The organism is Lactobacillus panisapium, assembly GCF_019469265.1.
In the GTDB taxonomy this organism is placed as follows: domain Bacteria; phylum Bacillota; class Bacilli; order Lactobacillales; family Lactobacillaceae; genus Lactobacillus; species Lactobacillus panisapium.
Genome location: NZ_CP048268.1, coordinates 417,501 through 522,500 on the forward strand (window position 1 = coordinate 417,501; position 105,000 = coordinate 522,500).

At 38.0% G+C, this 105,000-nt stretch carries 103 protein-coding genes, 5 tRNA genes and 2 rRNA genes (2 of these 110 running past the window's edge); 90 read left to right on the forward strand and 20 right to left on the reverse strand.

Going from position 1 to position 105,000, the window contains the following annotated elements:
* The 7 genes from GYM71_RS01965 to GYM71_RS01995 all read left to right on the forward strand — a co-directional run.
* A 23S ribosomal RNA gene (locus GYM71_RS01965) occupies positions 1-1,910 on the forward strand (it extends 998 nt beyond the left edge of the window).
* A gap of 76 nt (positions 1,911-1,986) precedes the next feature.
* Positions 1,987-2,103 (forward strand): 5S ribosomal RNA (gene rrf, locus GYM71_RS01970).
* Between the two features lie 11 nt (positions 2,104-2,114).
* A tRNA-Asn gene (locus tag GYM71_RS01975) sits at positions 2,115-2,187 on the forward strand.
* A 170-nt stretch (positions 2,188-2,357) separates the two neighbouring features.
* A complete protein-coding gene (locus GYM71_RS01980; protein ID WP_220220723.1) occupies positions 2,358-3,362 on the forward strand; it encodes a mannose/fructose/sorbose PTS transporter subunit IIA in 1,005 nt (334 codons plus the stop codon).
* Between the two features lie 17 nt (positions 3,363-3,379).
* Positions 3,380-4,186: a PTS mannose/fructose/sorbose transporter subunit IIC gene (locus GYM71_RS01985; protein ID WP_220220724.1), complete on the forward strand. Its 807-nt coding sequence runs from the start codon at positions 3,380-3,382 to the stop codon at positions 4,184-4,186.
* Positions 4,187-4,213: 27 nt separating this feature from the next.
* On the forward strand, positions 4,214-5,128 hold the full coding sequence (locus GYM71_RS01990; RefSeq protein WP_220220725.1) for a PTS system mannose/fructose/sorbose family transporter subunit IID: 915 nt from the start codon (positions 4,214-4,216) through the stop codon (positions 5,126-5,128).
* 6 nt (positions 5,129-5,134) lie between these two features.
* Positions 5,135-5,497 carry a DUF956 family protein gene (locus tag GYM71_RS01995; protein ID WP_103753121.1) on the forward strand — a complete coding sequence of 121 codons (363 nt, stop codon included), beginning with the start codon at positions 5,135-5,137 and terminating at the stop codon, positions 5,495-5,497.
* Between the two features lie 46 nt (positions 5,498-5,543).
* On the opposite strand, the gene GYM71_RS02000 is transcribed toward GYM71_RS01995, so the two are convergent.
* Positions 5,544-6,230: a B3/B4 domain-containing protein gene (locus GYM71_RS02000; RefSeq protein ID WP_220220726.1), complete on the reverse strand. Its 687-nt coding sequence runs from the start codon at positions 6,228-6,230 to the stop codon at positions 5,544-5,546.
* 159 nt (positions 6,231-6,389) lie between these two features.
* On the reverse strand, positions 6,390-7,757 hold the full coding sequence (locus GYM71_RS02005) for an amino acid permease (protein ID WP_220220727.1): 1,368 nt from the start codon (positions 7,755-7,757) through the stop codon (positions 6,390-6,392).
* A gap of 191 nt (positions 7,758-7,948) precedes the next feature.
* On the opposite strand from GYM71_RS02005, the gene GYM71_RS02010 reads away from it, so the two are divergent.
* Positions 7,949-8,491, forward strand: coding sequence for a GNAT family N-acetyltransferase (locus GYM71_RS02010; protein WP_220220728.1), 543 nt, complete (start codon positions 7,949-7,951; stop codon positions 8,489-8,491).
* A gap of 55 nt (positions 8,492-8,546) precedes the next feature.
* Here GYM71_RS02010 and galE read toward each other — a convergent pair whose 3' ends face one another.
* Entirely contained in the window at positions 8,547-9,539 is a 993-nt protein-coding gene (gene galE / locus GYM71_RS02015) for a UDP-glucose 4-epimerase GalE (RefSeq protein WP_220220729.1), read from the reverse strand.
* Positions 9,540-9,685: 146 nt separating this feature from the next.
* Here galE and GYM71_RS02020 point away from each other — a divergent pair, with 146 nt between their 5' ends.
* The 3 genes from GYM71_RS02020 (at position 9,686) to GYM71_RS02030 (ending at position 11,288) form a co-directional block, all read left to right on the forward strand.
* On the forward strand, positions 9,686-10,444 hold the full coding sequence (locus tag GYM71_RS02020) for an NADPH-dependent oxidoreductase (protein ID WP_220220730.1): 759 nt from the start codon (positions 9,686-9,688) through the stop codon (positions 10,442-10,444).
* 120 nt (positions 10,445-10,564) lie between these two features.
* Positions 10,565-10,637 (forward strand) — tRNA-Thr (locus GYM71_RS02025).
* Between the two features lie 345 nt (positions 10,638-10,982).
* Complete coding sequence (locus GYM71_RS02030; RefSeq protein ID WP_220220731.1) at positions 10,983-11,288, forward strand: hypothetical protein; 306 nt, start codon at positions 10,983-10,985, stop codon at positions 11,286-11,288.
* Between the two features lie 173 nt (positions 11,289-11,461).
* Here the strand turns inward: GYM71_RS02030 and GYM71_RS02035 are convergent, their stop codons facing one another.
* Both GYM71_RS02035 and GYM71_RS02040 read right to left on the reverse strand, forming a co-directional pair.
* Positions 11,462-12,226, reverse strand: a complete 765-nt coding sequence (locus GYM71_RS02035; protein ID WP_220220732.1) for a MerR family transcriptional regulator — start codon at positions 12,224-12,226, stop codon at positions 11,462-11,464.
* Positions 12,227-12,426: 200 nt separating this feature from the next.
* Entirely contained in the window at positions 12,427-12,651 is a 225-nt protein-coding gene (locus GYM71_RS02040) for a hypothetical protein (RefSeq protein WP_220220733.1), read from the reverse strand.
* A gap of 201 nt (positions 12,652-12,852) precedes the next feature.
* Between GYM71_RS02040 and rhaB the strand changes: the two genes are divergently transcribed.
* The 8 genes from rhaB (at position 12,853) to GYM71_RS02080 (ending at position 20,034) form a co-directional block, all read left to right on the forward strand.
* Positions 12,853-14,325: a rhamnulokinase gene (gene rhaB, locus GYM71_RS02045; RefSeq protein WP_220220734.1), complete on the forward strand. Its 1,473-nt coding sequence runs from the start codon at positions 12,853-12,855 to the stop codon at positions 14,323-14,325.
* The gene (gene rhaM, locus GYM71_RS02050) at positions 14,322-14,648 is read left to right on the forward strand and encodes an L-rhamnose mutarotase (protein ID WP_220220735.1); all 327 of its coding nucleotides are present in this window, start codon (positions 14,322-14,324) and stop codon (positions 14,646-14,648) included. The genes rhaB and rhaM overlap by 4 nt, the downstream gene beginning before the upstream one ends.
* A gap of 15 nt (positions 14,649-14,663) precedes the next feature.
* Positions 14,664-15,932, forward strand: coding sequence for an L-rhamnose isomerase (locus GYM71_RS02055; protein WP_220220736.1), 1,269 nt, complete (start codon positions 14,664-14,666; stop codon positions 15,930-15,932).
* Positions 15,933-15,962: 30 nt separating this feature from the next.
* Entirely contained in the window at positions 15,963-16,784 is an 822-nt protein-coding gene (gene rhaD, locus GYM71_RS02060; protein WP_220220737.1) for a rhamnulose-1-phosphate aldolase, read from the forward strand.
* A gap of 526 nt (positions 16,785-17,310) precedes the next feature.
* Positions 17,311-18,171, forward strand: coding sequence for a DNA/RNA non-specific endonuclease (locus GYM71_RS02065; protein WP_220220738.1), 861 nt, complete (start codon positions 17,311-17,313; stop codon positions 18,169-18,171).
* Positions 18,172-18,448: 277 nt separating this feature from the next.
* Positions 18,449-18,718 carry a hypothetical protein gene (locus GYM71_RS02070; RefSeq protein ID WP_220220739.1) on the forward strand — a complete coding sequence of 90 codons (270 nt, stop codon included), beginning with the start codon at positions 18,449-18,451 and terminating at the stop codon, positions 18,716-18,718.
* 130 nt (positions 18,719-18,848) lie between these two features.
* The gene (locus GYM71_RS02075) at positions 18,849-19,595 is read left to right on the forward strand and encodes a DUF6994 family protein (protein WP_220220740.1); all 747 of its coding nucleotides are present in this window, start codon (positions 18,849-18,851) and stop codon (positions 19,593-19,595) included.
* Positions 19,596-19,728: 133 nt separating this feature from the next.
* Positions 19,729-20,034 carry a hypothetical protein gene (locus tag GYM71_RS02080; RefSeq protein WP_220220741.1) on the forward strand — a complete coding sequence of 102 codons (306 nt, stop codon included), beginning with the start codon at positions 19,729-19,731 and terminating at the stop codon, positions 20,032-20,034.
* Between the two features lie 113 nt (positions 20,035-20,147).
* Here GYM71_RS02080 and GYM71_RS02085 read toward each other — a convergent pair whose 3' ends face one another.
* Complete coding sequence (locus GYM71_RS02085) at positions 20,148-21,188, reverse strand: AraC family transcriptional regulator (protein ID WP_220220742.1); 1,041 nt, start codon at positions 21,186-21,188, stop codon at positions 20,148-20,150.
* A 114-nt stretch (positions 21,189-21,302) separates the two neighbouring features.
* Here GYM71_RS02085 and GYM71_RS02090 point away from each other — a divergent pair, with 114 nt between their 5' ends.
* Positions 21,303-22,577 carry an MFS transporter gene (locus GYM71_RS02090; RefSeq protein WP_220220743.1) on the forward strand — a complete coding sequence of 425 codons (1,275 nt, stop codon included), beginning with the start codon at positions 21,303-21,305 and terminating at the stop codon, positions 22,575-22,577.
* A gap of 14 nt (positions 22,578-22,591) precedes the next feature.
* Entirely contained in the window at positions 22,592-24,172 is a 1,581-nt protein-coding gene (locus GYM71_RS02095) for an alpha-L-rhamnosidase-related protein (RefSeq protein WP_220220744.1), read from the forward strand.
* Between the two features lie 135 nt (positions 24,173-24,307).
* On the opposite strand, the gene GYM71_RS02100 is transcribed toward GYM71_RS02095, so the two are convergent.
* On the reverse strand, positions 24,308-25,270 hold the full coding sequence (locus GYM71_RS02100; RefSeq protein ID WP_220220745.1) for a D-2-hydroxyacid dehydrogenase: 963 nt from the start codon (positions 25,268-25,270) through the stop codon (positions 24,308-24,310).
* A 291-nt stretch (positions 25,271-25,561) separates the two neighbouring features.
* Here GYM71_RS02100 and GYM71_RS02105 point away from each other — a divergent pair, with 291 nt between their 5' ends.
* The 6 genes from GYM71_RS02105 to GYM71_RS02130 all read left to right on the forward strand — a co-directional run bounded on the left by GYM71_RS02105 (position 25,562) and on the right by GYM71_RS02130 (position 31,425).
* Positions 25,562-26,392: a DUF6574 domain-containing protein gene (locus tag GYM71_RS02105; protein ID WP_220220746.1), complete on the forward strand. Its 831-nt coding sequence runs from the start codon at positions 25,562-25,564 to the stop codon at positions 26,390-26,392.
* Positions 26,393-26,403: 11 nt separating this feature from the next.
* Complete coding sequence (locus tag GYM71_RS02110; RefSeq protein WP_220220747.1) at positions 26,404-27,807, forward strand: zinc ribbon domain-containing protein; 1,404 nt, start codon at positions 26,404-26,406, stop codon at positions 27,805-27,807.
* Between the two features lie 251 nt (positions 27,808-28,058).
* A complete protein-coding gene (locus GYM71_RS02115; RefSeq protein ID WP_220220748.1) occupies positions 28,059-28,379 on the forward strand; it encodes a hypothetical protein in 321 nt (106 codons plus the stop codon).
* A 261-nt stretch (positions 28,380-28,640) separates the two neighbouring features.
* A complete protein-coding gene (locus GYM71_RS02120; protein WP_220220749.1) occupies positions 28,641-29,066 on the forward strand; it encodes a PTS sugar transporter subunit IIA in 426 nt (141 codons plus the stop codon).
* A gap of 267 nt (positions 29,067-29,333) precedes the next feature.
* Complete coding sequence (locus GYM71_RS02125; protein WP_220220750.1) at positions 29,334-30,413, forward strand: AEC family transporter; 1,080 nt, start codon at positions 29,334-29,336, stop codon at positions 30,411-30,413.
* Positions 30,414-30,426: 13 nt separating this feature from the next.
* Positions 30,427-31,425, forward strand: a complete 999-nt coding sequence (locus tag GYM71_RS02130; RefSeq protein WP_220220751.1) for an NAD(P)-dependent oxidoreductase — start codon at positions 30,427-30,429, stop codon at positions 31,423-31,425.
* 42 nt (positions 31,426-31,467) lie between these two features.
* On the opposite strand, the gene GYM71_RS02135 is transcribed toward GYM71_RS02130, so the two are convergent.
* Both GYM71_RS02135 and GYM71_RS02140 read right to left on the reverse strand, forming a co-directional pair.
* Positions 31,468-32,154, reverse strand: a complete 687-nt coding sequence (locus GYM71_RS02135; RefSeq protein ID WP_220220752.1) for a response regulator — start codon at positions 32,152-32,154, stop codon at positions 31,468-31,470.
* A gap of 2 nt (positions 32,155-32,156) precedes the next feature.
* The gene (locus tag GYM71_RS02140; protein ID WP_220220753.1) at positions 32,157-33,743 is read right to left on the reverse strand and encodes an ATP-binding protein; all 1,587 of its coding nucleotides are present in this window, start codon (positions 33,741-33,743) and stop codon (positions 32,157-32,159) included.
* A gap of 217 nt (positions 33,744-33,960) precedes the next feature.
* Here GYM71_RS02140 and GYM71_RS02145 point away from each other — a divergent pair, with 217 nt between their 5' ends.
* The 16 genes from GYM71_RS02145 to GYM71_RS02220 all read left to right on the forward strand — a co-directional run bounded on the left by GYM71_RS02145 (position 33,961) and on the right by GYM71_RS02220 (position 47,958).
* Positions 33,961-34,746 (forward strand): MurR/RpiR family transcriptional regulator, encoded by a 786-nt coding sequence (locus tag GYM71_RS02145; protein ID WP_220220754.1) that lies wholly within the window; start codon positions 33,961-33,963, stop codon positions 34,744-34,746.
* Between the two features lie 123 nt (positions 34,747-34,869).
* Complete coding sequence (locus tag GYM71_RS02150; protein WP_220220755.1) at positions 34,870-36,309, forward strand: glycoside hydrolase family 1 protein; 1,440 nt, start codon at positions 34,870-34,872, stop codon at positions 36,307-36,309.
* The gene (locus GYM71_RS02155; RefSeq protein ID WP_220220756.1) at positions 36,302-38,203 is read left to right on the forward strand and encodes a glucose PTS transporter subunit IIA; all 1,902 of its coding nucleotides are present in this window, start codon (positions 36,302-36,304) and stop codon (positions 38,201-38,203) included. The genes GYM71_RS02150 and GYM71_RS02155 overlap by 8 nt, the downstream gene beginning before the upstream one ends.
* A gap of 287 nt (positions 38,204-38,490) precedes the next feature.
* On the forward strand, positions 38,491-39,246 hold the full coding sequence (locus tag GYM71_RS02160) for a DeoR/GlpR family DNA-binding transcription regulator (RefSeq protein WP_220220757.1): 756 nt from the start codon (positions 38,491-38,493) through the stop codon (positions 39,244-39,246).
* A gap of 24 nt (positions 39,247-39,270) precedes the next feature.
* Positions 39,271-39,699, forward strand: a complete 429-nt coding sequence (gene lacA, locus GYM71_RS02165; protein ID WP_220220758.1) for a galactose-6-phosphate isomerase subunit LacA — start codon at positions 39,271-39,273, stop codon at positions 39,697-39,699.
* Between the two features lie 13 nt (positions 39,700-39,712).
* Positions 39,713-40,288 carry a galactose-6-phosphate isomerase subunit LacB gene (gene lacB / locus GYM71_RS02170; RefSeq protein WP_220220759.1) on the forward strand — a complete coding sequence of 192 codons (576 nt, stop codon included), beginning with the start codon at positions 39,713-39,715 and terminating at the stop codon, positions 40,286-40,288.
* A gap of 220 nt (positions 40,289-40,508) precedes the next feature.
* Positions 40,509-40,991, forward strand: a complete 483-nt coding sequence (locus GYM71_RS02175) for a PTS sugar transporter subunit IIA (RefSeq protein ID WP_244986839.1) — start codon at positions 40,509-40,511, stop codon at positions 40,989-40,991.
* A 16-nt stretch (positions 40,992-41,007) separates the two neighbouring features.
* Positions 41,008-41,322, forward strand: coding sequence for a PTS sugar transporter subunit IIB (locus GYM71_RS02180; protein WP_220220761.1), 315 nt, complete (start codon positions 41,008-41,010; stop codon positions 41,320-41,322).
* A gap of 23 nt (positions 41,323-41,345) precedes the next feature.
* The gene (locus GYM71_RS02185; RefSeq protein WP_220220762.1) at positions 41,346-42,767 is read left to right on the forward strand and encodes a PTS transporter subunit IIC; all 1,422 of its coding nucleotides are present in this window, start codon (positions 41,346-41,348) and stop codon (positions 42,765-42,767) included.
* A 22-nt stretch (positions 42,768-42,789) separates the two neighbouring features.
* Positions 42,790-43,035, forward strand: coding sequence for a hypothetical protein (locus GYM71_RS02190; protein WP_244986840.1), 246 nt, complete (start codon positions 42,790-42,792; stop codon positions 43,033-43,035).
* 177 nt (positions 43,036-43,212) lie between these two features.
* Positions 43,213-43,932: a GntR family transcriptional regulator gene (locus tag GYM71_RS02195; RefSeq protein ID WP_220220764.1), complete on the forward strand. Its 720-nt coding sequence runs from the start codon at positions 43,213-43,215 to the stop codon at positions 43,930-43,932.
* Between the two features lie 9 nt (positions 43,933-43,941).
* Complete coding sequence (locus tag GYM71_RS02200) at positions 43,942-45,105, forward strand: SIS domain-containing protein (RefSeq protein WP_220220765.1); 1,164 nt, start codon at positions 43,942-43,944, stop codon at positions 45,103-45,105.
* A gap of 166 nt (positions 45,106-45,271) precedes the next feature.
* Complete coding sequence (locus tag GYM71_RS02205; RefSeq protein WP_220220766.1) at positions 45,272-45,760, forward strand: PTS sugar transporter subunit IIB; 489 nt, start codon at positions 45,272-45,274, stop codon at positions 45,758-45,760.
* 10 nt (positions 45,761-45,770) lie between these two features.
* Entirely contained in the window at positions 45,771-46,697 is a 927-nt protein-coding gene (locus GYM71_RS02210) for a PTS mannose/fructose/sorbose/N-acetylgalactosamine transporter subunit IIC (protein WP_220220767.1), read from the forward strand.
* Positions 46,684-47,502: a PTS system mannose/fructose/sorbose family transporter subunit IID gene (locus tag GYM71_RS02215; RefSeq protein ID WP_220220768.1), complete on the forward strand. Its 819-nt coding sequence runs from the start codon at positions 46,684-46,686 to the stop codon at positions 47,500-47,502. Before GYM71_RS02210 ends, GYM71_RS02215 begins: the two co-directional genes overlap by 14 nt.
* Before the next feature lie 54 nt (positions 47,503-47,556).
* A complete protein-coding gene (locus GYM71_RS02220) occupies positions 47,557-47,958 on the forward strand; it encodes a PTS sugar transporter subunit IIA (RefSeq protein WP_220220769.1) in 402 nt (133 codons plus the stop codon).
* A gap of 125 nt (positions 47,959-48,083) precedes the next feature.
* On the opposite strand, the gene GYM71_RS02225 is transcribed toward GYM71_RS02220, so the two are convergent.
* Positions 48,084-50,108 (reverse strand): hypothetical protein, encoded by a 2,025-nt coding sequence (locus GYM71_RS02225; RefSeq protein ID WP_220220770.1) that lies wholly within the window; start codon positions 50,106-50,108, stop codon positions 48,084-48,086.
* A 173-nt stretch (positions 50,109-50,281) separates the two neighbouring features.
* Between GYM71_RS02225 and GYM71_RS02230 the strand changes: the two genes are divergently transcribed.
* Positions 50,282-53,827 carry a TIM-barrel domain-containing protein gene (locus tag GYM71_RS02230; protein WP_220220771.1) on the forward strand — a complete coding sequence of 1,182 codons (3,546 nt, stop codon included), beginning with the start codon at positions 50,282-50,284 and terminating at the stop codon, positions 53,825-53,827.
* Positions 53,828-54,022: 195 nt separating this feature from the next.
* Complete coding sequence (locus tag GYM71_RS02235) at positions 54,023-55,015, forward strand: tagatose 1,6-diphosphate aldolase (protein ID WP_220220772.1); 993 nt, start codon at positions 54,023-54,025, stop codon at positions 55,013-55,015.
* 152 nt (positions 55,016-55,167) lie between these two features.
* Here the strand turns inward: GYM71_RS02235 and GYM71_RS02240 are convergent, their stop codons facing one another.
* Entirely contained in the window at positions 55,168-55,929 is a 762-nt protein-coding gene (locus tag GYM71_RS02240) for a MurR/RpiR family transcriptional regulator (RefSeq protein ID WP_220220773.1), read from the reverse strand.
* A 120-nt stretch (positions 55,930-56,049) separates the two neighbouring features.
* On the opposite strand from GYM71_RS02240, the gene pfkB reads away from it, so the two are divergent.
* The 9 genes from pfkB (at position 56,050) to apf (ending at position 66,954) form a co-directional block, all read left to right on the forward strand.
* Positions 56,050-56,979 (forward strand): 1-phosphofructokinase, encoded by a 930-nt coding sequence (pfkB, locus tag GYM71_RS02245; RefSeq protein ID WP_220220774.1) that lies wholly within the window; start codon positions 56,050-56,052, stop codon positions 56,977-56,979.
* Position 56,980: 1 nt separating this feature from the next.
* Complete coding sequence (locus GYM71_RS02250; RefSeq protein ID WP_220220775.1) at positions 56,981-58,876, forward strand: fructose-specific PTS transporter subunit EIIC; 1,896 nt, start codon at positions 56,981-56,983, stop codon at positions 58,874-58,876.
* 337 nt (positions 58,877-59,213) lie between these two features.
* Positions 59,214-61,988 (forward strand): sigma 54-interacting transcriptional regulator, encoded by a 2,775-nt coding sequence (locus GYM71_RS02255; protein WP_220220776.1) that lies wholly within the window; start codon positions 59,214-59,216, stop codon positions 61,986-61,988.
* A gap of 143 nt (positions 61,989-62,131) precedes the next feature.
* Entirely contained in the window at positions 62,132-62,551 is a 420-nt protein-coding gene (locus GYM71_RS02260; protein ID WP_220220777.1) for a PTS sugar transporter subunit IIA, read from the forward strand.
* Between the two features lie 12 nt (positions 62,552-62,563).
* Positions 62,564-63,028: a PTS sugar transporter subunit IIB gene (locus GYM71_RS02265; RefSeq protein ID WP_220220778.1), complete on the forward strand. Its 465-nt coding sequence runs from the start codon at positions 62,564-62,566 to the stop codon at positions 63,026-63,028.
* A gap of 14 nt (positions 63,029-63,042) precedes the next feature.
* A complete protein-coding gene (locus GYM71_RS02270; protein WP_220220779.1) occupies positions 63,043-63,810 on the forward strand; it encodes a PTS mannose/fructose/sorbose/N-acetylgalactosamine transporter subunit IIC in 768 nt (255 codons plus the stop codon).
* Positions 63,794-64,618, forward strand: coding sequence for a PTS system mannose/fructose/sorbose family transporter subunit IID (locus GYM71_RS02275; RefSeq protein WP_244986841.1), 825 nt, complete (start codon positions 63,794-63,796; stop codon positions 64,616-64,618). Before GYM71_RS02270 ends, GYM71_RS02275 begins: the two co-directional genes overlap by 17 nt.
* 38 nt (positions 64,619-64,656) lie before the next feature.
* Entirely contained in the window at positions 64,657-65,652 is a 996-nt protein-coding gene (locus tag GYM71_RS02280; protein WP_220220781.1) for an SIS domain-containing protein, read from the forward strand.
* Between the two features lie 639 nt (positions 65,653-66,291).
* Positions 66,292-66,954, forward strand: coding sequence for an aggregation-promoting factor (gene apf, locus GYM71_RS02285; protein ID WP_220220782.1), 663 nt, complete (start codon positions 66,292-66,294; stop codon positions 66,952-66,954).
* A gap of 90 nt (positions 66,955-67,044) precedes the next feature.
* On the opposite strand, the gene GYM71_RS02290 is transcribed toward apf, so the two are convergent.
* Positions 67,045-67,767 (reverse strand): GntR family transcriptional regulator, encoded by a 723-nt coding sequence (locus GYM71_RS02290; RefSeq protein WP_220220783.1) that lies wholly within the window; start codon positions 67,765-67,767, stop codon positions 67,045-67,047.
* A 183-nt stretch (positions 67,768-67,950) separates the two neighbouring features.
* Between GYM71_RS02290 and GYM71_RS02295 the strand changes: the two genes are divergently transcribed.
* The 15 genes from GYM71_RS02295 (at position 67,951) to GYM71_RS02365 (ending at position 79,779) form a co-directional block, all read left to right on the forward strand.
* Positions 67,951-68,946 (forward strand): sugar isomerase, encoded by a 996-nt coding sequence (locus tag GYM71_RS02295; protein WP_103753085.1) that lies wholly within the window; start codon positions 67,951-67,953, stop codon positions 68,944-68,946.
* Positions 68,947-69,206: 260 nt separating this feature from the next.
* Entirely contained in the window at positions 69,207-69,629 is a 423-nt protein-coding gene (locus GYM71_RS02300) for a PTS sugar transporter subunit IIA (RefSeq protein WP_220220784.1), read from the forward strand.
* A complete protein-coding gene (locus tag GYM71_RS02305; protein WP_103753083.1) occupies positions 69,626-70,096 on the forward strand; it encodes a PTS sugar transporter subunit IIB in 471 nt (156 codons plus the stop codon). Before GYM71_RS02300 ends, GYM71_RS02305 begins: the two co-directional genes overlap by 4 nt.
* A 17-nt stretch (positions 70,097-70,113) precedes the next feature.
* A complete protein-coding gene (locus tag GYM71_RS02310) occupies positions 70,114-70,905 on the forward strand; it encodes a PTS mannose/fructose/sorbose/N-acetylgalactosamine transporter subunit IIC (protein WP_220220785.1) in 792 nt (263 codons plus the stop codon).
* An 11-nt stretch (positions 70,906-70,916) separates the two neighbouring features.
* Positions 70,917-71,753, forward strand: coding sequence for a PTS system mannose/fructose/sorbose family transporter subunit IID (locus GYM71_RS02315; RefSeq protein ID WP_220220786.1), 837 nt, complete (start codon positions 70,917-70,919; stop codon positions 71,751-71,753).
* Between the two features lie 55 nt (positions 71,754-71,808).
* Positions 71,809-72,786, forward strand: coding sequence for an SIS domain-containing protein (locus GYM71_RS02320; protein ID WP_220220787.1), 978 nt, complete (start codon positions 71,809-71,811; stop codon positions 72,784-72,786).
* Between the two features lie 403 nt (positions 72,787-73,189).
* The gene (locus tag GYM71_RS02325; protein WP_220220788.1) at positions 73,190-73,894 is read left to right on the forward strand and encodes a GntR family transcriptional regulator; all 705 of its coding nucleotides are present in this window, start codon (positions 73,190-73,192) and stop codon (positions 73,892-73,894) included.
* Between the two features lie 224 nt (positions 73,895-74,118).
* Positions 74,119-75,177, forward strand: a complete 1,059-nt coding sequence (locus GYM71_RS02330) for an SEC10/PgrA surface exclusion domain-containing protein (protein WP_220220789.1) — start codon at positions 74,119-74,121, stop codon at positions 75,175-75,177.
* A 119-nt stretch (positions 75,178-75,296) separates the two neighbouring features.
* Complete coding sequence (locus tag GYM71_RS02335; RefSeq protein ID WP_220220790.1) at positions 75,297-75,815, forward strand: GNAT family N-acetyltransferase; 519 nt, start codon at positions 75,297-75,299, stop codon at positions 75,813-75,815.
* Positions 75,816-76,023: 208 nt separating this feature from the next.
* Positions 76,024-76,095: transfer RNA gene (locus tag GYM71_RS02340), tRNA-Gln, on the forward strand.
* 231 nt (positions 76,096-76,326) lie between these two features.
* Positions 76,327-77,505, forward strand: coding sequence for an aminotransferase class I/II-fold pyridoxal phosphate-dependent enzyme (locus GYM71_RS02345; RefSeq protein ID WP_103753076.1), 1,179 nt, complete (start codon positions 76,327-76,329; stop codon positions 77,503-77,505).
* A gap of 65 nt (positions 77,506-77,570) precedes the next feature.
* Positions 77,571-77,652, forward strand: a tRNA-Tyr gene (locus tag GYM71_RS02350).
* A gap of 7 nt (positions 77,653-77,659) precedes the next feature.
* A tRNA-Gln gene (locus tag GYM71_RS02355) sits at positions 77,660-77,731 on the forward strand.
* A 152-nt stretch (positions 77,732-77,883) separates the two neighbouring features.
* A complete protein-coding gene (locus GYM71_RS02360; RefSeq protein ID WP_103753075.1) occupies positions 77,884-78,999 on the forward strand; it encodes a hypothetical protein in 1,116 nt (371 codons plus the stop codon).
* A gap of 81 nt (positions 79,000-79,080) precedes the next feature.
* Positions 79,081-79,779, forward strand: coding sequence for a GntR family transcriptional regulator (locus GYM71_RS02365; RefSeq protein ID WP_103753074.1), 699 nt, complete (start codon positions 79,081-79,083; stop codon positions 79,777-79,779).
* A gap of 42 nt (positions 79,780-79,821) precedes the next feature.
* On the opposite strand, the gene tagD is transcribed toward GYM71_RS02365, so the two are convergent.
* The gene (gene tagD, locus GYM71_RS02370; protein WP_103753073.1) at positions 79,822-80,208 is read right to left on the reverse strand and encodes a glycerol-3-phosphate cytidylyltransferase; all 387 of its coding nucleotides are present in this window, start codon (positions 80,206-80,208) and stop codon (positions 79,822-79,824) included.
* 122 nt (positions 80,209-80,330) lie between these two features.
* Between tagD and GYM71_RS02375 the strand changes: the two genes are divergently transcribed.
* From GYM71_RS02375 to trxA, 11 genes are all read left to right on the forward strand, one after another.
* Positions 80,331-81,062, forward strand: a complete 732-nt coding sequence (locus GYM71_RS02375) for a WecB/TagA/CpsF family glycosyltransferase (RefSeq protein ID WP_103753072.1) — start codon at positions 80,331-80,333, stop codon at positions 81,060-81,062.
* Positions 81,063-81,065: 3 nt separating this feature from the next.
* Positions 81,066-82,166 carry a glycosyltransferase gene (locus tag GYM71_RS02380; RefSeq protein ID WP_220220791.1) on the forward strand — a complete coding sequence of 367 codons (1,101 nt, stop codon included), beginning with the start codon at positions 81,066-81,068 and terminating at the stop codon, positions 82,164-82,166.
* 67 nt (positions 82,167-82,233) lie between these two features.
* The gene (locus tag GYM71_RS02385) at positions 82,234-83,712 is read left to right on the forward strand and encodes a nicotinate phosphoribosyltransferase (protein ID WP_220220792.1); all 1,479 of its coding nucleotides are present in this window, start codon (positions 82,234-82,236) and stop codon (positions 83,710-83,712) included.
* Positions 83,709-84,539, forward strand: a complete 831-nt coding sequence (nadE, locus tag GYM71_RS02390; protein WP_220220793.1) for an ammonia-dependent NAD(+) synthetase — start codon at positions 83,709-83,711, stop codon at positions 84,537-84,539. The genes GYM71_RS02385 and nadE overlap by 4 nt, the downstream gene beginning before the upstream one ends.
* A gap of 126 nt (positions 84,540-84,665) precedes the next feature.
* Complete coding sequence (locus tag GYM71_RS02395) at positions 84,666-85,103, forward strand: GNAT family N-acetyltransferase (RefSeq protein ID WP_220220794.1); 438 nt, start codon at positions 84,666-84,668, stop codon at positions 85,101-85,103.
* Positions 85,104-85,398: 295 nt separating this feature from the next.
* Positions 85,399-88,041 (forward strand): alanine--tRNA ligase, encoded by a 2,643-nt coding sequence (alaS, locus tag GYM71_RS02400; RefSeq protein WP_220220795.1) that lies wholly within the window; start codon positions 85,399-85,401, stop codon positions 88,039-88,041.
* 48 nt (positions 88,042-88,089) lie between these two features.
* Positions 88,090-88,347 carry an IreB family regulatory phosphoprotein gene (locus GYM71_RS02405; protein ID WP_103753066.1) on the forward strand — a complete coding sequence of 86 codons (258 nt, stop codon included), beginning with the start codon at positions 88,090-88,092 and terminating at the stop codon, positions 88,345-88,347.
* Positions 88,348-88,776 (forward strand): Holliday junction resolvase RuvX, encoded by a 429-nt coding sequence (gene ruvX / locus GYM71_RS02410; protein ID WP_103753065.1) that lies wholly within the window; start codon positions 88,348-88,350, stop codon positions 88,774-88,776.
* A 1-nt stretch (position 88,777) separates the two neighbouring features.
* Entirely contained in the window at positions 88,778-89,083 is a 306-nt protein-coding gene (locus GYM71_RS02415) for a DUF1292 domain-containing protein (RefSeq protein WP_103753064.1), read from the forward strand.
* Between the two features lie 55 nt (positions 89,084-89,138).
* Entirely contained in the window at positions 89,139-91,490 is a 2,352-nt protein-coding gene (locus GYM71_RS02420) for an endonuclease MutS2 (protein ID WP_220220796.1), read from the forward strand.
* 88 nt (positions 91,491-91,578) lie between these two features.
* A complete protein-coding gene (gene trxA, locus GYM71_RS02425; RefSeq protein ID WP_220220797.1) occupies positions 91,579-91,890 on the forward strand; it encodes a thioredoxin in 312 nt (103 codons plus the stop codon).
* Between the two features lie 43 nt (positions 91,891-91,933).
* On the opposite strand, the gene mscL is transcribed toward trxA, so the two are convergent.
* Positions 91,934-92,299, reverse strand: coding sequence for a large-conductance mechanosensitive channel protein MscL (mscL, locus tag GYM71_RS02430; protein WP_103753061.1), 366 nt, complete (start codon positions 92,297-92,299; stop codon positions 91,934-91,936).
* Positions 92,300-92,371: 72 nt separating this feature from the next.
* On the reverse strand, positions 92,372-92,791 hold the full coding sequence (locus GYM71_RS02435; RefSeq protein WP_103753060.1) for a YslB family protein: 420 nt from the start codon (positions 92,789-92,791) through the stop codon (positions 92,372-92,374).
* A 67-nt stretch (positions 92,792-92,858) separates the two neighbouring features.
* On the opposite strand from GYM71_RS02435, the gene murI reads away from it, so the two are divergent.
* Together murI and GYM71_RS02445 are read left to right on the forward strand one after the other, a co-directional pair.
* Complete coding sequence (murI, locus tag GYM71_RS02440; RefSeq protein WP_220220798.1) at positions 92,859-93,647, forward strand: glutamate racemase; 789 nt, start codon at positions 92,859-92,861, stop codon at positions 93,645-93,647.
* A 17-nt stretch (positions 93,648-93,664) separates the two neighbouring features.
* Positions 93,665-94,279, forward strand: coding sequence for an XTP/dITP diphosphatase (locus GYM71_RS02445; RefSeq protein WP_220220799.1), 615 nt, complete (start codon positions 93,665-93,667; stop codon positions 94,277-94,279).
* A 36-nt stretch (positions 94,280-94,315) separates the two neighbouring features.
* Here GYM71_RS02445 and GYM71_RS02450 read toward each other — a convergent pair whose 3' ends face one another.
* Positions 94,316-95,131 (reverse strand): mechanosensitive ion channel family protein, encoded by an 816-nt coding sequence (locus tag GYM71_RS02450; RefSeq protein ID WP_220220800.1) that lies wholly within the window; start codon positions 95,129-95,131, stop codon positions 94,316-94,318.
* Between the two features lie 111 nt (positions 95,132-95,242).
* On the opposite strand from GYM71_RS02450, the gene GYM71_RS02455 reads away from it, so the two are divergent.
* Together GYM71_RS02455 and GYM71_RS02460 are read left to right on the forward strand one after the other, a co-directional pair.
* Positions 95,243-95,671: a DUF948 domain-containing protein gene (locus GYM71_RS02455; protein ID WP_103753056.1), complete on the forward strand. Its 429-nt coding sequence runs from the start codon at positions 95,243-95,245 to the stop codon at positions 95,669-95,671.
* A gap of 18 nt (positions 95,672-95,689) precedes the next feature.
* Entirely contained in the window at positions 95,690-96,067 is a 378-nt protein-coding gene (locus GYM71_RS02460) for a DUF1269 domain-containing family protein (protein ID WP_103753055.1), read from the forward strand.
* A gap of 68 nt (positions 96,068-96,135) precedes the next feature.
* Here GYM71_RS02460 and GYM71_RS02465 read toward each other — a convergent pair whose 3' ends face one another.
* The gene (locus GYM71_RS02465; RefSeq protein ID WP_103753054.1) at positions 96,136-97,242 is read right to left on the reverse strand and encodes an aminopeptidase P family protein; all 1,107 of its coding nucleotides are present in this window, start codon (positions 97,240-97,242) and stop codon (positions 96,136-96,138) included.
* A 145-nt stretch (positions 97,243-97,387) separates the two neighbouring features.
* On the opposite strand from GYM71_RS02465, the gene GYM71_RS02470 reads away from it, so the two are divergent.
* On the forward strand, positions 97,388-98,389 hold the full coding sequence (locus tag GYM71_RS02470) for a substrate-binding domain-containing protein (RefSeq protein ID WP_103753053.1): 1,002 nt from the start codon (positions 97,388-97,390) through the stop codon (positions 98,387-98,389).
* Positions 98,390-98,440: 51 nt separating this feature from the next.
* On the opposite strand, the gene GYM71_RS02475 is transcribed toward GYM71_RS02470, so the two are convergent.
* Positions 98,441-99,808, reverse strand: coding sequence for a glycerophosphodiester phosphodiesterase (locus tag GYM71_RS02475; protein ID WP_220220801.1), 1,368 nt, complete (start codon positions 99,806-99,808; stop codon positions 98,441-98,443).
* Positions 99,809-99,892: 84 nt separating this feature from the next.
* On the opposite strand from GYM71_RS02475, the gene GYM71_RS02480 reads away from it, so the two are divergent.
* Genes GYM71_RS02480 through GYM71_RS02500 form a run of 5 tightly spaced genes read left to right on the forward strand, consistent with a single transcriptional unit; the run spans position 99,893 to position 103,586 of the window.
* A complete protein-coding gene (locus tag GYM71_RS02480; RefSeq protein ID WP_103753051.1) occupies positions 99,893-100,225 on the forward strand; it encodes a hypothetical protein in 333 nt (110 codons plus the stop codon).
* A 12-nt stretch (positions 100,226-100,237) separates the two neighbouring features.
* Positions 100,238-101,608: a bifunctional metallophosphatase/5'-nucleotidase gene (locus GYM71_RS02485; RefSeq protein WP_220220802.1), complete on the forward strand. Its 1,371-nt coding sequence runs from the start codon at positions 100,238-100,240 to the stop codon at positions 101,606-101,608.
* A 5-nt stretch (positions 101,609-101,613) separates the two neighbouring features.
* Positions 101,614-102,204: a YutD family protein gene (locus GYM71_RS02490; RefSeq protein ID WP_220220803.1), complete on the forward strand. Its 591-nt coding sequence runs from the start codon at positions 101,614-101,616 to the stop codon at positions 102,202-102,204.
* A complete protein-coding gene (locus tag GYM71_RS02495; protein WP_220220804.1) occupies positions 102,205-102,981 on the forward strand; it encodes a TIGR01457 family HAD-type hydrolase in 777 nt (258 codons plus the stop codon). It abuts the gene before it with no gap.
* On the forward strand, positions 102,978-103,586 hold the full coding sequence (locus tag GYM71_RS02500) for a TIGR01906 family membrane protein (protein ID WP_220220805.1): 609 nt from the start codon (positions 102,978-102,980) through the stop codon (positions 103,584-103,586). Before GYM71_RS02495 ends, GYM71_RS02500 begins: the two co-directional genes overlap by 4 nt.
* A 13-nt stretch (positions 103,587-103,599) precedes the next feature.
* On the opposite strand, the gene GYM71_RS02505 is transcribed toward GYM71_RS02500, so the two are convergent.
* Together GYM71_RS02505 and GYM71_RS02510 are read right to left on the reverse strand one after the other, a co-directional pair.
* Positions 103,600-104,250 carry a VTT domain-containing protein gene (locus GYM71_RS02505; protein WP_103753046.1) on the reverse strand — a complete coding sequence of 217 codons (651 nt, stop codon included), beginning with the start codon at positions 104,248-104,250 and terminating at the stop codon, positions 103,600-103,602.
* Positions 104,251-104,259: 9 nt separating this feature from the next.
* Positions 104,260-105,000: the 3' portion of an NAD(P)/FAD-dependent oxidoreductase gene (locus GYM71_RS02510; RefSeq protein WP_220221169.1), read on the reverse strand. It continues 219 nt past the right edge of the window; only the last 741 of its 960 coding nucleotides appear in the window; the start codon falls outside the window, past its right edge; the stop codon is at positions 104,260-104,262.

Sequence of the window (105,000 nt, forward strand, 5' to 3'; positions counted from 1 at the left end):
TCCGTAGTCGAAAGGGAAACAGCCCAGATCACCAGTTAAGGTCCCAAAATCTATGCTAAGTGGAAAAGGATGTGGAGTTGCGTAGACAACTAGGATGTTGGCTTAGAAGCAGCCATCATTAAAAGAGTGCGTAATAGCTCACTAGTCGAGTGACGCTGCGCCGAAAATTTACCGGGGCTAAGCATAGTACCGAAACTGTGGATGCGTAGTAATACGCGTGGTAGGAGAGCGTTCTAAGAGCGGAGAAGCTTAATCGAGAGGATAAGTGGAGCGCTTAGAAGTGAGAATGCCGGTATGAGTAGCGCAAGATAGGTGAGAATCCTATCCGCCGAAAGACTAAGGTTTCCTGGGGCAGGCTCGTCCGCCCAGGGTAAGTCGGGACCTAAGGCGAGGCCGAAAGGCGTAGTCGATGGACAACAGGTAGAAATTCCTGTACTGCGTTAGATCGTTAATAGCGAAGGAGGGACGCAGGAGGCAAAGAACGCATGGTGCTGGACATCCATGTTTAAGCAATAAGTGTAAGAGTGAGTCAAATGCTTGCTTTTAAAAAGCACAAGTTGTGAAGAGGAGCGAAAATAAAGTAGCGAAGGTTCAAGAGTCACACTGCCAAGAAAAGCTTCTAGCAAGAGCTAACGTACCCGTACCGCAAACCGACACAGGTAGTCGAGTGGAGAACACTAAGGTGAGCGAGAGAACTCTCGTTAAGGAACTCGGCAAAATAGCCCCGTAACTTCGGGAGAAGGGGTGCTGGTGTAAAAGCCAGCCGCAGTGAATAGGCCCAAACAACTGTTTATCAAAAACACAGGTCTCTGCAAAGTCGAAAGACGACGTATAGGGGCTGACACCTGCCCGGTGCTGGAAGGTTAAGGAGAGCTGTAAGCGTAAGCGAAGCAGCGAACTGAAGCCCCAGTAAACGGCGGCCGTAACTATAACGGTCCTAAGGTAGCGAAATTCCTTGTCGGGTAAGTTCCGACCTGCACGAAAGGTGTAATGATTTGGGCACTGTCTCAACGAGAGACTCGGTGAAATTATAATACCCGTGAAGATGCGGGTTACCCGCGACAGGACGGAAAGACCCCATGGAGCTTTACTGCAATTTGATATTGGGCAGCTGTTAAACATGTACAGGATAGGTAGGAGCCAGAGAAGATAGTACGCCAGTATTATCAGAGGCAATGTTGGGATACTACCCTTGTTTGATGGCTGCTCTAACCAGGGCCTCTAAGCGAGGCATGGGACAGTGTCAGACGGGCAGTTTGACTGGGGCGGTCGCCTCCTAAAGAGTAACGGAGGCGCCCAAAGGTTCCCTCAGAATGGTTGGAAATCATTCACAGAGTGTAAAGGTATAAGGGAGCTTGACTGCGAGAGCGACAACTCGAGCAGGGACGAAAGTCGGGCTTAGTGATCTGGTGGTACCGCATGGAAGGGCCATCACTCAACGGATAAAAGCTACCCTGGGGATAACAGGCTTATCTCCCCCAAGAGTTCACATCGACGGGGAGGTTTGGCACCTCGATGTCGGCTCGTCGCATCCTGGGGCTGAAGTAGGTCCCAAGGGTTGGGCTGTTCGCCCATTAAAGCGGCACGCGAGCTGGGTTCAGAACGTCGTGAGACAGTTCGGTCCCTATCCGTCGTGGGCGCAGGAAATTTGAGAGGAGCTGTCCTTAGTACGAGAGGACCGGGATGGACATACCGCTGGTGTACCAGTTGTCTTGCCAAAGGCATAGCTGGGTAGCTAAGTATGGACGGGATAAGCGCTGAAAGCATCTAAGTGCGAAGCCCCCCTCAAGATGAGATTTCCCATACGAAAGTAGTAAGACACCTCAAAGACTAAGAGGTAGATAGGCTAGGAGTGGAAGAGCCGTGAGGCTTGGAGCGGACTAGTACTAATCAGTCGAGGACTTGACCACAGGCTCAAGCAATCTGGTGAGGTTTTTTTAGAGGATTATATTTAGTTTTGAGTGTAAGAACTCAAGCAAAGAAAAGTACGGTGGCAATAGCAAGAAGGAAACACCTGTAACCATGCCGAACACAGCAGTTAAGCTTCTTCACGCCGAGAGTAGTTGGTGGGAGACTGCCTGCGAGGGTAGGAAGCTGCCGTGCTTTTTTAATATTCCGGCTTAGCTCAGTTGGTAGAGCGCTTGACTGTTAATCAAGATGTCGTCAGTTCGAGTCTGACAGCCGGAGCAAGTAAGAAAGAGGACTAATGATAGTCCTCTTTTTTTGTGCGGTTTTTTGATTCACTTATGATTAAAAGATTAGTCTTATTATATTAGAAAATTGTTAGGTGGCGTGACTTGAACGCACTTTCAATGTACAATAATGAAGGATACGTTTTATCTAAAGGAGGAAATCTCATGGTAGGAATTGTATTAGCCAGCCATGGTGGTTTTGCCGATGGCATTGCGCAGTCAGCGCAAATGTTATTTGGTGAACAAAGCAATTTTGCTCATGTAATTTTGACACCCGATGAGGGGCCAGATGATATTAAGGGCAAAATGGACAAGGCGATTGCTTCATTTGATGATCAAGCTGAAGTATTGCTACTAGTTGATCTATGGGGCGGTACACCGTTTAATCAGGCAAATGGCTTGCTTGAAAATCATCCCAACTGGGCTGTTGTAGCTGGTATGAATTTACCGATGGTTGTTGAAGCTTTAACGCAAAGAATGACTAATCCTGATGCTACAGCTCATGAAATTGCGACTGCAATTGTTGAACCAGCAAAAGATGGTATTAAAACAAAGCCAGCTGAATTAATGCCGAAGTCAGAGAGTAAGGTAGTTTCTGAAGCTCAGGAAACTGGCAAAAAGAAGACTATTCCGGAAGGAACAGTTGTTGGTGATGGACACATTAAGTTTGTTTTAGCTCGAATTGATTCACGTCTATTACATGGTCAGGTTGCGACTGGTTGGATTCCAACGATGCACCCTGATCGGGTAATAGTTGTGTCTGACAGTGTTGCTAAAGACGAAATGCGTAAAAGCATGATTCGTGAAGCCGCACCTGCTGGTGTTAAGGCTCACACTGTACCAATTAAAAAGATGATTGAGATTGCTAAAGACCCACGCTTTGGCAATACTCATGCGCTGCTTTTATTTGAAAACCCTGAAGATGTTTTAACTGTTATTAAAGCAGGGGTTGATATTAAAACGGTTAATGTCGGTTCTATGTCTTACTCAGTTGGTGATGTTAATGCTAACAATGTTTTATCAATGAACCAAGAAGATGTAGACACTTTCCACGAACTTGCTAAATTAGGAGTTAAGTTTGACGTACGGAAAGTGCCAACTGACAAAGAGGGCAATATGGACGCTATTTTAAATAAGGCCCAGAGTTTGCTTGACGAGCAAAAGAAATAAGGAAGTAGGAGCAAAAAATGAATGCTATTCAAATGATTTTAGTTGTTCTAGTTGCCTTTCTTGCAGGTATGGAAGGTATCTTAGATCAATGGGAATTCCACCAACCCCTTGTTGCATGTACGTTGATTGGTTTAGTTACTGGTCACTTGGACTTGGGTGTTATTTTAGGTGGTCAATTACAAATGATAGCCTTAGGTTGGGCTAATATCGGTGCTGCTGTAGCTCCAGATGCTGCTTTGGCATCAGTTGCTTCAGCAATTATCCTGGTTGAGAGTGGACAAGGAACTAAAGGAATCGGTATGGCTACAGGTATTGCTATGCCATTAGCTGTTGCCGGACTATTTTTAACCATGATCGTTCGGACCATTTCAACTGCTATTGTGCACATCATGGATGCCGAAGCTAAAAAGGGCAACTGGCGCAAGATTAATATGTGGCAATGGATCGATGTCTGCTTACAGGGGCTGCGAATTGCTATTCCGGCAGCACTCTTGTTAGCAATCCCAGCTTCAACGGTTAAGTATTGGCTAGGACTAATGCCAACATGGTTGAGTGAAGGTATGTCTCTTGGTGGTGCCATGGTCGTAGCCGTTGGTTATGCAATGGTTATTAACATGATGGCTAGTCGTGAAGTATGGCCATTCTTCGCAATCGGTTTTGCGTTGGCAGCAATCAAGGACTTAACTTTAATTGCCTTAGGTGCAATCGGTCTTGCTATGGCTCTGATGTACCTTGCTCTTGAATCAAAGGGTGGCAATGGCAAATCTAGTTCAGATGATGAAGGTACCGGCGATCCGCTCGGCGATATCATTGATGACTATTAAAGTGATATTTAAGAGGAGGATTTTATTATGGCTGATCAAAAAATCAAATTAACTAAAGCCGACCGCTTCAATGTTATGTGGCACTCACAATTCTTGCAGGCTTCATGGAACTACGAAAGAATGCAAAACGGTGGGTTCGCATACTCACTTATTCCGGCACTAAGAAAATTATATCCAAATAAAGATGATATGGCTGCTGCGCTTCAGCGTCACTTAGTATTCTTCAACGTCCACCCATACCTTGTTTCACCTATTTTAGGTGTTACTTTGGCTTTGGAAGAGGACAAGGCAAATGGAGCTAAAGTTGAAGATGAAGCAATTCAAGGTGTTAAGGTCGGAATGATGGGACCACTAGCTGGTGTTGGTGACCCAGTTTTCTGGTATACTGTGCGGCCAATTTTAGGTGCCCTCGGTGCATCGATGGCTATCCAAGGTAACATCTTAGGCCCAATTCTATTCTTTGTTTTATGGAATGTAATCAGAATTGCCTTTATGTGGTACACCCAAGAATTTGGCTATAAAGCCGGTTCAGCAATTACTAATGATATGTCTGGTGGTCTTTTACAAAAGGTAACCCGTGGAGCGTCCATGATGGGGATGTTTGTTTTAGGATCATTAATTGAGCGTTGGGTAAACATCAAGTTTACGCCGATTGTTTCGAAAACACCGGTCCAAAAGGGTGGTTATATTGATTGGAACTCGCTTCCTGCTGGTGCCAAGGGAATTCAACAAGCTCTGCTAGGACAAGCAAATGGTTTATCCTTGACTAAGTTTAAGGTAACTACCTTGCAAAATAACTTGGATATGTTAATTCCAGGTTTAGCTGGTTTACTGCTAACATTCCTTTGCATGTGGCTTTTGAAGAAGAAAGTTTCACCAATTGTAATTATTATTGCTATCTTTATTGTTGGTGTATTATTACACGTTTTACATGTTATTTAGGATAAAATGGTTGAATCACAAAATACTAAAGTCGATTTAACAGCTGAAGCCACTTGGTTTCGTGCAGTTGCTGTATATGGCAAAGCGATGGTGGGCGATAAGGCGTTTGAATTTTACAATGAACGTAATTTATCTGATTATGTTCAGATACCGTGGAATGAAGTGACTTATGTTGTAGCTGATGTTCATTTTAAAGGACGCTATATACCACGTTTTGAAATCAGAACGCGGACTAGCGGAACATTTATTTTTACAACTAAGAACAATAAAAAAACGCTGCGAGCAATTCGCAAATATGTCCCCGCTGACCATATGCGACAAGCGCTGAGTCTGTGGCAGAATCTCAAAAGAAGATTTTTAAGTAAATAAACAAAAAGAAGTTTTAAGTATGAATTACTTAAAGCTTCTTTTTTTACTATTTTGTAAATTCTTGAATAGTACCTTTAACACCTAACTTAGTGGCAATTTTTTCTTGAAGTGCATTAATGGCAGTATTAGTTCTATCCTTTTGCTCCTCATTTACTGCTTCCATGATTAAGATTGCGCTAGTTGTGTCTTCAGTCAACATGGTCCTTTCACCATCACGCCAATTAAGTGAACGACACACCGCACCAGTTTGATCATAATAAATGATTTCATCAGTCCGAGGCGGTTCATTTTTAGTAGCACCGATAGGATAAAATTCTTCATTACCGCTGGCAAGACCTAAATGCATGGTTCCAGCAATTTTAGCAAGATCTTCGCCACCGCAAGGAACGCCATATTCCAGTGAAACGCTGTTGTAGAGATCAACCAGTGGATTAATTGGGGTAAATGTTCTGCCCTGGGCTACGCGTTTGAGTAATGCTTCAATAGATGCACGAGCGCCCTTTTTCTTTTTAAATTGACTAAAAGCTTCCCGCCATTGGACAATTACAGGATTAGCTTTAAAGTCAGGTTCAGTTAAATATACTTGTGCTTTTTCTTCGGCTTGATTCAATATTTGTTGATAGCTTGAAACATCGCTTGGGATGTGATTATCAATACCATTGACAACTAGCGTGAAAATTTTAGCTTCAGGAAAGATTTCCCAAAACTTTTGATCAACGACGAATGTTTCCATAATAGTTCCTCCTAAAAAAAGAGCACCTAGCAAACTCTACTAAGACCTAAAGAGTTCACTAAGTGCTATCGCCCGGTGGTGATTAAATATTTTAATTAACCTAAATTTTATTATAAAAATAATGGTAATTCAAGTTTCCCCTAAGGTTATTTTGCCCAGTTAGGCTGCTTCTTTGCGCCAGAATTTGGCAAGACTAAACAAAATAATGAATGTTAATAGGGCGGCAATCATTGAGATACGGTTGCTTGGGAGAATTAATAACAGAATAATCATGATAATGAAAAATGCTAAGGTTGCATAATCCCAGAATGGAAAGCCCGGCATTTTAAAATCTGTTAATTCAGCAGAATTAGTCTTTTTGCGGTAAGAGATATGGGTTAAAAGCATCAAGCACCAAATAATAAGAAACATACTTGTAGAGGTTGATGAAATAAAATTAAAAGCCTCTTTACCGATAAGAATAATAACAAAGGGGGCAAGTTCCATTAATCCTGCTGATAAAAGCAGCGCATTTTGGGGTAGTTGCCGCCTTAAATGACCAAAAGTTTGATTCCATTTTCCCTTGCCATTAAAAGTGACGGAAAACAGTAAACGCCCTGCGCTATACAAAATACTATTAGTTGAAGAGACGGCTGCGGAAATAACAACGAAGTTAATAATTGAACCAGCGTTGCGAATACCCGTAGCTGCGAGTGTTTGCACAAAAGGACTTGAATTGGTTGATACTTTATTCCATGGGATAACGATTAAAATAGCAATAATGGCCAAAACATAGAATAAAATAATTCGCATTGGCACCTCATTGATTGCCTTTTTAATCGTTACCTTAGGGTTCTGTGCCTCGGCTGCAGTTAAGCCAACAAGTTCAACGCCGACAAAGCTGAAGATAACCATCTGGAAACCAGCGAAAAAGCCGTTGCTTCCCTGGGCAAAAAAGCCACCATTGGTCGTTAAATTAGCTAGGGTGACAGGGCCAAAACTGGTTTTGCCCCCAGTTAATAACAAATAACCGACTAAAATGACGAAAGCAATCACAGTTACGATTTTAATAATGGCAAAACTAAACTCGAGGTTGCCGAAAAGGCGCGCTGACAGCAAATTGATGCAAAGCAAAACCGCGATCGTAACAAGTCCTGGCACCCATGTAGGCAGATGGGGAAACCAGTATTGAAAATAAATTCCAAGTGCCGTCATTTCGGCCATTCCTAATGTGACCCAGCTAATCCAATAAAGATAGCCTGAGATGAAGCCGATATTTTTGCCAAGATATTTTTTAATAAAGTCAATATAAGTATGTTTGGATAAGTCTGAAACGATTAATTCACCCAAAGCACGCATTAATAAAAATAAGAAAATACCAACAATAATGTAAATCAAAATAACGCTTGGACCAGCTCGGCGGATACTGTTGCCAACTCCTAGGAAAAGCCCGGTCCCAATGGTTCCACCCAGCGCAATCAGCTGAATGTGGGCATTGGTTAGAGTTCGTTCATAACCCGAGCCTTTTTTTTCATCTTCATCGTTCATCAAATCACTCCAAATTCTATTTCTTTTTTTATATTACAATATTCGATTATAGCATTAGTATGAGAAGTTTGACTGCTAAAAGCTGAAAAAATTCTAAAATTTAATTTGTTTATTGCTAGTAAAAATGGCCGAATGCCTTGTTATTGTAGTATGATAAACTATATTAAATTATAATTAAGGAGGAATGCTGGATGTTTACTTGCTGTGAATTTGAGATTAATGGTTACGAAGTTAAATTGGCGTTACCTGAAGTAAAGTATGCGGACAAGCTCTATGACATAATTGCTCATGATCGCGCTGAGCTAGCACATTTTTTACCTTGGGCGGGAAAAATGTCAGCGGTTGAAGATGAGGTCGATTTTATTAAGGGCATGCGAAATGATTTCGCGCAATACCGTAAGTTGCCGCTAGTCATCTTGGTCAATGAACAGCCAGCCGGGATGGTCGATTTACATACTATTAAGTGGAAGAATGAAAGTGCCGAAATTGGTTACTGGTTGTCTCAAGCTTATCAAAAAAAGGGTATCATGACTGAAGCAGTCAGGCGACTAGTTGCTTTTTCTTTTAACGAACTCGGATTACATCAAGTCAAGCTTCTAGCGGACCACAACAACCTTGCCAGTAGAGCAATTGCTGAAAGACTAAATTTTACGCATGTTGCGCTTTTAAAGGATGAAGTTAAGTATCATGGTAAGTTTTGCGATATGGATTTATACACCATGATTAAGCAATAAGATGGCAAATAAAAAATTCACGACCAAACTAAATTTAGTTGATCAGTGAATTTTTTTATTTATCTTCATAACCGTTTGGATGCTTTTGGTGCCATTGCCATGCGCTTGCAATCGTATCTTCAGCTGTTTCATGCTTAGGTTGCCAGTGTAAAACGGTTCTTGCCTTAGTTGAGTCAGCGACTAGGCTATCAGGATCGCCAGAACGCCTTGGTCCCATTGTGTAAGGGATGTCGATACCAGTAACTTGGCGTGCTGCTTGTAAAATCTCTAAATTGGAGTACCCGTGAGCGGTTCCGATATTAAATACATCAGATTGCTTGTTTTTAATTAAGTACTTTAAGGCCAAGATATGCGCATCGATTAGGTCATTAACCTCAACGTAATCACGGATATTAGTGCCATCTTTAGTATCATAGTCATTGCCAAAGATAGTGAACTTCCCGTCACCAGAAATGGCGCTGCGCAGAATATTAGGTACCAGATGGGTTTCAGGGTGATGATCCTCGCCAATTTCGCCGTTATTACCAGCACCAGCAACATTAAAGTAACGTAAAGCAATTGATTTGATGCCATCAGCCTGATCAGCCCAATGAATGATTTTTTCCATCATTACTTTAGTGTCGCCATATGGATTGATTGGGTTTAGGGGTGATTCTTCAGTAATCGGCAACTTTTCCGGAATACCATAAGTGGCTGCACTTGAAGAGAAAATCAGATACTTAACATTGGCATCATTCATTGCCTCAAGCAGGGCAATCATTCCCGCAACATTATTATCATAGTATTTGAGGGGCTTTTTCACTGATTCAGGGACTAAAGAGTAAGCGGCAAAGTGCATTACTGCGTCAATTTTTTCATTACGTAAAATTTGGCTAACTAAGAACTTATCTTCAATATCGCCTTGATAAAATTTGGCTTGAGGGTCAACTGCTTTTCTATGTCCGGTATATAAAGCATCAAGAACGACTACTTCATAGCCTTGTTTAACCAATTCACTGACTGCCACAGAGCCAATATAGCCAGCACCACCAATAACTAATATGCGCATAATTACCTCCATTGAATATATGTAGTTAACTTGATTTTAGCATAGAATAGGAGCGAATTTCAGTTTTTTCTAAATGAGTTAATTGACAGCAAAAAAATTTTGCAATAGACTTACTTTTAGTAAGATGAATAGAAAGAAGTAGGCAAATGATTCATAATTCAACAATTAATAAGCAAATTAATCATCGCTCGATCCGAAAATTTAAGGATAAAAGTTTAGATTCTGAGCAATTAACAACTTTGTACACAGTTTTTCAACACACGGCAACTAGTATGTTTATGCAAAACGCTAGTTTACTGCATATTACTGATCAAGCTAAGCGGGAAAAGATTAGGGAACTTTGTGGTCAAAAATATGTTGGTGCTGAAGGTGATTTGTTTATTTTTATTGTTGACCTTTACCGAAACCAGCAAATTCGTCAACAGCTGAATAAGGACGATGGCCGCGTTCATACGACGGATATTTTTTTCCAGGCAATGGAAGATACGCTGCTGGCTTGGCAAAATGTTGCTAATGCGGTTGAAAGCATGGAATTGGGTTATGTTCCGCTGGGGACAATTAATGATCATCCTCTTGAAATGCTTGCTGAACTTGACTTGCCGCCATTAACTTTTCCAGTCTTAGGGATGCAGGTCGGTATTCCAGATCAAGAACCGCAGTTAAAACCGCGTTTGCCTCTAGAATTTACTACTTTTGAAAACGAATATCCCCGGGACTTTAAAGTGGACAAATTGCGCGACTATGATCAAGTTGTCACCACTTATTATGATTTGCGTGATTCCAACAAACGAATTGATTCGTTTACCAAGCAAATCACCGGTGCAAAATTAGATAATAAAACGACTGACCGGGACCAACTGCCGGAACTGCTTCATCAACAGGGCTTATGCCTAGATTGGAAGTAGGCAATTAAACCTATTGCTTGTATGCAGCAATAGGTTTTTTCTCTGGCAATATTAAAGAAAGTCTGACATTTAATTGCACGTTTTTTTTAGTTTTGGTATAATTTGAATGTTGCCAAAATTGCTGATTTAGCTCAGTTGGTAGAGCGTTTCCCTCGTAAAGAAAAGGTCGCCAGTTCGATTCTGGCAATCAGCATTTAGAAGAATTATTCAAATTAATTAACCTTGATTTATCGACGTTTTACGCAGGTAAGTCAAGGTTAATTTTTGTTTGTAAAAGATAATAAAGAACACAAACGGAACACGCAAAATAGCGTGTTCCGTGAAAAATTATTGGATAGAAATAAAAGCTGGTATATCAAGGGTATTAGTAACTTTTTTGTGTGCAGAATGTGCACTTAACTATACTTTGTTAGCAAAGTTAAAGATCAGCAAAGAAGTTTAGAATATAATGTAAGTGTTTACACAAATCAGGGAAAGTGTTACTGTAACTACATAAAAGTTATTTCGTTAGAGTTAACAAGCTAGATAGGGGGCTTGAATGATGAAATGGCCAATTAAACCAGTTACAGTAGAGCAAAAATTACCTGCACTGTTTAATAAGAGGGGGCATTTTGCTAATTCAACATACTTGATTTCGTTGAAAAACGGTTTAACACTGGATGTAAGTAAATATCCTGAATTAAAAAAGTTGGGATATTGGATCGTACCTGGAGATTACACCAATTTGCGTGTCTGGTCACCAAAGGCTCAGCCCGAATTAGCGGATAAGTTTTGTGAAATAACTGGACTAAAACAGTCGGATTTTGATATCGGATCAATTGCTGGTTTGTGGTATTTGTATTAAATAATTTGTAGATAATAAAGCTCATAATTAGAACTTCTAATTATGGGCTTTTTTGTTTTAAGAGAAGACTTAGTACAAAAAACACACGGCTTTAATCGCTATGTGTCAGATAACTTCTTAATAGTTTAGTTTTTTTACTTTTTTCTCAATAACATTGACTAAGTGATAAAAAATTAAGCGTAATAGTCAATGATTGCTTTTAAAGTTTTGGCGGCGTCTTTTTTACCAGTGCCTTCTTCGTAATATCGCCTGAATCGCGCATCGCCTACATACATATTTGCCAGCCCCTTATGGGCTTTTGATGAGTATTGCCCCGTTGGCCACATGGCTAACAAATATTTTTGATGAAGATTAAAAAGATGCTGAGCAGCTGCTTTCGTAACATCCAGGTTCCCAACTAAAGGCCTTAACTCTATTAGTATTTGCTTCTTAATATCTTCTACATGATTGAAATCTTTTTCTGAAAATGAACAGAATTTTTCTTTACTAGCATCGATTGTTTCATCACCATAATTAGAGCGAATTTCTTTGCCGTACTTCTTTTCATTGTCAACAATTGCTTGAGCCTTAAGCGCTGTGAATTTTTCTACATCGTTCATTTGAGTTTTTCCTTTCATTACTTCAAGTGTTTTGTCTAAGGAAATAATCAGATCGCTCAACCGCTTTTGTTCATTAACAAGCTTTTGCCGCTGACTTTGCAGAGTCACGAGTTGCTGTTTTTGTGAGCTTACCATTACTTGTTTAATTTGTGCTAACGGTAAATCAAACAATTTTAAGAACATTATCTTTTGTAGTTGATCAACTTCTTTTTCTTCATAATAACGATAATTGTTTTCTGGATCTCTTCGCGCTTTTAAAAGACCACACTTATCATAGTAACGTAATGTTCTGGTAGAAATACCTGCCAACTTGGCTAAGTCGTTTATTGAATATGACATGATTAAATCCCTCACTTGCAAACAAAGTATAATCTTTGACGTTACGTCAAGGTCAAGAAAAAGCAAACTAATTTAATGCACATTAAAATGGCGCTAATAATAGGGTTTTACTGCATTTTCGGTTACTTAAAGTCTATTAGATATTTCCCGCAATAGTAAGGGTAACAGTAAAAAAGCCATTTTTTTACAAAATAGCTTAACTAAAATAATTGCAAGATTTTTTGCTGAGCCTCACGGCCTTCTTTTATCCAAGTCTTAATCTTATCATTGTCGACGCGATAAACCGGGGCACTAATACTAAATGCTCCAAAAATATGATCGTTTTTTACCAAAGAAAAGCCAATACAATAGACGCTGTCCTGATTTTTAATTAGGGTAGAGAGCCAGCTAACTTTTTCTGTTACCTCAGAAAACATGTAATTCATTATTCATTTCTAACTACATATCTCGTTAACTATCCACTTTTTCTTGAATAGTGAATTTGGTTATTTGATTTTCAGATTAAGCAAAAATAGTGCAAAATTACCAATCAATATGATACAGATTGCATTCTGATATGTCATTGTAAGCGCTGTCAAAGACGCGTATAAATATATTTGTAAGGTTTGAAAGCGTGGTGATAGTAATTGGCAAAGACTTATGTAGCAGTTGACATCGGAGCTTCAAGCGGTCGACTGATGTTGAGTCAACTAACTGATGGCAAAATGTCACTTAAAGAAATGCATCGGTTTAAGAATGGTTTTACCCTAAAAAATGGCCATGATCGGTGGGATATTGATCATATTATTAAAGAGATTTTGTTAGGACTACAAAAAATAAAGAAAGCAGGCTATAACGAAATTTCTCTTGGAATAGATACCTGGGCGGTTGATTATGTTCTTGTCGGAAACGACGGACGTAAGCTGGAAGATCCTATTAGTTATCGTGATAAGCGCACCACGAATGCAATTAAGGACTTAACCGCTAAAGTCTCAAAAGAACGGATTTATCAAAAAACGGGCATCCAATTTTTAAACTTCAATACACTCTATCAGTTATTCGAAGAAAACAAGGAGTTACTTTCTAAGACCGATAAAATCATGATGATTCCTGATTATATTGGTTTTGTGTTAACAAATAAGGCTGTCCTAGAAGTAACCAATGCATCAACTACTCAAATGTTGAGCTTAAGGGAAGGGTTGTTCGATCAAAATTTACTCAAAGAAGTAAATGTTAAACAGGAACAATTTCCGAAATTAGTTGATGCCGGTACACCGTTAGGTAAGCTAGATCGAAGTAAATTTTCCGATTATGATTTACCGGATACTGATGTGATTACGGTAGCAACCCATGATACAGCTTCGGCTGTAGTTGGTGCCCCCGGAATGGGACAACATTGGGCTTACCTTTCTTCGGGTACTTGGTCATTATTAGGGGCAGAACTTAATGTCCCTGAAAATGGTCCAGAGGCATTTAAAGAAAATTACACCAATGAGTGGGGCGCATATGGTACTTACCGGTTCCTGAAAAATATTATGGGATTGTGGATGGTTCAGTGCGTTAAGCGTGAATTGGATGACCAATATTCTTTTAGTGAACTCGCAGAGATGGCCAGCAAAGTTAAGCCATTTGAACAATTTATCAATATTAATGATGAGCGGTTTGTCAATCCTAAGAATATGATTGCGGAGATTCAAGCATATTGTCGTGAAACTGGTCAAAAAATTCCTAATACCCCTGGCGCAATTGTCATGGCAATCTATTCTAATCTAGCTTTGTTTTATGCTCATGAAATTGAAAAACTAAATCAGATACTTGGTTATCAGATTGATACGCTAAATATTGTTGGTGGTGGTTCAAATGTTAGTTTGCTTAATCAGCTAACGAGTACAGTTGCTGGTATTGCCGTTTATGCTGGTCCAAGTGAAGCCACGGCAATTGGCAACTTAGTTGTTCAAATGATTACTAGAAGTGATATTTTGAATGTTTATTTGGCCCGCAGAATTATTAGCGCTTCGTTTGCCATTAAAAAGTATGAACCCGAAAAGGGGAAATACGAGGGCATACTTGCCGATTATGTGAACTTTTTACATACAGCTAAAAGAGGTGAGGTGATATGACAGTGAGATTAGGACAAATAATGCATGTTAATCCGAATTATTTTTCTGAATATGAAAAGCGGCACCGAAGTCTTCCAACTAAGTTCCCCCAAATGAAGAAGGCCTTGAAGGAAGCAGGTGCTCATAATTACTCAATTTACTTGGATAAAAGAACCGGAACATTATTTGCTTATTTAGAGGTAGATGATGTTGCCAAGTACCGGGAAATTGCACAGACTCCGGGATGTAAAGAATGGTGGCATTACATGGCAAAATTAATGGATGTCAATCCGGATGAAAGTCCCGTTACGATAGATTTAGATGAAGTTTTCCATATGGATTAATTAAAGGAGAAAATTATGGTTAGCGATAAAGAAGTAGAATCAGCGTATAAAGTTGCTAAGGAACGTTATGCTGAAGTTGGCGTTGATACAGAAGAAGTTTTAAAGAAGCTGCAGAACATCAGAGTTTCTCTTCCTTGTTGGCAAGGTGATGATATTCATGGTTTCTTAACTCCAGATGAAGCACTGTCAGGTGGTATCGGGGTTTCGGGCAATTACCCAGGTATTGCTAAGACACCAGAAGAATTGACGAAGGACTTGGAGGAAGCATTTAAATTGATTCCTGCCAAGCAAAGATTGCAATTGCACCAAATTTACGCCGTTACAAATGGTAAGAAGAAAGATGTTTCCGAAGTTGGTCCTAAAGACTTTAAGTTCTGGGTTGACTGGGCAAAGGAAAATGGCATTTACTTAGACTTTAACCCAACATTTTTCTCAAGTCCTAAAGTTAAAGAAAATATGACTTTGGCTAGTCCAGAAAAAGGCGTTCGTGATTACTGGATTCAGGTTGGAAAAAATGCTCGTGCTATTTCTAATTATTTTGGTGAAGAGCAAGGTGCTCAATCTGTTGATAACTTCTGGATTATGGATGGAATGAAGGATGAGCCAATCAGCAGATTGGATCCTCGTGAACGTCTAATTGAATCTTTGGATGAAATCAACAAAGAAAAATATGATGAAAAGAACACAATAGAATCATATGAAGGTAAGCTGTTTGGTACGGGTGTTGAAAGCTATACTGTTGGTTCACACTTCTTCTATGACAACTACGCTTTGACTAGAAATAAGTTCTGGTGCATGGACATTGGACACTTCCACGAAGCTGAAGATCCATCAGATTACCTATCAGCATTCTTGGCATTTGGCAAAGGCATGTTCTTACACATTACACGTCCAGTTCACTGGGATAGTGACCATGTTCCAACATTGGAAGACAGGACGATTAGAATGATGTCAGCTTTGATAAGAGATAATTTATTGTCAAAGACTGTTATTGGCCTTGATTTCTTTGATGCATCAATTAATCGTGTAGCTGCTTGGGTAATTGGTACTCGTGCAACGCAAAAAGCCCTGCTTCTTGGTTTGTTAGCACCAATTGATAAATTGAAAGAGGTAGAAAACCAATATGACTTTACTCTTCGTTTTGCTGAAACTGAAGAATTGAAATCATTCCCATTTGGTGCAGTCTGGGATGAATTCTGCTTAAGAAATAATGTTCCTGTTGGCATGGATTGGTATAAAGAACTGAAGGATTACGAAAAGAACGTTCAGTTTAAGAGAAATTAATTAAGAAGTTATTCCCCTGGAGATTAAATAATGGCTAAATTTATTGATTCAACTTTTGTTAGAGATATGTGCAACATTACTCGTCAGAGTTATGATAATGGCTGGGATGAGCGTAATGGTGGCAATATGAGCATTCGGATTAAACCTGAAGAGCTCACTGATTATGATGATATTAAAACAGTTAAAAGAACGTTTGACCTTGGCTTTGACGCCAGCGCATTGGCTGGACAATACTTTTTAGTTACGGGTACTGGCAGGTATTTTAGAAATGTTTTCCAAAATACTGAGCAAGACTTAGGCTTAGTTAAAATTAGTGCTGATGGTAAAAAGGGTGAAATTGTTTGGGGCTACACTGATGGTGCTATGCCTACAAGTGAATTTCCAACCCACTTGATGAACCATATTGCTCGGTTAAAGCTTGATTCAAACCAAAGGGTAGTAATGCACTGTCATGTTACCAACTTAATTGCCATGTCGTTTACTCAACCGCTTAATGAAAAATACTTTAGTAAGATTATCTGGAAAATGCAAGCTGAATCAATGCCTGTTTTACCCGAAGGACTAGGAATTATCCCCTATGAAACACCTGGGACTACAATTATTGGCGAGCATACTGCTGCTAAAGTTGCAGATGGCTTTAGAGTCGTTATGTGGCCTCACCATGGTATGTTTGCCGTGGGTGATACTCCAGATGAATGCTTTGGCTTAATCGAAACGGTTGAAAAAGCTGCTACTATTTTTACTGCTATTCAAGCACAAGGAGGAAATAGATTAGATGAAATTACCGATAAGCAATTAGTCGAAATTGCAAAGTACTTCCATGTATCCCCGAGAAAAGGATTTTTAGATTAACTAATTTCACATAAAAACCACCTAAATGGTGCTAAACAAAAAGTCGAAGTTGCTGCTTCGGCTTTTTTATTTGTCATTGTTATTTTTAAAACTTTTTTATCTAAAAAATTGCCCTAAAAAACATGATCATAGTCTAGATTTGTATAATAATAGAATATGCTTATAGTACAACATATAGTATTGCTAATACACTTGGCTATGCTATATTTATTATAGTAAGAATATTATGAAGGCCGTGATTGCAATGTGTTAATAACTTTTTCAGGTATAACTTGTATATTAAAAAGTGCTAAATTTACAGTAATATTAGCTGATTAATAATCATAATAAGCTTATTGCGAAAATTGCAATTGATTAGAAAAATATTTTTGTGCAATAAGCAGTAACAGCAATTATGTATTATTATAATATATTATATAGTATTAGCACTACTGCAACAATATCTGAGCAACATTTAAATTTATATAATGTGCCATAAAGCCAGGCAAATCAACTGGAAAGAATTAATAAAAGAGGTTTATACCCAATGAAACTAAGAAAAGTAATAGTTACATTCTTAATCGCAACTGGCCTATTGACGGGCTATGAAGTTACCAATAACAATGCCACAACAGCAGTTTCAGCTCAAACGGAACAGCTTACGCAGACAAGTGAGTTGCATCTTGCTCCGAGTGCGGCGCAAGCCGAATTTATGAAACCTTGGGCTTACCAAGAAGAGCGGCAATTAAGCTTAATGGATTTAGACAGCTTAGGTCGAGGACAAGGCAGCCACATTCAAGTTAAAAAGTCACAATTGCCAACTGAGCCGCGTGCCCCGCGACTAACAGTTAATCCAAGTGGTTGGCATAACTATAAAATAGAAACGACCAAAAATGGTAAGCCATATACTGCTTGGGCATTTAATCGGGGACACTTGGTTGGTTACCAGTTTTCTGGTTTAAATAATGAATTGCGCAACTTAATAACTGAAACGGCATACCTCAACCAGGGTTCAACAACTGGAATGGATGATGATAATCCTAAGGCAATGCTCTATTACGAGAATCGTTTACGCCAATGGATTAATGACCATCCGCAAAGCAAGTTAGACTATGCCGTAATTCCGCTCTATAATCAAAATGAATTAGTAGCGCGGCAAGTTTTACTTAGTTTTGTTGGGGTGACTCCGGCCAATCGGCAAACTAAAATAAAAATGCCAGTAAAAGGCTTGACCATGAAAGGAAAAGTCACTCAGGTAATCTTAAATAATGATTCACCGCTACTTGATATTAATTACTTAACTGGTGAAGCAACAGTTCTTAATAGTAAGAAATATCTCCGTCAAAAAGCAATTCAGGAAGAAGAATTGCGGCGCGCTGAAAATTCAACAGACAATTCCGACAATTAAAAATAAAATTGAATTTAACCCTTTCAGGCATTAAAAAGCTTGGAAGGGTTTTATAGTACAAAGTATCATTTTTCTGTTAAAAGTTTTGGTTAATTATTTTTGTTGTTTCAATTAAAATCGTATAGAAAATATGCTATAATGAAATCGGTTACAAAAAAGTACAAAAAGCTATTAGTAAAGATTTTTAAGGTCACTTTGTTTTATAACAACCAGTTTATTTCTAAAATGGCTGTTTAGTTTATTAAATGTTACGGTTAAAAGCCAGAAAGGCCGAAAAATGTTATGGATTGTTTTAATTTTGCTTTCGTTGTTAGCCTTAATTGAGTGTCAAGAAAAAGATTATTTGAAATTAGTTAATAAATATTTATTGCCCGCTGCTTTAGTGATTATTGCTGGTCCCTTAATCGTACTCTATCTTACTAAGGTGCCAGATCTCAGTCTGATATTTTATATTGTTGGCATTATTCAGGCCGGGATGTTAGTTGGACTTTATTTCTTGATTGATAAATATGTTGTGTCACATAAAAAGGATAATGATGCTGTTTAGATTCGGTAATTCTTAATTTACGCTTTAAAACTTTAATAAGTTAGATTACTACAGAGCGTTGAAATTTTCGACGCTTTTTCTGTGACCTGCGAAACCCTATTGATATGCTAAATGATAATGGAAAATAAAAATGAAATTAAAAAAATATCTTCAATTTCCCCAATGTTCGCTCAATGAATTTTTAGCGTTACCTAAAAAAGAGACCCTTCTTTTTGATTTCTTAACACAGGGAGAAGAAGCTGACCGTACTAAGCTGACAAATGAAATTTATTGCCAAATTTTCCCGTGGTTTGATAAGCAAACCATGGCTGGAGACACCTTAATTACCTACCGCATTCCAATTAAACAGTTTTATGGGAAATATTATCGGTACTTAGAAAGAAAAAAGCAGCTGGAAATTTTGCAAACTATTGAAAAATTTACTCCACATGGGAAGCAACAAATTTTTGAGTTTGAAATGGTCGATAAAAAGGGCCAGCCTTATATGCAACTCTGTAATAATTATCATTTAGGTAATTTTGGTATTTTACCTAAACACAATGGTATTAACCCAAAAAGGGCAGTAGGGCCATATTTTGACTACTTCGATAGTTTTATTAAGGTTCTAGATGATTTTTATAATCAAAGCATGATAGCAGATGATCAATTAAAAAAAGCGATTTTTCAACAAAAAGACTATTTTGAAGTATTTGGAAGTTTTCGCAATTTTATTAGTGCTAATTACCTACAAACATTTATTGATGATAGTTATAATCAAAAGTTAGTTGCTAAAAATTTATCTGGTTGTTCCAGTTTTGAAGAATATGTTGCGGTAGCAACAAAGATAATTGGTCAACGCGGAAAACAGCTTTGGGCTGCCTTACAAAGGGCAAAATAAACTATCCAAAGCTATTTTTGCATAGTTTTCATTATGAAAAACGGCATATTGGGTTGTTTTTTATGGGGTTAAATGCATAATAGTTAATGGAAAAATGGTCTCTACTCACAACAAATTTTATATTCGGAGGTTTATGGAAAAAAATAAACAGACAGATTTAATTGTATTTTTAGCAGATAAGTCAAAAAGAGATGTCAGCTTTAAAATCAATTATCGAGCAGAGGCGATACTTAATCTAATAATCATTACCGTTTATTCTATAGAGGATTTTTGGACAATCATCAAATTGTGTGTGTGCTGGAACGCTCACTTTCGTTTTTCTAAAATTAATAGAATGGAAAAATTGCACAATCTTGAAATTAGAATTGAAATAAAGGATTATGATTGCGATTTGCTCTCTATGACAGACGATGATGATTTTAAAGAAGGCATAGAATAAAGCAGGTTGGCCTAATCGCCAATTTGCGCTTATAGCCTTAGGTTCTTTATATAGGAGCCGGTTTCAAAACTTTATTTGAAGTCGACTCTTTTTTTGTAGCTAAAATTCAGGTTTTATTCTTCAAAGTAAGGATTAAGCGAAATACCCTCATTTTCATCCAACTGTCGGGGTAATAAAATGCGTTTCCGGTATTCTTGTGGAGAAAGATGAAGATAACTTTTAAAAAGGCGAAATAATGAGGATGGATTATCGTAACCGACAAATGCAGTTATTTCATCAAGCGGCATTTTGGTAATCTGGATTAAGTTGCAAGCAATATTTAAGCGGCGCATTTGCAATAATTCTTTAAAGGTATGACCGGACGATTCTTTAATTTTGTTGCCGAGGTAGTTGGAATTATAGCCGAAATGATCTGCTAAGCTATTCAACGTGACAGTCTGATAATGGTTATTTAGGTATTCAATAATTTGCAAGTTTTTATCCTGTTTGACTTCGATAAAATTAATTACTTCCTTAACTATGTCACTATCTTCAACGCAAAGAATTAGCGCGCGCATCATCGCCTGAATTGGCTGAATATTTTTACCTTGTTGGTTAAGGCCCAGGGTAATAATATTTTCGATTAGTTGTTTTGCAACAAGATTATTATTCAAATCAAAGACTAAATAATTGTTGTGATTGAAGTTGTGTTTCGTGCTATTAGCAAGCAGTTTAACCATCGTGTTACATTCAAGGTCAATTTGATCTAGCAACAAACTTACTTCGTAATTATCACGAATCAAGATATTCACTAAGATATCTTTTTTCCGGGCATAATTAATTCTTTGCTGGACATTACGATCCATAATTAGAAGCTGTCCGGGATTAAGAATTATTTTTTTATCATCGATATACTGCATGCTCTGACCCGAAATACAATAATTTAATTCAATAAATTTGTGTTTATGAGCAGGAATATAAGAGAAGCGGTTGGACTCAGTGACTGCTATTCGTCCATAGTCAAAAAAGTTCCAGTAGGGCATGATTTGAATTGGGCCAGTTTCTGGAATTGACTCTAAAGTAACATCTTCAATATTTTGACCGTGATTATCAATCTGGCGCTGTTCTACGGGCGTAATTTGTAAAAGCTCTTGTTCTATTTCTGGACTAAGCATAGCAATAATTTTCTCCTAATCTGTAATTTTGCAATCTATTTAAGATTATAGCACTATTGGAACCGTTTCCAATAAATAGCATAATTATTACTAAAATAAGGAGGAAATAGTGTAATGGATAATATTAATAGTGAGAATAATTTAACTAAAAAATACCAGCCATTAGCTGTTGCAGCAGGTTTTGGCTCGATTTTGGGATCCGGCATTATTGTCGGCATGTCGTCTACAATTACTGTTTGGCAAAATGGACTTAACCTAACTAATGGTCAAGTGGGTGTTATTTCTGGTGCCTTGACTTTTGCAATAGCAATCGGTGGTTTAATAACCGGATTGGTAACGAAGGCTTTTGGATTAGTACGGTCTTTTAACTGGATGAACTTTATTTATGCGCTTGGTGCCATAATTTGTGTCTTTGCGCCTAATTATCCGGTATTGCTAATAGGGGCAATTATTGCTGGACTTGCATCGGGACTAGATTTGCCAATTAGTTTAACCATGATTTCGCATGATGCACCAGATGATCAGACTTCCTCGAAGTTAGTAGCTTCGACTCAAATTTTCTGGCAGGTTGGTATCTTTGCCTCATATGGTGCTGCCTTTTTGGTTTCAAGACTAGCAGGTGCAACTGGAGCTAGGGTAGTATTTGCCTGTTTAGCAGTTGTTGCCTTAATCACTTGGGCATGGCGGACATTTTCTAGTAAATTCCGTAATTTTCATATCGAGGGTGATAAGCGGATGCGAGCCGCTGAAGCGAAGAATCATAGTTCGGACCAAGTCTCTGTTAAAAATGTTTTATTTGGTAAAAATAAAAAGAAGTATCTTTCAATGCTGTTATGCATTATGATTTTCTACATTTGCTGGAATTTATTGGCTAATACTTTTGGTCAGTTTCAGACTTTCATGCTTGTACAAGCCAAAGCTAGTCAAACATTCGCAACAGGTGCTGGTTTAGTTCTTAACATTATTGCTGTTTTTGCGACAATGGCTTTTGCTAAATTTTCAGGTGGTAAATACAGAAACATCTTTTTTGTTATCGGTATGATTTTGCAATTCTTAGCAATGTTTTCGTTAGCAATTTTAAGCCACGATTTATGGCCAATTGTGGTTGCAATTGGTTGCTATAATATTGGTAATCAAGTTGCCGGAGAAGCAATTTATAAGGTCTGGACGCAAGAAGCTTTTCCTGTAGAAATTCGTTCATCATTGCAAGGATTTTTAAGTGGTTTATCAAGATTTATTTGTGGCTTGTTTGCATTTGTGACACCAATGTTAGTAGTTCAATCTGTCATTAAGACGACCATGTTTGGCTTTTCGGCTTTAATCATCGTTGCATTTATCTTCGGCTTTACCATGACAAGATTAGAGGACAAATATCATATTCGAAAGTAAAAAAGAGGTAAATAATGGTTTTCAAATTTCAAATAAATAAGGATGTTGAGTTTAACCACGATGACGACTTGCTAAAAAAGGCGGATCAATATCGTCCCAAGCTACTGACAAATAAGATTAGTGCCAAAAGATTGGTTGAATTGACCGATGATCCTTCTAAGCTTGAAAATACCGGTATAAAAGAAGTCGGTGATATTGAGCAGTTAGCACAATTAAAAATGACTAGAAATGATCACGTAATCATTGATTTTGGTCAACATTGTGTGGGAAAATTTGCCATTCATATTGAACATGTTGGCTCACCAATGGATGCACCCGTAGCTTTTAAAGTGAAATTTGCTGAGATGCCCAATGAATTTAGGTATGATTCACAAGATTATGACGGCTGGCTTAGTAAGTCCTGGATTCAAGAAGAGGTTATTCACCTTGATCGCTTACCAGCAGAATTGGAATTGCCACGAAGATATAGCTTTAGGTATGTCGAACTTAGTGTGATTGATACCTCGCCTAAGTGGTTTGCCGTTTTTTCTAAGCCAACTGCCACAATTCAAAGTGCTGTTTCAAGCACCAACCTTAGAAAGCCTGATTTTAAAGATGACAAGCTCAATGCAATTTATCAAGTTGGAATCAATACGCTGCAAGATTGTATGCAAGATGTCTTTGAAGATGGACCTAAGCGTGACCGCCGTTTATGGTTAGGCGATCTGCGACTGCAGGCACTAGCTAATTATGCTTCATTTGATAATACTGCTCTAGTTAAAAGATGCTTATATTTATTTGGCGCAATGACAGCTAAAGATGGCAGGATCTCGGCAAACGTGTTTACCAATCAGCCATATGTCCCCGACGATACCTTTATGTATGATTACAGCTTATTTTTCATTTCAACTTTGGCCGATTTGGAAAAACACGAAAAAGATGAAGAGGTTTTGACTGATCTTTATCCAATTGCTAAAAAGCAGTGGGAATACACTCGCAGATTTATTGGAGATAATGGTGAAGTAGTACCAGATCAGCAGTATGTTACCTTTGTTGACTGGTCAAATGACTTTGACAAAACAACTGCTGGGCAAGCTATTACCATCTATGTCTTGCGGCAATTAATTGCTTTAGCAAAAATGATAAATGATCCTGAATTAGCTAAGTACGAACAAGAACTTGAGAAATTAAAAAACTTTGCGACAGATAATCAATTTGATCCACAGACCGGTTTATTTGTTTCTGGTAAAAAGCGTGAGGTCAATATTGCTAGTCAGGTTTGGATGGTTTTAGCCCATGTAATGGATGATGAAACCAATCATCAGATTATGACTAAGACCGTAAACAAATTATTCCCGGTGCGTGGAATTGCGACGCCTTACATGTATCATCATATTGATCAAGCCTTATTTGAAGCGGAAATGAAAGATGAAGCAATTAAATTGATGAAGGAGTATTGGGGTAAAATGGTTGATCTTGGTGCTGATACCTTTTGGGAGGCCTTTGAACCTGAGAATCCGGCATATTCTCCGTATGATAGTCCGATTGAAAATAGTTTTTGTCATGCATGGAGTTGTACGCCAATTTGGCTATTGAGTAAGTACATGTCAGATTAATAGTAGAATTAGTGTAGGAAGAAACTGGCTCTTTAAGCAAAAAAGAAGCAGACAAAACACCGAAAATGAGTATCCTAATTTTAGGATTCACCTCAAAAATCAGTGGTTTGTCTGCTTTTTATATTATTTACCAGTTTAATTAACCACATTAAGCTCTTTGCCTGCTAAAAAGGCCTTCAGGTTATCAATGGCGATTCCTAATAGCCGATCACGCGTTTCGCGCGGTGCCCAAGCAATATGGGGTGTGATGTAGCAGTTCTTTGCCGTTAATAACGGACTGTCAGTAGGAATTGGCTCCTTGGTGGCAACATCAACACCAGCTGCCCCAATTTTGCCATTATTCAAAGCGTCGGCAACATCTTGCTCGTTAATTAAGCCCCCGCGTGCTGTATTAAGTAATAGAACGCCATCCCTCATCTTGGTAATTGCTTCTCGGTCAATCATTTCGGTTGTTTCAGGTGCTTGTGGCACGTGAAGACTAATAATGTCGGCTTGTTGATATAATTCATCCAGACTAACTTGTTTGACGTAGTCTGGAAGGTTTGTTTTTGGACGATGATTATAAAAAATGACCTTCATTGAAAAGGCGTGAGCAATTTCGGCGACTTTTTGTGCGATGCTACCAAAGCCAATTAGTCCCATTGTTTTACCTTGCAGTTCGATTAATGGTTTTGCCCAGAAAGTAAAATCAGGATTGCTGCTCCAGCGCCCCGCGTGAACCAGTTTATTGTGCAAACCAACTTGGCTAGTAATTTCAAGTAAAAGGGCGAAAGTGAACTGTGCTACTGCGTCCGTGCCGTAAGTTGGGATGTTAGTGACGGGGATGTTAGCTGTCCGTGCAGCTGCAGTATCAATCACATTGTACCCGGTAGCGGTGACGCCAATGTATTTAAGATTAGGTGCTTTGGTGATAACACTTCGATTTAATGGTGTTTTATTAGTTAACACTATTTCAGCATCACCGATTCTGCGCAAAATCTCGGCATCATCATCGACTGGTGTTCGATCATAAATGGTACATTCGCCCAACTGCTTAAGGGGTGTCCAATCAAGGTCACCAGGGTTTAAGGCATAACTATCCAAATTCACAATTTTCATTTTTAAACCTCATTTGTTCATTTTTAATCTCTAGTTTACTACAGTTTGAAAAAGTACCAACTATGAAACAGTTCAATATAGTCTAATACTATAATTTGACAGTAAAAATAGATAATTTTACAATGAATTAGTGTTCTGCTTTTTTAGCTTTTTTTATATATAGTTTAGTTATTTGGGTAAAAGATAAAGTGGGAAGAAGTTTTATTATCCAATACTGCTATTCCAGATTTTGGGAGCTGATGAAAGTAGTTAATAGACATATAATGTTGTTATAAATGTAAGGAGCAATTAATGAAAAAGTGCCCTAATTGTGGTGCCCTAATGGAAAATGGGGTTAATTTTTGTACTAAATGCGGTAATGACTTACGTTCAATTACGTTAGAAAAAGAGCCAGAGCAGGCTACTACTGCAACTGAAAAAACTGCGCCAGTTGTGGCTGAAGTTAATCAGCAGCATGTTAATTCTGGTAGCTATTTGCAAAATTATTGGGAATGGCTGGTTGAATCATGGAAACATCCCGCAGCCAGCAATTTAACTGCTCAAAGCTGGTACGGCTGGTTAACAATTTTAATTGAAGATGTTTTATTTGTTACTGGATTATATTTCTTTGCCAAGTCAGTTATTACCGGTGCAATTGGCTTAGTCAATCATTTCGGAGTCGATACCAGAGGTTGGGGCAATTTTGATATTTCTTTCAGCATTGTCTTTCGGGTATTTTTAATCGTCCTGATTTTCCAAGTGATTGTGATTGCTAGTCACTTTGCGGCCTATAAATTTATTTATGATGAGCAAGTTCATTTACTAGATTTTGTCAACCGCGGGATTCATGCTAGTAACCTAAATTTGATTTTGACGGTCATTTTCTTTTTATTAATGGTTTTAGGGCTTAACAGTATCAGATTTACTTTATTTTTAGTTTTACTATTATTTGTTTTATTCTTTATTGGTCAAGAAGTTGCCTTACTAGCAAATGATGGTGCTCGACGGGACAAAGCATATGGCGCTTTGCTTGCTTTTGGCATTATTTTTGTTTGTAGTTTGATTATGAACTCGCTTATTTATAATTCCGTTTTACGGTCAGTTTTTAATCAAATTATTTCAGGTTTTAATGGTTCAATGTAGATGGTGTAAAGATGAATAAAAATGAATTTTGTCCAAATTGTGGACGACGAGTTAATGAAAACGAGGAGTTTTGTTCCAACTGTGGTGCAAAGCTATCTAATAATAAGCAAAGCCGGCAAGAATACCGAACGGATCAGACTCACCGGCAAGCTGCTAACAATAATTCACAAAACCAAGTACAGACTGTGAATAATCCGCGCCAGCCGATGAAAAAGAAAACTAAGATAATCTTGAGCATTGTGGGCGTTTTAGTTGTTGCTTTCATTGCTTTTTATGCTTGGGGATCAAATCATTATCAACGGAAAAATCAAGTTGATCAGATTACTGCGTATTTAAAAAATCCGCGGGAAAACTTAGCAGATTATGTTACTTCGGATAATCCTAGTGTGCATGTCACTAATGCGGCTTTGAAGCCAACGCAAAATTATTATTTTGATCATAGTAGCGATGCCGATAAGATGGCAGAAGCTTTTAAATATGGTGATACTTATGAAGACGTTTCGTTAGTACAGTCAGGACGGTATTTACTGCTTTTCCCTAAATATACGTTAAAATTTAAGACTTTTACGCCGCATATTAAGACCAATCATGCCAATTCAACGATTTATGTTAATGATGAAAAAATTGGCGGGGTTAATGGTAGTGGCGAAAATTATTATAAGCAGGTACAACCACTGTTTCCTGGAAAATACCATATTGTAGTTAAATCGACTGCTGCAGGTCATAAGTTAACTGCTGATAAAAGCGCCAATATTTTTTCAAATAGTGCAATTAATATGAATATCAAGACCGTCAATTTTACGGTTAAAAGCTCTCCTGGTGCGGATGTTTATATTAACGAGAAAAAGGTTGGTACGCTAGATAAGAGCGGTGAAAAAGTATTTAAAGAATATCCTGCTACGGATGACATGAAGATTTATGTCATGATGAAAGTTGACGGCAAGGCAATCAGATCAAAGGTAATTGATTATGATGATTTAGGCTTTGATGATGACGATGATAGTAGTAGCAATGTCGTTAAGCCTGAATGGCCTGGCTTAATCAGCGAGGATGATGCCGAAAGTATCTTGGAAGACAACTTCGAAGATCCAGATGAAGATGCATTTGTTGGTGGCGCGGAGAATAAGGGTTACCAAGAACTGCATGAGCAGATCGGTAACTTTAATGACAATGACGAGATAATTTCTTATGATATGGATTGTAGCATTGTTTCCATTTCGCCTGCGCCAGATAATAGTAGTAATGTTGTCTATAAGATAACTTACACTTTTGAGCATGATGATTATGAGCATAAACAAGTAATGCTATATTCTGGTTGCGTCTTCCACCAAAATGGTGATGACGATGATGCTTCACAAAAAATCAGATCAATCGGTAATGGAAAAATCATTAGCGATAAGAAGTATAATAACTAGACTAATAGGGCGCATCATGTATGATGCGCCTTATTTAGTTTCAGATTACACTGATGATTAAATTAAGTAAAAAATGATATTCATTATTAATTAAATCTAGGACTAGCACATATTTATTCAATAACAATCTGCCAAAATGGTCAGAGCTATCTAATTGGTCCAAATGGTGCTATGATAGCAGCATAAAGTAAACTGACTAAGATAAAAATATCATCAGTCTGTTAAACTTCAAAATGCGAGGAGGACATAAAATGAATAAATTGCTTAAGAATTATCATGAAGAAAAGCAATTATCGTTCCATTCTTTTTTTAAAGGAAATTTTCTTTTTTGGAATACTGCATATATGTTTTCATTAAAAAATGGGCGAAAACTCGATCTTCAAGACTATCCTGAACTTAATAAATTAGGGTACTGGATTAAGGTGAATGACCAAACCAATTTACGGGTATGGTCTCGTTTAGGTCTTCCGCGTTTAACTGAAAAATTTTGTCAAATAACCGGGCTTCAACCAGATGATTTTTACGTAAATTCAGTTTCGGGGTTAAATAGAATTTGGCCAACCAAACAATAACTGCACTTTCATAGTCAGTAATAAATATTTTTCACATAGTAGTAGATAACTTTGAACCAAAAGTTATCTACTATTTTTTATCCTTGTAATTCACAGTTATTAAATAGTATTAGTGACAATATTTTTGAGAAAATACTTGCAAAAGCACCATTAAAGGTATATTTATTAGACAATATAGATTTTACACAGATTTAAAGAATGTTTATAAGCAAAATAATAAATAGAAAAAGAAATTAGAGCTTCAATCAGAGAGGATAAATGATGAAAATAGTGATAGCAACTCGCGGCTATTTAGCAAAGGAGCTAAAGAAGTCGACTGAACATATTTTAGGAAAGCAAAAAGACCTTTTTGCTATTTGTGCATTTACTCCACAATGTGAGAATTATAATAAAGCTGTTAAAGACATAATTGCCAAATATGATCGAGAGGATATACTTTTTTGTACGGATATTGACGGAGGAAGTGCTAATAACACTTTACAAGAATTAGTAGTGGGAAATAATCGGTTGCACCTAGTTACAGGCGTCAATTTACCATTTTTAATTCGAATTTTGACTATCAATGATGGTAATGTGACTGATAATCTTAATAGAAGCACTAAGGCCGCAAAAAATGGAATTATTAATTATGATGCTCTAGACAATGTTATTCTAACTGATGAGTTAGACGGCTTTGATGAATTTTAAATAGTTCATACAAAAATAATGTTAAGAAGCATCCTATTTTGTGAAAATCAAATAGGATGCTTTTGCTTTGTCTTTTTATTCACATATTCTACTAGCTTGAATTTTCTGACAAATGCCAGTCACTTTACTGGTAGAATCACTCGTTGATATTAATTTGATTTCGCTTACATAAGTTACAAAAGGTTACATTAATTTACTATTATTATCAAATATTGAGGTTAAAACTAAAATATATTGTGAAATATGTAATTAAGTAGGAGGAGAAAGATGAATATTGCGAAAGCGATTCAAGTGACATTTTCCAATGCTGCAATAGTTAGCTCAATAACGTCAACAATTTTTATTATTTTATTGGGCTTTTATTTACGTAAGCGTAATATCTTTACAGAAAAGTATGGTAAGCTTTTATCTAAGATTGTTTTAACAGTTGCGCTTCCGGCTTTGGCATTCAACTCATTTATGCAACCGATTAATGGCGAAACTTTTTCGCAAGGGATGAATGTGTTAATTTGGGGAATTGCAATTTATATTATTTTGATTTTGGTAACCCCAATTTCTTATGCCAAGTATCCTAAAGATAAACGAGATGTTCTAGCAATTTTAACCACTTTTGGTTCGACAACCTTTTTTGGGATTCCAATTGTTGGTGCGGTCTTTGGCACCAAGGGTATAATGTATAGCTCGATTTTTAATATTGGCTACCGGATCTTTTTATATTCTTATGCCTATATTAAGATGTCTGGCTTAAAAATGAAGGCAAGCAATATCAAAAAAATGTTTGTCAATCCGGTCGTAATTGCTACTTTTTTGGGACTGATTATGTGGCTAGTGCAAAATTACATGCCACAGGTAGCTGTAAGACAAGCTGTTAATGGCGTAATTAATCCTGGTGCACCAATAATTAAGGTTGCCTTTTATCGAATTGATCAGACTGCAATTTGGCTGTACAAACCACTGCAATATCTGGCTAACTTAGCATCACCACTTGCTTGGCTATCAATCGGTGCTACCTTAGGTTCGACTTCATTTAAAAAAGCTGCAGAAAACAAGACTTCTTGGTACTACAGTTTTAATAAGGTTGTCTTGGTACCACTGCTTAACTTGGTAATATTGGTCATCTTAAATGTGACTAACATCTTACCGATTAGCTATGTTGCTTTAGGTACAATCATTATTATGATGGCTACGCCAACCGCTGCCGTTGCTTCGTCTTATGCGATTAGCTTTGATCGTGAAGCGGTCTTATCGTCCAATGCATCCTTTGTATCGACAATTTTAGCGGTAGTGGCAATGCCATTTTGGATTGCCTTTCTCGGTGTTCTTAGTCAAAGCGGATTATTTCATTAATTAGGAGGTTTTTATGTTTAAAATTGTTGCTTATGGCGTACGTGAAAATGAAGTAGATTACTTCAAGAAATTAAATAAATATCATTATGATGTTCAATTGGAATCTGAATTGTTAACTCACGATAATATTGAAACTGCTAAAGGCGCGGATGCTGTTTTGTTACGTGCCAATTGTAAGGCAGACGCACAAAACTTGGCAAAATTAAATGAGTGGGGCATTAAATACGTCTTTACTAGAACGGTCGGCTTTAACCATATTGATCTTAAGGCCGCAGCCAAATATGAAATGAAAGTTGCTCGCGTTCCAGCATATTCACCATACGCTGTAGCCGAATTGGCTATGACCCTAGGAATGATGCTCTTTAGACATACCGCCTTGGCAACCGATTTGACCAGGCAAGGAAACTTTAGTGTTTCGACCGCCACTTTTTCTGGGGAAGTTCATTCAAGTACTGTGGGAATTATCGGAACTGGTCGAATTGGTGCGACTGAAGCGCAGCTATATAGCGGAATGGGGACTAAGGTTTTGGGCTATGATCCTTACCCAAGCGACTTTGCTAAACAATATGTTGAATTTGTTGAGCAGGATGAATTGCTGGCAAAATCAGATATTGTTTCAATCCACGTGCCGTATTTCCCAGGTCAAAATGATCGTTTAATTGATGCGGACTTTTTAAAGAAAATGAAACCAACTGCTGTTTTGGTTAATACGGCGAGAACACAACTTGCTGATTATCCTGCTATTATTAAGGCAATCACGCAAAATCAAATCGCCGGTTTTGCTAGTGATGTTTTACCAGACGAAGTTGAAGTGCTGGGACATGATTTTAAAGGCAATATCACTAATGAACTGACTAAGCAGTTAGTTGATTTATATCCTAAGGTTCTACTAACTCCGCACATTGGTTCTTACACAAGTCCAGCTTTAACCGATATGATTGCTGTCAGTTATGAAAACTTCCACCAAGTCTTAGAGACAGGCAAGACCGATAATGATGTTAAGTTAGATTAAGTTAATACACAAAAAAGCGAGCTATCAGCTGATAGTTCGCTTTTATTTATTAGCTTTATAAAGTTTAATTGGTCGACCTACCTTTAGGTAATGTGTTTTGATTGTTAATTCATTAGTTTTTACTAAATAGTCTAAATACTTTTTCGTAGTAATCCGTGAGAATTTAGACTTCCGGGCAATCTCCTGATTAGAAAAATAATCGGGTGTTTCTGCAATGACCGCCTTTATTTTGTTAAGAGAAAAATTTGATAGTCCTTTGGGTAAGGAGGTCATTTCTTTTTCTCCAGCAAAATCTTGCGTAATGAAAACCTGATCGAGTTCAGTTTGCGATAATTGTCGATCCTGATTTAATACCTCGTTATATTTTAGAAAATGCTCAATTGCCTTATGGAATCGCTCAAAAGAAAATGGTTTTACCAAGTAATCGAGTACGCCATAGTTTAACGCGTGGTTAACGCTTTGGCTATCTTTAGCAGCTGATAACATGATTACATTCGGATGGAGATTGTGTTCAATAAATAAGTGAAGAAGTTCAGTTCCTGAAATTTTGGGCAAATAAATATCGAGTAGGACCAAATCGAGCTGCAATTTTTGCGCAAGTGCTAATGCCTTGTCTGCCCTATCTACCTGATAAAGCCTCATTTTTGCAGGCGGAATTATTTTCATTAGGTACTGTTTGTTAATTGAACTGACCATGGGGTCATCTTCCACAATGAGAATCTGTAACATTTTTACTCCTCGCTGTTAATCGGTAATTCAAGATAGAAATTGCTACCATGTGGGTTACAAGGTGTAATATCAATATAGCCGTGATGATTATCGACAATCTGCTTAACCAGCATTAAGCCGTAACCATGATCCTTACCTTTAGTAGAATATTTTTGCTTAAAAAGTTGTTTTCGGACAGCGGGCGCAATGCCACTACCGTTATCGGTCACTTCGATAATCAGGGTTGTACTCTCGGAATCATAATTAAGTTCGAGTTTAATGGTACCACTGGTATCAATGGCAGCTAATGCATTGTCGATTAAGTTACCCAATATCTTGATCAGATCAAGATTTAATTGGTCTGAAACAATTGCTTGTGGCAGATAAGAATCAGGAGTAAGTGTCAAAGTCACTTTTTGCTCTTTAGCCTGATTAATTTTACCGGTTAAAAATCCGACTAAAGCTGGTGATTCAATCTGCTGGTTTAGCTGGCCAAACTCTTGCTGGTAATTAGCGTTAACTTTGCCAATAAAATTAGTAACATTATCATATTGCTTTAATTCAATCATACCGTAAATTGCCTGTAATTTATTGCGAAATTCATGCGATTGCGCTCTAAGCGCTTGAATGTATTGCTCACTTCCAGCTAATTGTTCAGACAGTTTTTGGTATTTTGATTGATCTTGTAGTAGAGCAATTTGGCCATAAGTTTTGTCATGATAAACTAGCCTGCTAGTGGATACAATGTATTCTTTAGCGTTAATTAAGAGCGGAACATTAGTCTTATTTTGTGAATGATTATGATTAAAAATTAGTTTAGCTAAATTGGAATCTAGTGCAGTACCCACTTTCACTGCTGGAAATGTTTTTTTAGCTAAATAATTGGTTGTAATTACGATGTTTTGTTCATTAACAGCAATTAAGATTTCATCAATACTATCAATAATAGCGTGTAGTTCCGTCAGCTTGGTAGCAATTTCATCTGGTTCCATATTAAAAAGAGATTTTTTAATCCTTTGCGCTAAAAAAAGTGCCAAAATTATGCCAGCACATAAAGCAAATAATGATCCAAGAATAACCGCTTTTTGAGCAGATAAAATTGCCCGGTTAATTGAGCTATCGGTGAGGCCAACGCAGACAATGCCAACTTGCTGTTTGTTCTTGAAAACAGGAACAAAGATGCGGTAACCCGTTCCTAAAATACCTTTGCGATGTGAGTAATGGCTTTTACCAGTGCTTGATTTTTTAGCATCTTGCGAAGAACTAAATTTTTTGCCAATCCGACTAGTATCGGGGTGGGAGTAGCGCATTAAATTTCGGTCTAGAATTACAACGAAATCAACCCGAGATGCCTGTGTGATTTGATTGGCATATTTTTGCAATGAATTATTTTTGGTGGGCTGGGGATGCTTTTTTAGGGTCTCCTTAACGGTTGTATCCTGAGCAGCAATTCTAGCAACTCCAGCGATTTCTTCTTTGATTATTTGCTTTTGATTCTGTCTGACATGGTATGAAGCGATGCTGCCAGCAGTAATAACAAAAATAACTGTTGTTAAAAAAACTAGTAAAACAGATTTAGTTCGTAAGCTAAAGCGTGATTTTCGTGGCATGTTTTTCCTTTTTATATCGTTACAACTTATTACTACTAGTATAAACTACTAATTCAGAAAAAAAGCTTAACCTAAAGGAAGATTTTATCAACTGCTTGAATAAATAACTAAAATATCTTTTAAATTAAAAATAGCAGTCATAATTGATAGTTATCGGCTATACTTAAAGTTAATTGATGTCAAAAATTGCAGCTTGAGCTAATAGGAGTGTTTAAAGGTGACTAATGTAAATAATCTTGGGTTACTAAACTCACTAAGTGAATTAATCAATTCTCATTATGATAGTGGCAATCACGCAATTGCTTCTTACTTAGTGGAAAATATCTCTCGGTTAGACCAGGTGACTGTTAATGAGATTATCGATCATGCTTATGTTTCGCGATCTGCTGTCAGACGCTTTTGCGAAAAATTAGGCTATTCAAGTTTGATTGATTTGAAATCATCGTTTTCTAAAATAATTTTTCCCAGTGATATTCGCCATCGGTCTAAGGAAGACTATCACATCAACAACTTACAGTTAACGGAATTAATCAAAAAGATGCTAGATGATATTAATACTGTTTTTACTAGCTCAGTACTTGATCAAATTGTTTATCAAATCAATCGCCATAATGAAGTCATTTTATTATGTGCTAACAATACAAGTAACACACTAATTAAATTTCAACAGGAAATGATTTATGCCAATAAGGTGATTGTTGTACTAGACCAAAAGTATCGTTCTAACAAGTACTTAAAAGCATTGAAACCTAATGCCTTGTTGATTACTGTTTCTACTTCTGGAAAATACGCTGAAATTTTAAATGATTTTTTACGCGAATTACCAGGAGACAAAATGATGATTACGGGAAACCGAAATGAAAACTTAGCGAAATCCTACGACCAAGTTTTTTATATTAGCAACAGCAGTTTTACTGAAGATTATTTGGGGATCTATGGTAAATATGGCATAACATACTTATTTGACCAAATCTTTTTAAGGTATGTGGCATTATTTAAGTAAAGTAAGAGTCAACCGCTAGAGTGCGTGGTTCAATTTTTGAACCACGTGCTCTTTTTTTTATTGCTAAGATAGCAATGTAGATAGCGCTATCAAGAAAAAATTATATGGCAGAAAGGATTGCTAATGAGAAAATTTGCAGATATTTTTAAGGATAAAGATTTTTTATGGGGAGCAGGGACAGCTGCTTACCAATGTGAAGGCGCTTGGAATGAAGATCAAAAGGGTCTTGGTGAATGGGATTACTTTAATCACAATAGTAAATTGAATATTAACCACACGGACGGTGACGTTGCATCAGACTTTTATCATCGTTATCGAGAATATATTGATTTATTAGCGGAGGGGCATCAAAATACAATTCGCTTTTCAATATCTTGGGCACGTATTTTGCCTAAGGGAACGGGGCAAGTCAATCAAAAAGGAATTGATTTTTATAATCGGGTGATTGATTACGCCATTGAAAAGAATCTTGAACCGAATATTTCCCTTTTTCATTATGATTTACCCTATGAACTTGCCGTCGATGGCGGATGGTTAAATCGCAAAATAGTGGATTATTTTGCCAATTATGCCAAGATTTGTTTTGAAAATTTTGGCGATCGGGTAAAAATTTGGGCAACTATTAATGAACCACGTTATTACAGCTATTGTGTTAATGTTGTTGGCAATTATCCACCTAATCGTCATTTAGATTTTCAATCATACTTTCAGTATCAATATAATTTAATGCTTGCTAGTGCAAAGGCAATCAAAATTTATCATGATTTAGGGCTTGATGGCATCATTGGGGTTGTGCACGATAATGGCAATGTTGAATTAGCGCCAGAAACTAAAAATAAAAAGAATGTTCAATTAATTGGGGATTTCTTTTATAACAGGCAAATATTATGTCCAGCCTTATTAGGCAAAATGCCTGAGGAAACGGATGAAGTTTTGGCTGCATTTAATTGCTTACTATACCGTGAAAAAGATGATAAGGAACTCTTAGCAGCAGGTAAAGCTGACTATTTAGGACTTAATTTATACAATCGGCAATATCTGACTGATGGAACTAAAGATGTCACAAAGGTTTTTCACAATAATCAAGGGAGTCGTAGCAAGGCAAAAGAGGGAATTCAGATTCATAATCTTTTTAAATCGGCATTTGATCCTAAGGTGAAACGTAATCAATGGGGACGAGAAGAATTGCCTCGGGTAATGTATACAGCATTATGTGAAGTACAAAGAAAATATCAGCCTAAATTAATTATGATTACAGAGAATGGTCATGGTGGCTATGAACAAGCAGATGAGACTGGTTTTGTTAATGATGAACAGCGTATTAAGTTGACCGCTGAGTTTTTAAAATATTTGCTAAAGGCCAAGTCTGAGGGCGTAAAGGTGCATGGTTACTATCATTGGTCTGCCATGGATCTGTATAGCTGGATTAATGGCTATGAAAAGCGCTATGGCTTAATCAGGGTTGATTTTGCTCATCAGCTGGCTTTGACTCCCAAAAAGAGCTACTACTGGTACCGTGATTTTATTGATCAATATTTTTCTGGGAGCTTAAAAAATGACTGAAAAACAAGACTTTAATCAAATTGCAACTGTGTTGTTGCGTGCAATTGGTGGAAAAAGTAATATTACTGACGTATATCATTGTGCAACTCGACTAAGAATTACTGTTATCGATCCCTTGAAAGTTGATAAACAAGCACTAGAACAAGTGCCAGGTATTAAGGGCGTTGTAATCAAGGGCAATGAAGTTCAGAACTTTATTGGTACAAAAGTTGATGATTACTATAATCAGCTACTGCCCGAGCTACAATTAGGCGGACAAAATAATCAAAAAAAGGAAGAAAAGCTAACTGTTAAAAGTCTATTTTCTAAGATACTGGATTTCATTAGTGGAGTTGTTTTGCCCATTATGCCTGTAATCGTAGCAGCCGGCTTTTTACTAGCAATTCTTAACTTATGTAAGACCTTTTTCGGCTTAAATCCCAAGAGTGGTACGGCCATAGTTTTAACAAGTATTGCTTCAGCCGGCTTTTATTACATCCCTATTTTTGTTGGTTTTCAAACAGCTTTAAAATTAAAAATTCCCACCGTAATGGGAGCTTTTTTAGGGGCAATATTAACTTTTGGTGATATTAACAATGTTGCTGGCTTGAATTTTTTAGGTATTAATTTACCTAAAATGCAATATAACGGTACTTTATTGACTTCAATCTTAGGAGTATTATTACTGGCATTTATCTATAAGTTGATTGATAAGATTATGCCCAAAGAAATTACCTACTTTTTTACACCTTTGCTAGCAATTTTGTTGGCAGCTCCTATAACACTCGTGATTATCGGACCAATTAGCAATTCAATTAGTTTTGCAATAGCGGGTTGCTTTAACTGGCTTAGTGCGAAGGCAAACTGGCTTGCATTTACCTTATATAGTGCTCTTAATCCTATTTTGGTAATGTTTGGAATTGACAAAGGATTTGTGCCAATTGCAATGAACAATGTGGCAGAATTTGGCTATGATACGTTGATTTATCCTGCGGCATTGCCAAGTAATGCTGCAATGGGGGCAGCTGCTTTAGCCATTGCAGTATTTAGCAAAAAGAAAATTACTAAGGGTGAAGGCTTTTCGGCAGGTTTTACTGGCTTAATGGGAATTACGGAACCTTCTATTTTTGGCTTTTTGCTTCCATACCGAAAAGCTTTAATTGGTGCGATTGCTGGTGGAGCTATCGGCGGATTAGTTGGTGGCTTGCTTCACATTAAACAGGGGGCTTTGATGGCACCAGGCTTTATTGCTCTCATTTCATATTTTGTTGGACAAAACCCAACTTTAAACTTTATTTGTGGAATTATTACCTGGTTAACGGGAATTATTGCTAGTTTTGTTATTACTACGATTTTGCTAAAAACGGATCGGAAAAGACAACAAAATGTTCTATTTCAAACCGAGCAAACGAATTCTAAGCCTAAACCAAATATAGGTGAAAAAATCACACAGCCTAATATTGAGGAAATAGCAGCACCAGTTAACGGCAAAGTTATTCCGCTAGATCAGGTTAATGATGATCTAATCGCACAAAAAAAGTTGGGTGACGGTTTTGCCATAATTCCGGCGGATGGCAAAGTCTGTTCACCAATTAATGGTACTGTAATCAGCATTTTTAAAACCAAGCATGCAATTGGCCTAAGAAATGCTGCTGGACTGGAAATATTATTACATTTAGGACTTGATACAGTTGAATTAGCTGGGAAACCTTTTGCCTTAATGGTAAAAGAAAACGAGAATGTTAAAAAAGGACAATTACTTGTTAAAATGGATATTGAACAAATTAAGGCTGCTGGGAAAGATCCAATTGTCATAACCTTAGTTACCACAAATAATTGGTTAACTAAACCAGTTAAATCTCTTGAAGAAAAGGTAACAAAAGGTGACGCAGTAGCAATGGTAAAAGCAAATTAGAATATGAACAAAATGAAGTTTATGGCTTGCTGTAAACTTCATTTTTGTTAAAAAGAAGAAATAGTTGGTTAAACCTTAATTTTGCTGTTTATTTGTGAAGAAGAAATTGATTTAATAATTTTTGAACAACATGATCTAGAATAGATTTAGGAAGAAGAAATAACTTGCAGCTAATTACTCTTAATTCGTTTATCAAACATATTCAAACATTGACAAACAAAAAAGAACACTTATACTAAAGGTGAACTAAGTTAGTTGCTTAATCTAGTTTAAAAAGTAGGTAACCAATGCTAAAAAGTGAAAGATTAAAAAATATCTTGCAAATAGTTAACACGCAAAAATTTGTTACGGTTGACGAACTAGCACAAGCGCTAAAAGTTTCTGACATGACAATTAGACGTGACCTCAATGAATTGCATAAAGCAAACAAAATTTTGCGAGTTCATGGCGGAGCCCAGCAGTTAACAGACCAAAGTAGAATTGAGAAGAGCTATCAGCAAAAGCGTGAAATCCATATTAAGGAAAAAATCGAAGTTGCAAAGCGTGCCTGTAATTTGATTCATGAAAATGATTCTATTTATGTAGGACCAGGGACGACTTTGGAATTGATGGTTGCTAATTTAAAGGTCAAGCATCTGCGGATTGTTACTAATTCGCTGCCTGTTTTTGAAGCAGCCAAAAATAATCTGAATGATTATGACTTAATTATGGTTGGCGGCTCTTACCGCCGAATTAGTGGTGCTTTTTTGGGCGCTCTAGCTAATAGTGAACTGGAGACGATGTCATTTTCTGTTGGCTTTGTAGGGGTTAATGGCATTAAAGATGCTTCTATGACAACAGCTAACTTAGAAGAGGGCCAAACCGAAGAAGTCGGGCTAGATCGTTCACAAATAAAATTTGTGGTAGCTGATTATACTAAGCTTGATCACAGTGATTTTCATGAATTTTATGATTTGCGCAAGGTCGACGGTCTGATTACCAACCATGGAATTGAGCCTGAATTGGAAAAACATTACAGTCAATTTACAACTATTTATAAGTAGTTGTTAGGGAAAGGAGACTTAGCGATGAAGGTGGTCATTGGCAGTGATAAAGGTGGCTTCGATTTAAAAGAAAAGGTTAAAAAGTATCTTGAAAGTCATGACTATGAAGTTTTGGACGTAACAGAAAAGCCAGCAGAGGACTTTGTTGATTCGAGCTTAAAAGTTACGCATGAAGTACTTGATAATGGTATTAAAAAGGCAATTATGTTTGACGAGTATGGGGTTGGTTCTGCCATGGCTTCCAATAAAGTTAAGGGCATGGTTACCGCAAACGTTAATGAAGAACGAACCGCTCATATGACGGCAATGCATAATGGTGCAAAGGCAATTGCACTTGGCAGCGGAATAGTTGGTGAGCAACTAGCTTACTCAATTGTTCAACATTATCTTGATACAGACTATGCTGGTGGTCGTCACCAAGTTCGGCTCGATATGCTAGAAAAAATGATTTAGGAGGGATAGGCAAATGTTAGATAATGATCGACCTCAACCAGAATACGTTGATCCTAAAATTGATCAGCAAAAAGTAATCGCTCTAGGAAACGACCATATTGTTACCGCAGTTAAAATGGCAATCTCTGATCACTTAAAGGCGGAAGGCTACCAGGTAATTGATGAAGGAACCCACGATAATACTAGGACGCATTATCCAATCTACGGTAAACGGGTTGCCGAGGATGTTTCTTCTGGCCGAGCCGATTTTGGTATTGTTCTTTGCGGAACAGGAATTGGTATTTCAACAGCTGCTGATAAAAATGAAGGTATTAGAGCCGCAATGGTTGGCGATGCTACACAAGCGCAGTATGCTCGGCGCGAATTAAATGCTAATATTCTTGGCTTTGGTGGTATCGTGTTAGGACGCGACTTTATTTTTGATATTGTCGATTCGTTTCTTACCACAGCTTATGAACCAAGCGACGAAAATAAGCAATTGATTAGTAAGATTGCGGCTATTGCTAAGCCTAACCCAGACCAAAAAGATAATGCTCACTTTTTTGATGAAGAAAATAAAAAATGGGCTGAGGGCGTTTACCACGATTAAGTGGAAATAATTGTTAATAAAAAGAAAATATTAATCGCACACTAAAAGTCATGACGGTAATTGTCATGACTTTTTTAATACTTTCAGAGCTGCTGCTTTTTTAAAAAAGCGTTTGCATTTCTGGTTATATTTACCTATAATAGCAATAGGCAAGTGAACAAATTCAAACATAAATAAACAAAAATGAAAGCTTGCCATGAGAGCAAAAGGAGTTAGTGCTGTGAGTGAGAATAGCTTGTTTTTACCGAATGCTGTTTTTGTCAGTGATTCAACTAGTGTGACCGATATTTTTCATGAAATTGCTAACCAGCTTAGTGCAGAGAAGCTAGTTAAAAAGCAATTTTTACCTGAAATCATTAAGCGAGAAGAAAAGTATCCAACTGGAATTGATCTTTCGCCTGTTAATAAAAATTTACCTAATATTGCAGTTCCACATACTGAAGGTGAATTTGTCAATACTCGTTTGATTGTTCCTGTTTCCTTAATGACTGCAGTACCATTCAAAAATATGATTGATCCTGACCAAGAATTGCCCGTGAAATTTTTATTTTTAATTTTAAATAATGATCCAGCCGGACAAGCAAACATTTTGGCGCAAATTATGGACTTTCTGCGATTAACACCTGTTGCCAACTTACAAGAGTTATTTAAGCTGACCGAACCCGATAAGATTTACCGGTTTTTAAGTGAGCATTTTAAATAATAGGAGGGTTTTTCTGATGAGTAGAGAAGTTAAATTTATTGCTGCATGTGGTGCAGGAGTTAATTCGTCCCATCAAATTAAGGATGCGGTCGAAGAAGAAATGAAAAAAAGAGGCTACAACGTTAAAGTTGATGCCTATATGGTGAAGGATGTCAACGAAGACTTGCTTTCAAATTATGATGGCTATTTGACAATTGCCAAAACCGATCTTTCATTTAAGCCAAAAGTGCCGCTTATTGAAGCAGGTGCAATTTTGTACCGAATTCCTGCGATGGCTAAGCCAGTCTATGATGAAGTCGAAAAAGTTGTAAAGGACGTTAACGCTAAGTAACTCTTTTTTGAAAGGAGAAAAAAATGAATGGGATAATTAATTTCGCTAATTCTCTTTTTAAACCCCTAATTGACATGGGGGCGGCAACAATCATGCTAATCGTTTTAACACTGATTGCAGTGCTCTTTCGGGTAAAGTTTACTAAAGCGCTTGAAGGTGGTCTAAAGTTAGCGATTGCGATTACTGCAATTGGCAATATTATGAATATGCTGACGACGGCTTTTCAAAAGCCAATGCTGCAATTCGTCAAGCATACGGGAATTCACATGGATATGCAGGATATGGGCTGGGCACCGTTAGCCACAATTACTTGGGGCTCGCCTTATACACTGTTTTACCTATTAGTTTTAATTATTTTAAATGTTGTTTTATTGCTCTTGAATAAAACTAATACTTTGGATGTTGATATTTTTGATGTCTGGCACCTAGCCTTTGTTGGTTTATTTTGTGTCTATGTCGGTGCGCCGCTTTGGCTATCAACTATTCTAGTTTTATTTATTGGTACGATGAAAATCATCAATTCAGATTTAATGAAGCCAACCTTTAACGATCTCTTGGATGCGCCTGAAGGCAACCCGATGACGACTACGCACATGAACTACATGATGAACCCGATCATTATGCTCTTTGATAAGTTTTTTGATAAATGCCTCCCTTGGCTTGATAAATTTGACTTTGACTCAACTAAGTTAAATGAAAAAATCGGCTTTTGGGGTAGTCGATTTGCAATCGGTGTCTACTTAGGTATCTTTGTTTCTCTGCTTGCCGGCAACAATTTTGCGACCGAACAAGGTTGGAAAGATATGTTCACGCTATCATTTATTGGCGGCTCTTGTATTGAACTGTTCTCAGTTATTGGTTCTTGGTTTATTGCATCAGTTGAGCCCCTATCACAGGGAATTGCCGATTTTGCTACCAAGAAGTTTTCTGGTCGGACCTTTAATATTGGCCTTGACTGGCCATTTTTAGCAGGACGTTCAGAGATTTGGGCAGCAGCTAACGTCTTAGCTCCAATTATGATGCTTGAAGCAATGGTCTTACCGGGCAATCGGTTAATGCCACTTGGCGGTATCATTGCAATGGGTGTTACCCCAGCTTTGCTAGTAGTTACTAGAGGAAAAATTATTCGAATGATTATTATCGGAACAATTGAATTACCAATTTTCCTTTGGGCAGGAACAATGGTTGGTCCATTTGTTACTAACATGGCGCACTCTGTTGGTGCAGCCATTCCGGCTCATACTCTAGTTTCAGATACCACGATGGAAGGCCCAGTAGAAAAATTCTTAGCTTATCTTGTCGGTAATGCTTGGAAACAACAGGGGATGTTCATCGTTTATGCCTTAATTGCTTTAGCCGTTTATCTGCTCTTATTCATCTGGTACGCTAAGCAAATGAAGAAGAGAAATGCGGAATATGCCGCAGCAGCTAAGAAATTAGGTTAAATAATAGTCATTTTTGCTCAAGGTGATTAAATTGAAAAAAGTAAAGGTGTCAGCAAAAGAACAGGCACGAAGAAACGGCATTTTATTATGGACAGTATTCGTTATTGTGATAAATTTTTTACAGCTGATTTGCAAAAACTGGTTAACTACGATAGTGGCCATGGTTGGCACAATTTATGCACTCTACCGAATCGTCGTTTATGATAATCCCCGAAATCGCCTTAGCCAAAAATATTATAATTGGCAAGGTAAAAAACTAAAGAAATAATTTAATACCGTTAGGGAAAGTTTTCTCTAACGGTATTTTTGCTTCAAAACGGGAAGGTAAAGTGCTCGACTTAAGGAGAAAAATATTTTTGAAAAGGTTTACAAATCCAATTGTATTTAACCGCTTTCTTTGCTACACTCGAAGTGGTATCAACCAGTTAAAAAGGAGGGGATGTCAATGCAAAAACCACTTTATCAGCGGGTTATTCTCGACTTAGAAAAGCTAATCAAAAAGATGAAACCCAATGAAAAGTTACCAAGCGAACGGCAACTATTGGTTAAATATGGTGTCAGTCGCAATACTATTAGGTTAGCATTACAAAACTTAGAAGAGCGAGGGCTAATTTACCGACTTCATGGTAAAGGAACATTTGTCTCGAGCATTTATTTGGATCGACCAAATATTGGTGGAATTTACTCTTTTTCTGAAGAAGTAATGCGGGAAGGCCAAAAGGCAACTACGCAAAATCAAAGCTTGGAACTAGTAACGCCGACAAGAAAGATTGCCGAGCAACTTAACCTAGCTGAAAATGAGCAAGCCTATAAATTGGTCCGTTTGCGTCTTGCCAATAATGAGCCGCGAATGTTTAGTACAACTTATTTGCCAGAAAAATTGTTTCCTAAGTTAAAAATTTCCGATCTGAAGAACAAGACATTATACGGGGTACTTAAAGAAAAATATAATCAATTATCCGTGATCGCGTTTGAAGATGTGCAAGCGGTCAGCCTAAGTAAACCCGAAAGTGAATATTTAGCGGAAAAAGAAGGTTCACCTAGTCTGAAAATTTACCGCAAAACAATTAATGATAAAAATATTCCGATTGAGTTTACTATTTCTTTAGCACGTGGTGATAAGTTTATTTATCGGTCAAGACAATATAACGATTTAGCAAAATAAGGAGAAAAAATGTTTACGAAAACAGATGCAGAACTTGAAAAAATAGGTGCTAAGATTACTACCCGTGAGATTCAGCAACAGCCTGAATTATGGCAACAAACCTGGTCGATTTACCAAGATAATAAAGCCAAAATTGAGGAATTTCTCGCCAAGGTTAACAGTGAGTGTGGCAAGGTACGGGTGATTTTCACTGGTGCAGGAACCAGTGCGTACGTTGGCAACACCATCATGCCGTATTTACAAAAGCATGGTGATCGCAGCAAATATGACTTTACAGCAATTGACACTACTAAAATTGTCTCCACCCCCGAAGATTACCTTGAGCCGGAAACGCCGACCATTTTAGTTTCCTTTGCCCGTAGTGGCAATTCGCCAGAGTCGGTTGCGACAGTTGAATTAGCCAAAAAGCTGGTAAAAAATTTATACCAAATTGCTATTACTTGTGCGCCTGAAGGTCATTTAGCCCAAGACTTACAAGGCGATGCAACGGGGCTAGTTTTATTAATGCCGGAAAAATCGCTTGACCAAGGCTTTGCAATGACGGGATCATTTTCATGTATGACCTTAGCAGCATTATTAGTCTTTGATACTCTTGGTGACCAAGAAAAAGAACAGATTATTAAGCAAATTGCGACAATGGGCAAGAGCGTGATTGCCAGAGAAGACGAGATTGCAGCGCTTGTCAAAACAGATTTTGACAGAATTACTTATATTGGCAGTGGCTGCTTAGGTGGACTTGCTGAAGAAACGCGGTTAAAGATTTTAGAATTAACTGCGGGTGAAGTGGCAGCATTATTTGACACGTCGATGGGCTTACGTCACGGTCCTAAGTCGTTTTTGGATAAAAAGACGATTGTTTTCGACTTTGTTTCCAACAATTCGTACACCAGACAATATGATTTGGATATTCTCAATGAAATTAGGGATGATCAAATCGTGCCGCTGGTAATGGCAGTTGGGCAAGAAAAAGCGGGGCAAGATTTTGCTGGTCAAACATTTACTTTTGCGGAAAAGAAACTTTTGCCAGATGTTTATTTAGCTCTGCCAGATGTCATGTTTGGTCAGACCATTGCATTATTAACTTCAATTAAAGTAAATAACAAACCAGATACGCCATCGCCAACCGGAACCGTTAACCGGGTCGTTAAAGGTGTCACTATTCACAAGTTTTAGTGTAATTACTTTGTTTATATAAAAAAAGATTTTATAACATAACGATAAAATTATTGTCAATAATTAAAAAGTGCATGTTGACAAAAATTGGTTGGTACCTTACTATGTAATTGTGAAAGCGTTTTAAATAATATTTAGATTTCCTTAAAGATATGGAGGAAGACATATGAATATTGTGGGTGCAAGAGTTGATGAACGCTTGGTTCATGGTCAAGTTGCTAATCTTTGGACACCAAAGCTGCAAGTAGAACGAATTATCGTTTTAGATGAAAAAGCAGCTAAGGATGATATCCAAAAAAGTGGCCTTAGAATGGCAACGCCAATGACGACGAGACTAAGTGTTCTACCAACAAAAATTGCTGCTGATCATTTATTAAAAAATCGTTATGGTAAGCAGAGACTATTTTTAGTTTCGAAAGAGCCAGACAACTTTTTACAACTGCTTAATGCTGGAGTTAAATTCGACTCGCTTAATCTAGGCAATATGTCGCGCAAAGAAAATACGACAGAACTGACTAAGCAAGTAAATGTTACGCCGGACGATGTTAAGATTTTTAACCAAATTGCTGATCAGGGTGTCGAGATCATCGCACAGGTAAATCCAAGTGTTGATGCAACGAATGTCATGAAACTGATTGGCGAAAAGATGAAGTAGGAGGAAGAAAATGATAGCTTGGTGGCAAATATTACTGCTTACTTTGTATGCAGGCTTAGAAATTCTTGATGAATTGCAAATCTATTCGTCTTTAAATACTCCTGTCGGTGCTGGCTTAATTGCTGGTCTGATTATGGGTGATTTACCTACTGGATTATTTATCGGTGCTTCAATGCAGTTAATGGTTTTAGGTGTTGGTACTTTTGGTGGTGCTTCAAGAATTGATGCAACTACTGGTACAGTTCTTGCAACTGCCTTTTCAACAACTGTTAAGGGCATGACTCCTCAGGCAGCTATTTCTTCTATTGCTGTTCCTGTAGCAGCAATCATGGTAGAGCTCGACGTATTAGCAAGATTTGCTAATACTTACTTCTCTCACAGAATTGATCACTTAATTGATCAAGATAAGATTAACTATAAGGCCGTTGAAAGAAATGTTCTTTATGGTGCAATTCCGTGGTCATTATCTCGTGCGATTCCCGTCTTTATTGCCTTAGCCTTTGGTCAAGGATTAGTTCAAACCATTGCCAATGCTTTAAATGGGGAATTCTTATGGCTAGGTCAAGGCTTAACCGTCGCAGGTGCTGCGCTTCCAGCGGTTGGTTTTGCGATTTTACTTCGCTACTTACCAGTTAAGAAACATGTTGCTTACTTAATTCTTGGCTTTACCATTACCACTTTGTTCTCAGTCCTATTCACTGGTCTGCAGACTTTGGGTACTGGTCTAGCTGCTGTTAATAAAGGCTTTACTTCCATCTTCAATGGTTTACCAATGTTAGCAATTGCAATGTTGGGCTTAGCTTTTGCAATCTTACATTACAAGAACATTTCGATTAGCAGACCTGCACCAACAAAGAGCGCTGAAAGTGCAAGCAATGAAGAAGCAAGTTCAAGTGTTAATAATGATGAAGGAGAGATCACTGATGACGAACTCTAAACCTAAATATAAATTAACTGATGCGGACTTTAAACAGATTAACCGGAGATCATTATTCGGTTTCCAGTTAGGCTGGAACTATGAACGAATGCAGAATAGTGGCTATCTGTACACGATTTTGCCGCAATTGAGAAAAATCTATGGCGATGATACTCCAGAATTGAAAGAAATGATGAAAACTCATATGCAGTTCTTCAACACTTCTAACTTCTTCAATACCATTATTACTGGTATCGACCTTGCGGTTGAGGAAAATGAGGGAATTGCTGGCAAAGATACTGTTGAAAGTATGAAAGTCGGCTTGATGGGTTCATTTGCCGCCATCGGTGACTCAATCTTTGCTTCATTAATTCCAACAATTTTCGGTGCTTTAGCTGCATCAATGGCTCATGAAGGTAATCCAATTGGTGTGATTATCTGGGTCGCAGCCTGCTTGTTAATCTGTGTTTTCCGTTGGAAACAATTACATTTTGCCTATGATAAAGGTGTTTCATTGGTAACTGATATGCGGGATCGGTTAAACGCATTAACTGATTCGGCTACGGTCATGGGTGTCTTCATGGTTGGTGCATTAGTAGCAACTATGGTTAACATTAAATTTGCCTGGACACCACAAATCGGCAAGGTTTCAATGAACATTCAAAATAACCTTGATATGATTATTCCAAAACTGCTCCCAGCTGCAGTAGTTGGTTTTGTCTACTGGTTATTAGGCAAGAAAGGTATGACCTCAACTAAGGCAATTTTAATTGTTTTAGTTCTGTGCATTATCTTAGGCGGTACCGGAATTATTGCTAAAGTCTAGCAAGCTGCTTTAACACAGTAATGTCATAAAATGATAGTAAGAGAAAGAATTCATATGGCTGAAAAAGAATTAATACTAATTAGTCACGGAAAAATGGCAGAGGGCGTAAAAGCCAGTGCCGAATTAATAATGGGCGAACAAGAACATGTCCATACAGTTTGCCTACTTCCATCCGAAGGACCAGAGGATTTCAAGCAGAAATTTGAGAATGAAATAGCAGGAATGGATGTTGCTGATATTACCGTTTTCGCTGATTTGATGGGTGGAACTCCTGCAAATGTTGTTAGTAGAATGATTATGGGTGGACAAAAGATTCATTTGATTTCAGGAATGAATCTTCCACTTGTAATTGAATGGTTAAATAGTCAAATGAACGGGGTAGAATCTGACTATATCACTGCCGGGAAGGCAGGAATGGTCGATGTTACCGAAATGTTGGCTAAAATGAATAAATAAAATTACCAAAGTAAAAAAGCCTAATTCGGTGGATCATCGGAGTTAGGCTTTTTACTATTCGATTATTAAACTATGTATGATTAACTAAATAAAATAGGATTAGCCTAGGGGGCCAATCCTATTTTTTATTTTGAAAAGATAAGTTGAATTAACTCAAGCGGTTTAAGTTCTTCGTTAATAGTTACGGAACTTCCCGTTTGCCGAAGATTGATTTGCTTGCGCGTTACTGTCGAACCATTTTTTCTAATTAAAGTGGCCTGATTATGAAGTAGCTTTTTACCAGTGTGCCAGTTAATTTCCCGGTATGAATCAGACGAAAAATTAGCTAGCCAGGCAATTTTACCGTCAGCTTGCAGCAATAATTTTACGTTAGGCATCTGTTCTAGGTAATCAAGGGATGTGATGCTAGTAAGCATTTGTTGCAGTAACCCTTGCTTATAAGTAGAAAATTGTGCTTCCCAGCCGTGACGTGGATCTTGGTCAACTGGCAGAACAAGTAGATGATTATCAATTACGGCCATAAAATTGCCTAAGCGCTCATCAACTGAATTATAGGCAGAAGACCAAATATTAACGTTACTTTCTGGATCGTAGGTAAGTTGCAGGTAATTACCGGTATGTTGCAGCATCGTAATGCGGGGATTAATGACACCATCAACTTTCTTCCCATCTGCTTGCTCAAAGGACTGGTAGCCAGTACGGCACTTATGCCAAACCGCTTTTTGAATATGAAGTAAGTTTTCTAAGCCGCGGTCCAGCAATACTTGAATGCTTTCACCATCTAACAAGACAACATTGTCCTGCAGAAGTTGCGTAATTTGTTGATTATTAAAATTTCTAAGAAGCTGGCCGGCAATAGCGATAATTTGCTTTTGTAATTTAGTGTCAGCACTGACTGGCAAAATTGTTATAGCAAATCCCATGGCACCTAGTAAACTGGCCCAATTTTTTTCATGCGGCAATAATTCCGTTACATCCAAGCCACGTTTAGTTTGTAAGTTATAGCAAGAATCCTGGTCGACCAGGACCTTAATGCCACACAAGTGCTCGATAGGCAGTCTATTTTGCAATAATTGGTTAACAAAGGGCTTGGTTTCAGCCAGCATTTCTGCGTAATGCCAGCTTTGGTTAATTCCATTACCCATCATATCAAATAGGTTTAGTAAAATTCCCTGGCTACCGATTAAGGCAGCCGTAATTATTTGAAACTGACTAAAAGTCGTTGATTTTACCAGGGGTGAATACATGTAATTTTCAAGTTCAGGATAAAGTTCAGTTTTTTCTCCTAAAAAAGCAGCTGTAATTCTCGTGTACTCTTCAAAAAAACGTCCATATTGATTTGGCGCAATTTCATTATAGGCTGGCAAGTGGGGACGGGCAATTTGGGGATGGTCCTTTCCGGCTTGTGCCAAAAATAGGTTATTCCAATCACGTCCTTCTAATGCATGCCAATCAGGATAAGATGTCATCTGCGCTAAGTCTGTTTCTGGGCTTACTTGGTGAACAGCTTGTTCGAGTAAGTGTTCTGTTTCGATCATTTCAGTTCGTGCTTGATCAAGGTAGATTTTCCGTTCCATGGTCGGTGGACCTGGCTGCAGCATTTTTTTAACGAATTCACTTCTAGCTTCTTTTCGGCCAAGCTTTTTCTCATAAAGGTGCATGTGGTAGTCACAAAAGCACATTAACCCAAGTGGTGTGTGATTATAATGACGAAAATCATCTTCTAACCATAATCGTTTAGGATGAATACTTGCATATTGCGCGTATATCTCTGTTAGGTATTTTCGCCATGTTGGATCAGCTGGGCAGGCCATATCGTTAGCCTTTTGGCCATTAAGATCAACAAACGTGTTAAAGCCAATTTGCGGATTAACATGATAGCCGCGATCTGAATGCATGATTGTTGTCCAAGGATTTAAGCTGGTGGTAACACCAATTGCAGCTAATTTTGCCTGCAGCAGCTTAATTGCATCAAGCCAAACCTGAGTTTCTCTTTTAGTCAAATGGCTATGATTGAGCTCTTCACCATTAATGAAAAAAGCAACATCATCAATCTGTCCTTTTTTTACAAAGTCTAATAATTGCTGGTCTTTTTCTGCTGTATTGGTAAGAGGATCAAGCATATAGCGCAAAGTATAAATAAATTTCATGATTTCATTCCATCCACATAGTAAATATGTAATATATTATTTTTTATAATCAATAAATAAAAGTTAATATTTTTCGTTAAAGTATGTCATAAAATCTATACCTATTATATAATTATATAATAAAACGCTTTCCAGAAATCTAGTAATTTTAATTTTTATCAAGGAGATAGCTTATGCTAGGTAAAAATAATCGATTAGGTAAACAAAAGAAAGTTAGTAAATGTATTAATCGTTGGTCTATTAGACGGTTAAATGCGGGCGCAGCGTCTGTCATAATCACTACGGGTTTTATTGGTGCTAGTGCATTATATTGCGGTGTAAAGACGGAAAATGTATTGGCTGCTACTACAGAAAACATTAGTGAAAGTAGTAATTCACAATCACAAACTGATAAGCAGGCAATAGGAGAAAATGGCTCTGAGCAAAATCCCGCACCAAATACTGAGCAGCCGCGAGAAACAAGTAAAGGAAATGAAGTAATGCAGCAATCAATTATTAATATAGTTAAAAAGGAAAATTATTTTGAGGTTACGTATGCAAATGGTCAAGTTGCCAGACTATATGTTTTAAGCCCCAAGATGTTCCGCTATTATCTTGACCCAACTAAAAAATATGATGAGCCCGAGCAATCAGAAGCGGATTTGAACGCTAAAATGCTGGCCAAGGGTCAGGATGCTTATGGTAAAAAGGGTTTGAAAAAAACAACTGCAACTAAAAGTAGTAAGGGCTGGAAGCTTTCGACCGGTGCAATCGAGATTAATTTTGATCAAGCAGCTGGCACTATGAGTGTGACTAAGGGGAAGCGCACAATTTTACAAGAGGCTAAGCCAATCGAAATTACGGATAAGTCAAGTACACAGACTTTAAAGGATCCTGCCGGCAGTCATTATTTTGGTGGTGGTACGCAAAATGGCCGTTTTAATCTAACTGGTGACAATATTAAAATCGAAAATACAAACAATTGGGTTGATCAAGGTGTAGCATCACCTAACCCATTTTACTGGTCCTCGAATGGTTACGGCGTTTTACGTTATACCTTTAAGCCGGGACGATATGACTTTGATAGTGCAGCTGACGGTTTAGTAACGACAACGCACGATGAAAACCGTTTTGACGCAATCTACTTTTTCGATGATTCACCGTATGATTTAATCCATGACTATCAAGAATTAACCGGCTTGCCTGCCTTGACGCCAATCTATGGTTTTTATGAGGCCCATTTAAATGCTTATAATCGTGATTATTGGGTTGAAGTTACTCCTGATACCAACGGTGCAATCAAATATCCTGATGGAAAATACTATAAAGAGTATCAACCAAAGGAGTTGCCAGCAGAATACAAGGATAAAGCAATTCGTGAAACGCTAAATGGTGAACATGGTGGCACGAGTTATCAGTTCAGTGCGCGTGCAATGCTTGACCAATATTTAGATCACGACATGCCGATTGGTTGGTTTTTGCCAAACGATGGTTACGGTGCAGGGTATGGTCAAACGGATACTTTAAAGGGAAATATTGCGAACTTGCATGACTTTATTAAATACGCTAATTCCAAGGGAATTCAGGTCGGTTTATGGACTCAACAAAACCTTTCTCCTGCAGATCCGGCTAACCCTAAGCCAGATGACCGTGATTTTGAGCAAGAAATTGCTGCTGGAGTGACCGCTCTTAAGACGGACGTAGCTTGGGTCGGCAATGGCTATTCCTTTGGTCTTAACGGTACGCAAACAGCCGCCAAAATGATCAAAAAAATTAAAGGCGACAGCTTGCGCCCATTTATTGTGACAGTCGATGGCTGGGCTGGCACCCAGAACACAGCCGCAGTTTGGACTGGTGATGAAACCGGAGGAGAATGGGAATATATTCGCTTCCAAATTCCAACCTATATTGGTGAGGGTCTGTCTGGGCAACCTAATGCAGCCTCAGATATGGACGGTATATTTGGTGGAAAAAATGCAATCATTAACACCAGAGACTATCAATGGAAAGCTTTTACCCCAATTCAATTAAATATGGATGGCTGGGGCAGCAATCCGAAGAATCCGTTTGCCTTTGATGATGCCACCACCGCAATTAATCGCGCTTATCTAAAGCAAAAATCAATGTTAATGCCTTACATTTATAGTATTGCGTCTGAAGCGACTTTTGCTGGAAAGCCAATGGTACGGGCGATGTTCCTTGATTATCCTGCCGAACCTGCCGCATACACTGATTTGGTTAAGTACCAGTATTTGTGGGGAGACAATTTCTTAATTGCCTCAATTTATCAAAATACTGCTAGTGATCAAGCCGGAAATGATATTCGCAATGGAATTTATTTACCAGACAAGAACCAGGTTTGGATTGACTACTACACCGGTAAGCAATATCAAGGAGGCCAGGTTATTAATAATTTTGCCGCTCCAATCTGGAAACTTCCAGTCTTTGTTAAAGCAGGTGCAATTATACCGGTTGCCCCAGCGACTAATACCCCGCAAGAATATCAGTCACTAAAGAATCAGCGCCAGTTTGAAATTTATCCTAGTGGACATAGCAGTTTTACTGTGTACGAAGATGACGGCATTTCGGCCCAATATCAATCTGGTCAGCACGCCGAAACTACCGTTACCAGCAACTTACAAAATACTACTTTAACTATTAATGTTGCTAAGACGAAGGGACAATATGCTGGCTTTGAACCGAATAGGACGACTGAATTTGCTGTGAAAACCACGCAAGAGCCAGCAACAATTAAGGTGAAAGTTGGCAATAAGAATATTTCTTTACGACAGGCACATGATCTGGCTGACTTTAATAAATCTAATAACGTTTATTTCCTTGATCAAAATTACAGCACTAACTCATACCTAGATAAGATGGCAGGTGCAGTGAAGCAAACTTTCTTAAGAATCAAGTTGGCTGCAACTGATGTAACTCGCAATTCACTTACAGTTTCAATTACCGGGTTTAACAAAGATACTGCTATTGTTAACCAGTTACCGGCTGAGAATGCAAATATTGCTCAACCAACTGCTTTAAAACAAGACAATGAGGGAACAACTGAAAATGCAATCACAGTTACTTGGAATCCTGTAGTAGACAGTACAAGTTACAATTTAAAGGTAGATGGAGTTTTACATACCAATATTAAAGAAATTAAATTTACCTTACCAAATATTAAGCCAGAGTCTGCACACACATTCCAGGTTCAGGCGGTTACACCTAACGGAGCTTCCAAATGGAGCGCTATTCAAACCTTCTCAGCGAAAGAAAGTATTTTGAAAAATACCGTAAAAATAACGTCAGTTAAGACTAGTTCCAACATTAAAGACACCAATATTTGGGAAAACGATCAGCCGGTTGAAAATCTTTTTGACCATGACTTAAGCACAATTACACATTCTAATTGGTTCTCTGATGGCAACAAACAGGCGGCTACGCCAATGACGATAACCGCACAATTAGCTGAGCCGACAGATCTTGATCGTTTTGTTTATCTTCCGCGTAATGATGGTGGAACTAATGGAATTATTACGGCAATTAAGGTTGAAGTAAGTTTAGACGGAACTAATTGGCAAGAGGCTGGTAGTGCTTCGAATTGGGCAAAAGATAGTTCAACTAAGGAAATTAAGTTTGCGCCGGGAACCAAAGCAGCTTGGATAAGATTTATTATTCCAACTGGAGGTTCAGTTAATGAGTTTGTTTCGGGAACCGAATTCTTAATCTATAAAAAAGCCTAAAATAAATGGTTAAATGTGGAAAAATAGTTTTTACCTTTAATTTTCTAATAAAGGCTGTTAGGGAGCTGTAAACTTTTTCAAAATTGATCTCAAAGCTGAAAAGTTTTTCGTAAATCCGACCGCTTCTTTAAATGCGCTTACAATGAGTATATAATAACAGTGTGCGATTAAAGAGAATGTTAAAGGAGATTTATAATGAGATCAATATCTTCCGCAGTTGCAAAACATCTGGAAAATTTGTCAACTAAAGATGGCGTAATTAGTGCGTTAGCAATCGATCAGCGTGGTTCTTTAAAGAAAATGCTGGCTGATGCTGCTAATAAACCTGCTGATGAAACAACAATTGTTGATTTTAAAAAGGCAGTTTCAAGTGAATTAACACCTTATGCTTCGTCAATTTTGACTGATCCAGAGTATGGCTTACCGGCAACTAAAGTTCGAGACAAGAATTGTGGCTTGCTTCTTTCTTACGAAAAGACTGGTTATGATACTACTGAACCCGGCAGAATGCCAGATTTAATTGCTAATCAATCTGGGTTGCGCATTAAGAATGAAGGCGGGGATGCGATTAAATTCTTGCTTTACTATGATCCGGATGAAGGCCAAGAAATCAATGATAAGAAGAAGGCCTTTGTAGAGCGGGTTGGCGCTGAAGCAAAAGCTAACGAATTACCATTTTTCCTTGAGCTATTGACTTATGACAGCAAGATTGAAGATACAAAAAGTGCAGAGTTTGCCAAAGTTAAAGCTAATAAGGTTTTACAAGCAATGAAAGAATTCTCGGCGCCGCAGTATGATGTTACTGTTTTGAAAGTGGAAATTCCGTTTAATCTCAAGTTTGTCGAAGGCTTTAATGGAAATAATGAGGTGGTTTACACACAAGAACAGGCTAAAGACTTGCTTAAACAGCAATCTGATATTACTGATCTACCATTTATTTTCCTATCCGCTGGCGTAACGAGTGAAGAATTTATTGCTGAAATCAAAATGGCCGAAGAAGCCGGAGCTGACTTTAATGGGGTCTTATGTGGACGTGCAACTTGGAAGCCTGCTATTAAGCCATTTGCCGGTGAAAGTGAAGCAGCTGGTCGCAAATGGCTATCAACTAAAGGTAAAGAAAATATTGAAAACTTAAACCAAGCGCTCAAAGGAGCAAAATCTTGGCGTGATAAATTGACGGTTCAATAACTACAAATAAGTTAATAAAATTATTACAAAAGCACGATTCTGTGATTAATAACAGAATCGTGCTTTTGCTTGTGCACTTTTTTAATTGTGACAAGAATTTACTGATAAAATTTAACAAACCGGCTGACTAGTAGAAAAACTAGCAGCCTTTTTTAGTTAGCCTTGAAAAAGTTGGTTCTGACTGAATACGCATCGCAAAAGATCCTCGTCATAATCTGCAATGGCAAGCGTGAGCGTACTTCATATTCGGGAAAGTAATTTGTCTTTGACTTATAGCCAATGAAGGACAGCGTTGAAGAAGTTAAAATGCTGCCAGCAGGATTAGTGGTAAACGTCAAAATAGGAATATCATTTTTTCGCAATGTTTTGGCAGCTTTGACCAATTCATCTGTTTCGCCATTCAGTGTAATAAAAATAGCGAGAGCATCCCGGTTTAATTTATTTGCAATTGTCATGATGATATTGGGATCAGAATGGAACTCACAGTATTTACCAGTTAGCTGCAATTTAACCATCATTTCATGTGCAATCGATTCTGACAGTCCCCGTGCAAACAAATAAACGATTTTAGCCTGCTTAGTCATGGAGATGCTATCTTCGATCGTACTGTAATTGAGATTGTGCAAGGTATTATTCATTTCAATCTCGTTTTTAGTAATAACGCTCCTAATCTTGTCATCTGCTTCATTTAAAACTGCGAAAGTAGAATTAGATTTACTTTTGAGTTTTAATGCTTCGCGATAAGAAGTATAGCCACTGTAACCCATCTTTTGCATGGTGCGAACAATTGTGGCAGTAGAAACATTAGCAAATTGGCTTAACTTAACGATTGACATTTTAGCAATTTTATCCGGATTATTTTCGACAATATTCCAAAGATGCAATTCAGCGGAACTTAGTTCTTTTGTCGGCATGATTATACCTCTTTTGTAAATAGTTTTCTGTTATTTTTAGTAAACGCTATCATTTATGAAAATCGTTACACTTTATTCTCTTTATAATAGTACAAAAGGCAAGGAAAAGGAGAAAAAGCATTGATTTATACAATAACTTTAAATCCAGCAATCGATTTAGTAATTGTGACGAAAAAATTAGAACCAAAAGTTGTTAATCGAACGGAAAGTTTTGAATTGCAGCCTAACGGCAAGGGTGTCAATGTATCATTTATTTTAAAAAAGCTTGGCATCAAAAGTGTTGCGACCGGTATTGGTGGCGGGTTCACGCTTGACTACGTTACTAATGGATTGGCGGCAAAAGGAATCAAAACTAAATTTTTGAAGGTGAATGGTTTAACTAGAGTGAATGTTTTCACTAATGTCATTGACCAGAATACTGAATATAAAGAGGTTAATCCTGGACCAGAAATTAGTAAAGAAGTGCAGCAGCAATTTTTGGCTTATTTTGAGGAAACACTTACTGAAGAAGATTTAGTGGTAATTTCTGGTAGCTTTGCTCAGGGGATCGAACCAAGTTATTTGGTGCAAATTGCCCGGATTGTCGCTGCCAAAAAAGCGAAGCTGGTAATTGATAGCAGCTATTTGGCGGTAGTTGATACCCTACCGTATCATCCGTTTTTACTTAAGCCTAACGAAACCGAACTGGCCAGTTTTTACCATTATAAAGGTGAAATGACTAGTGCCAAAACGGTTGAATTAGCGCAGAAATTGGTGCAGGCGGGCTGTCAAAATGTCCTAGTTTCGCTTGGTGCAAGAGGAGCAGCATTAATTAATGAAAAAGAAGTTTTATTTGCCAATGCTCCTAAAATCAAAGTGGTCAATTCAGCGTGTGCTGGTGACACGATGTTGGGTACTTTTCTTGCCTTCATAGAAAAAGGTCAGTCAATTAGTGAAGCACTAAAAGTAGCAGTAGCTGCCGGCAGTGATACGGCAAGCAGAACGGGCTTGACGGATTTTAAATTAGATAAATTATTGCCGCAAATTACGGTTAAAGAAGGGATGAAATAAAATGGCTAAATATGATTTAGTGGGTGCGACTGGGTGTGCAACCGGCGTTGCCCATACTTTTATGGCACAAGAGGCTTTGGAAAAAGCCGCCCAAAAATTAGGCTATACAATTAAAATTGAGACTCACGGACAAACTGGGGTCGAAAACCGCTTGACTAGTGACGAAATTGAAGCAGCACAAGCAGTAATTGTCGCTTCAGATATTGATGTCGGTACAGAGAGATTTGCAGGTAAAAAACTAGTAGTTGTCCCAGTTGCCAAGGGATTAAAAGAGCCGGAAGAATTAATTAACAAGGCTCTGAATGCACCAGTTTATCGCCAAGATAAAAAACTGCAGTCAACGGAAGCTGTGGCAAATAATCAAACTATTGGTAATAAGCTTTATACTTCATTAATGAATGGGGTATCCCACATGTTGCCGTTTGTAGTTGCTGGTGGGGTATTGATTGCCATCTCCTTTTTTTGGGGAATAAACTCGGCTGATCCGAAAAATAGTGAATACAACCAATTTGCTGCAATGTTAAATACAGTTGGTAGCACAACGATGAACCTAATGGCGCCAGTTTTAGGAGCTTATATTGCAGAGGCATTAGCTCAAAGGACTGGCTTTGTAGTCGGACTAGCAGCGGGCTTTATAACTTTTAACGGCGGTGGCGGCTTTTTAGGCGCAATTGTTGGTGGTTATCTGGCTGTTATCGTTGTCTGGCTCCTGCAGAAATTATTTCAACCTTTACCAGATGATAAATTTAGGGGACTAAAATCAATTTTTCTATTTCCAGTCTTAGGCGTATTAATTACCGGTGCAATTATGTACTGGTTAAATACACCGATAAAAGCAATTAATCTGGGCTTGATGTCATGGCTAAAAGGCTTTGAAAATACTAGTCCAGTATTACTTGGAATTATCGTCGGGATGATGTGTGCTGCTGACTTTGGTGGTCCGATTAATAAGGCGGCTTATGTAACGGGCACGGTTTTACTAGCCCAAGGCAATTATTACTTTATGGCTGGCGTTTCTGCAGCATGTATTGCACCACCACTAGCTACGGGATTTGCTGTTTTAATGAATCCAAAAGCATATACCAAGAGTGAAAAAACGGCTGGCTATGTCAACTTCTTATTAGGTTCAACGCATATCACAGAAGGAGCAATTCCGTTTGCTGCCAAGCACCCATTATGGAACATTCCTGCTTTTATGGTTGGCTCAGCTGTCGCATCAGTTTTAACTTACCTGACCCGGATCACAGTTCCTGCTCCCCACGGTGGTTTCATCGTTTTACCATTGGTCAATAAGCCATTTTTATGGGTACTTTGGATTGTCATTGGAGCGATAATTTCTGGTGCATTACTGGCTTTAATTGCCGGCAGATTTGCTAAAAAAGAAGCTGTAGTTTCAAGTAATGAAAGTTCAATCATTACGGAAACTGCTCAGGCTAATCCCGAAGACCATGATCCAAGTAAAATTTTGGCACTAAATAATATTCAAGTTGACGTTGATGTAAATGACCGTGATGATGCCCTTAAGTATTTAGCTGACTTTGCAGTACAAAACAACTTGGCTACCGATGCCGCTAAGGTTTTGGCCAGTTACAAGCAGCGAGAACAAGAGGGCAGCACGGGAATGACTGAAGGTTTTGCAATTCCGCATGCTCAATCAGCAGCAATTAATAAATCGGCGATGATAATCTTGAAATTAAAGAAACCAATTGATTGGCAGTCGCTAGATGGACAGAAAATCGATACTGTAATTTCATTCTTAATTCCAGAAGTAGATAGTAACTCACATTTAAAATATCTTTCCAATACGGCAAAATTGTTAACTCATGAGGATTTCATTGCTAGTCTAAAAAAGGCTAATACACCGGAAGAAATCTATCACTTATTTAAAAATGAATAGCATATAAAAAACAGGCTGAAAAAAATTAAATATGTGTAAGAAATTGCTAAATTTCGTTGATTAAACGATAATTTAGCTTTTTTATTTACAAATGCTGCTGAACAAATCTGTAGGAACTCATAGTTCGAACTATTTCTACCATTATATTTAAAAAGTCATTGACTTACTTTTAAGTTTTAGATTAAAGTTGGAGTTATGATAAAGCGCTTTATTAGCTAGATGTTTAAATTTACCAACCTGTATAATTGCGACTAAAGAGCCTTATTATATCAGCGAAAATAAGCAATTTGCAAAAACAAGTTAAAGACTATCTTGGGAGTATAAAAGGGAGGTTAAATTGAATCTGAAAGAAAAAATTTTTACCCAAATTCAGCAGCAAACAGCAAGTAATTTATACTCAACTACCGAAATTGCTCAAAATTTAGGGGTGAGAAGAAATACCGTAAGTTATTATTTAAATCAATTAGTAGCAGAGAAAAAAATTATTAAAATCGGTGGTAAACCTGTTGTTTTCGTTGACCGTGCTGCACCAAAATTGCGGGATTTAGCTCTTCAAAATAAGTATCAGAATATGGCTAGTTTTAAAGCTGCCCTGACAAAAAAGGATGTTTTTACTGAAGTTATTGGCTATAACAGTTCACTATATAACCAGATTCGTGAACTAAAGGCAGCTGCATCTTACCCCGGCGGGTTACCAGTTTTGTTAACAGGAGCCACGGGAACTGGCAAGAGCTATTTAGCTGGCAAATTTTATGAATATTGCGTGAATAAGGGTTATCTTCAAAAAGATGGCAAGTTTGTTAGTTTTAACTGTGCCGAATATGCCGATAATCCTGAATTGCTTACCAGTACGCTATTTGGCTATACCAAAGGAGCTTTTACTGGTGCAGATACGGCTAAACCGGGCTTGTTTGATGAAGCCGACGGCGGGATGCTTTTTCTGGATGAGGTACACCGGTTGGATGCAAAAGGGCAAGAAAAATTATTTTCTTACTTGGATAAAGGGGAATTTTCTCCTGTTGGAGCAGCTAGTGCAACGAAAAAAGTTCATGTCAGGTTGATTTTTGCTACAACTGAAAACATTAAAAGTAATTTTTTACGCACTTTTATTCGGCGAATTCCTGTCCAGATTACTCTACCGCCAATAAAAAAGCGGACAAGTGAGGAGATTCGCTCATTAATCTTACACTTTTACCTTGAACATGCTCGAAAAATTAACCGTGAGATTATTGTGGATGACAAAGTATTTTCAACGCTAGTTCATATTGGTTACGAAAATAATATTGGCCAATTAAAAAATATTGTTTTGCTATCTTTGGCAAATGCGTTGAAGCGTCGTTCAGATGAAGAGAAAACTGCAATTTCGGTAAAGCTAGTTGATTTACCGTACAAGGTGTTAATGTCAAATTATGTAAAAGAATACGCCGTTTCAAGTCGTGAAGCTGCCCAACTGGTGATTAAGCCTACTAGTCACATCAAGGACTTTTTGATTCAAAGGTCAGACTCAAACCATATTGAAGAAACGATGCGGCAAATTTTAACGGCCTATGCCAAACATTACCCGATTGCTATATTTAAAAAAATGGCTGACGAAAAAATTGCGGAACTATGCGATTTTTTGGTTTTCAAGCAACAACGATTAGGTGTCGGGCCATTACCGCTCAGTTTTTTTCAGGAAATACTAAATCAAAAATTTGGTTATTTACAAAATGATTTTGGTAATGACCTCAATGGTAATGTCATTTTAACCCTGGCATTTTATTTTTATTACAGGCAAGCTAATCAGTGGCACTTGTCTTTATCAGAACAAAAAACTTGTAAGCAAATAATGCAGGAATGGGATATCACCAGTGACAATGATCAGCTTACTTCCCTAATTATGTCCACGGCTACCGAGATTTTTAATCTTCACGTAGACGAATTTGATAACTTATTTTTACTGCTTTTTCTCAATAGTATTCAAAAAAGTGAAAACCCTGATATTATTCATGGCGTTGTATTGGCGCATGGTTATTCAACGGCCAGCAGTATTGCTAATGTCGTTAATAAATTAGAAGGAAAGAATTTATTAGACTCATTCGATATGCCAATTGATATTGAGCCCGAGGATATTGCCCAAAAAATTCGCAGTTATGTCAAAATTCATCAGGTTAAAAATGGCTTGATATTAATGGTTGATATGGGTTCATTGGAACAGATTCCGCAATTGCTAAAAACCAACCTAGATTATCCCATTGCGATTTTTAATAATGTTTCAACGCAACTAGCCTTGTTTGTGGCAGACTGTCTAAAGAAAAAGATGACCCTGGAAATGATTGTTAAAGAAACCAAGGCAGCCGTTAACAATGATTACAAAATTATTTATCCAGCGGTATTAAAGAAAAATATTTTGATTATTTGTTGTAATACCGGTGTGGGTACAGCCAGCAAAATTAAGCAGCTGCTCCTTGCCAGTTTGCCAAAAAAGATAAACTTATTGATCAAAACCTATGATTATGACTTCTTAAATTTAGCCGGTCAAGAAAAATTACTAAAGGAAAAGTACCATATCTTAGCGATTGTCGGCACGGTTAATCCTAAATATCAGGATATTGCTTATATCTCTCTTGATCAATTAGTCAACGGGGAAAAGATTGAAGACTTGCAAAATGCGCTGGCTGGTTTCTTAACTAAGAAAGAGTCACTGGAATTTAATAGTAATGTTGTTCGCAACTTTACCATTGAAAAAGTGCTGAACTCGTTAACAATTTTGGATACTCATGTGGTCATGAAAAATATCGACCTTGTTTTAAAAGAGCTCGATGCATTTTTAACCAAACCGTTGAAAAATCGAACAAGGATGTTACTGTATGTTCACATTAGCTGCATGATTGAACGGATTATTCGAAAGCAGCCGCTAACGTCGGAACCAGAAGGCTTGTCTCTTGCCAATGAACAAGAGCTTTTGGATAAATTAAAAAGTTCGCTCAATATTCTGGAAACAATATACAGTATTAGTATTCCGAAAAATGAGGTGAAGTATATTTGCGAATTAATCATTAATTCTGAAAGTGATATCAATACGTCTGCAGATGATAACAATTCTTTTGACACTTCTACAATTACCGAATAATGTGTCAAAAATGGCGCAATTAAAATAAGCAAAATAACGCCCAATCATGATTATGGAGGCAATCATGGTTGGGTCTTTTTTTATCTGACAGATCTTGGCACGAAATTTGCTATTAAATAAATGAAAGTGGGGGTGAGAAGTAGATGAAGCGGCATTTAGAATTAGCTTCACATGGACATTTGGCATCCGGGGCATTAAGTGCCTTAAAGATTTTAGTTGGAAACAAAAATAATATTTCGGCAGTGGATTGTTACGTGGATAATTCTTTTGATTTGCAAAAAACGGTGGAAAAAGTCATCAGTGATCATAAAGAAGAGGACTTAATTGTGGTAACAGACTTATTTGGCGGCAGTGTCAATAACGAATTCATGCAGCATCTGACTGATAACGTCTTTTTGATTGCGGGGATGAATTTGCCATTCTTATTAGAATTAGCAGTCAATTTAGATTCGCCTGTGCCAACTAAAGAAATTATCCAAAATGCACTGAATGCCTCAGCCAAGAGCTTAAAATTTTGCAACGCAATTGACTTGTCCGAGACACTTCAAGATGAGAACTTTTAGAAAGGAAAAATTATGATTGTTTTAACAAGAGTAGATCACCGTTTATTACATGGTCAGGTAGCTTTTTCGTGGACGTCACATTTATCAGCTAATTGTATTTTATTAGCTAATGATAAAATCGCGCAGGATGAAACCCAAAAGGCAATTACCAAGTTAGCTAAGCCAAGTGGGGTCAAATTAGTAATAAAAACCGTTGCTGATTCGATCAAAGCGCTTAATAGCGGTGTGACAGATAAATATAAATTGTTTATTGTTGTTGCCAGTGTTGACGATGCTTATCAGCTTGTCAAACAGGTGCCACAAATCAAGGCACTTAATTTAGGTGGTACTAAGGCCGGTGAAAACAAGAAATCCTTATCGGCAGCTATTTTTGTTACTGCTGATGAAGAAGCCAAGTTAAAAGAATTGAGTGATGCCGGGATAGAAATCTATTGCCAGCAGGTACCAACAGAAAAGAAAAAAGAGCTTTTTAAGTAAAAGGAGGAGCAATTATGCAAACCTTTTTAATTTTTCTAGTGGCGATCTTTGGTTATGCCGAATATTTTTTATTTGGAAGAAGCCAAACTTATCGGCCAATCGTGATGTGCGCTCTGACAGGATTGGTATTAGGTAACTTATCTGCCGGAGTTATTATTGGCGCACAAATGGAACTAGCTTTTATCGGGGTGCAGGAAATTGGATTGTCAACGCCGCAGGATATGGTTTCCGCCAGTATTGTGGGCACTAGTATTGCAATTCAGTCAGGCAGCAACTTTGCAACGGCAATTGCCTTCGGTTTGCCAATTTCGATGGTAGTGCTATTTGTTCAAAATCTCGTCTATGTTTTAATTTCTCCGGCATTTGTTGCTAAATGTGAGCAGATTGCTGGTGAAGGAAAAACTAAGTTATTCAGTCGGTTTACTTTTTGGGGCGGAACCATTCTACACTTTGCGCCTTCCATAATTTTAGTTACGGCAACTTTTGTTTTAGGTAATCATTTTGCCAAAAGCATTATTAACTTGATTCCCAATTTTGTTCAAGACGGTTTAATTGTTGCAAGTGAAATTTTACCTGCCTTTGGTTTTGCCATGCTACTTGAAGTCATTATGAAAAAAGAAATTTTTCCCTTCTTCTTTCTTGGCTTCCTGATTGCAGCCTACTTAAAAGTCCCAATAATGGGAATTGCCTTCTTTGGCGTAATCTTGATTGCAATCATGTACTATCGTGACCAAAAACTAGCAACAGAAACGGAGAGTGAAGCAAATGACGACGACTTCTAGTAAATTACGGCCGAAAGATTTTCGGCGCGCTTTTTGGCGCACGTTTTCAATGGGTGCTTCTTGGGAGTACAGTAAGCAGTTAGGCGTTGGCTATGCTTATGCAATGACACCGCTATTAGAGCGGATTTTTCAAAATAAACCGGACAAGTTGAAGGAGTCATTAAAGCGAAACACTGAGTTCTTCAATGTCTCTAACTTTTGTGCATCAACCATTATGGGCATTTCGGCTTCAATGGAGGAGCGCTATGCTGACAGCGATGATTTTGATCCCAATACAATTAGTAATATTAAGGCTAGTTTAATGGGACCTTTATCAGCAATCGGTGATTCGCTAATGATGGGGACTTGGCGAATTATTTGTACTAGCATTGCTACTGTGTTTGCACTGAAGGGTAATTTCTTAGGACCGCTTTTGTTTATCCTTGCTTACAATATCCCATGCACATTGGTCAGATGGTATGGCTTAAAATACGGTTACCAATTTGGCGTTGGCTTTTTGGATAAGCTGAATATGTCGGGAGCCTTTGAAAAATTATCATATTACTCTTCAATCTTGGGCATGATTGTGATTGGCGCAATGACCTCTAATTACGTTGTGATTAACACGCCACTGAGCTTTGGCAAGGGAAAAGCCAAATTAACGCTGCAAGGCGATGTCTTAAACCAAATAGTTCCGGGTTTATTACCGTTACTAGCAGTTTTCATCATGTATAAATTGCTGAAAAAGGGTGTGAATGTGGGCTGGATAATTTTTGGGACATTTGTTCTGGGAATTGTTTGTTCATACTTTAAAATCTTTGTCCCATAACCAAAAATAAGAAAGAATTTTAAAACTGAGGTAAAAAAATGAAATTAAATGAACAAGAATTAGTTAAGAAGTTAACTGAGCGTGAGATAACCGACTTTTATTTTGCAGCTTGCGGAGGCTCATTAAATGATCTTTATCCGGCACACTATTTTATTGAAAAAGAGAGTCGTCGGCTCCATTCCACCTATCTGCCAGCAAGAGAATTAACGTTGACTGATCCGCCACGCTGGAATGAGCATAGCGTAACCTTTGTCTTGTCTCATAGCGGTAATACGCCAGAAGTAATTGAAGCAGCAAGATTGGCTAAACAGAATGGTTCGTTTGTCATTGCTATTAGTCATGACCCAGAATCAAAGCTTGCTAATCCTGACTTATACGATGTTTTTTATACCTATGAGTGGGATGAAAAGACGTCACAACAAGATGTTCCAATGGGAATGGAGTTGCGTATTTTAAATGAATACTTGCATCAAACAGAGGATACTTACCAAAATTATAGCCAGATGCTTGCTGGCTTAGGTAAAATCGATCAGATTATTGCTAATGCGGAGAAGTATCAACTGCCAGCTGCCCAAAAATTTGCGCAAAAGTATCGTAAACAGGATTTTATGTATATTCTAGGTTCTGGTGCAGCAAGATCACAAGCGTATGGCTTTGCGATTTGTTCTATGATGGAAATGCAATGGATGGATTGTGCTTTTATTGATTCAGCCGAATTTTTCCATGGTCCATTCGAAGTATTGCAAGATGATAAATTATTCATTCAATGTGTCAATGTGGGGAAAAATCGGGTTCTGGATACTCGTTCCAGAGATTTTATTCAAAAATATCACGGGCAAATTGAAATTATTGATGCTAAAAACTTTGGCATGGAAGATATTGACGATGCTGTTGTTGATTACTTTAACCCATTTGTCTTTTACAAGATGGGCGTTCTGTACCGTGATCAACTAGCATTAAAGAGAGCCCATGACACAGATTTTAGACAATATATGGGAAAAGTCGATTATTCTTATAAATCAATTTTTTCTTAAATAGCGGTAGATTAACACGGATAAATACCAAAAGCCTTTGTTTTAGCGGTCACTAGATAAAGGCTTTTTTGGGTAAAGAAAAAAGCTTCTTTATATGAGAAGCTTTACTGCATCAAATTAAGAGAACCTAATCTGCAATTTTTTTAGCATTTGCTAATGCCTTCATGATTGATGGGTTCTTTAAGTGACAATCCTTAATCATTTGAATGTCTTTTTCGTCTAATTCAACAGTATATTTACTCATAATTAGTTTCCTTTCTCCAAAATATAATTTAACTATAGCATTTTGGATCAAGGAATGAAAAGCCGGACTAGAAGTTTTTCATTTTTGTTGCAAATTACTAATTCGTCTAGACCATTTGCTTGGTACAAACGGACGTTCTTGTATTTAGCAAATTTAGTGTAATTAGTTGCTATGATAGGAACTTACTAAATGCTGTTTGCTGTAATAAATATGTTACAAATATGACAAGCAATTTTTACCAAGTAACTTTTTTTTAAAAATCGAGTGATAACTTTGTTATGATTCTGAAATTTTTACGCTGTAGTATATATACAATCAAATTGATCAGTAAGAACTTTACTTGTTAGTTTGATATAGAAAAAAGATAGGGTTTTTTTATTAAGGAGAGATATTTTTTGAAGGTAAAATCTATCTTAGCTAAAACGGCGGCAGTAGCAGCTGTATCAGTTACTGGTGTAGTTGCAATGAACAGTGCAAATCAGGAAACTGTTCACGCTGCAACAGTAGAAAATGATGCAGAAGTCGTAACTGTTAACTACGTTGATGGTAACTCAATCCACGTTTGGAACAGCTACAAGACTCCTGAAGCTACTGGGCAAATTTTACCAAGTAATTCTTCATGGAAAGTTATTAAAACTGCTTATGATAAAAATGGTCACAAGTGGTATGACTTGGGTAAGAATCAATGGGTAAAAGCTGAGTATGTTAACAAAGGTTATTACCCAGAAAACGCTTCTAACCAAGAAGCAGTAGTTGCTGATAACAGTGCTGCAAATACAGCTAGCACAAATGTTTCTTACAATGCTACTACTCAAAATTATGCTGGTGGTTCTGATTCTGAATCTTCTGCTAAGGCATGGATTGCAAATCGTGAATCAGGCGGCTCATACAGTGCTCAAAACGGCCAATACATTGGTAAATACCAACTTTCAGCTTCATACCTTAACGGTGACTACTCTGCTGCCAACCAAGAACGTGTTGCCAACAGTTACGTTGCTAACCGGTATGGTTCATGGTCAGCTGCTAAGGCCTTTTGGCAAGCAAATGGCTGGTACTAATCGCCTGAAATAGATAATAAATATAAATAACAACTTAATAAGTAAAAAGGGTCTAGTCAATTCGACTAGGCCCTTTTTTGGTAGTTAATTTTAATGATCAATGGCATAAGTGAACTTGTCACTGCGCAAAACTTGTTGCGAAATGTGCATTGGCAAGTTGTGGTTATCATACACAAAGTCTTTAATTTGCATTAAGGCTGTTTTTTCGTCTACGTTTAATAAGAAAGATTCTTCTCTAGTGGCAAAAGTGATTTTAAAAGTTTTTTTGCCTGTGCTTGGAGATACCATGAAGTTCTTTTTCAGTAGTTGGTATAACGGCGAATCAAGATCAGATTTTTCAATCCCGGCAAATTTAGGTGGTAGCCAAATCCACTCAACGCAGAAAGGCACCTCATCAATGTATCTTAACCGTTTAATTTCAATTAATTGCTCATCGTCTTGTAGTTGCAAAAAACTTCTTTGCTCAGGTTGACCTGGGACTTTCTGAACGCTAATTAGCCGGGTAGACATCGTCTTTCCGGCTTTTTTTACGCTATCAGTGAGACTAGAAAAATGATGATTCTGTGTTTTGACCTCGTTACCCTGATCTGAAACATAAGTTCCTTTTCCCGGTAATTTAATCAAAATATTTTGATCAGACAATAGTTTTAATGCCTTACGCACAGTAGTCCTGCTTAATTTGAATTCCTCTTGCAAAGTCATTTCTGAGGGGATGGCGTGACCTTCTCGATACTTTTTGTCATCAATGCGTTTTTTGATAATATCCGCTAAATGAATATAAAGGGGCGTATGTCCTTCTTCTTTTTCTAACATTAATCTGCCTATACCTTAATTAGTTTATTAATATTATAGCAAAAGAAGTTTACTTAAGCACAGGTGTTAGTTTTTATTTGCCAAAAATAAATACATGTATTATATTTTTAGCCTTTACTTTTTAAATAAAGCGCTTTATTATGATAACTAAAAGATACAGGTATCATTTGAAGGGAGGAAAAGATGAAAATACAAGAAGAAGTGAAAAAGGTAGTCAAGCAGGCGATAGCCAAGATAGCAAAGCACGGCAAGATTAAACAAATTTTGTGGGTAGGAGCTGGTGGCTCATTTGGTGGCTTTTATGCAGCTAATTATTTTTTGCAACAAGAAGCAAAAAACATTTTTACCGCAATGTATACCAGTGGTGAATTTATTTATGCAGCCCCGAAAAATCTGGACCAAAACACCTTAGTAGTTTTGTGTTCAATGAGAGGTACTAAGGAAACAATTGCTGCTTCCCAAATTGCACAAAATGCGGGCGCAACCACAATCTCCTTATATGTTGAAAAATCAGCACTATTAGACTACTCTGACTACCAAATTAAGTATGAGAGTTTGGCACTTGATGAAAGTAGGATTGAACGAGTTAATAGCAGTATTGGTTTATGTATTGCTATGAATGTATTAAATGAAGTTGAAGGCTATGATAATTATGCAGCTGCGATGGCGGCTTTTGCCGATTTAGATCCAATTTACCGCAGGGCGGTCGAATACACGACTCCTTTAGCCAAAAAATGGGCAGAATTAAATAAAAAGCAAAGGACAATCTACGTTATTGCTAGCGGGCCCGCCTATGGAGCTGCTTATATCTTCTCGATTTGTAATTTGGAAGAAATGCTGCAGTTGAATTCACCCACCATTCACAGCTACGAGTACTTCAACGGACCATTTGAAGTGACCGATAAGGGAAAATCAATTTTTCAATTGCTCGCTACTGGAAAAACGCGTCCAGAGGATGAACGTGCTTTAAGATTTGAACAAAGATTTGCTGGGGAGAAATTATACGTATTAGATGGTAAAGAAATTGGCCTAGATGATCTCCCAGAAGAGATTGCCCCATATTTTAACCATTCAATTTTTTCTTCTATCTTAAATAACGTTTATATGAGGGAGCTATCATATACAACACATGAAAGTTATCTGACTCGGCGCTATATGTGGAAAGAAGAGTATAAGTAATGCTGCTAATTGCTGTAGCCCTTAACAAGAGCGCAGCTTTTGGCAGAATACCCTTAAGATTGATCAATAATTAAAAATCTCATTAAAAAGCAATGACACCGCTTTAAAATGATAATAATGCAAAAATAATTTAATTATTTTCAAAGAAAAGCTTTACAGAATTTAGGCATTATAATATTATTTATATATACGTGTTAATACATCATACTTTTAGAAAAGACATTTTAGAATATTTGATTTTTGATTAGGGGTGAAAAGAAGTGAAAATAATTTTAGTTAGTCACGGCAAGCTTGCAAAAGGCATGAAGGATACAGTTGAGATGATTGCTGGTAAGCAAGACAATCTTGAGGCGTATGAAGCTTATGGCAGTGGTTCCGAAGACGAAGGTTTTATTACCGAAGTCAAACAATCTGTTGCTGCAAGTAAAGAGGACAAAGTTATTGTTGTGACGGATGTATTGGGTGGATCTGTTAATAATGAAATGATCCAGTTATTAAAAGATCACCATAACTTAACGCTTTTGACTGGCATGAATTTACCTCTGATTATTACTTTAGTTACCACAGTGAATGCGCAGGATAGTGAAGATGCTATTTTGGAGGCAATTGCCGAAGGACAGAAGGGAGTTTTATCAGTTAATAAGTTAATGAGCGAAGATGATGATGAAGGAGATTTATTATGATAAAGGTAATTAGGGTTGATCACCGTTTATTGCACGGACAGGTAATATTTTCGTGGACCAAGTTTGCAAATATTGAGCGCGTAATCGTAATTGACACAGCCACTGCTAAAGATGATTTTAAGAAAATGTCGTTAAAGTTAGCTAAACCAGAAGATGTTCGCTTAAACGTTTTTAGTGTCGATGCTGCAATTGCTAAAATCGATCAAATCAAGGCCTTGAAAGATAACATTATGTTGATCTTTGAAAATGTCACTGAATTGAGTAAATTTATTGATCAATTCGGACCAGTTGAAGAAATTAACTATGGCTTAATTCCAGCAAAGCCTGATGCCAAGCGCTTTAGCAATGCTGTTTACTTGACGCCTGAAGAGGTTAAATTATCAAAAAAGATGTGTGATCAAGGAATAAAGATTTCAATGCAACAGGTTCCTTCATCTAATAAAGAGCTTCTAAATAATGTTATTTAGAAAGAAAGGCTAGAAAAATGTTTTGGAAAGCATTAATCGTCGGACTAATTGGTGTTTTTGCCATGTTCGACTCAAGACTTCTTGGACGTGAAAATTTTGAACAACCATTAATCATCAGTACCCTAGTGGGGTTGGCATTAGGAGATCCTGCCAAAGGACTAATGGTTGGTGCCACACTGCAATTAGTATCAATGGGGATTGTGGCCGTTGGAGCCGCTGTTCCTCCCGATATGGTTCTGGGCTCAGTTGTAGCCTCAGCTTTTGCGATTTTATCGCATACAAGTGCTCAAGCGGCACTAACTGTGGCTTTGCCAGTTGCGGTTTTAGGTCAATTGGTTGCTATTGTCGTCAGAATGCTGTTTTCTTCATTTAACTCGCTAGTTGAAAAAGCAATTGATGATGGCAAATTTAGAAAGGCCCGTAGTTACCATATCGTCTATGGTCCAATTATTTATGGCTTGCTTTATTTCATCCCAATCTTTTTTGCAATCTACCTAGGAACCGATGCGGTTACCGCATTGGTAAAAATGATTCCTGCTTGGTTGACAAACGGCTTGACCTTAGCAAGTAAAATTTTGCCAGCATACGGATTTGCGTTACTAATGTCAACCATGATTGATAAGAAAAATGCTGTTTACTTATTCTTAGGTTTCTTTATTGCGGCATACGGAAAGATGTCGGTAATCAGCGTTGCTATTTTTGCAGTGATTTTAGTAATCATCCTGAATAAGTTTATGAATAATAATGGTAATAACGATTCTGGCTCTTCTGCCAAAGATGATAGCCTAGATGATTTGGAAGAATTATAGGAGTAAAAATTATGGCTGAACAAAAACACACAGATAAGCAATTACGTCATAAATTTTGGCAATTCTTCTGGCGGTCATGGGCCATTCAAACTTCGTGGAACTATGAGCGGCAGATGAACATGGGCTTTATGTATGGCATGGCGCCAACAATTGATGAGATTTATGGTGAAAAACCGGATAGCCCAGAAAAATTACAGAAGAAAAAAGAGGCCTATCACCGGCATATGGCATTCTTCAACTGTACTCCACAGTTAACCTCGTTTGTTTTAGGTTTATCTTCGGCAATGGAAGAAGAATATGCGGAAAATCCTGATACCTTTGATCCGGAGTCAATCAACAGTGTAAAGACTTCATTGATGGGGCCATTGTCAGGAATTGGTGATTCCTTTTTCCAAGGAACAATAAAGATTATTGCTTTTGGGTTAGGAGTTAATATGGCCCAGCAAGGCAATATCTTTGGTCCAATCTTGGCAATGATAATTTCCATCATTCCGTCCGCTGCTGTTACCTATTGGGGCGGCAAATGGGGCTATCTGCAAGGAAAGAAGAATATCCAAAAGCTGATTGGCAACGGAACGATTAACCGCATTATGTCATTGATGAATGTGGTTGGTTTGATGGTAATTGGGGCCATGATTGCCACAATGATTGGGATTACGACGCCAATTAAATTTGGTAAGACTTTTGTTTTACAAACGACGTTGGATTCGATTTTCCCACAGATGCTGTCCTTGGCCTTTACCTTTGGCATGTTTTACCTAATCAAGAAAAAGGTTAATACCGCTTGGATTATGGTGATCTGTATTGTCGGCGGTATCTTGCTGAGTGTATTAGGAATTTTTAACTAAATATTGGTAACCAGTTATTTAAAATTTGATTTTATTGATAGGAGAAAAAATTATTATGGATTTTGAAAAAGTTAAGGCAATTGTTAGTGATATCAAGTCAAAGCAACCTAACATTGACCGGGTTTTGTTTGTTGGCTGTGGTGCTTCAATGGCTGATTTGTATCCAGGCTACTACTTTATTTCTCATGAAAGCACTAAGTTGTTGTCTGCGATTTATACTGCCAATGAATTTAACTATGATACGCCAAAGGGTGTTGGTGAAAATACCATTGTCATCACAGCATCACTTGGTGGTACTACACCGGAATCAGTTGCTGCTACTAAGAAGGCCAGAGAGCTTGGTACCCATGTCGTAACTTTATCAATGGCAGAAGATTCACCTATTATTAAGGAAACTGAATATAAGGTAGTTCACGGCTTCCACGAAAACTATGCTGCTAAAACTGAAAAGATGACCTATTGCTTGGCTTTGGCAGTCGAGATTGTACAAGAATTTGAAGGCTATGAATTCTACGATGAGGCTTTGGACGCATTCAAAGGGATGCCAGATTTGATTGAGAATGCAGTTAAGTCAGTTGGACCAATGGCAAAAGAATTTGGTGAAAAATACCGGGACGAAAAAACAATTTATGTTTTGAGTAGCGGTGCTTCACTTGGTGTAGCATACTCAACCGCTTCGTTCTTATTCATGGAAATGCAGTGGATTGCTGCCCCAACAGTTCATACTGGTGAATATTTCCACGGACCATTTGAACTTACAGAAAAAGACGCACCATACTTGTTGTTCATGAATGATGGCAAAACTCGTCATTTAGACGCCCGCGCATTGACCTTCTTGCAAAGATTTGATGCACAAATCACTAATATTGATGCCAAAGATTATGGCTTAAATGAAGTGGCTAGTGAGAATGTGATTGACTACTTCAACCCAATGATTCACACCGGCGTAATGCGTGTCTTTGCTGAAGAATTAGCTAAAGCAAGAAAGCATCCATTAACTAAGCGTCGCTATATGTGGAAGTTGACTTATTAATTAAGTTAATTGAGCAATTTTAAGTGATTAGAAAAAGGATCCTATGAAAAGTAGAATCCTTTTTTATTACAAATTTTATTTTAACTGATATAGTAAAATGACTTTAACTAGTAGGACAACTTTTGATTATCGGCGATTAAAAGCATACCGCCTACTAATTTTGCTGGAACAAGCTGTTAAAATGAAAGAATGGCTCGTTAGTTTAATAGCTGAATTGTTAGTTTCTATGCTATTAAGGCTAATATGAAAGCTATTTGCGCATAAAGTTGTAGCGTACTTTAATCTGATTTTGTTTTATACTGTTCATAATAAAAAGAAACAATTTAACTGGATAGATAGAAAAGTTTTTGGATAACTAATGCCGTTGGGGCAAAGTAAAGAATGATATAGGTAGTGGTGACTTTTGAAAGAGACAGGTTCGTTATATTCTCAGGTAATGGAGAAAATCAGACAAAAAATTATTACTAATGAATACCCCGTTAACAGTAAACTGCCAAATGAGTTTGAGCTAAGTGAACAATTTGCAGTTAGCCGGGTTACTTTGCGTAAAGCAATTAAGGGACTAGCTGAAGACGGCTTAGTCGAAAAAATCCAGGGAGTTGGGACGTTTGTCCGCAAACCGCAAAAAGTAAAAAGAATTATTAGTTCACCGGCAGCTGAAAGTTTTTCTCAGATTGCTAAAAAAGAGGGTTTTAAGGCAAGCGTTGAGGTAATAAAGGTTAAGGAAGTAGAAACACCACCTAAGTTACGCAAAATTCTGGAAACTAAGCATTCGTTGTTTATTGAAAGAGTTCACTCTGTCAATGACGAACCAATTATGTTGGAGTGCAATTATTTCCCATTACCACGTTTTGCTGGGTTAGCAAAAGAAGACCTAAGTCAGTCTTTGTACCAAATTTTGCAAGATAACTACCAAATTACCAAGTTGAATTCTCGCGACTTGATTATTAGTGTTGCACTAGCCAGTTTAAGCGAAGCCAAATTTTTAAAGAAATCGATCGGCTTCCCGCTACTTCTTTTGCAAGTCTGTATTGAAGATGAGCATAATAATGTTGTTCATGCTGGGGAACAGTATATTATCTCCGACAGATATGAATTTCACGTATAATTAGCTTGTTAATCGACCAATATGGTTAAAGGGTGTATTGTAAGTAATGATTAAATTCCAACAAATGCTTCTGACACTACACCTAATTTATTTGCTTTAACGGTTGAATTGTCTAATTTTGTTATTTTTAGTGGAAAAATTAATTGGCATTAAATTCTAAATAGATTTAGAATGACATATAAAGCCATCAGAGCCAATCAGTAAATACTCTTGAGGGAAGATAAATGAAAAAAAGCAAATTAGCTATTGCCATTATTAATGTTATTTTTTTGACAACTATTCCTGCGCTTGTACTGCATGAACCTACACCAGTTTCAGCTGCTACAGTTAAAGGTTTTGTCAAAACAAAGAAAAATAAAAAAGTCCGGCTTTATAAGCTTTCTGGAAAGCATTCCAATTATTATGCCAGTCCTAAGTATCAATACCCATATAGCAGTAAAAAGAAGATTGGTAAAAAGAAGCTAACAGCTTATAAGATAGGTAATAATTCACATTGGCTTTTAGCTAAGGATGCTAAAGTTATTAAAACGATTAAGCCAAATGTCAATGTTCAAGCTACAATGAAATTGCCAGCGGGTTATACCAGAGCTGAATTGCTTCAGGCTTATCAAGGGAATCCATCTAAGGAGTTTATTGATGCCTCAATGAGCGGAATGGATACTAATGATTTTAGTCGGATTAAAAACGGTGAAACTAAGGCCGATGATCAAACTATCGTTGATTTAAGCCAGCTTACGCCGGATCAAACCGATACTTTAACGACCTTTTCTCTGCGTCTGATCAATCAGGCTCGCAATGACTTGGGGTTAGATCCTTGGCGCGATAGTATTGGTGCGTGCAAATTGGCTCAAGATATTGCGACTGAATATGCGGTAAATAAGAAGACCATTCGCGATAGTCATTATGTTCCAGGCATCGTTCGTGCATGTAAAGCTAACGGCCTAGATTTAAATGATAATTATGTTGAAGACATGGCCGGCTTTTATAATCAAAATAATACGATGACAATGACTGAACTTAAAAAGAGTGTCTATTTTGGCTTAAAGCAAATGATGTTCGGCTATACTGGCAGTGGCGAGCAAGGACGAAAGCAGCGTAGTAATTACCAGGAATGGGAACATGCCGGTGACTTGTTTAATACGCAAGGTTCGCTTCACGATGGCGATTATAATTACTATGGTTTCAGTATCTCGCATACTGATGACATTTGTTCAATGCATTTTATTAGCGTACCGACTTATATTGCTAAGAATAAAAAGTATAATACTGGTTTTAAACCTTAATTAAATAATTTTTAGTTTTGAGACAGCTGCAAGAGGCTGTCTTTTTTGTCCTATTTTTTACTGCTAAAAAGAAATAATTGCGCTAAAATTAACCTTATTATTAAAGTGAGGATTTATGCATGGCAATTTATATTCGATTAGCGCAAGAAAGTGATTTAACGCAAATAATGGCAATTATTAATGAAGCAAAGCAATTGCTGAAAAGCGATGGTATCCCGCAATGGCAAAATGGTCGCCCGAATGAACAAATTTTACTGGATGACATTGTCAAAAAGCGGGCATATTGTTTAATGGTTGATCAAGTCGTTGCCGGTATTGCTGTTTTGCAAACTAGTATTGAGCCTAGCTATGCTGCGATAGACGGCGAGTGGCAAAATGAAGCCGATCAGTATGCCACTATCCACCGGATTGCGATTTCGGCTAAATTTCGCGGACAGCATTTAGGACAAATATTTATTTCTAACTTAATTTCTCGTGGCCTGTTTTTAGGAATATCAAATTTCCGCATTGACACTCATGCAGTTAATCTCCGGATGCAGGCGCTGATTAAATCTGCTGGCTTTAAATATCGCGGCGTCATTCGCATTGATCAAACAAAAGATGGGCTCAGAAATGCCTATGAACTAAACTTAGTTTAAAAGTTCTAGTTACCGTGCCACGTAAAAATTTGCGCTAATTAATTAGCGCAAAATAGGACTCTGTTTTAACTAATTAAGGAAATGCAATATTTGCTTAAGCGACTGCATGTGAGCTCAAATCAGAAAAAATAAATTTTTCTCTTGACTTGCGCACGACATTTTTCTATACTATTAAATGTTGAGCGGTCAAGTAAAAGCTCAATTGCATTGGGTTATAGCCAAGCGGTAAGGCACTAGTTTTTGGTACTAGTATGCGCTGGTTCGAATCCAGCTAACCCAATTGTTCTTACGAACACCCAACCCAAGAAAGACAGTTCATTAAGTTGAGCTGTCTTTTTTTGCCGTAAATTATTACTGGGTGCCGGGAGTAATTGGCTTGATTAGCCTTTGTAAATAAGTACACGATTAATTAAAGTGACTAAAATGAATTAGATATTAAAAAAATATGGTAGAAAATAGTTTTTATTAAATGTATAATTAACAAAAATGAAAAGGAAAGTTTGGTGAAAAAATGGTTGATTTAATAAAGTACACGAGAAAGGGTTTAGCAGACGCACCCTCGAATCCAATTTTGAAGTTTTCGGATTATGCCAGCAAGATTCCTGATGTAGTCAAGTTTACCTTAGGTGAACCTGATTTTAATACACCGGATCATATTAAAAATGCTGCCAAGAAAGGGATTGATGAAAATCACTCCCATTATGCACCGTCAAACGGAACGATGGGCTTACGCAAAGCGGCGGCCGACTTTTTGGCGCAAAAATATGGGCAAAAGTATGACCCAGAAACTGAAGTGCTGGTTACAAATGGCGTAACGGAATCAATTTTTGATACGGTTTGCGCTTGCTTGAATCCGGGAGACATTATGGTGGTTCCGACTCCAATATTTCCGCTCTATATGTCTGATGTCAATATTTTAAATGATGGTGCTAAAATCGTTACGATTGATACTTCAAAAGATGGTTTTAAGTTAACGCCAGCTAAGTTGCAAGCAGTTCTTGATGAATACGGTGACAAAGTACGGATGTTGGTCATGAATTATCCGACAAATCCGACTGGGGTAATGTATAGCCAAGAAGAGCTTGACGCCATCGCAGATGTGATTCGGGACAAACCAATCTTTGCCTTATGTGATGAAATATATAGTGAACTGAATTATGATCAGCCTCATGCTTCAATGGAAAAATCTCTGCATGACCAGGTAGTTCTGATGAACGGTGTGTCCAAGGCTTGGGCAATGACCGGGTATCGAATCGGAATTGTTTGTGCACCGCAGGCTATTTTGGAACAAATTGCTAAGGTCCACCAAACCATCGTGACTACTGAGCCAACGCCAATGCAGGACGCTGCTGAGGAAGCCTTCAAAAATGGTATGAATGATTCTGAACCAATGAAGCGTGAATTTCAAAAACGGCGAGATGTTTTGTACCAGGGCTTAACCGATATTGGCTTTGAATGTGCAAAACCGCAAGGGGCTTTCTATATTTTTGCTAAAATTCCGGCAGGATTAGAACAAGACGATTCTAAATTTATCTATGATTTGGTTGATAAAGCACACGTTGCTGTGACTGCGGGCTCAAGCTTTGCTCTGGGCGGCCAAGGCTATATTCGTTTTTCTTATGCTGTCAGCATGGATCAGATCAATGAAGGCTTGCGCCGAATTAAAAAATACGTTGAAGAAAATAAGTAAATAATTTCGCAAATTTTTGCTTGCAATTACGCATGTTTTTAGTTAAGATAATTAACGTGCGTAACGGAGGAGTAGCGAAGTGGCTAAACGCGGCGGTCTGTAAAACCGCTCTCTCTGAGTTCGGCGGTTCGAATCCACCCTCCTCCATTATCACTGGGTTATAGCCAAGCGGTAAGGCACTAGTTTTTGGTACTAGTATGCGCTGGTTCGAATCCAGCTAACCCAATAAAAATTATCGAAAAAAGGCAGCTTTTGGGTTGTCTTTTTATTTTTCTAAAGTTTTTCCTGTGAATTGCGTCAATTAAACTTACCATTTAACTAATCAGTCTAAAAAATAGTACAATAAAGGCTAGTTTACTTTTATAAGAAGGGAATTTTATGTCGAGACTAGTTAACGTTGGTGCTGGAGGCGGCGAAATCAGTTGGCATGAAGCCCTCAAGGACTTGCGTGCAGATGACGTTTTATTGCTGGAGCCAGGTTTTTATGAATTACCTGCAAAAACCTTGTTTTCCAACATTACGATTAAAGGCACTGGCAGTTTGCCAGAAGACACCACAATTCTAGGTTGTGTCAACTTAGCCACCGACAGTCAATTTGTTAATTTAGAAAATTTATGTATTAACACTAACAATGATTCTAATAGTTTATATGTACCGGCAGAAGCTAATACATATTTGACGCTGCGAAATTGCGTTATTAAGGGCTTTGGCACGGATACGGCGGCAGTAGCTATTAATGGCAAGGCCACCTTGGAGTTATATTCAACGGTAATTTTAAATGGCTCTGTTTCAATTTATGCTGATGCTGATTTTCGGTTAGAAATGAATGATTCCTCAATTGAGCATGTTTCTGAAGAATTTGGTGCGCTAGCAATTGAGGGCCATGGGACGGCAATTATCAATAACTCGCGTGTTTACGGCAGTATTGATACCTTTACTAAAACAAATGCAGAGGTCGATTTAAACAATTCAATTGCTGATTCAATGCTCTTGCAGGGGCAGGTTTGGTTAAATATGCTTAACAGCAAGCTTTTGTCTACTGATGATACCTGCATGTATATTACGGAAGAAACATGGGTTAACATTGTTGGCAGTAATTTTAATGGGGGCATTTATCTTGATCAAAAACCGCACGTAATTGTGCAAAACTGTCAGATTAATCGCTTAATTGCTGTCAATGACGCGGTCATTACGCTTAGTAATTCAGTTATTATTAATCACGCCGATTTTCAAGACCACGTTAAATGTACTGCGCGACGCGCTACTTTTAATGGCGGTGCGGATTACCAGTATTTCTTGGCATTAGGTGATTATGCACTTCTTGAAGGGCACGATTTAATTTTAAATTCTAACGGTGCTGATCTAGCCGTTAAAGACCAAGCTCAAATGCGTGCTAGTGTGATTGCCAGCAGTGATTCTTCGATTACAGTTGAATGCGGTCAAAAAGCTGATATTCGTCTTTTAGGAATGAAGTGGACCACTAAGAAAAAATAAGCTAAAAAAATAAATTTAATAAAGCTTGTGCAAGGTAGACCAATTTGGATTATAATAAGAATTATCGTTGGAGGTGTACTAATGGAAGAGCCGATGTATATAAAAATTCATAATCAGATTAAACGTGAAATTGAAAATCACGTTTATCAAGTTGGTAGCCGGATACCGGCTGAACGACAACTTGCACTAAAGTTTGGGGTTTCACGAATGACCTTACGCCAGGCTATTAAAACGCTGGAAGATGAGGGTATTTTAGAACAACGTCTTGGCAGCGGCACTTACGTGGCAAATCAAAAAGTCCAAGAGAAAATGTCGGGGATTATGTCTTTTACTGATATTACTCATGCTAACGGTCAGACACCTTCAAGTAAGTTGATTTCTTATCGTTTTGGTAAGCCATCTTTATCAGAAACTGAACGGTTAAATTTAAAAGACGACCAAGAGGTTCTGCGGATGGAGCGAATTCGCTATGCTGATAATGTTCCAATCTGCTATGAAGTGGTTACCATCCCGCAAGAGCTGATTAGTAAAATTTCTAAGGCCGACATTTCTTCGCACTTGTATCAGGCTCTTGAAAAGAACGGTTATCAAATTGGTCGTGTTACTGAACATATTTCGGCAGCTGTAGCCAACGAAAATTCTGCGCGGCTGCTTGATGCCAAAAAGGGCGAAGCACTAATAACGCGCTTGCAGGTAACCGAGCTGTCAACAGGGCAGCCATTTGAATATACGCGTGCAAGTTATGTGGCCGATCGCTTTGAATTCACTTTTTCCAAATAAAAAACTCTGAACTGGTTAATATCAACTAGTTCAGAGTTTTTTTTATTTCAGGTCCTTTTTGATTTTAGTGGTTGAAATTCCCGGAGTGCGGGGCAGGTAGACGACATCGCAAACTGATTTCAGAAAATCGAATTTACCTTGCCAGTCACTGCCCATAACAAAAGTATCAATATGATACTTAGTGATATCCGTCACCTTTTGGTCCCAATCTTCTTCGGGAATCACTTCGTCTACATAGCGAATAGCCTCAAGAATAAACTTGCGTTCAGCATAATTATTATATGATTCTTTGTGTTTTTGAAATTCATTAAATTCATCGGTTGAAAGGCCAACGATTAGGTAATCACCTAATTCACGTGCACGCTTAAGTAAACGAACATGACCATAATGCAATAAATCAAATGTGCCGTAAGTAATAACTTTTTTCATATTTGGTGCTCCTATTGCTTTGACGATTTAATATTATCATATTTGTAGAAAAGGTAAAACATATCCCGTATTAACTAATAGTCTGCTAAAATAAAGTTAATTAACCACGAGAGGAGATTATCATGGATAAAGTAGATGTTTTAGGTGTTGATTTTGATAACAAAAGTTTTCATCAATTTCAAAACGAATTTATCGGGCGAATCAATGTTCACCAGTCAACATTTGTGGTTACTGCTAATCCTGAGATTGTGCTGGCAGCCAACGAAAATCCTGAATTCATGAAAATTTTAAACTATGATGCGGACTATATTACTCCTGATGGAATAGGAATTATTAAAGCTGCTAATATACTGGGTACACCGTTAAAGGAACGAGTAACTGGCTATGATTTATTTACTTGGTTAATGAAACTAGCCAATGATCGTAGCCTTCGCGTCTACTTAATCGGAGCAAAGCCAAACGTTATCCATGCAATTCAAGCTAAAATAGCCCATGAATATTCTGATATTCAACTAGTCGGTGCTGAGGATGGTTATTTTAAAGAAGATTTGGAAGTAATAGCCTATCAAATTGAACGCGCTGAGCCTGACTTAGTATTTGCTGCGTTAGGATCACCACGCCAAGAGCAGCTATTAGCACTTTTACGCCGTAATCTGCTCCCAGCCTTAATGATGGGAGTTGGCGGTAGTTTTGATGTCTTTTCGGGTATGGTTAAGCGTGCGCCACAATTATGGCAAAGAGCTCATCTTGAATGGTTTTACCGTTTGCTTAAAGAGCCATCGCGGTTTAAGCGTGTGAGCAAGTTGCCAAGATTTATGCTTGATGTTCATCAAGCTAAAAAGGAAAAGAAATAAAACATGAAAGTTTTGCATGTCAATGCTGGTCTTGAATCTGGCGGTGGGTTGACCCATATTATCAATTTGCTAAAAGAAGCTAAAAGCGAAAAAAAGGATTTTACATTGTTATGCTTAGCGGACGGACCAGTTGCTAAGGCCGCTCAAGAAGCAAAAATAAATTATCATGTTTTGGGGGTAAAGAGTCGCTATGATTTGACCAGTCTTCGCCGCTTATCCGACTTTATCAACCATGGTAATTTTGACATTGTGCATACTCATGGACCGCGAGCTAACCTCTATTTAGCTTTAATTAAGGGAAAAATCACGGCGAAGTGGTGCGTTACCGTCCATTCTGATCCCTATTTAGACTTCAAGGGGCGAGGTTTTTTAGGCAAAGTCTTTACCCGCCAAAATGTTCGTGCGCTCAAAAAAGCTGATTGTATTTTTGCGATAACCAAAAGATTTGCCGACTTAATCACTACCAAAACTGGCATTTCGGCCGCTAAAGTGCATGTGATTTATAACGGTACTTTTTTTCATGATGATTCAGCCATTCCGGCTAAATATGAGCATCCGCATTTTAACATTGTCAATGTTGCCCGCTTAGAAAAAGTAAAGGGGCAAGAATTGCTTTTGCAGGCGCTAAAGAAACTCGACAATGGCAATGTTCACTTGTATATCGCAGGTGATGGAACCCAAAAACGGTCTTTGCAAGAGTTAACGCAAAAATTGGAGTTGGGTCCACAGGTGACTTTTCAGGGCTTTATGACTCATAAGCAGTTGAAACATCTCTACCGGCGAATGGATCTTGCGGTTCTAACTTCTTATTCCGAAAGTTTCCCCTTAGTCCTTTTGGAAGCAAGTGATAATCTCTTACCTATTTTATCGACTGATGTGGGTGACATTGAAATGATGATACCTGACAAACGCCATGGCTTCATCGCTAACACGGGCGATGTGGCATCGATTACGGCGGCACTGCAAGCAGCAGTTAATACTCCTAAAGAAGAACTTAAGCAGATGGCATTTCGTGAAAAAGCTTATGTTGCGGATAACTTCTCTTTGAATAAACAATTGTCTAGTATTCTTACCGTCTATCAGTCTTTAATAAAAGGTGACTAAATTGTTTAAACTTGCTTAAATGTTTATAATTAAACCAAAACTATTATAGATAAGTTAAGAGGACATAATGTTTTACCAAGAATTAGATCAAGATGATTCCTTGACCTTACATACAGATTTGTATGAAATTAATATGATGTATACCTACTTTAAAAAAGGGATTTCCGAACGTAATGCCGTTTTTGAAGCTTATTATCGCAAAGAGCCATTTGGCAACGGCTACTCGGTTTTTGCCGGTCTTGAGCACGTGATTTTATATCTCCAAAACCTGCATTTTAAGGAAAGCGATTTGAAGTATCTTAAAGATGAAGTAGGTTATGATGATGACTTCATCGATTATTTACGTAATTTCAAATTGCAACTAACTGTTCGCTCAATGAGTGAAGGCGAAATTGTTTTTGCCAATGAACCACTTATTCAAGTGGAGGGCCCGTTAGCACAGTGTCAATTGGTTGAAACAGCAATTTTAAATATTATTAATTACCAAATTCTTTTAGCAACTAAAGCAGCGCGGGTGAAGCTGGCTGTTCAGGGCGATGGCGTCATGGAATTTGGAACGAGAAGAGCCCAGGAAACAGATGCTGCATTATGGGGAACAAGAGCGGCTTATATCGGCGGTTTTGATTCAACAAGCAATGTTCGTGCCGGTAAGTTATTTGGAATCCCTGTTTCTGGAACCCATGCGCACTCTTTAGTTGAGGCTTTTGGCAGCGAATACGAAGCCTTTAAGGCTTATGCCGAAACTCATCATGATTGTGTCTTTTTGGTCGATACCTATGACACAGTCAGAAGCGGCGTTCCAAATGCAATTCGGGTAGCCGATGAAATGGGTGATAAAATCAATTTCCAAGGTGTCAGGATTGATTCGGGTGACATGGCTTATATCTCTAAGCAGGTAAGACATGAACTAGATAACGCTGGCTATCCTGATGCCAAGATTTATGCGTCTAATGACTTGGATGAAACGACAATTACTAGTTTAAAAATGCAGGGAGCTAAAATCGACGTTTGGGGAATTGGTACTAAGTATATAACAGCTTACGACCAGCCGGCTTTGGGTGCAGTTTATAAATTGGTTTCAGTTGAGGATGATCAGCACCAAATGCGTGACACGTTAAAGATTTCTTCTAATGCGGTTAAGGTTTCCACCCCAGGTAAAAAACAGGTTTGGCGGATATCTGCTAATACTGAAAAGAAAAATGAGGGTGACTGGATTGCCCGTGCTGGTGTCGACCCGCGGAAATTTGATTCGCTCTATATGTTTCATCCGCAATATAACTACATTAATAAGATAGTGACAGATTACACGGCTCAGCCGCTGCTTCACGATATTTTTGTAAATGGTAAATTAGTATACGAAAAACCAAAACTAATTGATATTAAGAAGTTCTGTGCTGCTAACTTAGATGGTCTATGGGATGAATACAAGCGAAGCCTGAATCCGCAAGAATACCCAGTGGACCTTTCCCAGGATTTATATGACAGTAAGATGAATATGATTCAGGACATTCGCAGTCAAATCAATAAAGGAGAAACTACTCGATGAGACCATTACAAAAAGAAATTATTGCTTATGAACACGTCTTGCCTAAAATAGATCCACAAAAGGAAATTAGACGGTCAGTTGATTTTTTGAAAAACTATTTAAAGGCTAACCCATTTTTAAAAACCTACGTATTGGGGATTTCTGGTGGTCAGGACTCGACTTTAACCGGTAAACTGTGTCAAATGGCCATTACCGAAATGCGGAAGGAAACCGGAGATCAGTCTTATCAATTTATTGCGGTTCGCTTACCCTATGGCGTGCAAGCCGATGCTGCTGATGCCGCCGATGCGGTTGCTTTTCAACAGCCTGATCAAGATTTAATTGTCAACATTAAGCCTGCTGTTGATGCCATGGTAGCTAGTTTAACCGCTGCTGGCGAAAAAATTTCGGATTTTAACAAGGGCAATATCAAGGCCCGTGAAAGAATGGTTGTACAATACGCAATCGCTGGTGCCAACAACGGTGCAGTCGTTGGCACTGACCATGCTGCAGAGAATTTTAGCGGCTTTTATACTAAGTACGGTGATGGTGCAGCTGATTTAACCCCATTATTCCGTCTGGATAAACGGCAAGGCAAACAGATGCTGCAAGAATTAAATTGCCCTGAGCATTTGTATCTGAAGGCACCAACTGCTGATTTGGAAGAAGAACAGCCTGCTCTTCCAGATGAAACGGCTCTGGGCGTTCGATACCAAGATGTTGATGACTATCTTGAAGGGCGTGAAGTTTCGGAAGAAGCTGCAGAACGAATTGAGGACTTGTGGCGTAAAAGTGAACATAAGAGACGGCTGCCAGTAACCGTTTTTGACGATTTTTATCTTAAGTAAAGAAACAAAGAAGCTTATTAAAGCTTCTTTTCTTTTTCCTTAATGTTATTGACAGTTTACTAATGCCGGACGTAAATTGGGTGTAATGATATTGGTAATTAAAAATAAGCTTAGGAGGAAAACAAGATGATTCGATCTGCACAAGAAAGCGACGCGGAACAAATTCAAAAAATTAATCAAGAACAGCTTGGGTATGATTATCCTGTGGCCAAAACGGCTGCCAATCTCAAACGGCTACTTGCTGATCAAGAGCACCACCTTATTCTCGTTTATGTTGACGATACATCTAAGAAGGTAATTGGCTATATTCATGTCGAACTATTTGAGGAACTTTATTTTGCCCCAATGTATAATATTTTGGCGTTAGCTGTTAGCCCGCAAACACAGCATCAAGGAATTGGTTCCAAGTTAATGACTGAGGTTGAGCACATTGCACAAAAAGCTGGTATTACTGAAATTAGGCTAAGTTCAGGGGAGGAACGAACCGGTGCGCACAAATTCTATGAACATTTGGGTTACACCTACCTTAAAAAGCAAAAACGCTTTGGGAAAAAGTTGGGATAAATTATTTAAATAAATATGCATACAGCAGTAATCAAACTTAACTGCTTATTGACAAAGATAAGCCAAGTAGTACAATTGTTTTTGACTTAAGATATGTTTTTTAGGCTAATCAATCAAAGAGAGAATCGGTTGCTGAGAAAGATTTATTGATTACTTAAAAAATGCTCCTTACGTTTTTATATAATAAAGATTATTAAGAGGTAACAAGCACTGTTGCAATTGAGGTGGTACCGCGTTTTAGGCGTCCTTAAAGATAGCAATGGTGTTTTTTATTTTGACAAAAGGGAGAAAATTAATGAAGAAACTGACAAGTTCTGAATTTAGACAAATGTTTTTAGACTTCTTTAAACAGCATGGTCACATGGTCTTGCCTAGTCAGTCACTAATTCCACAAGATGATCCAACTCTTCTTTGGATTAACTCTGGTGTGGCGACAATGAAGAAATATTTTGACGGTTCCGTTGTGCCGAAGAATCACAGAATCACAAGTTCGCAAAAATCAATCCGGACTAATGATATTGAAAATGTCGGTAAAACGGCGCGACACCAAACTTTCTTTGAAATGCTTGGCAACTTTTCTGTAGGTGATTACTTTAAAAAAGAAGCAATTACTTGGGCTTGGGAATTTTTGACCAGTCCTGATTGGCTTGATTTTGATCCGCAAAAATTATACTGTACCGTTTATCCTAAGGATACCGAGGCCCAAAAGATTTGGCTTGAAGTCGGAATGCCGGAAGATCACATTGTCAAACTTGAAGAAAACTTTTGGGATATTGGGGAAGGTCCTTGTGGTCCCGATTCCGAAATTTTTTATGATCGTGGGCAAGAAAATAATGATGTGGCCGAAGATGACCCTGAAAACTTCCCTGGTGGGGAAAACGCGCGTTACCTTGAAATTTGGAACATTGTTTTCTCACAATACAACCACTTGGCAAATGGTCAATATGTTGATCAACCCCATAAGAATATTGATACCGGTATGGGATTAGAGCGTGTCTTGTCAATTTTGCAAGATGCTCCAACCAATTTTGAAACAGACCTCTTCTTACCAATTATCCATGAAACAGAAAAAATGACTGCCAATAAGAAGTATGGCGAAAATAAGGCAGATACAACTGCTTTTAAAATCATTGCTGATCACGTAAGAACGGTTAGTTTCGCAATTGCCGATGGCGCTTTGCCTTCCAACACAGGACGTGGCTACGTTTTACGGCGGTTAATCAGACGGGCAGATTTAAATGGTCAACGGTTAGGAATTAAAGGCGCATTTTTGTATAAATTGGTTCCAGTAGTCGGCAAGATTATGGAAAGCCATTACCCTGAAGTCACAGACCAGAAGAGCTTTATCGCTAAGGTAATCAAGAACGAGGAAGAAAGATTCCAATTGACACTTGATTCCGGCTTGAGCTTATTAGACGATTTAATTCAAGCTGCGAAAAAGGATCATGATAAAACAATTGCGGGTAAGGATGCGTTCAAGCTCTTTGATACTTACGGCTTTCCGTATGAATTAACCTTTGAGTCCGCTCAAGATGCAGGCTTAAAAGTTGATAAAAAGGGCTTTGATGCAGAAATGAAGGCACAAAAAGAGCGTGCCCGTAAGGCTCGTGGTAATCTGCAATCCATGGGTGCACAAGATGAAACCCTGATGAACTTAAAGGATAAGTCAGAGTTTGAATATGGTGTCTATGAAGAAAAGCACGCTAAGCTAATCGACATTATTGTTGATGATAAGTTAGTTGATAAAGCCGATGGCGAGCAGGCTACGTTAATTTTTGACAAGACCCCATTTTACGCTGAACGCGGTGGCCAAGTGGCTGATCACGGTGATATCTACAACCATGATGGTGATTTGGTAGCTAAAGTAACAGACGTGCAACATGCACCAAACGACCAAAACATGCACTTTGTTGATGTTATTTTGCCACTGGAAAAAGGACAAGAATATACCTTAAAAATTGACCGCGTCCGTCGTGAAGGCCTGCGTCATTCACATACCGCAACGCACTTGCTGCACGCCGCTTTACGGAGTGTGCTCGGTGAACATACCCACCAAGCAGGAAGTTTAGTTGAACCAGATTTTCTCCGCTTTGACTTTACTGCCGTTGAGCCAATGACTCCTAAAGAACTTAAGTCAGTTGAAAACATGGTTAACCAAAAGATTTGGGAAGCAATTGATGTTAAAACGACTATTACTGATCCCGAAAGCGGAAAAGAAATGGGCGCTTTGGCTTTGTTTGATGGCAAATATGGCGATCAGGTTCGGGTAGTTCAAGTTAGTGATTTCTCCATTGAATTTTGTGGGGGAACGCACTGTGCTAATACTAACCAAATCGGTATTTTTAAGATTACCTCGGAATCAGCTATCGGAGCCGGTTTAAGACGAATTGAAGCTGTAATGTCGAAGAAGGCTTATGAATACTTAGCTAACCGTTCAGAATTACTGGATGAGATTCAAGCTGAAGTAAAATCGACTAAACCGCAAGATATTTTGGATAAGGTTGACAGTCTAGAACAAGACTTGCATGATAGCCAAAAGCAAGTAGAAGAACTTAATTCTAAGATTAATCAGATTAAAGCCGGAGCAATTTTTAATAACGTTGAACAAGCCGGTGACTTAACGGTTATCGCTCAAAAAGCCGATGTTAACGGCATGAATGACTTACGTGAACTTGCAGATACGTGGAAGAGCGGTAATAAGTCAGATGTCTTAGTTTTAGCTGCTGGAAAAGATGGCAAAGCAAACATGATTATTAGCTTGAATCAAAAAGCTCTTGATCACGGTTTAAAGGCTGGCGATTTAATTAAACAAGTTGCCCCAATCTTCGGTGGTGGCGGCGGTGGTCGTCCAAACATGGCTCAAGCTGGTGGTAAAAAACCTGAGTGTCTTGACGAGGCGATTAAGCAAGTTCTCACACTAGTTTCAAATAATAAATAATTGAGTTTATCCTGCTTTTCAAGTAAAATTAAGCAAGGAGGAATAATTATGAGTTCGCTAGATAAGACAATGCATTTTGACTTTAATGAAAATAAAGGCAAAAATGTTTATGATACTCTGCAAGATGTTTACAATGCCCTTGAAGAAAAAGGGTATAATCCCGTTAATCAGATTGTTGGTTACTTATTGTCTGGTGATCCGGCTTATATTCCACGGCATAATGACGCTCGTAATTTGATTTTAAAGCACGAACGTGATGAAATTATTGAAGAGCTTGTTAAAAGTTATCTTGGAAAAAACAAATAGATGAGACTGCTTGGTTTAGATGTTGGATCAAAAACTGTTGGTGTAGCTGTTAGCGATGAGCTAGGCATAACCGCCCAAAAGGTCACAACAATTCCAATTGATGAAACACGATTTAATTTTGGCATGCGCCCACTGAAAAAAATTGTCCGTGAATACGATCCAGATGGTTTTGTCTTGGGCTTGCCCAAAAATATGGATGGCTCATCTGGAGCATCTGTTGCTCGCAGTAAGGCATACGGTAAAAGGCTGAAAGATAAATTCGGATTGCCCGTTTATTATTCTGATGAACGATTAACGACAGTTGAATCAAGTCGGGTTTTGGTCGAAGAAGCCGGAATTCATGATCGGCACAAGCGTAAGAAAGTAATCGACCAAATGGCCGCGGTTTTGATTTTGCAGAATTATTTAGACTTAAACCGAAAGGATTAATATGACACAAGAAGTTCACGGTGATGACCGTCAAATTACCTTAGTTGATGATCAAGGTAATGAAGAATTATACGAAATTTTATTCACATTTCATTCAGATGACTATGATAAGTCGTACGTTTTGCTTTATCCTGCTTCAGCTGGTGAGGATGAAGAAATTGAGGTTCTTGCTTTTAGTTATGATGCAGATGATGCAGGCGATGTAACCAGCAGTGATTTGCACGAAATTGAAGCAGACGATGAATGGAACATGGTTCAAGGAGTCCTAAATACCTTCTTGGATGATGATCGCTTAAGTGGTGAATAAACAAAAAAGACTGGCTTAGCCAGCCTTTTTTATTAATAGAAATTTTTTGAAGAAAATGAATGACAAAATATTAGAAACATTAGAATTTGCAAAGATTACGGATCGCTTGCAGGAAATGGCAATTACCGCCCCAGCAAAAAGCCAGGCGGCTAATTTGGTACCTAGTAGCAAATTTTCGTGGGTACAACAAGCTTTAAAGCAGACATTAACTGGCACCAATATGCTGCGCATCAAGGGGCAACTACCCTTAACGGACTTTATGGATGTGAAGCCCAGTACGAAACGACTGCGGATTAATGCTAATTTAAATGCGGCTGAGCTTGGTAATTTACTGCTGGTTTTAACTTTGGCTAATGATGTCAATGGCTTTTTAGAAGACGTTGATGATGAAGAGCTTGATCTGACTGCAATTGAAACTATTCTGGAAGATTTAAACGTTCCAGAAGACTTTTTTAATCAGTTAAAAAAGTCGCTAACTTTTGATGGTGAAGTACTCGATACCGCGTCAAGCGCGTTAGCACAATTACGGCGAGAATTAAAAGCAAACGATGAAGAAATCAAAAAGCGCATGGACGGCTATCTTAAGGGAAATAGCAGTAAATATTTGTCTGAGCAAATTGTTACCATTAGGGATGAACGTTACGTTATTCCGGTTAGACAAGAATACCGCAATAAATTTGGCGGTGTAGTCCATGATCAGAGTGCCAGCGGGCAAACCCTGTTTATCGAGCCTAGCAGCGTCCTTAATTTAAATAATCGGGTGCAAAACCTGTTAGCTCAGGAACGCAGGGAAATTCAGCGGATTTTACATTCTCTTTCTTCGCAGGCACGGCAAGAAGTTGATTCGATTGAGCAGATTGCTGCTGCATTAACTGCGTTAGACTTTATTCAGGCTAAAGCAAAATTAGCACGTGAACTGAAGGCAACAGAGCCTCAACTAACTGAAGACCATTCGCTTGTTTTTTTGCAGGCGCGACATCCGTTAATTGATCCCAAAAAAGTAGTTGCTAATGATATTCGTTTGGGTGAAGATTTTGATACAATGCTGATTACTGGTCCGAATACCGGTGGTAAGACAATTACATTAAAGACCGTGGGCATTTTGCAATTAATGGTGCAAGCAGGACTATTCATTCCTGTTGCTGAAAATAGTAAGGCTGGCGTTTTCAAGGATATTTGTGCCGATATTGGTGATGAACAGTCAATCGAACAATCACTTAGTACTTTTTCTTCGCATATTAATGGCATCATTAAAATAATGAAAAATGTTGATGAGCAAACTTTAGTGTTAATCGATGAGATTGGAGCTGGAACTGATCCCGAGGAAGGGGCAAGTTTGGCAATTAGCATCTTGGATTTCTTGCGAAAAAAGCAAGCTAAGATAATTGTTACTACTCATTACCCTGAGTTAAAACTGTATGGCTACAACCGCCCCAAAGCAATAAATGCTTCAATGGAATTTGATTTAAAAACTTTATCACCAACTTATCGCCTGCAAATCGGTATTCCTGGGCACAGTAACGCCTTTGCAATTGCACGGCGCTTAGGAATGCGTGAAGATGTTGTAAAAAATGCGGAAGGTCTAATGTCTGATGATAATGCAGATATTAACCAAATGATTGCCGAACTAGCCAAACAGACTAAAAAGGCGTCAACCGCACGCCGGCATTTAGAAACCAGCCTTGATCGGAGTAGAAAACTTGAAGTAAAATTGCAGCAAGCACTTGATTGGTATAACCAGCGTGTGCAAAAGCAGTTAGAATTTGCCCAGGAACGGGCCAATGAAGTTGTCGCCAAAAGCCGAAAGAAAGCCGAAAAAATCATTGAGCAGCTGCAAAAGCAGCCGAATAATGTTAAGCAAAACGAACTGATTGATGCGAAGGGAAAGTTAACGCAGCTTGAAAAGCAAAATGAAAACTTAGCTCATAATCGCGTCCTGCAAAAAGAAAAAAGACGGCATCACGTCAAGGTAGGCGACCAGGTTAAAGTTTTATCTTACAATCAAACAGGAACAATCACTAAAAAACTATCTGAGCATCAATATGAAGTCCAGATGGGCATTATTAAAGTAAAAGTGAGTGATCGTGATGTTGAAAAGATAAATCAGCAAAAGCAGCAAACTAAGAAAACCGTCCGTGCTGTTAGTTCCAACCGGCGAAGTAACGCCCGTAGCGAACTTGATTTACGTGGACAGCGTTATGATGAGGCAATGACCAACCTTGATCGGTATATTGATTCTGTTTTGCTTGCTGGCCTTGATGTTGTCACAATCATTCACGGAATTGGAACAGGTGCAATCAGAAAAGGTGTGTGGCAATATTTGCGTTCGAGTAGTCACGTAAAAAGCTTTAATTATGCCCCTGCTAACGAGGGTGGTAACGGTGCAACTATTGTCCATTTGAAATAAAACAGCTTACTTGTAAAAAGTAAGTCGGCTTGCTATAATGAATTTTATAAGATAAGAAATATTGCATTATATATAGGGAGGTATATTCATGGTTGATGAACTAACAGATCAGAACTTTGAAGAAGAAACAAAAGATGGCGTTGTGCTAACAGATTTTTGGGCAACTTGGTGTGGTCCTTGCAAGATGCAATCGCCTGTTGTCGATGAATTGGCTGAAGAACGGCAAGATGTTAAGTTTACGAAGATGGATATTGATCAAAATAAAGAAACACCAAGTTCTCTTGGCATTATGGCTATCCCAACTTTACTCATTAAGAAAAATGGGGAAATTGTTGACCGGATAACTGGCTATACCCCAAAGGCCAAGCTTGATCAAATTCTCAATCAATATACTGATTAAACGCAAAAAAAGAGGCTTTCTCAGAAGAGAGAGCCTTATTTTTTTAGTTATTTTTTGCTTGAAGCAAATCCCGAATATCTTTTAAGTAATCTTCAGCAGATGGCTGAGCTGGAGCCGGTTGCGGTTTGGTTACTTTATTGACAGCCTTCACAAGTAAGAAAACAATGAATGCAATAATTAAGAAGTTAATCACAGTGTTAATAAATGAACCATACCTAAAGGTTGCGCCGCCAACCTTGACTACTAAATTTGATAAATCAATTTTGCCAATAAATAGACCAATTAATGGGTTAATTAAGTTTGTTACTAATGAATTTACAATATTAGTAAAAGCTCCGCCGATGATAACACCAACAGCCAAGTCGATTACATTTCCACGTTCAATAAATTGTTTAAACTCTTTTAGCATCTTTATTTCCTCCATTCTCACTTTAATCATATTGCAAAAATGGGCAAAAACTCAATTAAAAAGCTTTTAAACTTAGTCAAATTTGGCTGCTATTTGAACGATTTTCCTTTTATCATCAATCTTTAGTTCGCATTCTGTAGTCCGACCAGTTTCTTTTTGGACTGCTTCTGCTAAAATTCCGGCTTCTAGAGAAAACTCATGACTATCGCTGTTCAAGCGATCGGTTACACTTTGGCCGCTTAATTCAAAAACGGTCTCAGTTCGCCGCTGCTTTACTCTTGTTAAATCGCCAAATTCAGTGGTAGCAAAAAAACTGACTACGTCGTCAAAAGACGACAAATCATATTTGCGGGCAATTTTTTTGCCACCCCAATATAAGATTGCCTCATTGTCTTCACCTAAAATGGTGGGTAAAAGAAAGTCGCGGTATAACTGATTAACAAAATACACGTGTTCGCTTTGTTGCTTGTTGTCTTGCATAAAGAATTTCATCCCTTTTATTTTCTTTTATTTTACCGTAAAATTGAGAGAAATAGAAAAAATTGAGGGGATTTATATTATGGATAATCGGCCAATCGGCCTGTTAGATTCTGGCGTTGGTGGTTTAACTGTTGTCAAAAAAATCATTCAAAAAATGCCAGGCGAATCAACTGTTTTTATCGGTGATAATGCCCATATCCCATATGGTGATAAGACGAAAGAAGAAATAGTCGAACTGACTAGAAACAGTGTCAATTTTTTATTAAGTAAAAATGTTAAGTTGATTATTTTTGCTTGCAATACTGCCACGGCAGTCGCGATGGATATCATCCAAAAAGAAATAACCGTTCCAATTATCGGCGTGATTCAATCTGGAAGCAGTGCGGCAATTCGCGCAACTCAAACTAATCGGGTTGCAGTAGTTGCCACGCAAATGACAGTGGCACTCCATGCTTACCAAACAGAAATTAATGCGCGCGATCCTAAAGTTCAGGTGACAGAGCTTGCGGCACCACAATTAGTGCCTTTGATTGAAAAAAATGCTGGCAGATCAAACTATTTGTCAGCCTTGCAGCAAACCCTAAAGCCACTAGAAAATAGCACATTTGATACCTTGATTTTAGGGTGCACGCATTATCCAATTATTCGTGATGAGTTCGTTCAGTGTCTCCCGACTGGGGTTCAGGTAGTCGATCCTGCAGATCAGGTAGCGGAAAGTACCTTTGAATTGATGAAGCAAAAAGGGCTGTTAGGTGCCAGTACCCAATCTGCTCAACATGAATATTACACAACTGGTGAGGTTGAGTTAGTAGAAAAATTGGGCAAAATAGTGCTTAATGACGCTAATTTTACCGCTCATCATTTATAAAAAAGAAAAGGCAAGTTATGAAAGAAATTTTGTTTGCTACGACCAATTATGGCAAGGTTAAGGAATTAAAAGAGGCTTTTAAAAAAGCCAAAATAGATGTTGCTATCAAAACTAACAAAGATTTGGCTCATGCGCCAATTGTTGAGGAATATGGAACAACCTTTGAGCAAAATGCTAAATTAAAGGCGCATGCTCTGGCTGATTACAGTCAAATGGTGACCATTGCTGATGACTCAGGATTAATGGTGGATGCTCTTGATGGGGCCCCCGGAGTTCGGTCCGCTCGGTTTGCCGGAGAGGAGCATAATGACAGCAAAAATAATGCTAAATTGTTGGTAGAACTTGGCGGGGTAAAACCTGAAAAAAGGACAGCACGTTTTAATACCACGATTGTGGCTTCGATGCCGGGCAATTTTGCTCAGGATCTAGTCGTTTCGGGTCAGTGTAGTGGCCTTATTCTGGCGGCTCCTCGAGGAGAAGATGGTTTTGGCTATGATCCTTTGTTTTATGTTCCAGAAAAAGGCAAAACCTTTGCTGAAATGACGGTTGAAGAAAAAAATAGTTTGTCACACCGTGGCAGGGCAATCCAAAAATTATTGGCTGCTTTTCCTGCCTGGCTAGCGCAATTTTAAAAAGGTTAATCCTAACTATGGGATTAACCTTTTTCATTATTGTGCTAATAAAATGCCATTTGCTTGCAGCGTTTTTAAGTAATGCGTCAAATATTGATCTTGGACAGCTTTTTCATGCCCTGGTTCGACTTGAAAATGAATGACATATGTAGCTGTTTGGGCTGTCTGTGCGGTAATCCCGATAATATTGGGACCTTGGACAAGGACATTTTTACCTATGTCTATGTCATTATTTACTTGCTCAATGAGTTGATGAACCTTGTTAAAGTCATTGGAAACTTTTAACTGCAATTCAATATCAAGACCAATACCGCCGTGGGCGAGATTTTGGACAATTGAGATATTGCGGTTAGGGATGTAGATAATCGAACCATCTGTTCCTTTTAGTCTGGTCGTCCGTAATCCTAGCTGAACAACCACCCCAGTTTGATTATTAATCTGGACAATGTCACCAACATCAAATTGATCTTCACTCAAAATGAAAAAGCCGTTGACTAAATCACTGACAAAGCCCTGAGCTCCCATGCCTAAAGCAAGAGAAAAGATACCAGCACTAGCTAGCAAAGTCCCAATTGGAATACCCAATATTGATAAAACAGCAAATAAATAAAAGAAGATAACTGTATAAGAAAAAATACTATTAATTAAAGCCGCAACTGTTTTCGATCGCTTGGTTTGTGGGCGCTTGCTATGATTTAAATAATGATTAATAATTTTTTTGCCAAATTGATTAATTAAATAGAATATCAAAGATGATATTGCTAATTGCCACACAACTGAGATTAATTGCTCGCCAATTTGATCCCAATTGATTTTTAAAACTTTTTGGTTGATTTGAAACGCTTGTTTCATGGTTCCCGCCTTTCTTATATGCATATTAACTATAGCAAAATATTACATATAGATTGAGATTGAAGCATTTTCATGCTAGACTTTTTTTAGGTATAGAATTGGAGGTTGAAGATGATAATGTCTTATGGTGCATTAGCAGGTATAATTGCTGCGGTTGCATTATTAATTTTAGTACTTTTCACAATTCCTGTGCTTATTCGTGCCACAAAGGCGACAAAACAAGCAGAAGAAATGATCAAGAGTGCCAATGAATCAATACAGCAGATTTCGAAAGAAGCTGATGTCTTGCTTCAGCAAACAGGTGATTTACTTGATAAAACCAATGTGTTATTGGCGGACGTGAACGTTAAAATGGAAACCCTAGATCCAGTGGTTCAAGCAGCCGCAGATTTAGGAGTTAGCGTTTCGGATGTTAACGCGTCCTCCCGTAAGATGGCAAAACGCGTCAGCAACTTCCGTCTGAAAGGCAATAACGGAATAATGTCTTCTGCTTTATCGTCGATGTTTGCACGTCGTAGGCGTCGTAAAGGTAAGGATTAGTAAAAAGGAGTTACTACGATGAGAAAATTTACTGATTTTGTATTAGGTGCTATTGTAGGTGGAGCAGCAGGTTTTTTAGCTGGCTCATTGCTTGTTAGCGATAATCAAATTGATGAATTAAAGAGAAAAGTTAAGAATAATGATACCGTTCAAGATTTAAAGAAAAAATATGATAACGGTACAGAAGTAGTTAAAAATCAATTGGCATCATTCCCTAAGAATGTCGAGGATGATTCTGAATTAAAAGATTTTGATGATATTGTCATTGATAATTCAAAAGATGATGACCCAATTCAAAAGGACAATGCAGAAAAATCAGTTGATGATCTGCATAATGCTGAAGGTCCAGAGGATCCAGGCGTTTTGCCAAAGGATGACACTTTACCAAGACCTTAACAATTAAGTTAACAAAAAATGCACTAGCAGGAGCAATCTCCCGCCAGTGCATTTTTATTATAGAGAAATTAGTCGTTGAGCGGAATGTACTTAAGCTCTTTGTCAGTATGTGTAAATGGTTGGTAACCGTCTTTAGTGACAACGCCGCAGTCTTCGATTCTTACACCTGCAACACCAGGGATGTAAATGCCAGGTTCAATCGAAAAGCACATGCCTTCCTCAATAATTAAGTCATTGCCTTGAACAATTGAAGGATATTCGTGCACATCCTTGCCAATTCCGTGACCTAAGCGGTGAATGAAATATTCGCCGTAGCCGGCCTTAGTAATCACGTCACGGGCAACGCTATCTAGTTCAGAAGCTGTCATCCCTGGTTTAACAGCATCAATTGCGGCTTGTTGTGCTTCACGGTCGATCTCGTAGATTTCTTTTTCCTTTGCGCTTGGTTCACCATAAGCAACTGTTCGACTAGAATCGGATGCATAGCCGTTGTGCATAGTTCCAAGATCAAATAGCACTAATTCATTAGGTGCTATTTTGTTCATTGTTGGGCCTAAATGAGGATTAGCAGCATTTGCACCGGCTTGCACGATAGTTTCAAAACTTTCGTGCATAACACCTTTTTGCAGTTTTAACTGATAATCAATTTGACCAGCAATATATCTTTCGGTTACGCCAGTCTTAATGGCGTTAAAACCGATTTGGAAAGCAAAGTCAGCTTCTTCACCGGCAGCTTGTAATTGCTTAATTTCTTCAGGCGTCTTATACAAACGAATTTTAGCGATAAAGTTAGACACATCGGCATCAAAGTTGGCATCAGGGAATTGTTGATGAAGCAATTGGTAGTGAGAAACAGACAAATTATTTTTCTCAAGCGCCCATTTTTGGTATGCTGTAGTTCTGTGCTTAACTTTGTCAGCAATTACAGCCCAAGGATCTTCTGAATCAAGGTAGCCATAAACATCGCCATTCCAAGCAGAATTTTTGGCTTCTTCTACATTTAGGGCAGGAACAAAGACGAATGGGTCTTGGTCCTTGAAAGCTAGAAGAGCGAAAATTCGTTCATGCGGCTCCATATCATAACCTGTAAAATAGGCTATTGTGGTTGGATTTGAAATATAAGCTACGTCGTTATTAGAACTCTGTAGCCATTCTTGCAATTTGGTTAAATTCATAAACTTTTCCTTTCGTATCAAGCGGTAATTAAGAAAAGTATATCATGTTCTTGAGTTGAAAAAATGAAAGAATAGCTGTAAACGTTTGCACTTTTTGCAAAAGAATGATAAATTTTATACTAGTACATAAGATAGGGGAAATAAGATGCGTAAACAAGATATTACAATTTATGATGTTGCTCGCGAGGCCAAGGTATCGATGGCCACAGTTTCACGGGTTGTTAATGGTAACACCAACGTGCGTAAAGATACACGTGATCGGGTAATGAAAGTGATTAATCGTTTGCACTACCAACCAAATGCTGTAGCGCAGGGACTAGCCTCTAAGAGAACAACAACTGTCGGGTTGATTGTGCCGGATTTAACCAACCTTTATTTTGCTGAACTTTCAAAAGGAATCGACGATATTGCCCTTTTGTATAAGTATAATATTATTATTACGAGCATTGAGAATCGTTTGATGCGTGAAGATCAAGCAATCCAGGGCTTGCTGAATAAGCAGGTTGATGGGGTTATTTACATGTCTGATAGTTTGCCAGAAGAAGCTGTCGAGGCTTTTAAACGGACTGATACACCCGTAGTTTTGGCAGGAACCAAGGATAACCACCAAGAATTTCCTTCCGTTGCAATTGACTACAAGAAAGCCGATACTGAGGCTTTGAACTTGCTTTATAACGATGGTAAAAAGAACTTAGCACTTGTTTTGGATAATCCTGATACGGTTGTTAACGCTGAGAATCGCATTCCAGCCTACAAGAAATTCTTAGAAGAACATAATTTAGGTGAAGGTCATATTTATAGTCACATTAAGGATCATTCTGACGGCTATAACCTCTTCTCGCAACTAAGTCAAGATGGTATTGATGGTGTAATCGTAACTAGCGATGTTACTGCTGTCGGTATTTTGAATTCAGCAATTGATGCTGGAAAGAAAGTTCCAGATGACTTGGAAATTATTACGGCTAGCGCAACTCAAATCGCTTCTGTCGTTCGTCCGGCTCTAACAGCTATTCGTCAACCCCTTTATGATATTGGTGCTGTAGCAATGAGAATGCTGACCAAATTGATGAATAATGAAAAAGTAGACAATATGCAAATTGAATTGCCATATGAATTACTGAAAAAACAGAGTACTTCAAATAACTAAATGATTTAACTAAAAACCCGTTACACATTTGTGTAACGGGTTTTTGCTACGCTAATTTAATTGCGCTGCTAATTTAATTTTTTGGGTAAAAGTAAGTTCTCTTGGCGCTTGTAGCGGCTGATATTGCGTCAAGGCAATATTAGGATAACGGCTCATTCGCGGCAAATTATGATAGTTTTTCCAACTGGTTTCGTCGAAAAAGCCGTAAAAGAGAATATCACGGGCCTTAACCCAGCCTAGAGATGTTTTGAGCCACATGCTCTTAGGACTACCATTGAAATTATAGATGCGATAAAGCTGGTTAAGGGGCATTTTCTTCTTAGTTTTTGCCTGATTTTCTGGATAACGGTAAAGCGCAACTTCTTTTTGCGGCCGTGCGATAACTTGCTTATCTTGGTACGGGGCAACATCTTGCGGCTTTAAATCCAGGGTAACAAATTCAGCGGAAATAAAGGTTTGGTTGTCTATTTGATAATAAAGCTGGTTATGTGCCCGCACACCATACGATACCTCTAATTTTTGCCCAGGATAAACAAACTTTTTGCGTTTAATTCGAACATATGGGTTCATCATTGTGGCAGCTTTTTTATTGCCGAAGTATAACCCCTTGCGGTGGATATCGTATTTATGCGTTCCTTCTTTTGCCAATTTGTACTTGAAACCGGTACTGGGAAAGTTGGTCACGACACCGTCAATGTTTTTGTTAATTAGCCAATGCCACAATTCAGGCGATTCGTCCATTTCTGTCCAAACAAAAACCTGTTTGTTTAGCTGGTGCAACCAGTGAATTAGCCAAGAGTGATTTAAAATTAAATCAGATGATACGTTGACTGCATTAACTTGCGGAAGATTGCTGAAGTTCATTCGTTTTAAACTGCCGACAATTAAGATTAAATATGCATCAGGCATAATTTCCCGAAAATGAAATAAACTGGCAGCAGAAAATGAGTGAATCATGACCCGTTTTTCCATGTGATATTTTTTAATTGTTGCCGCAATTTTATCTTCAAGTTCATAAGAAGAATCAATTGAGTGATCTATTTTTGTTTCTAAAATAAATTTTGTATCTGGCTTTTTTTGATAATGTTCAAATAGTTCCGCTAAACTCAGCACATGTTCACCATTATCATATGTTAATTGACTAAGTGCTTGCCAAGTATTTTGTGATACAATTGCATGTGTATGGGTAACTCGAAACAAATCATCATCATGCGAAACGACCAGTTCTCCGTCTGATGACAGATGAAGGTCGAGTTCAACGTAATCGGCGCCGGAGTTGAAAGCAGAATCATCACTCTGAATAGTTTCTTCAGGGTATTTAGTGGGATCCCCGCGGTGCCCGACAACAGTGAAACCAGTTGTTGTCAAAAAGATTAAGCTAAAAAAGAGAGCCGTAATTAGATGGCTTTTACGTTTCATGTGTACACCTCTATCGTTTATTACAATAGCATGGTTGCACATTTTTTGCTATATGTAACAGTTTTAATTTCATAGGTATAATTAATGAATCAACAATATGAAGAATTAGATTTAATTGAAGAAATCACTCGTAATGATAACAGCAAGTATTTTGAAATTTCAAATATCGACCAAAATGGGATTGCTGAACTAGCAGTTGACCGGGGCAAAATTAAGAATGTGCGCATTTTGCAGTTGAACATCCCGCGAACGACGGCATTAGTTACTTATGAAAAGTACATCAATAAAACTTACCAGCTTGAAACGTTGACTAATGAGGAAGATTGGAAAAATCCTGACTGGGTAGAATGGGAAAAGCCTAAGGGTAAAATCTTGGACGCTTATAAGATGATTTTAAAATCCAATCAGATTGGATAGAAAGTGGGAGAAATGGAAAAACTACGCATTTTACATACTAATGATTTGCATTCACACTTTGAACACTTTCCCAAAATTGGCCGGTATCTTCATGAGGCACAAAAAGATCAATCAGTTGATCAAGTTTTCACGTTTGATGCCGGTGATTTTATGGACCGTTCCCACCCTTTAACGGATGCAACATACGGGCAAGCTAACATTAAATTAATGAATTCTTTTCATTATGATGCAATTACGATTGGTAATAATGAGGGGATTTCCAACTCACATGAGGTGGTTGAGCATTTATTTGATCATGCTAAATTTCCCGTCATTTTGGCCAACCTCCGTGAGGAAGATGAGTCAATGCCGCACTGGGCCGTTCAAAATAAGATTATCACTACCAAAAAGGGTACCCGAATTGCCTTAATCGGTCTAACTGCCGCATATCCGCTTTCTTATGAGCCTAACCACTGGCACGTTAAAATGCTAAAAGAAACAATGGATGATGTGTTACCTAAAATTGCTGGACAGTATGATGTGCTCATTTTATTAACACATGTTGGTCTAAACATGGATGAGTTTTTGGCAAAAAATTATCCCCAGATTGATTTAATTGTTGGCGGTCATACGCACGATTTATTGAAGCATGGCAAAAGGGTAAATGGTGTTTGGATTACGCAAACCGGTAAGTGGGGTAATTACGTTGGTAATACTTACGTGGAAATTGATGATCAGCACCATGTAAAGAAAATAACGCCGCATGTCGAGCCAACAAGCTTGATGAAAGAGCATAATGGCGATATTGAAACAATTCTAGGTTATTGTGAATGCGGTAAGGAAATTCTAAGTCGTGAACAAGTAGCGAATTTACCGGAAAAATATGATGACGATTATGAGGCAACAATTAATGTTTCAATGGATGCCATTGCTGATTTTGCTAAAACCGACTTGGCAATGCTGAGTACTGGACTCTTTCTGCAACCTTTTAAGCGCGGCATCTTAACCAAATATGATTTACAAGTGGCTTTACCACACTCCATGCACGTTGTTAGATCAAAATTAAAGGGCAAGGATTTGTGGCGCTTGGTCATGGAGATTGAGAAGAATCGTCATTACCTTGATCATTTTCACTTGCAGGGGATGAGTTTTCGCGGCAAAATTTTTGGTCAAATGCATTACCGTGGAATCAAATTTGACCCGATAAGCAGAATAGTTTACGTTAAAGGCAAAGAAATTGATCCTGCTAAGGAATATGAAATTGCGGTGTTAGATCACTATGTTCTAGTGCCGTTTTTCCCTACTTTAGCTATAGTTGGTGATAATAAGTTTTTATTCCCACAATTTTTACGTGAAGTAATTGGGGATTATTTGGCCAAAAAATATCCTATTAACAGGAAGTGAACCTAATGACGGAAAAAGCCGTTGAAGTAGTTAAGATAAAAACTGACAAGGAAAATAAGTTTGAGAAACAGCAGCCTCTTCGGCATCCATTGGCTGCTGTTTCGTTAGAAAACGATCGTTTAAAGATTAATAAACAGTTATACCAGGTCATGGTGAATAAGGAAGATGCCCTTGATCTTGAGGTATTAAGCCAGAAATATGACCCATATCTTGATCAATATGATTTTTTGGTTGGGGATGTTTCCAGCGAACATTTACGTCTCAAAGGCTTTTATAAAGATAACGTACAGACAGCAATTGATCGAAAAGAACAGACGATTGCTGACTATCTAATGGAATATTGCAATCCTGGTGGCCCTTATTTTATCTTGCAATTGCTGAGCCCAGTGCACCATTATCGTAATAATAACCGGAAAAAATGGGGTAGTTCATATCGTAAGCGTAAGAAGGGCCAACCTAATAAAAAGAATGGTGTTGCTTTCAAGCGTTACAAGGTTCGACCTGCACATTATAAAAAGCCGGAAACGGTAGCGGTTAAAAAAGAACAGAAAAATAATCATACTTTTGTAATTAAAAAAAGAAAGGGCAGCAAGTAAGTGAAAGATTACCATTTATTTTTAGTGGACCTCGATGGCACTATTTATCGTGGAAAAGACACTATTGCGTCCGGAGTGCGTTTTATTCACCGAATTAAAGAAGCAGGTAAAGAGTGTCTTTTTTTAACCAATAACACTACCAGAACGCCTCAAATGGTTGTTGACAAATTGGCTCATCATGGCGTTAAAACGGACGTTTCTCATATTTATACGCCGAATATGGCAACAGTTAGTTATATTTTGGAGCAAGAAGATTGGCAAGCCAAGAAAATTGGCGTTTATTTAATTGGCCAAATTGGCTTACTACAAGAATTTTTAAAGCATCCAGAATTCGAATTAAATGAGTCCAATCCGGATTATGTTGTCGTGGGGCTTGATACTGATTTTACTTATCATAAAGTTCAAGTTGCATCTACTGCAATTCAAAATGGGGCTAAGTTTATTGGTACTAATGCTGATGTTAATTTGCCTAGTGATCAGGGGCTAATGCCGGGAAACGGCTCTTTGTGTGCAATGGTTGCTGTTGCCAGTGGTCAAGAACCGCTATATATTGGTAAACCATCTGCAATCATTATTGAAAAAGTGTTGGCTAAATTTCATTGTTCTAAAAAAGACGCTCTTTTAGTGGGCGATAATTATGAAACCGACATAAAAGCTGGCTTTAACAGTGGGGTTGACCAATTATTGGTAACCACAGGAATTACCCAAGCTGCTGATCTAATTGGCAAAAAGCAGCCAACGATTTTGGTCGATAGCTTGGATAAGGTAAAATTATGAGCAAAAAAAGTAACATTTTGACAATCATTTATCACTTTATTTTTGGCGTTACTAGTAGTGTTGTGGGCGCTATTATTGCCAGCTGGCCATTATTGCTAGTTTTTGTAATTGTGCAAAAAACTAATAAAACTGTTAATTTGTCAATCGGGCAGGTTATGCACAACTACAATCAGTTAATGTGGTACTTAATCTGGCCGTTTAAGCACAAACTGAAGATGAGTAATTTACCAACTTCGTCTTTAGCTGCACAGCATTTTGCGGATGTGAAGAAACTGCTAGTTCTAGCCGTTTTAGCCTTTTTATGTTGTCTGCTTATTTTTTTGTGGAACAGGAGTCAAAAAAATAAAGCACTGAAACTAAATAAAGTTTGGGCGCTTTTATTTTTACTATTGCCAATTGCTGTTTTACCATTTGCACTAACAAATTTTGATAACTTTTTTGTTGTATTTCATCATTTGCTATTTGCTGGTAGCAGTACTTGGCTGTTTGATCCGGCTACTGATCCAATTATTAATGTGCTGACTGAGGGCTTTTTTGCCTCATGTTTTGCAGTCGCAGGAATTATTTACGAATTATATTTTGCTAATCAGCTTTTAGAGCGCTAAAAAAAGAAGTTCCTTAGTGGAGCTCCTTTTTTTGTGTTAGCCGTTTTTTGAGGGCAACAATTAAAATCGGTAATACTGAAATTAGAATAATTGCAAGAATTAACATGGAAAAATGCTCTTTGACGAATGGAATATTACCAAACAAGGCACCGATTATTGTAAAAAGACCACTCCAGATAATTCCGCCAATTACGTTGTAAATTGCAAATTTACCATAATGCATTTTGCTTCCGCCAGAAATGAAGGGAACAAAGGTCCGAATGAATGGAATGAAACGACCAATAACAATTGTGATCGGACCATGGCGCTCAAAGAATTTTTCGGCTGCCATTCGATTTTTCTGATTAATCAGTTTATTAAACCAAGAATGTTTTTCTCCTGCATTAACTGAGCGTGCCCCAATTTCATAGTTACATGCATCACCTAAAATGGCGGCTAATAAAACTGCTAAATAAACTAACCAGATATTAATGTGATATTTGGGGTTTACTGCCATTGAACTTGCTGCAAAAATCAGCGAATCTCCTGGTAAAAAGGGGAAAATAACAAGTCCGGTTTCGATAAAAATAATGCCAAAAATAATCAAGTAGGTCCAGTTGCCAAACTGGTTGACTATTTCAATCAGATGGTGATCAATGTGAAGAATAAAATTGATTATTGTCATAAATCGCTCCTAAATACTGGTTGAATGAATTGTTAAGGTTTTTTCTGGGAAAAGCGAGCGCATAATTGCGGTAATTGCAATTTGAGCTTCGCCAAAGCCTAGTCCGATTACAGGAACGCGACCAGGGTAAGTGGCACTATCACCAATCGCATAAATACCTGGTATATTAGTTGCCATTTCCCGCGTGACATCAATTTGGCCGTTGGTCAGATTAATGCCCCACTTACGGGCAATACTGTTATCTGCTCTAAAGCCATAGGCAACAATGATTTGATCAAAGTGGCGCTTAATAATGTCGGTTTCTCCCATTTGTTTGAGACCAACCTCAAGTTGATTATTCCTTAATGTAATTGTTTTAGGAAGATAAGGGGTTAGAATTTCAACATTTTTTAAACTTTTCAGTTGCTGTATTGAAGATTCTAAACCGCGAAATTCATTTCGGCGATGAATTAATTTGACTTGCGTGTTGCTTTCCTCCGCAAGTTCAAGTGCCCAATCAAGAGCTGAATCACCACCACCAAAAACGGCAACTGTTTGACCGGCGTATTTAGCTAAATCTTGAACAAAATAATGCACGCGTTTTTCAATTGCCTCATCCATTTTTAGAGGCAATTTCTTTGGTTTAAATGAACCAGTTCCGGTAGCAATAATGACGCTTTTTACCTCAAAATCACCATCAATAAGAAATTTGTCTTCTTCTTGCTCAATAGAAGTAACGCGATGGTTTAATGAAAAAGTGGTCTTGCCAGT

Excerpts from the sequence above, each read along its gene's own strand:
- GYM71_RS02270 (WP_220220779.1), top strand. The coding sequence starts at position 63,043 with ATGCAAACCTTTTTAATTTTTCTAGTGGCGATCTTTGGTTATGCCGAA.
- GYM71_RS02460 (WP_103753055.1), top strand. The coding sequence starts at position 95,690 with ATGAGAAAATTTACTGATTTTGTATTAGGTGCTATTGTAGGTGGAGCA.
- GYM71_RS02075 (WP_220220740.1), top strand. The coding sequence starts at position 18,849 with ATGAAATTAAAAAAATATCTTCAATTTCCCCAATGTTCGCTCAATGAA.
- GYM71_RS02445 (WP_220220799.1), top strand. The coding sequence starts at position 93,665 with ATGAAAGAAATTTTGTTTGCTACGACCAATTATGGCAAGGTTAAGGAA.
- GYM71_RS02345 (WP_103753076.1), top strand. The coding sequence starts at position 76,327 with ATGGTTGATTTAATAAAGTACACGAGAAAGGGTTTAGCAGACGCACCC.
- nadE (WP_220220793.1), top strand. The coding sequence starts at position 83,709 with ATGAGACCATTACAAAAAGAAATTATTGCTTATGAACACGTCTTGCCT.
- GYM71_RS01985 (WP_220220724.1), top strand. The coding sequence starts at position 3,380 with ATGAATGCTATTCAAATGATTTTAGTTGTTCTAGTTGCCTTTCTTGCA.
- GYM71_RS02090 (WP_220220743.1), top strand. The coding sequence starts at position 21,303 with ATGGATAATATTAATAGTGAGAATAATTTAACTAAAAAATACCAGCCA.
- alaS (WP_220220795.1), top strand. The coding sequence starts at position 85,399 with ATGAAGAAACTGACAAGTTCTGAATTTAGACAAATGTTTTTAGACTTC.
- GYM71_RS02010 (WP_220220728.1), top strand. The coding sequence starts at position 7,949 with ATGTTTACTTGCTGTGAATTTGAGATTAATGGTTACGAAGTTAAATTG.
- GYM71_RS02475 (WP_220220801.1), bottom strand. The coding sequence starts at position 99,808 with ATGAAACGTAAAAGCCATCTAATTACGGCTCTCTTTTTTAGCTTAATC.
- GYM71_RS02115 (WP_220220748.1), top strand. The coding sequence starts at position 28,059 with ATGAATAAATTGCTTAAGAATTATCATGAAGAAAAGCAATTATCGTTC.
- GYM71_RS01980 (WP_220220723.1), top strand. The coding sequence starts at position 2,358 with ATGGTAGGAATTGTATTAGCCAGCCATGGTGGTTTTGCCGATGGCATT.
- GYM71_RS02470 (WP_103753053.1), top strand. The coding sequence starts at position 97,388 with ATGCGTAAACAAGATATTACAATTTATGATGTTGCTCGCGAGGCCAAG.
- GYM71_RS02415 (WP_103753064.1), top strand. The coding sequence starts at position 88,778 with ATGACACAAGAAGTTCACGGTGATGACCGTCAAATTACCTTAGTTGAT.
- GYM71_RS02360 (WP_103753075.1), top strand. The coding sequence starts at position 77,884 with ATGTCGAGACTAGTTAACGTTGGTGCTGGAGGCGGCGAAATCAGTTGG.
- GYM71_RS02135 (WP_220220752.1), bottom strand. The coding sequence starts at position 32,154 with ATGTTACAGATTCTCATTGTGGAAGATGACCCCATGGTCAGTTCAATT.
- GYM71_RS02160 (WP_220220757.1), top strand. The coding sequence starts at position 38,491 with ATGCTAAAAAGTGAAAGATTAAAAAATATCTTGCAAATAGTTAACACG.
- rhaD (WP_220220737.1), top strand. The coding sequence starts at position 15,963 with ATGGCTAAATTTATTGATTCAACTTTTGTTAGAGATATGTGCAACATT.
- GYM71_RS02480 (WP_103753051.1), top strand. The coding sequence starts at position 99,893 with ATGAATCAACAATATGAAGAATTAGATTTAATTGAAGAAATCACTCGT.
- GYM71_RS02385 (WP_220220792.1), top strand. The coding sequence starts at position 82,234 with ATGTTTTACCAAGAATTAGATCAAGATGATTCCTTGACCTTACATACA.
- ruvX (WP_103753065.1), top strand. The coding sequence starts at position 88,348 with ATGAGACTGCTTGGTTTAGATGTTGGATCAAAAACTGTTGGTGTAGCT.
- GYM71_RS02095 (WP_220220744.1), top strand. The coding sequence starts at position 22,592 with ATGGTTTTCAAATTTCAAATAAATAAGGATGTTGAGTTTAACCACGAT.
- GYM71_RS02080 (WP_220220741.1), top strand. The coding sequence starts at position 19,729 with ATGGAAAAAAATAAACAGACAGATTTAATTGTATTTTTAGCAGATAAG.
- GYM71_RS02290 (WP_220220783.1), bottom strand. The coding sequence starts at position 67,767 with ATGTTAGAAAAAGAAGAAGGACATACGCCCCTTTATATTCATTTAGCG.
- galE (WP_220220729.1), bottom strand. The coding sequence starts at position 9,539 with ATGCGCATATTAGTTATTGGTGGTGCTGGCTATATTGGCTCTGTGGCA.
- GYM71_RS02020 (WP_220220730.1), top strand. The coding sequence starts at position 9,686 with ATGATTCATAATTCAACAATTAATAAGCAAATTAATCATCGCTCGATC.
- mscL (WP_103753061.1), bottom strand. The coding sequence starts at position 92,299 with ATGCTAAAAGAGTTTAAACAATTTATTGAACGTGGAAATGTAATCGAC.
- GYM71_RS02085 (WP_220220742.1), bottom strand. The coding sequence starts at position 21,188 with ATGCTTAGTCCAGAAATAGAACAAGAGCTTTTACAAATTACGCCCGTA.
- GYM71_RS02365 (WP_103753074.1), top strand. The coding sequence starts at position 79,081 with ATGGAAGAGCCGATGTATATAAAAATTCATAATCAGATTAAACGTGAA.
- trxA (WP_220220797.1), top strand. The coding sequence starts at position 91,579 with ATGGTTGATGAACTAACAGATCAGAACTTTGAAGAAGAAACAAAAGAT.
- GYM71_RS02310 (WP_220220785.1), top strand. The coding sequence starts at position 70,114 with ATGTTTTGGAAAGCATTAATCGTCGGACTAATTGGTGTTTTTGCCATG.
- GYM71_RS02280 (WP_220220781.1), top strand. The coding sequence starts at position 64,657 with ATGAAATTAAATGAACAAGAATTAGTTAAGAAGTTAACTGAGCGTGAG.
- GYM71_RS02275 (WP_244986841.1), top strand. The coding sequence starts at position 63,794 with ATGACGACGACTTCTAGTAAATTACGGCCGAAAGATTTTCGGCGCGCT.
- GYM71_RS02040 (WP_220220733.1), bottom strand. The coding sequence starts at position 12,651 with ATGAATTACATGTTTTCTGAGGTAACAGAAAAAGTTAGCTGGCTCTCT.
- GYM71_RS02215 (WP_220220768.1), top strand. The coding sequence starts at position 46,684 with ATGACGAACTCTAAACCTAAATATAAATTAACTGATGCGGACTTTAAA.
- GYM71_RS02120 (WP_220220749.1), top strand. The coding sequence starts at position 28,641 with ATGAAAATAGTGATAGCAACTCGCGGCTATTTAGCAAAGGAGCTAAAG.
- GYM71_RS02000 (WP_220220726.1), bottom strand. The coding sequence starts at position 6,230 with ATGGAAACATTCGTCGTTGATCAAAAGTTTTGGGAAATCTTTCCTGAA.
- GYM71_RS02230 (WP_220220771.1), top strand. The coding sequence starts at position 50,282 with ATGCTAGGTAAAAATAATCGATTAGGTAAACAAAAGAAAGTTAGTAAA.
- GYM71_RS02125 (WP_220220750.1), top strand. The coding sequence starts at position 29,334 with ATGAATATTGCGAAAGCGATTCAAGTGACATTTTCCAATGCTGCAATA.
- GYM71_RS02155 (WP_220220756.1), top strand. The coding sequence starts at position 36,302 with ATGACTGAAAAACAAGACTTTAATCAAATTGCAACTGTGTTGTTGCGT.
- GYM71_RS02180 (WP_220220761.1), top strand. The coding sequence starts at position 41,008 with ATGAGTAGAGAAGTTAAATTTATTGCTGCATGTGGTGCAGGAGTTAAT.
- GYM71_RS02250 (WP_220220775.1), top strand. The coding sequence starts at position 56,981 with ATGGCTAAATATGATTTAGTGGGTGCGACTGGGTGTGCAACCGGCGTT.
- GYM71_RS02455 (WP_103753056.1), top strand. The coding sequence starts at position 95,243 with ATGATAATGTCTTATGGTGCATTAGCAGGTATAATTGCTGCGGTTGCA.
- GYM71_RS02450 (WP_220220800.1), bottom strand. The coding sequence starts at position 95,131 with ATGAAACAAGCGTTTCAAATCAACCAAAAAGTTTTAAAAATCAATTGG.
- murI (WP_220220798.1), top strand. The coding sequence starts at position 92,859 with ATGGATAATCGGCCAATCGGCCTGTTAGATTCTGGCGTTGGTGGTTTA.
- GYM71_RS02505 (WP_103753046.1), bottom strand. The coding sequence starts at position 104,250 with ATGACAATAATCAATTTTATTCTTCACATTGATCACCATCTGATTGAA.
- GYM71_RS02375 (WP_103753072.1), top strand. The coding sequence starts at position 80,331 with ATGGATAAAGTAGATGTTTTAGGTGTTGATTTTGATAACAAAAGTTTT.
- GYM71_RS01990 (WP_220220725.1), top strand. The coding sequence starts at position 4,214 with ATGGCTGATCAAAAAATCAAATTAACTAAAGCCGACCGCTTCAATGTT.
- GYM71_RS02500 (WP_220220805.1), top strand. The coding sequence starts at position 102,978 with ATGAGCAAAAAAAGTAACATTTTGACAATCATTTATCACTTTATTTTT.
- lacB (WP_220220759.1), top strand. The coding sequence starts at position 39,713 with ATGTTAGATAATGATCGACCTCAACCAGAATACGTTGATCCTAAAATT.
- GYM71_RS02065 (WP_220220738.1), top strand. The coding sequence starts at position 17,311 with ATGAAACTAAGAAAAGTAATAGTTACATTCTTAATCGCAACTGGCCTA.
- GYM71_RS02380 (WP_220220791.1), top strand. The coding sequence starts at position 81,066 with ATGAAAGTTTTGCATGTCAATGCTGGTCTTGAATCTGGCGGTGGGTTG.
- GYM71_RS02465 (WP_103753054.1), bottom strand. The coding sequence starts at position 97,242 with ATGAATTTAACCAAATTGCAAGAATGGCTACAGAGTTCTAATAACGAC.
- GYM71_RS02200 (WP_220220765.1), top strand. The coding sequence starts at position 43,942 with ATGTTTACGAAAACAGATGCAGAACTTGAAAAAATAGGTGCTAAGATT.
- GYM71_RS02210 (WP_220220767.1), top strand. The coding sequence starts at position 45,771 with ATGATAGCTTGGTGGCAAATATTACTGCTTACTTTGTATGCAGGCTTA.
- GYM71_RS02195 (WP_220220764.1), top strand. The coding sequence starts at position 43,213 with ATGCAAAAACCACTTTATCAGCGGGTTATTCTCGACTTAGAAAAGCTA.
- GYM71_RS02240 (WP_220220773.1), bottom strand. The coding sequence starts at position 55,929 with ATGCCGACAAAAGAACTAAGTTCCGCTGAATTGCATCTTTGGAATATT.
- GYM71_RS02100 (WP_220220745.1), bottom strand. The coding sequence starts at position 25,270 with ATGAAAATTGTGAATTTGGATAGTTATGCCTTAAACCCTGGTGACCTT.
- GYM71_RS02105 (WP_220220746.1), top strand. The coding sequence starts at position 25,562 with ATGAAAAAGTGCCCTAATTGTGGTGCCCTAATGGAAAATGGGGTTAAT.
- rhaM (WP_220220735.1), top strand. The coding sequence starts at position 14,322 with ATGACAGTGAGATTAGGACAAATAATGCATGTTAATCCGAATTATTTT.
- GYM71_RS02235 (WP_220220772.1), top strand. The coding sequence starts at position 54,023 with ATGAGATCAATATCTTCCGCAGTTGCAAAACATCTGGAAAATTTGTCA.
- GYM71_RS02490 (WP_220220803.1), top strand. The coding sequence starts at position 101,614 with ATGACGGAAAAAGCCGTTGAAGTAGTTAAGATAAAAACTGACAAGGAA.
- GYM71_RS02220 (WP_220220769.1), top strand. The coding sequence starts at position 47,557 with ATGGCTGAAAAAGAATTAATACTAATTAGTCACGGAAAAATGGCAGAG.
- GYM71_RS02130 (WP_220220751.1), top strand. The coding sequence starts at position 30,427 with ATGTTTAAAATTGTTGCTTATGGCGTACGTGAAAATGAAGTAGATTAC.
- GYM71_RS02315 (WP_220220786.1), top strand. The coding sequence starts at position 70,917 with ATGGCTGAACAAAAACACACAGATAAGCAATTACGTCATAAATTTTGG.
- GYM71_RS02330 (WP_220220789.1), top strand. The coding sequence starts at position 74,119 with ATGAAAAAAAGCAAATTAGCTATTGCCATTATTAATGTTATTTTTTTG.
- GYM71_RS02070 (WP_220220739.1), top strand. The coding sequence starts at position 18,449 with ATGTTATGGATTGTTTTAATTTTGCTTTCGTTGTTAGCCTTAATTGAG.
- GYM71_RS02035 (WP_220220732.1), bottom strand. The coding sequence starts at position 12,226 with ATGTCATATTCAATAAACGACTTAGCCAAGTTGGCAGGTATTTCTACC.
- GYM71_RS02265 (WP_220220778.1), top strand. The coding sequence starts at position 62,564 with ATGATTGTTTTAACAAGAGTAGATCACCGTTTATTACATGGTCAGGTA.
- GYM71_RS02150 (WP_220220755.1), top strand. The coding sequence starts at position 34,870 with ATGAGAAAATTTGCAGATATTTTTAAGGATAAAGATTTTTTATGGGGA.
- GYM71_RS02205 (WP_220220766.1), top strand. The coding sequence starts at position 45,272 with ATGAATATTGTGGGTGCAAGAGTTGATGAACGCTTGGTTCATGGTCAA.
- GYM71_RS01995 (WP_103753121.1), top strand. The coding sequence starts at position 5,135 with ATGGTTGAATCACAAAATACTAAAGTCGATTTAACAGCTGAAGCCACT.
- GYM71_RS02005 (WP_220220727.1), bottom strand. The coding sequence starts at position 7,757 with ATGAACGATGAAGATGAAAAAAAAGGCTCGGGTTATGAACGAACTCTA.
- tagD (WP_103753073.1), bottom strand. The coding sequence starts at position 80,208 with ATGAAAAAAGTTATTACTTACGGCACATTTGATTTATTGCATTATGGT.
- GYM71_RS02420 (WP_220220796.1), top strand. The coding sequence starts at position 89,139 with ATGAATGACAAAATATTAGAAACATTAGAATTTGCAAAGATTACGGAT.
- GYM71_RS02485 (WP_220220802.1), top strand. The coding sequence starts at position 100,238 with ATGGAAAAACTACGCATTTTACATACTAATGATTTGCATTCACACTTT.
- GYM71_RS02030 (WP_220220731.1), top strand. The coding sequence starts at position 10,983 with ATGATGAAATGGCCAATTAAACCAGTTACAGTAGAGCAAAAATTACCT.
- GYM71_RS02185 (WP_220220762.1), top strand. The coding sequence starts at position 41,346 with ATGAATGGGATAATTAATTTCGCTAATTCTCTTTTTAAACCCCTAATT.
- GYM71_RS02260 (WP_220220777.1), top strand. The coding sequence starts at position 62,132 with ATGAAGCGGCATTTAGAATTAGCTTCACATGGACATTTGGCATCCGGG.
- lacA (WP_220220758.1), top strand. The coding sequence starts at position 39,271 with ATGAAGGTGGTCATTGGCAGTGATAAAGGTGGCTTCGATTTAAAAGAA.
- GYM71_RS02405 (WP_103753066.1), top strand. The coding sequence starts at position 88,090 with ATGAGTTCGCTAGATAAGACAATGCATTTTGACTTTAATGAAAATAAA.
- GYM71_RS02320 (WP_220220787.1), top strand. The coding sequence starts at position 71,809 with ATGGATTTTGAAAAAGTTAAGGCAATTGTTAGTGATATCAAGTCAAAG.
- GYM71_RS02225 (WP_220220770.1), bottom strand. The coding sequence starts at position 50,108 with ATGAAATTTATTTATACTTTGCGCTATATGCTTGATCCTCTTACCAAT.
- GYM71_RS02055 (WP_220220736.1), top strand. The coding sequence starts at position 14,664 with ATGGTTAGCGATAAAGAAGTAGAATCAGCGTATAAAGTTGCTAAGGAA.
- GYM71_RS02305 (WP_103753083.1), top strand. The coding sequence starts at position 69,626 with ATGATAAAGGTAATTAGGGTTGATCACCGTTTATTGCACGGACAGGTA.
- GYM71_RS02295 (WP_103753085.1), top strand. The coding sequence starts at position 67,951 with ATGAAAATACAAGAAGAAGTGAAAAAGGTAGTCAAGCAGGCGATAGCC.
- GYM71_RS02335 (WP_220220790.1), top strand. The coding sequence starts at position 75,297 with ATGGCAATTTATATTCGATTAGCGCAAGAAAGTGATTTAACGCAAATA.
- GYM71_RS02435 (WP_103753060.1), bottom strand. The coding sequence starts at position 92,791 with ATGAAATTCTTTATGCAAGACAACAAGCAACAAAGCGAACACGTGTAT.
- GYM71_RS02110 (WP_220220747.1), top strand. The coding sequence starts at position 26,404 with ATGAATAAAAATGAATTTTGTCCAAATTGTGGACGACGAGTTAATGAA.
- GYM71_RS02395 (WP_220220794.1), top strand. The coding sequence starts at position 84,666 with ATGATTCGATCTGCACAAGAAAGCGACGCGGAACAAATTCAAAAAATT.
- GYM71_RS02140 (WP_220220753.1), bottom strand. The coding sequence starts at position 33,743 with ATGCCACGAAAATCACGCTTTAGCTTACGAACTAAATCTGTTTTACTA.